Annotated in this window: 134 protein-coding genes, 3 pseudogenes and 1 other annotated feature (2 of these 138 running past the window's edge); of the genes and pseudogenes, 95 read left to right on the top strand and 42 right to left on the bottom strand. The window is 37.9% G+C overall.

Annotated features, from left to right (window positions below):
* On the top strand, positions 1 to 442 hold the 3' portion of the coding sequence (locus tag J7E63_RS13310) for a DUF1700 domain-containing protein (protein WP_215012931.1). The gene continues 194 nt to the left of window position 1, outside the view; the window shows 442 of its 636 coding nt (coding positions 195-636); its start codon lies off the left edge, out of view; the stop codon is at positions 440 to 442.
* Between the two features lie 70 nt (positions 443 to 512).
* Positions 513 to 1,973, top strand: a complete 1,461-nt coding sequence (locus J7E63_RS13305) for a DUF4153 domain-containing protein (RefSeq protein WP_215012929.1) — start codon at positions 513 to 515, stop codon at positions 1,971 to 1,973.
* Positions 1,974 to 2,152: 179 nt separating this feature from the next.
* On the opposite strand, the gene J7E63_RS13300 is transcribed toward J7E63_RS13305, so the two are convergent.
* Positions 2,153 to 2,947: a TIGR00266 family protein gene (locus J7E63_RS13300; RefSeq protein ID WP_215012927.1), complete on the bottom strand. Its 795-nt coding sequence runs from the start codon at positions 2,945 to 2,947 to the stop codon at positions 2,153 to 2,155.
* A 1,258-nt stretch (positions 2,948 to 4,205) separates the two neighbouring features.
* Here J7E63_RS13300 and J7E63_RS13295 point away from each other — a divergent pair.
* The 5 genes from J7E63_RS13295 (at position 4,206) to J7E63_RS13275 (ending at position 11,338) form a co-directional block, all read left to right on the top strand.
* Positions 4,206 to 5,954 (top strand): SulP family inorganic anion transporter, encoded by a 1,749-nt coding sequence (locus J7E63_RS13295; protein WP_215012925.1) that lies wholly within the window; start codon positions 4,206 to 4,208, stop codon positions 5,952 to 5,954.
* Between the two features lie 21 nt (positions 5,955 to 5,975).
* Positions 5,976 to 6,329 (top strand): ArsR/SmtB family transcription factor, encoded by a 354-nt coding sequence (locus tag J7E63_RS13290; RefSeq protein WP_215012923.1) that lies wholly within the window; start codon positions 5,976 to 5,978, stop codon positions 6,327 to 6,329.
* 329 nt (positions 6,330 to 6,658) lie between these two features.
* Positions 6,659 to 6,859, top strand: coding sequence for a cold-shock protein (locus tag J7E63_RS13285; RefSeq protein ID WP_007083969.1), 201 nt, complete (start codon positions 6,659 to 6,661; stop codon positions 6,857 to 6,859).
* A gap of 199 nt (positions 6,860 to 7,058) precedes the next feature.
* Positions 7,059 to 8,204, top strand: a complete 1,146-nt coding sequence (locus J7E63_RS13280) for an exonuclease SbcCD subunit D (RefSeq protein ID WP_215012916.1) — start codon at positions 7,059 to 7,061, stop codon at positions 8,202 to 8,204.
* Entirely contained in the window at positions 8,201 to 11,338 is a 3,138-nt protein-coding gene (locus tag J7E63_RS13275; RefSeq protein ID WP_215012914.1) for an SbcC/MukB-like Walker B domain-containing protein, read from the top strand. Before J7E63_RS13280 ends, J7E63_RS13275 begins: the two co-directional genes overlap by 4 nt.
* Positions 11,339 to 11,444: 106 nt before the next feature.
* On the opposite strand, the gene J7E63_RS13270 is transcribed toward J7E63_RS13275, so the two are convergent.
* From J7E63_RS13270 to J7E63_RS13255, 4 genes are all read right to left on the bottom strand, one after another.
* The gene (locus J7E63_RS13270; RefSeq protein WP_088086802.1) at positions 11,445 to 11,762 is read right to left on the bottom strand and encodes a putative quinol monooxygenase; all 318 of its coding nucleotides are present in this window, start codon (positions 11,760 to 11,762) and stop codon (positions 11,445 to 11,447) included.
* A 34-nt stretch (positions 11,763 to 11,796) separates the two neighbouring features.
* Entirely contained in the window at positions 11,797 to 13,452 is a 1,656-nt protein-coding gene (locus J7E63_RS13265) for an FAD-binding dehydrogenase (RefSeq protein WP_215012912.1), read from the bottom strand.
* A 200-nt stretch (positions 13,453 to 13,652) separates the two neighbouring features.
* Positions 13,653 to 14,099: a hypothetical protein gene (locus tag J7E63_RS13260; RefSeq protein ID WP_215012911.1), complete on the bottom strand. Its 447-nt coding sequence runs from the start codon at positions 14,097 to 14,099 to the stop codon at positions 13,653 to 13,655.
* Between the two features lie 227 nt (positions 14,100 to 14,326).
* Complete coding sequence (locus tag J7E63_RS13255) at positions 14,327 to 14,758, bottom strand: Nramp family divalent metal transporter (protein WP_308161952.1); 432 nt, start codon at positions 14,756 to 14,758, stop codon at positions 14,327 to 14,329.
* Positions 14,759 to 14,935: 177 nt separating this feature from the next.
* Between J7E63_RS13255 and selB the strand changes: the two genes are divergently transcribed.
* Positions 14,936 to 16,819 carry a selenocysteine-specific translation elongation factor gene (gene selB, locus J7E63_RS13250; protein ID WP_215012909.1) on the top strand — a complete coding sequence of 628 codons (1,884 nt, stop codon included), beginning with the start codon at positions 14,936 to 14,938 and terminating at the stop codon, positions 16,817 to 16,819.
* 44 nt (positions 16,820 to 16,863) lie between these two features.
* Here selB and J7E63_RS30330 read toward each other — a convergent pair whose 3' ends face one another.
* Both J7E63_RS30330 and J7E63_RS30730 read right to left on the bottom strand, forming a co-directional pair.
* On the bottom strand, positions 16,864 to 18,348 hold the full coding sequence (locus tag J7E63_RS30330; RefSeq protein WP_215012907.1) for a TerD family protein: 1,485 nt from the start codon (positions 18,346 to 18,348) through the stop codon (positions 16,864 to 16,866).
* Positions 18,349 to 18,539: 191 nt separating this feature from the next.
* A pseudogene (locus J7E63_RS30730) lies at positions 18,540 to 18,659 on the bottom strand (hypothetical protein); the annotation flags it as partial.
* 208 nt (positions 18,660 to 18,867) lie between these two features.
* Here J7E63_RS30730 and J7E63_RS13240 point away from each other — a divergent pair.
* The 3 genes from J7E63_RS13240 (at position 18,868) to J7E63_RS13230 (ending at position 21,900) form a co-directional block, all read left to right on the top strand.
* A complete protein-coding gene (locus tag J7E63_RS13240) occupies positions 18,868 to 19,833 on the top strand; it encodes an efflux RND transporter periplasmic adaptor subunit (protein ID WP_215012899.1) in 966 nt (321 codons plus the stop codon).
* Positions 19,834 to 19,956: 123 nt separating this feature from the next.
* Positions 19,957 to 20,628: a response regulator transcription factor gene (locus J7E63_RS13235; protein ID WP_214712856.1), complete on the top strand. Its 672-nt coding sequence runs from the start codon at positions 19,957 to 19,959 to the stop codon at positions 20,626 to 20,628.
* Positions 20,629 to 20,637: 9 nt separating this feature from the next.
* On the top strand, positions 20,638 to 21,900 hold the full coding sequence (locus tag J7E63_RS13230) for a sensor histidine kinase (protein ID WP_215012897.1): 1,263 nt from the start codon (positions 20,638 to 20,640) through the stop codon (positions 21,898 to 21,900).
* A gap of 56 nt (positions 21,901 to 21,956) precedes the next feature.
* Here J7E63_RS13230 and J7E63_RS13225 read toward each other — a convergent pair whose 3' ends face one another.
* On the bottom strand, positions 21,957 to 22,850 hold the full coding sequence (locus tag J7E63_RS13225; protein WP_215012895.1) for a cupredoxin domain-containing protein: 894 nt from the start codon (positions 22,848 to 22,850) through the stop codon (positions 21,957 to 21,959).
* A 166-nt stretch (positions 22,851 to 23,016) separates the two neighbouring features.
* A complete protein-coding gene (locus tag J7E63_RS30130) occupies positions 23,017 to 23,148 on the bottom strand; it encodes a hypothetical protein (protein ID WP_285289932.1) in 132 nt (43 codons plus the stop codon).
* Positions 23,149 to 23,300: 152 nt separating this feature from the next.
* Positions 23,301 to 23,517: a binding site (T-box leader), on the top strand.
* Positions 23,518 to 23,594: 77 nt separating this feature from the next.
* On the opposite strand from J7E63_RS30130, the gene proS reads away from it, so the two are divergent.
* Together proS and J7E63_RS13215 are read left to right on the top strand one after the other, a co-directional pair.
* Positions 23,595 to 25,025 carry a proline--tRNA ligase gene (gene proS / locus J7E63_RS13220; protein WP_215012894.1) on the top strand — a complete coding sequence of 477 codons (1,431 nt, stop codon included), beginning with the start codon at positions 23,595 to 23,597 and terminating at the stop codon, positions 25,023 to 25,025.
* Positions 25,026 to 25,410: 385 nt separating this feature from the next.
* On the top strand, positions 25,411 to 25,977 hold the full coding sequence (locus J7E63_RS13215; protein WP_215012892.1) for a GNAT family N-acetyltransferase: 567 nt from the start codon (positions 25,411 to 25,413) through the stop codon (positions 25,975 to 25,977).
* A 161-nt stretch (positions 25,978 to 26,138) separates the two neighbouring features.
* Here the strand turns inward: J7E63_RS13215 and J7E63_RS13210 are convergent, their stop codons facing one another.
* Positions 26,139 to 26,987, bottom strand: coding sequence for a DegV family protein (locus J7E63_RS13210; protein ID WP_215012890.1), 849 nt, complete (start codon positions 26,985 to 26,987; stop codon positions 26,139 to 26,141).
* 313 nt (positions 26,988 to 27,300) lie between these two features.
* Here J7E63_RS13210 and hmpA point away from each other — a divergent pair, with 313 nt between their 5' ends.
* The 6 genes and pseudogenes from hmpA (at position 27,301) to J7E63_RS13180 (ending at position 32,697) form a co-directional block, all read left to right on the top strand.
* Positions 27,301 to 28,515: an NO-inducible flavohemoprotein gene (gene hmpA / locus J7E63_RS13205; RefSeq protein ID WP_215012888.1), complete on the top strand. Its 1,215-nt coding sequence runs from the start codon at positions 27,301 to 27,303 to the stop codon at positions 28,513 to 28,515.
* 187 nt (positions 28,516 to 28,702) lie between these two features.
* Positions 28,703 to 29,311 carry a DedA family protein gene (locus J7E63_RS13200; protein ID WP_215012886.1) on the top strand — a complete coding sequence of 203 codons (609 nt, stop codon included), beginning with the start codon at positions 28,703 to 28,705 and terminating at the stop codon, positions 29,309 to 29,311.
* A gap of 188 nt (positions 29,312 to 29,499) precedes the next feature.
* Complete coding sequence (locus J7E63_RS13195; RefSeq protein ID WP_215012884.1) at positions 29,500 to 30,273, top strand: SGNH/GDSL hydrolase family protein; 774 nt, start codon at positions 29,500 to 29,502, stop codon at positions 30,271 to 30,273.
* 13 nt (positions 30,274 to 30,286) lie between these two features.
* Positions 30,287 to 31,201, top strand: coding sequence for an ABC transporter ATP-binding protein (locus J7E63_RS13190; protein ID WP_215012882.1), 915 nt, complete (start codon positions 30,287 to 30,289; stop codon positions 31,199 to 31,201).
* Positions 31,194 to 32,174, top strand: coding sequence for an ABC transporter permease (locus J7E63_RS13185; protein ID WP_215012880.1), 981 nt, complete (start codon positions 31,194 to 31,196; stop codon positions 32,172 to 32,174). Before J7E63_RS13190 ends, J7E63_RS13185 begins: the two co-directional genes overlap by 8 nt.
* Positions 32,175 to 32,329: 155 nt before the next feature.
* Positions 32,330 to 32,697, top strand: a pseudogene (locus J7E63_RS13180) (VOC family protein).
* 168 nt (positions 32,698 to 32,865) lie between these two features.
* Here the strand turns inward: J7E63_RS13180 and J7E63_RS13175 are convergent.
* Positions 32,866 to 33,018 carry a hypothetical protein gene (locus J7E63_RS13175; protein WP_215012878.1) on the bottom strand — a complete coding sequence of 51 codons (153 nt, stop codon included), beginning with the start codon at positions 33,016 to 33,018 and terminating at the stop codon, positions 32,866 to 32,868.
* A 214-nt stretch (positions 33,019 to 33,232) separates the two neighbouring features.
* Here J7E63_RS13175 and J7E63_RS13170 point away from each other — a divergent pair, with 214 nt between their 5' ends.
* Complete coding sequence (locus tag J7E63_RS13170) at positions 33,233 to 33,796, top strand: hypothetical protein (protein WP_215012876.1); 564 nt, start codon at positions 33,233 to 33,235, stop codon at positions 33,794 to 33,796.
* Positions 33,797 to 34,183: 387 nt separating this feature from the next.
* Here J7E63_RS13170 and J7E63_RS13165 read toward each other — a convergent pair whose 3' ends face one another.
* Together J7E63_RS13165 and J7E63_RS13160 are read right to left on the bottom strand one after the other, a co-directional pair.
* Entirely contained in the window at positions 34,184 to 34,399 is a 216-nt protein-coding gene (locus J7E63_RS13165; protein WP_215012873.1) for a twin-arginine translocase TatA/TatE family subunit, read from the bottom strand.
* A gap of 125 nt (positions 34,400 to 34,524) precedes the next feature.
* On the bottom strand, positions 34,525 to 35,616 hold the full coding sequence (locus J7E63_RS13160) for a M42 family metallopeptidase (protein ID WP_215012954.1): 1,092 nt from the start codon (positions 35,614 to 35,616) through the stop codon (positions 34,525 to 34,527).
* Between the two features lie 178 nt (positions 35,617 to 35,794).
* Here J7E63_RS13160 and J7E63_RS13155 point away from each other — a divergent pair, with 178 nt between their 5' ends.
* Positions 35,795 to 36,106, top strand: coding sequence for a hypothetical protein (locus J7E63_RS13155; RefSeq protein WP_215012872.1), 312 nt, complete (start codon positions 35,795 to 35,797; stop codon positions 36,104 to 36,106).
* Positions 36,107 to 36,142: 36 nt separating this feature from the next.
* Here the strand turns inward: J7E63_RS13155 and corA are convergent, their stop codons facing one another.
* Together corA and J7E63_RS13145 are read right to left on the bottom strand one after the other, a co-directional pair.
* On the bottom strand, positions 36,143 to 37,093 hold the full coding sequence (gene corA / locus J7E63_RS13150; protein WP_215012870.1) for a magnesium/cobalt transporter CorA: 951 nt from the start codon (positions 37,091 to 37,093) through the stop codon (positions 36,143 to 36,145).
* 196 nt (positions 37,094 to 37,289) lie between these two features.
* On the bottom strand, positions 37,290 to 38,420 hold the full coding sequence (locus J7E63_RS13145; protein WP_251033515.1) for a TIGR04053 family radical SAM/SPASM domain-containing protein: 1,131 nt from the start codon (positions 38,418 to 38,420) through the stop codon (positions 37,290 to 37,292).
* Between the two features lie 411 nt (positions 38,421 to 38,831).
* Here J7E63_RS13145 and J7E63_RS13140 point away from each other — a divergent pair, with 411 nt between their 5' ends.
* Together J7E63_RS13140 and J7E63_RS13135 are read left to right on the top strand one after the other, a co-directional pair.
* Entirely contained in the window at positions 38,832 to 39,605 is a 774-nt protein-coding gene (locus J7E63_RS13140; RefSeq protein WP_215012869.1) for a C40 family peptidase, read from the top strand.
* Between the two features lie 113 nt (positions 39,606 to 39,718).
* Positions 39,719 to 40,348 (top strand): TVP38/TMEM64 family protein, encoded by a 630-nt coding sequence (locus J7E63_RS13135; protein WP_215012867.1) that lies wholly within the window; start codon positions 39,719 to 39,721, stop codon positions 40,346 to 40,348.
* Here J7E63_RS13135 and J7E63_RS13130 read toward each other — a convergent pair.
* Positions 40,345 to 40,704, bottom strand: a complete 360-nt coding sequence (locus J7E63_RS13130; protein ID WP_308161950.1) for a hypothetical protein — start codon at positions 40,702 to 40,704, stop codon at positions 40,345 to 40,347. The genes J7E63_RS13135 and J7E63_RS13130 overlap by 4 nt on opposite strands.
* Positions 40,705 to 41,268: 564 nt before the next feature.
* On the opposite strand from J7E63_RS13130, the gene trhA reads away from it, so the two are divergent.
* The gene (trhA, locus tag J7E63_RS13125; protein WP_215012865.1) at positions 41,269 to 41,919 is read left to right on the top strand and encodes a PAQR family membrane homeostasis protein TrhA; all 651 of its coding nucleotides are present in this window, start codon (positions 41,269 to 41,271) and stop codon (positions 41,917 to 41,919) included.
* Between the two features lie 86 nt (positions 41,920 to 42,005).
* Here the strand turns inward: trhA and J7E63_RS13120 are convergent, their stop codons facing one another.
* Positions 42,006 to 43,376 carry an MFS transporter gene (locus J7E63_RS13120; protein WP_215012863.1) on the bottom strand — a complete coding sequence of 457 codons (1,371 nt, stop codon included), beginning with the start codon at positions 43,374 to 43,376 and terminating at the stop codon, positions 42,006 to 42,008.
* 151 nt (positions 43,377 to 43,527) lie between these two features.
* Here J7E63_RS13120 and J7E63_RS13115 point away from each other — a divergent pair, with 151 nt between their 5' ends.
* The 3 genes from J7E63_RS13115 to J7E63_RS13105 all read left to right on the top strand — a co-directional run bounded on the left by J7E63_RS13115 (position 43,528) and on the right by J7E63_RS13105 (position 46,063).
* Positions 43,528 to 44,541, top strand: coding sequence for an XdhC family protein (locus tag J7E63_RS13115; protein WP_215012861.1), 1,014 nt, complete (start codon positions 43,528 to 43,530; stop codon positions 44,539 to 44,541).
* A 194-nt stretch (positions 44,542 to 44,735) separates the two neighbouring features.
* Positions 44,736 to 45,569, top strand: coding sequence for an FAD binding domain-containing protein (locus tag J7E63_RS13110; protein WP_215012859.1), 834 nt, complete (start codon positions 44,736 to 44,738; stop codon positions 45,567 to 45,569).
* A gap of 59 nt (positions 45,570 to 45,628) precedes the next feature.
* The gene (locus J7E63_RS13105) at positions 45,629 to 46,063 is read left to right on the top strand and encodes a (2Fe-2S)-binding protein (RefSeq protein WP_215012950.1); all 435 of its coding nucleotides are present in this window, start codon (positions 45,629 to 45,631) and stop codon (positions 46,061 to 46,063) included.
* 58 nt (positions 46,064 to 46,121) lie between these two features.
* Here J7E63_RS13105 and J7E63_RS13100 read toward each other — a convergent pair whose 3' ends face one another.
* Positions 46,122 to 48,188 carry a peptidoglycan D,D-transpeptidase FtsI family protein gene (locus J7E63_RS13100; protein ID WP_215012853.1) on the bottom strand — a complete coding sequence of 689 codons (2,067 nt, stop codon included), beginning with the start codon at positions 48,186 to 48,188 and terminating at the stop codon, positions 46,122 to 46,124.
* A gap of 271 nt (positions 48,189 to 48,459) precedes the next feature.
* On the opposite strand from J7E63_RS13100, the gene J7E63_RS13095 reads away from it, so the two are divergent.
* The 4 genes from J7E63_RS13095 to pssA all read left to right on the top strand — a co-directional run bounded on the left by J7E63_RS13095 (position 48,460) and on the right by pssA (position 52,662).
* Entirely contained in the window at positions 48,460 to 49,992 is a 1,533-nt protein-coding gene (locus tag J7E63_RS13095; RefSeq protein ID WP_215012851.1) for a carboxypeptidase M32, read from the top strand.
* Between the two features lie 295 nt (positions 49,993 to 50,287).
* Positions 50,288 to 51,076, top strand: coding sequence for a TerC family protein (locus tag J7E63_RS13090; RefSeq protein ID WP_215012849.1), 789 nt, complete (start codon positions 50,288 to 50,290; stop codon positions 51,074 to 51,076).
* A gap of 193 nt (positions 51,077 to 51,269) precedes the next feature.
* A complete protein-coding gene (locus J7E63_RS13085) occupies positions 51,270 to 51,941 on the top strand; it encodes a phosphatase PAP2 family protein (RefSeq protein ID WP_215012847.1) in 672 nt (223 codons plus the stop codon).
* Positions 51,942 to 52,035: 94 nt separating this feature from the next.
* Positions 52,036 to 52,662, top strand: coding sequence for a CDP-diacylglycerol--serine O-phosphatidyltransferase (pssA, locus tag J7E63_RS13080; protein WP_251026664.1), 627 nt, complete (start codon positions 52,036 to 52,038; stop codon positions 52,660 to 52,662).
* 216 nt (positions 52,663 to 52,878) lie between these two features.
* Here the strand turns inward: pssA and qoxD are convergent, their stop codons facing one another.
* The 4 genes from qoxD to qoxA are packed head-to-tail and all read right to left on the bottom strand — an operon-like array spanning position 52,879 to position 56,720.
* Positions 52,879 to 53,172 carry a cytochrome aa3 quinol oxidase subunit IV gene (qoxD, locus tag J7E63_RS13075; RefSeq protein WP_168243207.1) on the bottom strand — a complete coding sequence of 98 codons (294 nt, stop codon included), beginning with the start codon at positions 53,170 to 53,172 and terminating at the stop codon, positions 52,879 to 52,881.
* On the bottom strand, positions 53,173 to 53,778 hold the full coding sequence (gene qoxC, locus J7E63_RS13070; protein ID WP_168243208.1) for a cytochrome aa3 quinol oxidase subunit III: 606 nt from the start codon (positions 53,776 to 53,778) through the stop codon (positions 53,173 to 53,175).
* Positions 53,768 to 55,744, bottom strand: coding sequence for a cytochrome aa3 quinol oxidase subunit I (gene qoxB, locus J7E63_RS13065; protein WP_168243209.1), 1,977 nt, complete (start codon positions 55,742 to 55,744; stop codon positions 53,768 to 53,770). Before qoxB ends, qoxC begins: the two co-directional genes overlap by 11 nt.
* Entirely contained in the window at positions 55,734 to 56,720 is a 987-nt protein-coding gene (gene qoxA, locus J7E63_RS13060; RefSeq protein WP_215012845.1) for a cytochrome aa3 quinol oxidase subunit II, read from the bottom strand. The genes qoxB and qoxA overlap by 11 nt, the downstream gene beginning before the upstream one ends.
* 374 nt (positions 56,721 to 57,094) lie before the next feature.
* Between qoxA and J7E63_RS13055 the strand changes: the two genes are divergently transcribed.
* The gene (locus J7E63_RS13055; RefSeq protein WP_215012843.1) at positions 57,095 to 57,397 is read left to right on the top strand and encodes an iron-sulfur cluster assembly accessory protein; all 303 of its coding nucleotides are present in this window, start codon (positions 57,095 to 57,097) and stop codon (positions 57,395 to 57,397) included.
* 62 nt (positions 57,398 to 57,459) lie between these two features.
* Here the strand turns inward: J7E63_RS13055 and J7E63_RS13050 are convergent, their stop codons facing one another.
* The 3 genes from J7E63_RS13050 to J7E63_RS13040 are packed head-to-tail and all read right to left on the bottom strand — an operon-like array spanning position 57,460 to position 58,424.
* The gene (locus J7E63_RS13050; protein WP_215012841.1) at positions 57,460 to 57,882 is read right to left on the bottom strand and encodes an Hsp20/alpha crystallin family protein; all 423 of its coding nucleotides are present in this window, start codon (positions 57,880 to 57,882) and stop codon (positions 57,460 to 57,462) included.
* Between the two features lie 12 nt (positions 57,883 to 57,894).
* Positions 57,895 to 58,137, bottom strand: coding sequence for a spore germination protein (locus J7E63_RS13045; protein ID WP_215012839.1), 243 nt, complete (start codon positions 58,135 to 58,137; stop codon positions 57,895 to 57,897).
* Positions 58,138 to 58,157: 20 nt separating this feature from the next.
* Positions 58,158 to 58,424 (bottom strand): spore germination protein, encoded by a 267-nt coding sequence (locus tag J7E63_RS13040; RefSeq protein WP_215012837.1) that lies wholly within the window; start codon positions 58,422 to 58,424, stop codon positions 58,158 to 58,160.
* A 219-nt stretch (positions 58,425 to 58,643) separates the two neighbouring features.
* On the opposite strand from J7E63_RS13040, the gene J7E63_RS13035 reads away from it, so the two are divergent.
* On the top strand, positions 58,644 to 59,399 hold the full coding sequence (locus J7E63_RS13035) for a Cof-type HAD-IIB family hydrolase (protein ID WP_215012835.1): 756 nt from the start codon (positions 58,644 to 58,646) through the stop codon (positions 59,397 to 59,399).
* A gap of 123 nt (positions 59,400 to 59,522) precedes the next feature.
* Positions 59,523 to 59,723 carry a cold-shock protein gene (locus J7E63_RS13030; RefSeq protein WP_168243216.1) on the top strand — a complete coding sequence of 67 codons (201 nt, stop codon included), beginning with the start codon at positions 59,523 to 59,525 and terminating at the stop codon, positions 59,721 to 59,723.
* Positions 59,724 to 59,847: 124 nt separating this feature from the next.
* On the opposite strand, the gene J7E63_RS13025 is transcribed toward J7E63_RS13030, so the two are convergent.
* Positions 59,848 to 60,045 carry a YwbE family protein gene (locus J7E63_RS13025; protein ID WP_088086847.1) on the bottom strand — a complete coding sequence of 66 codons (198 nt, stop codon included), beginning with the start codon at positions 60,043 to 60,045 and terminating at the stop codon, positions 59,848 to 59,850.
* Complete coding sequence (locus J7E63_RS13020) at positions 60,038 to 60,241, bottom strand: hypothetical protein (RefSeq protein WP_215012833.1); 204 nt, start codon at positions 60,239 to 60,241, stop codon at positions 60,038 to 60,040. Before J7E63_RS13020 ends, J7E63_RS13025 begins: the two co-directional genes overlap by 8 nt.
* Before the next feature lie 394 nt (positions 60,242 to 60,635).
* Between J7E63_RS13020 and katA the strand changes: the two genes are divergently transcribed.
* On the top strand, positions 60,636 to 62,096 hold the full coding sequence (gene katA, locus J7E63_RS13015) for a catalase KatA (protein ID WP_215012831.1): 1,461 nt from the start codon (positions 60,636 to 60,638) through the stop codon (positions 62,094 to 62,096).
* Positions 62,097 to 62,262: 166 nt separating this feature from the next.
* On the top strand, positions 62,263 to 62,733 hold the full coding sequence (locus J7E63_RS13010) for a GyrI-like domain-containing protein (protein ID WP_215012823.1): 471 nt from the start codon (positions 62,263 to 62,265) through the stop codon (positions 62,731 to 62,733).
* Between the two features lie 231 nt (positions 62,734 to 62,964).
* On the opposite strand, the gene J7E63_RS13005 is transcribed toward J7E63_RS13010, so the two are convergent.
* The 4 genes from J7E63_RS13005 to J7E63_RS30125 all read right to left on the bottom strand — a co-directional run bounded on the left by J7E63_RS13005 (position 62,965) and on the right by J7E63_RS30125 (position 67,331).
* On the bottom strand, positions 62,965 to 64,383 hold the full coding sequence (locus tag J7E63_RS13005; RefSeq protein WP_215012821.1) for a recombinase family protein: 1,419 nt from the start codon (positions 64,381 to 64,383) through the stop codon (positions 62,965 to 62,967).
* A gap of 53 nt (positions 64,384 to 64,436) precedes the next feature.
* Positions 64,437 to 65,453, bottom strand: coding sequence for an ImmA/IrrE family metallo-endopeptidase (locus tag J7E63_RS13000; protein ID WP_215012819.1), 1,017 nt, complete (start codon positions 65,451 to 65,453; stop codon positions 64,437 to 64,439).
* 132 nt (positions 65,454 to 65,585) lie between these two features.
* On the bottom strand, positions 65,586 to 66,812 hold the full coding sequence (locus J7E63_RS12995; RefSeq protein WP_215012817.1) for a type I restriction endonuclease: 1,227 nt from the start codon (positions 66,810 to 66,812) through the stop codon (positions 65,586 to 65,588).
* Positions 66,813 to 66,947: 135 nt separating this feature from the next.
* On the bottom strand, positions 66,948 to 67,331 hold the full coding sequence (locus tag J7E63_RS30125; protein ID WP_306298936.1) for a helix-turn-helix domain-containing protein: 384 nt from the start codon (positions 67,329 to 67,331) through the stop codon (positions 66,948 to 66,950).
* A 215-nt stretch (positions 67,332 to 67,546) separates the two neighbouring features.
* Here J7E63_RS30125 and J7E63_RS12985 point away from each other — a divergent pair, with 215 nt between their 5' ends.
* From J7E63_RS12985 to J7E63_RS12880, 22 genes and pseudogenes are all read left to right on the top strand, one after another.
* Positions 67,547 to 67,798, top strand: a complete 252-nt coding sequence (locus J7E63_RS12985; protein WP_308161949.1) for a helix-turn-helix transcriptional regulator — start codon at positions 67,547 to 67,549, stop codon at positions 67,796 to 67,798.
* A gap of 10 nt (positions 67,799 to 67,808) precedes the next feature.
* On the top strand, positions 67,809 to 67,973 hold the full coding sequence (locus J7E63_RS12980) for a hypothetical protein (protein WP_215012806.1): 165 nt from the start codon (positions 67,809 to 67,811) through the stop codon (positions 67,971 to 67,973).
* A gap of 164 nt (positions 67,974 to 68,137) precedes the next feature.
* Complete coding sequence (locus J7E63_RS12975; protein WP_215012804.1) at positions 68,138 to 68,794, top strand: Rha family transcriptional regulator; 657 nt, start codon at positions 68,138 to 68,140, stop codon at positions 68,792 to 68,794.
* Positions 68,795 to 68,875: 81 nt separating this feature from the next.
* Entirely contained in the window at positions 68,876 to 69,190 is a 315-nt protein-coding gene (locus J7E63_RS12970) for a hypothetical protein (RefSeq protein WP_215012795.1), read from the top strand.
* Positions 69,190 to 69,420, top strand: a complete 231-nt coding sequence (locus J7E63_RS12965) for a hypothetical protein (protein WP_215012793.1) — start codon at positions 69,190 to 69,192, stop codon at positions 69,418 to 69,420. Before J7E63_RS12970 ends, J7E63_RS12965 begins: the two co-directional genes overlap by 1 nt.
* A 115-nt stretch (positions 69,421 to 69,535) precedes the next feature.
* Positions 69,536 to 69,862 (top strand): hypothetical protein, encoded by a 327-nt coding sequence (locus J7E63_RS12960; RefSeq protein ID WP_215012791.1) that lies wholly within the window; start codon positions 69,536 to 69,538, stop codon positions 69,860 to 69,862.
* Positions 69,859 to 71,856 (top strand): AAA family ATPase, encoded by a 1,998-nt coding sequence (locus tag J7E63_RS12955; protein ID WP_215012782.1) that lies wholly within the window; start codon positions 69,859 to 69,861, stop codon positions 71,854 to 71,856. The genes J7E63_RS12960 and J7E63_RS12955 overlap by 4 nt, the downstream gene beginning before the upstream one ends.
* Entirely contained in the window at positions 71,853 to 72,101 is a 249-nt protein-coding gene (locus tag J7E63_RS12950) for a hypothetical protein (protein WP_215012780.1), read from the top strand. The genes J7E63_RS12955 and J7E63_RS12950 overlap by 4 nt, the downstream gene beginning before the upstream one ends.
* Positions 72,098 to 72,967 (top strand): recombinase RecT, encoded by an 870-nt coding sequence (locus tag J7E63_RS12945; RefSeq protein WP_215012778.1) that lies wholly within the window; start codon positions 72,098 to 72,100, stop codon positions 72,965 to 72,967. Before J7E63_RS12950 ends, J7E63_RS12945 begins: the two co-directional genes overlap by 4 nt.
* Positions 72,964 to 73,665 (top strand): MBL fold metallo-hydrolase, encoded by a 702-nt coding sequence (locus tag J7E63_RS12940; RefSeq protein ID WP_215012776.1) that lies wholly within the window; start codon positions 72,964 to 72,966, stop codon positions 73,663 to 73,665. The genes J7E63_RS12945 and J7E63_RS12940 overlap by 4 nt, the downstream gene beginning before the upstream one ends.
* On the top strand, positions 73,662 to 73,886 hold the full coding sequence (locus J7E63_RS12935) for a hypothetical protein (RefSeq protein WP_215012774.1): 225 nt from the start codon (positions 73,662 to 73,664) through the stop codon (positions 73,884 to 73,886). The genes J7E63_RS12940 and J7E63_RS12935 overlap by 4 nt, the downstream gene beginning before the upstream one ends.
* Before the next feature lie 5 nt (positions 73,887 to 73,891).
* Positions 73,892 to 74,110: a hypothetical protein gene (locus tag J7E63_RS12930; RefSeq protein WP_215012773.1), complete on the top strand. Its 219-nt coding sequence runs from the start codon at positions 73,892 to 73,894 to the stop codon at positions 74,108 to 74,110.
* Between the two features lie 84 nt (positions 74,111 to 74,194).
* The gene (locus J7E63_RS12925) at positions 74,195 to 75,010 is read left to right on the top strand and encodes a replication protein (RefSeq protein WP_215012771.1); all 816 of its coding nucleotides are present in this window, start codon (positions 74,195 to 74,197) and stop codon (positions 75,008 to 75,010) included.
* Positions 74,919 to 75,761, top strand: coding sequence for a DnaA ATPase domain-containing protein (locus J7E63_RS12920; protein WP_308161951.1), 843 nt, complete (start codon positions 74,919 to 74,921; stop codon positions 75,759 to 75,761). Before J7E63_RS12925 ends, J7E63_RS12920 begins: the two co-directional genes overlap by 92 nt.
* A complete protein-coding gene (locus J7E63_RS12915) occupies positions 75,758 to 76,030 on the top strand; it encodes a hypothetical protein (RefSeq protein ID WP_215012767.1) in 273 nt (90 codons plus the stop codon). Before J7E63_RS12920 ends, J7E63_RS12915 begins: the two co-directional genes overlap by 4 nt.
* Entirely contained in the window at positions 76,008 to 76,367 is a 360-nt protein-coding gene (locus J7E63_RS12910; protein ID WP_215012765.1) for a hypothetical protein, read from the top strand. Before J7E63_RS12915 ends, J7E63_RS12910 begins: the two co-directional genes overlap by 23 nt.
* A 238-nt stretch (positions 76,368 to 76,605) precedes the next feature.
* On the top strand, positions 76,606 to 77,034 hold the full coding sequence (locus J7E63_RS12905; protein ID WP_215012763.1) for a hypothetical protein: 429 nt from the start codon (positions 76,606 to 76,608) through the stop codon (positions 77,032 to 77,034).
* Positions 77,035 to 77,120: 86 nt separating this feature from the next.
* On the top strand, positions 77,121 to 77,327 hold the full coding sequence (locus J7E63_RS12900; protein ID WP_215012761.1) for a hypothetical protein: 207 nt from the start codon (positions 77,121 to 77,123) through the stop codon (positions 77,325 to 77,327).
* A gap of 16 nt (positions 77,328 to 77,343) precedes the next feature.
* Positions 77,344 to 77,637 (top strand): MazG-like family protein, encoded by a 294-nt coding sequence (locus tag J7E63_RS12895; protein WP_215012962.1) that lies wholly within the window; start codon positions 77,344 to 77,346, stop codon positions 77,635 to 77,637.
* 89 nt (positions 77,638 to 77,726) lie between these two features.
* Positions 77,727 to 78,089: pseudogene (locus J7E63_RS12890) on the top strand (DUF1064 domain-containing protein); the annotation flags it as partial.
* A gap of 191 nt (positions 78,090 to 78,280) precedes the next feature.
* Positions 78,281 to 78,412 (top strand): DUF3983 domain-containing protein, encoded by a 132-nt coding sequence (locus J7E63_RS12885; RefSeq protein ID WP_215012758.1) that lies wholly within the window; start codon positions 78,281 to 78,283, stop codon positions 78,410 to 78,412.
* A 4-nt stretch (positions 78,413 to 78,416) separates the two neighbouring features.
* The gene (locus tag J7E63_RS12880; RefSeq protein ID WP_215012756.1) at positions 78,417 to 78,932 is read left to right on the top strand and encodes a DUF5651 domain-containing protein; all 516 of its coding nucleotides are present in this window, start codon (positions 78,417 to 78,419) and stop codon (positions 78,930 to 78,932) included.
* Between the two features lie 479 nt (positions 78,933 to 79,411).
* Here J7E63_RS12880 and J7E63_RS12875 read toward each other — a convergent pair whose 3' ends face one another.
* Entirely contained in the window at positions 79,412 to 79,591 is a 180-nt protein-coding gene (locus J7E63_RS12875; protein ID WP_214716947.1) for a hypothetical protein, read from the bottom strand.
* 117 nt (positions 79,592 to 79,708) lie between these two features.
* On the opposite strand from J7E63_RS12875, the gene J7E63_RS12870 reads away from it, so the two are divergent.
* The 29 genes from J7E63_RS12870 to J7E63_RS12730 all read left to right on the top strand — a co-directional run bounded on the left by J7E63_RS12870 (position 79,709) and on the right by J7E63_RS12730 (position 100,499).
* Positions 79,709 to 79,888 (top strand): hypothetical protein, encoded by a 180-nt coding sequence (locus tag J7E63_RS12870; RefSeq protein ID WP_215012960.1) that lies wholly within the window; start codon positions 79,709 to 79,711, stop codon positions 79,886 to 79,888.
* Complete coding sequence (locus J7E63_RS12865) at positions 79,857 to 80,279, top strand: helix-turn-helix transcriptional regulator (protein ID WP_215012754.1); 423 nt, start codon at positions 79,857 to 79,859, stop codon at positions 80,277 to 80,279. Before J7E63_RS12870 ends, J7E63_RS12865 begins: the two co-directional genes overlap by 32 nt.
* Before the next feature lie 136 nt (positions 80,280 to 80,415).
* Positions 80,416 to 80,574 (top strand): LexA family transcriptional regulator, encoded by a 159-nt coding sequence (locus J7E63_RS12860; protein WP_215012958.1) that lies wholly within the window; start codon positions 80,416 to 80,418, stop codon positions 80,572 to 80,574.
* 436 nt (positions 80,575 to 81,010) lie between these two features.
* Positions 81,011 to 81,547 (top strand): helix-turn-helix domain-containing protein, encoded by a 537-nt coding sequence (locus J7E63_RS12855; RefSeq protein WP_251033513.1) that lies wholly within the window; start codon positions 81,011 to 81,013, stop codon positions 81,545 to 81,547.
* Positions 81,540 to 82,949, top strand: a complete 1,410-nt coding sequence (gene terL / locus J7E63_RS12850) for a phage terminase large subunit (protein ID WP_215012752.1) — start codon at positions 81,540 to 81,542, stop codon at positions 82,947 to 82,949. Before J7E63_RS12855 ends, terL begins: the two co-directional genes overlap by 8 nt.
* A 226-nt stretch (positions 82,950 to 83,175) precedes the next feature.
* Entirely contained in the window at positions 83,176 to 84,723 is a 1,548-nt protein-coding gene (locus J7E63_RS12845) for a phage portal protein (RefSeq protein ID WP_215012750.1), read from the top strand.
* Entirely contained in the window at positions 84,720 to 85,622 is a 903-nt protein-coding gene (locus tag J7E63_RS12840; RefSeq protein WP_215012748.1) for a phage minor head protein, read from the top strand. The genes J7E63_RS12845 and J7E63_RS12840 overlap by 4 nt, the downstream gene beginning before the upstream one ends.
* Positions 85,623 to 85,664: 42 nt before the next feature.
* Positions 85,665 to 85,838 carry a hypothetical protein gene (locus J7E63_RS12835; RefSeq protein ID WP_215012746.1) on the top strand — a complete coding sequence of 58 codons (174 nt, stop codon included), beginning with the start codon at positions 85,665 to 85,667 and terminating at the stop codon, positions 85,836 to 85,838.
* A 67-nt stretch (positions 85,839 to 85,905) separates the two neighbouring features.
* Positions 85,906 to 86,103 (top strand): hypothetical protein, encoded by a 198-nt coding sequence (locus J7E63_RS12830; protein WP_215012744.1) that lies wholly within the window; start codon positions 85,906 to 85,908, stop codon positions 86,101 to 86,103.
* Positions 86,104 to 86,124: 21 nt separating this feature from the next.
* Positions 86,125 to 87,321 (top strand): XkdF-like putative serine protease domain-containing protein, encoded by a 1,197-nt coding sequence (locus J7E63_RS12825; RefSeq protein ID WP_215012742.1) that lies wholly within the window; start codon positions 86,125 to 86,127, stop codon positions 87,319 to 87,321.
* A 21-nt stretch (positions 87,322 to 87,342) separates the two neighbouring features.
* Positions 87,343 to 88,299, top strand: a complete 957-nt coding sequence (locus J7E63_RS12820) for a phage major capsid family protein (protein WP_215012740.1) — start codon at positions 87,343 to 87,345, stop codon at positions 88,297 to 88,299.
* 69 nt (positions 88,300 to 88,368) lie between these two features.
* Positions 88,369 to 88,557 carry a YqbF domain-containing protein gene (locus tag J7E63_RS12815; RefSeq protein WP_215012738.1) on the top strand — a complete coding sequence of 63 codons (189 nt, stop codon included), beginning with the start codon at positions 88,369 to 88,371 and terminating at the stop codon, positions 88,555 to 88,557.
* On the top strand, positions 88,557 to 88,964 hold the full coding sequence (gene yqbG, locus J7E63_RS12810; RefSeq protein ID WP_215012736.1) for a protein YqbG: 408 nt from the start codon (positions 88,557 to 88,559) through the stop codon (positions 88,962 to 88,964). The genes J7E63_RS12815 and yqbG overlap by 1 nt, the downstream gene beginning before the upstream one ends.
* A complete protein-coding gene (locus tag J7E63_RS12805) occupies positions 88,964 to 89,308 on the top strand; it encodes a DUF3599 family protein (protein ID WP_215012734.1) in 345 nt (114 codons plus the stop codon). The genes yqbG and J7E63_RS12805 overlap by 1 nt, the downstream gene beginning before the upstream one ends.
* Complete coding sequence (locus tag J7E63_RS12800; RefSeq protein ID WP_215012732.1) at positions 89,305 to 89,820, top strand: HK97 gp10 family phage protein; 516 nt, start codon at positions 89,305 to 89,307, stop codon at positions 89,818 to 89,820. The genes J7E63_RS12805 and J7E63_RS12800 overlap by 4 nt, the downstream gene beginning before the upstream one ends.
* 404 nt (positions 89,821 to 90,224) lie before the next feature.
* Positions 90,225 to 90,395 (top strand): hypothetical protein, encoded by a 171-nt coding sequence (locus J7E63_RS12795; protein WP_215012730.1) that lies wholly within the window; start codon positions 90,225 to 90,227, stop codon positions 90,393 to 90,395.
* 12 nt (positions 90,396 to 90,407) lie between these two features.
* On the top strand, positions 90,408 to 90,815 hold the full coding sequence (locus tag J7E63_RS12790) for a phage tail tube protein (RefSeq protein ID WP_215012728.1): 408 nt from the start codon (positions 90,408 to 90,410) through the stop codon (positions 90,813 to 90,815).
* A 69-nt stretch (positions 90,816 to 90,884) separates the two neighbouring features.
* Entirely contained in the window at positions 90,885 to 91,271 is a 387-nt protein-coding gene (locus J7E63_RS12785; RefSeq protein WP_215012726.1) for a hypothetical protein, read from the top strand.
* Between the two features lie 77 nt (positions 91,272 to 91,348).
* Positions 91,349 to 91,573: a hypothetical protein gene (locus J7E63_RS12780; protein WP_215012724.1), complete on the top strand. Its 225-nt coding sequence runs from the start codon at positions 91,349 to 91,351 to the stop codon at positions 91,571 to 91,573.
* Positions 91,573 to 94,098, top strand: coding sequence for a phage tail protein (locus tag J7E63_RS12775; RefSeq protein WP_215012722.1), 2,526 nt, complete (start codon positions 91,573 to 91,575; stop codon positions 94,096 to 94,098). Before J7E63_RS12780 ends, J7E63_RS12775 begins: the two co-directional genes overlap by 1 nt.
* Positions 94,091 to 94,960 carry a phage distal tail protein gene (locus J7E63_RS12770; RefSeq protein ID WP_215012720.1) on the top strand — a complete coding sequence of 290 codons (870 nt, stop codon included), beginning with the start codon at positions 94,091 to 94,093 and terminating at the stop codon, positions 94,958 to 94,960. The genes J7E63_RS12775 and J7E63_RS12770 overlap by 8 nt, the downstream gene beginning before the upstream one ends.
* Position 94,961: 1 nt before the next feature.
* Positions 94,962 to 96,179, top strand: a complete 1,218-nt coding sequence (locus J7E63_RS12765; RefSeq protein ID WP_215012718.1) for a siphovirus ReqiPepy6 Gp37-like family protein — start codon at positions 94,962 to 94,964, stop codon at positions 96,177 to 96,179.
* Positions 96,180 to 96,185: 6 nt separating this feature from the next.
* A complete protein-coding gene (locus J7E63_RS12760) occupies positions 96,186 to 97,007 on the top strand; it encodes a hypothetical protein (RefSeq protein ID WP_215012716.1) in 822 nt (273 codons plus the stop codon).
* Between the two features lie 11 nt (positions 97,008 to 97,018).
* The gene (locus tag J7E63_RS12755; RefSeq protein WP_215012714.1) at positions 97,019 to 97,291 is read left to right on the top strand and encodes a hypothetical protein; all 273 of its coding nucleotides are present in this window, start codon (positions 97,019 to 97,021) and stop codon (positions 97,289 to 97,291) included.
* Positions 97,292 to 97,432 (top strand): XkdX family protein, encoded by a 141-nt coding sequence (locus J7E63_RS12750; protein ID WP_215012712.1) that lies wholly within the window; start codon positions 97,292 to 97,294, stop codon positions 97,430 to 97,432.
* Complete coding sequence (locus tag J7E63_RS12745) at positions 97,419 to 97,565, top strand: hypothetical protein (RefSeq protein ID WP_215012710.1); 147 nt, start codon at positions 97,419 to 97,421, stop codon at positions 97,563 to 97,565. The genes J7E63_RS12750 and J7E63_RS12745 overlap by 14 nt, the downstream gene beginning before the upstream one ends.
* A gap of 2 nt (positions 97,566 to 97,567) precedes the next feature.
* On the top strand, positions 97,568 to 97,882 hold the full coding sequence (locus J7E63_RS12740) for a BppU family phage baseplate upper protein (protein WP_215012707.1): 315 nt from the start codon (positions 97,568 to 97,570) through the stop codon (positions 97,880 to 97,882).
* A 5-nt stretch (positions 97,883 to 97,887) separates the two neighbouring features.
* The gene (locus J7E63_RS12735; protein WP_215012705.1) at positions 97,888 to 98,241 is read left to right on the top strand and encodes a hypothetical protein; all 354 of its coding nucleotides are present in this window, start codon (positions 97,888 to 97,890) and stop codon (positions 98,239 to 98,241) included.
* On the top strand, positions 98,241 to 100,499 hold the full coding sequence (locus J7E63_RS12730; protein ID WP_215012703.1) for a glycoside hydrolase family 55 protein: 2,259 nt from the start codon (positions 98,241 to 98,243) through the stop codon (positions 100,497 to 100,499). The genes J7E63_RS12735 and J7E63_RS12730 overlap by 1 nt, the downstream gene beginning before the upstream one ends.
* A 932-nt stretch (positions 100,500 to 101,431) precedes the next feature.
* Here the strand turns inward: J7E63_RS12730 and J7E63_RS12725 are convergent.
* On the bottom strand, positions 101,432 to 101,620 hold the full coding sequence (locus J7E63_RS12725) for a hypothetical protein (RefSeq protein WP_215012701.1): 189 nt from the start codon (positions 101,618 to 101,620) through the stop codon (positions 101,432 to 101,434).
* Between the two features lie 384 nt (positions 101,621 to 102,004).
* Positions 102,005 to 102,208, bottom strand: a complete 204-nt coding sequence (locus J7E63_RS12720) for a hypothetical protein (RefSeq protein ID WP_215012699.1) — start codon at positions 102,206 to 102,208, stop codon at positions 102,005 to 102,007.
* Positions 102,209 to 102,440: 232 nt separating this feature from the next.
* On the opposite strand from J7E63_RS12720, the gene J7E63_RS12715 reads away from it, so the two are divergent.
* The 4 genes from J7E63_RS12715 (at position 102,441) to J7E63_RS12700 (ending at position 105,501) form a co-directional block, all read left to right on the top strand.
* The gene (locus J7E63_RS12715; RefSeq protein WP_215012697.1) at positions 102,441 to 102,848 is read left to right on the top strand and encodes a hypothetical protein; all 408 of its coding nucleotides are present in this window, start codon (positions 102,441 to 102,443) and stop codon (positions 102,846 to 102,848) included.
* A gap of 356 nt (positions 102,849 to 103,204) precedes the next feature.
* On the top strand, positions 103,205 to 104,044 hold the full coding sequence (locus J7E63_RS12710) for a DUF2971 domain-containing protein (RefSeq protein ID WP_215012695.1): 840 nt from the start codon (positions 103,205 to 103,207) through the stop codon (positions 104,042 to 104,044).
* A gap of 72 nt (positions 104,045 to 104,116) precedes the next feature.
* Positions 104,117 to 104,488, top strand: a complete 372-nt coding sequence (locus J7E63_RS12705; protein WP_285289933.1) for a phage holin family protein — start codon at positions 104,117 to 104,119, stop codon at positions 104,486 to 104,488.
* Positions 104,488 to 105,501, top strand: a complete 1,014-nt coding sequence (locus tag J7E63_RS12700; RefSeq protein WP_215012692.1) for a peptidoglycan-binding protein — start codon at positions 104,488 to 104,490, stop codon at positions 105,499 to 105,501. Before J7E63_RS12705 ends, J7E63_RS12700 begins: the two co-directional genes overlap by 1 nt.
* Before the next feature lie 44 nt (positions 105,502 to 105,545).
* Here the strand turns inward: J7E63_RS12700 and J7E63_RS12695 are convergent, their stop codons facing one another.
* The 8 genes from J7E63_RS12695 to J7E63_RS12660 form a co-directional block, all read right to left on the bottom strand.
* Positions 105,546 to 106,094 carry a hypothetical protein gene (locus J7E63_RS12695; RefSeq protein WP_215012684.1) on the bottom strand — a complete coding sequence of 183 codons (549 nt, stop codon included), beginning with the start codon at positions 106,092 to 106,094 and terminating at the stop codon, positions 105,546 to 105,548.
* 31 nt (positions 106,095 to 106,125) lie between these two features.
* Complete coding sequence (locus J7E63_RS12690) at positions 106,126 to 108,729, bottom strand: lipase family alpha/beta hydrolase (RefSeq protein ID WP_215012682.1); 2,604 nt, start codon at positions 108,727 to 108,729, stop codon at positions 106,126 to 106,128.
* A gap of 226 nt (positions 108,730 to 108,955) precedes the next feature.
* Positions 108,956 to 109,174: a hypothetical protein gene (locus tag J7E63_RS12685; RefSeq protein ID WP_215012680.1), complete on the bottom strand. Its 219-nt coding sequence runs from the start codon at positions 109,172 to 109,174 to the stop codon at positions 108,956 to 108,958.
* A gap of 133 nt (positions 109,175 to 109,307) precedes the next feature.
* A complete protein-coding gene (locus J7E63_RS12680) occupies positions 109,308 to 109,760 on the bottom strand; it encodes a hypothetical protein (protein ID WP_215012678.1) in 453 nt (150 codons plus the stop codon).
* Positions 109,761 to 109,876: 116 nt separating this feature from the next.
* Positions 109,877 to 110,122, bottom strand: a complete 246-nt coding sequence (locus tag J7E63_RS12675) for a hypothetical protein (protein ID WP_215012676.1) — start codon at positions 110,120 to 110,122, stop codon at positions 109,877 to 109,879.
* Positions 110,123 to 110,228: 106 nt separating this feature from the next.
* The gene (locus tag J7E63_RS12670) at positions 110,229 to 110,483 is read right to left on the bottom strand and encodes a hypothetical protein (RefSeq protein WP_215012674.1); all 255 of its coding nucleotides are present in this window, start codon (positions 110,481 to 110,483) and stop codon (positions 110,229 to 110,231) included.
* 24 nt (positions 110,484 to 110,507) lie between these two features.
* Positions 110,508 to 110,990: a PH domain-containing protein gene (locus J7E63_RS12665; protein ID WP_215012672.1), complete on the bottom strand. Its 483-nt coding sequence runs from the start codon at positions 110,988 to 110,990 to the stop codon at positions 110,508 to 110,510.
* Positions 110,991 to 111,240: 250 nt separating this feature from the next.
* Entirely contained in the window at positions 111,241 to 111,435 is a 195-nt protein-coding gene (locus tag J7E63_RS12660; RefSeq protein WP_215012670.1) for a helix-turn-helix transcriptional regulator, read from the bottom strand.
* Positions 111,436 to 111,597: 162 nt separating this feature from the next.
* Here J7E63_RS12660 and J7E63_RS12655 point away from each other — a divergent pair, with 162 nt between their 5' ends.
* The 4 genes from J7E63_RS12655 to J7E63_RS12640 form a co-directional block, all read left to right on the top strand.
* Positions 111,598 to 111,900, top strand: a complete 303-nt coding sequence (locus tag J7E63_RS12655) for a hypothetical protein (RefSeq protein ID WP_215012668.1) — start codon at positions 111,598 to 111,600, stop codon at positions 111,898 to 111,900.
* Between the two features lie 80 nt (positions 111,901 to 111,980).
* Entirely contained in the window at positions 111,981 to 112,355 is a 375-nt protein-coding gene (locus tag J7E63_RS12650; protein ID WP_215012666.1) for a glycosyltransferase, read from the top strand.
* A gap of 240 nt (positions 112,356 to 112,595) precedes the next feature.
* Positions 112,596 to 113,288 carry a M23 family metallopeptidase gene (locus J7E63_RS12645; protein ID WP_215012664.1) on the top strand — a complete coding sequence of 231 codons (693 nt, stop codon included), beginning with the start codon at positions 112,596 to 112,598 and terminating at the stop codon, positions 113,286 to 113,288.
* On the top strand, positions 113,267 to 113,292 hold the 5' portion of the coding sequence (locus J7E63_RS12640; RefSeq protein WP_215012662.1) for an ATP-binding protein. 2,644 nt of this gene lie beyond the right edge of the window; the window shows 26 of its 2,670 coding nt (coding positions 1-26); the start codon lies at positions 113,267 to 113,269; its stop codon lies off the right edge, out of view. The genes J7E63_RS12645 and J7E63_RS12640 overlap by 22 nt, the downstream gene beginning before the upstream one ends.

Below are 113,292 nucleotides of genomic sequence, written 5' to 3'. Positions count from 1 at the left end.
GTGGAGAGAAGAGTTTTCTGTCACCCCAAGTAATATGAAATGGGTGTTTATCCTCTTAAATGTTCTTTTTTTTGGAGGAGGCAGTTTACTAACCTTGGCTCACAATATCTATCCGTGGGAATGGCTTTCGGTTACATGGAATCACTTAACCTCGATTCCAACCTTAATTGCTGTTTTGTATATGTTTTTTTGGGCCTTGTTAGGATATGAAATCGGAAAGGGATTTGGGCATAATGGAAGAGTGCTCCTTAGAAAAACGTTTTTACTATCGCTTATTCCTAATTTGATATTAATGATCCTAACAGTTTTTCATATTATTCCACATTCTTGGTTCGCCCCGTTATTAACCAAAACATTTATTATAGCTTGTATCATTTTTACCATCATCCTATACCCGGTCAGTTGGATTGGCTATCGATGGGGGAGAAAAGCGTCGATATAAGCAGTTTTTTTTGCTTAACTACCTAGTAAAACTATATATATAGAATTTCTACACAAAAAGAGGGATGAAGATGGAAATGAAAATTACTAAATCTGATTGGATCTTTTTAGTCTTATGTTTATTGCTTGGAATTTTAGGTGAAGAAGCTTTCTTTCGCAGTGAGGTAGGGATCTCCTATTTTGTGTTTATTTCAGCTTTTTACTCGGTGTTTATTTGGCGCTGCCGACGCTTTCAATTTTCCCATCAACGATTGGGTTATCTAATTCTTTGTTGTATTTGGCTGCTGTCAGCCAGTTATTTTTTAAATAATAACGTGCTATTTTATGCCTTAAATATACTGGTGATCCCTGGGTTAGTTATCTTTCATTTAGTGTTAATCACAAGTCCGAAAAATTTTCAATGGAATAAACCCGCGTTTGTTACTTATATATTGACTAGGTTAATCCAAGCACTAAAATATAATGCTAGTTTCGCGGCATTATTTGGAAAGGGCTTTAAACAAGGTGTTAATGAGGACAAATTTTTAATATGGAAAAAAATAATCCTTGGGATAGCGATTTCGCTGCCAATCCTCTTTGTCGTATTGAATTTACTAATTTCGGCAGATTCTCAGTTTGAGCAATTAATTGGCGACATTCCACAATGGTTCCAAGTCATTACTGTTGAACGGATCATGAGACTAATTGTTATGCTAATCTTAACCGCCGCCTTCTTTGGATTTATGCAAATCCTATACAACAGACATATGAACGTAATCAAACAACAACCAAAAGAGCAACGGATTCAGATGGATGGAATTATCGCAATCACGGTTCTTGTCATCATCAATGCCGTTTATCTTTTGTTTACTGTCGTACAATTCAGGTATTTTTTCAGCGGAACATTACAAGCGGATTTTACCTTTGCCGAATATGCTAGAAAAGGATTTTTCGAGCTCTTATTTGTGACACTCATCAATTTATCGATTACGGTAATCGTGTTAACCTTTGTTAATCGTGCAACAAGTTTCATGCGGAGAGCGACGCAAATCATGCTGACCATCCTCGTCCTTTCGAGCTCTGTAATGCTCAGTTCCGCCTTCCTACGGTTGAGCATGTATGAAGATGCGTACGGGTTTACGTTCACTAGGGTGCTGGTGCATTCGTTTATGATTTTCCTAGTCGTCATCTTTACGTATACACTAGTGAAGATTTGGGTGGAGAAGCTGTCGTTATTTCACTTTTATTTTATTACTTCATTAATCTACTATACAGCGATTGCAGTTATTGATTTGGATAAAATCGTCGTGAAAGAAAATATGAACCGTTACGAGACCAGCGGGAAAATTGATGTTCATTACCTTAATAACTTGTCATATAGAGGGGTTTTAGGCTTAATAGACCTTTATGAAAAAGATAAGAATATACCTGAACTAAAAACAATATTACTAGAGCGAAAACAGGAAGCACTTGCTGAAAGCTTGCCGTGGCAATCGTATAATCTAAAACGAGAGCAGGCATTCTCTGAACTTAAAAAGTTGGATATAAAATAGTAAAAAGGAGACGATTCGGAAAAAAGCCCGAATCGTTTTTTATTACTAATAGGGAAGGAGGGGGATTCTAAGCTTCAATCCCATCCCTCTAATAAATTTGAGTTTGTTCAAAAACTATAGCTTGGGTAAATTAGTAGCTAGACATTAAAAAAGCGGGATCAATTGATCCCGCCCACATATCAGTCACCATTAAACATATCAAAAATTCCTCTTGCGATACTGCCTTCGTCTTTCGCCCCGCCACGTGAAGGTGCCGCAGCAAAAACACGGCTTGCCAGACGGCTAAATGGCAAGGATTGAATCCAAACGGAACCAGGACCGCGGAGTGTGGCAAAAAACAAGCCTTCTCCGCCAAACAAGGCTGTTTTAACGCCTTTTACAAATTCGATATCATAATTTACACTACTTGTCATCGCCACTAAACAGCCTGTATCCACGCGCAGTGACTGGCCTGGCAAAAGGTCTTTTTTTATAATCGTTCCACCTGCATGAACAAAAGCGAGCCCATCTCCTTCTAACTTTTGCATAATAAATCCTTCGCCGCCAAAGAAGCCGGCACCAATTTTTCGTTGGAATTCAATCCCGACCTGAACCCCTTTAGCCGCAGCAAGAAATGCGTCCTTTTGGCAGATAATTTTTCCTCCCAACTGGCTTAAGTCCATCGGAATAATTTTACCAGGGTAAGGAGAAGCAAACGACACCCGTTTTTTGCCGATGCCGTTATTGGTAAAGGCAGTCATGAACAAGCTTTCACCGGTAAGTACCCTTTTACCAGCACCGAACAGCTTACCCATAAGTCCGCTTCCGGCACTAGTGCCGCTGCCATCACCAAAAATAGTCTCCATATGTATGTCATCTTCCATCATCATAAAGCTTCCTGCTTCAGCTACAACTGTCTCTTGTGGATCGAGCTCTACTTCAACAAACTGCATGTCGTCACCATAGATTTTATAATCAATTTCGTGGTTATTCATACTTTTCCCTCCACTTTTTATAATGGCAAATCTATATATATTATAAAAAAATTAGGAAAAAAGTGCTAATTTTAACATAATAAAAATAAAAAGACGCCTGTTTTCACAGACGTCTTTCAATATTGTCGAGAAATGGTCATTTTCTTGGCATTTTTTATTTTTTCTGAATCTAAACTTCTGATCTTTATTAATTGATGGTACCTGCTAATTGGCCTGTTGATTTCCGCTCCGGGCACTCGCTTTCCGCGGGGAGGTCCGGGAGCCTCCTCGGCGCTGGCCTGCGGGGTCTCCCGTGACCTCTATATCCCGCTGGAGTCGAGTACCCTCCGCTCCAATCAACAGGGAGTCAAATTAATCTAAAGTATTGCAACATACTATTTCTATCCCTACTAAATCTTCTGGTATAAGTTCTTCAATAGACACATATTCATATTCACTTTGGCTAAACTCATTTTGCTTAAACATTGATTTCACACTTATTCTTAATATTTTTTGATGTTTTCGAAAATAATGTTGTTATATATCATTGAGCAGATAATTAAATGGATATTTTGGGTAAAATTACACTTAAACATTAGAACATTCATGATATATTAATTGTTTTTTCTCTTCAATGAGCGAATTTTAGAGTTTTATGAGCGAATATTTCGTTTCAATGAGCGAATCTCTTGTTTTATGAGCGAATTTAAAAAGCAACATTCTTTTAAAAAGATCATATTTTTTATATGAGTTGAAGAGCTTAAATTGAATAATACACCGTTGATTGGAGCGGAAGGCGCGAAGACTCATACGGGAGTACGGGGCAGGGGAGACCCCGCAGGCGCTTTAGCGCCGAGGAGGCTCCCCGGCACGCCCGTGGAAAGCGAAGCGACTGGAGCGCAAATCAAAGGACTAATTAAAAGTCCTATATATTTATTATTATAAAAAATTAACGAAGCAAATTATTAAAGAAAGGAATAAAATAAAAGGCTATCGAAAGTTTTTCGACAGCATAAAAAGACGCCTGTTTACACAGACGTCTTTTGCGTATTGAGGCGAAAAACCACACTCCACATAGTGTGCTCCAAAAAGGAATGTTTCTCGACTTACACAACTCAGCTCATCGCTTTGCTATTGTAACATGTCCTTGTGAATCAAACAAGTAGTTTTATTAAATATAAATTTTCTTTTTTTAAAACAAAATGCTTGCTATGTAAGTTGAATTACCATATATTCAAATAATCAGATATACAAAAATAAGAAGATAAGAAGGGTTTATATGTTTATTGACAAAAGATTCCATAATTATTCCTTAAGGAGTGTACCAAAGGATCTCCTTTCAGGATTGATTGTCGGGGTAATCGCAATTCCACTTGGGATGGCTTTTGCTATTGCTTCAGGAGTGAAGCCAGAATATGGAATCTATACGACGATTGTTGCAGGGATTCTTATCTCCTTATTTGGCGGATCGAAGTATCAAATAGGCGGACCAACTGGAGCGTTTATTCCCATTTTATTTGGAATTGTGATGACATACGGCTATGATAACCTCCTCGTCGCCGGACTTATGGCCGGTATTATTCTGCTATTAATGGGAGTATTTAAACTTGGATCACTAATTAAATATATTCCTAGACCAGTAACCATTGGGTTCACAACAGGGATAGCAGTGACTATATTTATTGGGCAGGTTGCTAGTTTCTTAGGTTTAGTGGGAATTAAGAAACACGAGGAATTTATTAAAAATGTCCAAGAAATTTTTGTTCATTTAGATACAATAAATATTTTCAGTATTCTAACGGCAGCCATTTGTTTAGTAACCGTCATTGTAACACCAAAGGTTGCACCAAAAGTTCCAGGCCCGCTGATTGGCTTAGTGGTTTCCTCGGTCATTGCAACCATATTTTACCCAAGTCAAATTGTGACGATTGGAACCGCTTATGGTCAAATCCCAAGCACATTACCCGAACTTCATATTCCTAACATGAATTTAGAAATGATTATCAGGCTAATAAAACCTGCATTCATTATTGCAATGTTAGGCGGTATTGAATCATTGTTATCGGCAGTGGTGGCTGATGGAATGACCAATAGCAGGCACAACAGCAATAAAGAATTAATCGGACAAGGAATTGCCAATATGATTACGCCGTTATTTGGCGGAATTCCAGCAACAGGTGCGATTGCTCGGACTGCGACAAATATTAAAAATGGAGCGATTTCGCCGTTTTCTGGCATTATCCATGGGTTTGTTGTCTTGCTAGTCTTGCTATTTTTTGCACCATATGCATCGTATATTCCATTAGCAAGTATGGCGCCAATCTTGATGGTCGTTGCTTGGAATATGAGTGAAAGAAAAGTATTTTCACATATTTTAAAAACAAAATCCACGGATTCACTTGTCTTAACGGTTACGTTTTTATTAACCGTTTTTGTAAATTTGACAATGGCTGTTGAGGTTGGCTTAGTGATGTCTGCCATTCTTTTTGCAAAAAGAATGAGTGATGTAATGGTTACGGCTAAAGCATTGCCAAACCGAAAACATAAACACGAAAAGGTAGAGACAGGAATTGTCTCTGACACAAATGATTGTCCACAAATTAGTATATTTAATGTGGAGGGTCCGTTATTTTTCGGTGCCGCTGATACGTTTGAAAAAACGATCATGAGCACGATAAATTATCGACCTAAAATCCTATTGTTGCGAATGAGTAAGGTGCCTTTAATGGATACAACCGGAGAAGCAACTTTATCAAGTATTGTTCGTCATTTTTCTAAAAATGGTATAGTTATGATATCGGGGTTAAATCCGCAGCCGGAAAATGTCTTGAAAAAGACTGGATTATATCAAATAATCGGCGAGGAACATTTTTTTGAACATACTGGTGAAGCCATCCAATATGCACTTGAGCATATTAACAAAAATAAGTGCCTAGGCTGTAAGCATTACGCATTTAGAGAATGCAAAAAGCTATCAGCTGCGGATACAGTAGAAGGAAGCAGAGCAAAACTTACTGCTACTTTCTAAAAATGCATAGGAGTGGACAATTTGAATCTTGAAATGCAACAATTTAAGGCGGAATTTTTCAAAGCATTAGCGCATCCCTTGAGAATCCGCATTTTAGAACTTCTTGCCGAAGGGGATAAGAATGTAAATGAAATTCAAACCCTTGTTGGCAGTGAAGGCTCGGCAGTTTCACAGCAGTTAACTATTCTAAGAGCGAAGAATATTGTGTCTGGAACGAAAGAGGGCAATAAAGTTATCTACACTTTGAAGGATCCGATGATCATCGAATTGTTAGCCGTTGCAAGGCACATATTTAACAATCATCTCGTGGATACGATCACAATACTAGACAAGTTTAAAGAAGACGAGGAAGAACCTGCAATACCGAAGAATTAATTTTCTTCGGTAATTTTTTTCTTATAATCTTTCGATTTGAATGGAATGGTCCCTATTGAAGAGATGTCGATTTGACTCGAAATTTCCGCAGAAAATAAGGGGGAAATGTAGAAGTATGTAGGTTTATCTTGCTCTGTCCTTTATTGACATTTAGACTATTAGAATGCTAAAATTTAATCAGCCGTTGCACGAGATTAGATTTATATTACAAGCTTGTTCAAAGTTTTAACCGATGTTTGGATGAGGAAATGAAGGTAAAGCTATCACGTTGTAATTTGGTGAATTTACACATGGCTTAAGTGTATAAGCCAATAGGAGGATTTTTTTTCATGAAAAACGGTAAAGTAAAATGGTTTAACTCAGAAAAAGGTTTTGGTTTCATCGAAGCTGAAGACGGTAACGACGTATTCGTTCATTATTCTGCAATCCAAACAGAAGGTTTCAAAACTTTAGAAGAAGGTCAAGAAGTATCTTTCGAAGTAGTTGAAGGAGCTCGTGGACCACAAGCTGCTAACGTAACTAAAAAATAATATTGTAATCTACTATAACAGCCCGGTACTTTAGTTCCGGGCTGTTTTTTGCATTTTTATAGATTCCCTTCAAATATCCTCTAGTATAAAATACCCATTGTTCCAGTAATCTGCTAGCATTTCCAAGCTCATATCTGAAAGTATTTTGTTATAATAGTAGTATTGGGAAAGATGCAGATTAAAAAATTGGGGTGAGCAGATGAAATTTATCCATACAGCTGATTGGCATTTAGGAAAATTAGTCCATGGGGTCTATATGACAGAGAATCAACGCGAAGTACTAGAGCAATTTGTGGCCATTGTTGATGAAGAAAAGCCCGATGCCGTTGTCATCGCAGGAGACTTATATGATCGCTCGGTACCACCAACCGATGCCGTGGAATTACTTGATGAAATGCTTTTTAAAATAAATGTTGAATTGAAAACACCGGTTGTCGCCATTGCAGGGAACCACGATAGTGCAGAGAGACTTTCCTTTGGCAGTTCATGGTATAAGCACAGCCAATTTTATCTTTCAGGAAAATTATCAACAAGCTTCACTCCTGTGCAAATAAACGGAGTAAACTTCTATCTTGTTCCTTATGCAGAGCCAGGGATGGTCCGTCAACTTCTCCAGGATGATTCGATCCATTCCCATCAAGACGCGATGAAAGCACTGATTGGAAAAATGGAGGAACACCTTAATCCAAACGAGCCAAATGTTTTGGTTGGACATGCCTTTGTTTTAGGTGGACAAACCTCGGATTCTGAACGAGTCCTATCCGTAGGCGGCTCAGGTTGTGTTGGAGCTGAATTGTTCGAACCGTTTTCCTACACCGCACTGGGTCACTTACACAGTCCTGAGGCAATTAACCATCACAAAGTGAAATATTCTGGTTCCCTCTTAAAATATTCCTTCTCTGAAGCAAAACAAAGAAAGTCGATCTCCATTATTGAAATGGATGAAAAAGGTAACTTTACACATCGTTATCGATCGCTTAAACCCAAACATGATATGCGTGAACTAGAAGGACATCTTGAAGAATTACTTGATCCTTATTTTTATGAAAAAGAAACCGTCCATGATTATTTGAAAATCACTCTCCTTGATGAAGGTGCTTTAATCGATCCGATTAATAAGTTACGTCAAGTGTATCCGAACGTGCTCCATCTTGAAAGAAAACTGGATATTACCGATTTAAAGAAGAAACAATCTTTCACGTCAATTCGAAGTGAAAAAAAGTCAGAACTTGATTTGTTTGAACAATTTTACTCAGAAATGACAACCTCGGAATTTTCGCTGGATAAAAAAGAGGCAATGACTGAGGTTATTGAAAAAGTGCTTAGGGAAGAGGGATTGAAATGAAACCTTTAAAACTGACGATGCAAGCTTTCGGCCCTTATGCAGGAAATGAAGAAATCGACTTTACCGCCCTGGGTAATCGTACGATGTTTGTCATTTCTGGTAAAACTGGTTCCGGGAAAACAACCATTTTTGATGCAATTAGTTATGCGATTTATGGAAAAGCGAGTGGAGAAGACCGAAATGGTCCCGAACTTCGCAGCCAGTTTGCCAAAGATGAGGTATTAACCGAAGTTTCACTTGATTTTTCCCTTCGTAACAAAGCGTACTCGATTACAAGGTCACCGCAGCAGTTGAAGAAGAAAGAAAAAGGTGATGGCTATACACAAATAGGTGCCAAAGCTGAGTTATATATGTGGACAGAAAATGGCGAGAAGAAGCTGCTGGCTTCTAAAATCAATGATGTTGAGGAAAAGATTAAGGAAATTATGCTTATTGATGCAAATCAATTCCGGCAAATATTAATGATTCCGCAGGGCGAATTCCGTAAACTCCTTACCTCAGATAGTAAGGATAAAGAAGTGATTCTGCAGCGCCTGTTCCATACCCAGTTATATAAAATGGTAGAAGATAAGTTAAAGGAAGAAGCAACGGAATTAAAAAGGACTGTTGAAGACCAGGTACAATCAAGAAATGAAGCAATTCGACGCATTCATTCGGTAACAAATGAAGAGCTTCGTGGGTATCTGGATGCGGATTCTGTAAATGACACGATCATTATGCCGCTTTTACAAGCAGAAATTGCCGGCATGGGTGTAGAGTTGGAACAACTGAACCACCAATTAAAAGGAAAGGTACAGGAACAGGACAAACTTAAGGGGCAGCTTTTTGAAGCAGAAGCGATCTTAAAACAACTGCAAATGAAAGAGGAATTAAAGGGGCAAAAGGACAGCCTAGTTTCTCAAGAAGAAGTATTTATTGAAAAAGAAAAGCAGGTTCAACTTGCACAAAAGGCTGCCCTTTTAGCAAAGCAGGAGGAACTGTGCCACCGTTTAAAACGCGAAGTTGATCAACTCGAGGGAAATTTGAAGTCGATTCAGATGGAAATGGAAAAATTGGATGGACTTTTAAAACAGCATGAGCAACAGCTGCTACGGGAGCTTGAACGTGAGGGTGAGCGCCAGACGGCCCTTGATGAGCTGAATCGATTAATAAATATGAAAGAGGATGTCTATTCGTTTGCCGCATTGCTTAAAGAAACGCAAAACAAGGATACTGAACTAAAAACTGCGAAAGAAAAGCATATGCAGTCCGAACAACTTCTTGAACAACTAGTAGGACAAATAGGATTCCTTAATCGGCAGAAGGAAGAAGTTGAAAAAGGAAAGCTGACTTATTTAGAAAATGAGGGAAGAATTGAAAAAATAAAGGCTGAACTTGACCGTTATGAAAAATATGAAACTCTGCTCGGAAAACATCAAGAGGCTGAACAAAATCTAAAGGCGATCACCGCCCGTTATGAAAATACGACGGCTAGATTTGCTGATGCCAGAGCAATGGTTGAAAATTTAGAGAGAAAATGGATGCACGGGCAGGCAGCAATATTAGCAGCAGGGCTTCAATTAGGTCAAGGCTGTCCTGTATGCGGTTCGGAGCATCATCCATCACCAGCAATCCAACACGATGACAGTATTCCTACTGAAGAGGAAATGAAGGCAGCTAAGGTTCAATCTGCCAAATGGGAAAAAGAAAAGTCAGCAGATGAAGCTGCTTTTTACCAAAGACAGTCAGCTGAGGCAGCACAAAGGGCAGCTGTAACTGAAATATTGCAAGAAATACGTACGTATCGGCCAGATTTTACAGAATCTGATTTACCTCATGCAAAAATTGAGGCTCTTACCGCAAGGAACCAGCTTGTTCAGATTCAAGGAAATCTTGCTGAACAGATTAAACAGCTTGATAAGGTTAGGTTGGAAATAGAAAAAAGAGAAACTGAAAAAATTAATGTACAAAACACCATCCATCAGGTTTCCGCTCAAATGAATGAGTTAACGGTACAATTCACCGAAAAGAAGACCAATCTTTCACGGATGATGAAAGTCATTCCCGAAAATCTTCGCTCGGAAGCGGAATACGAAAAGGCTGTCTCTGTCTCCCGGAACCGCCAAGAAATACTAATTAAACAGCTCGAAGAAGCACAGCAGCGCTTCCAGTCAGTGAAAGAAAAACTTTCCAATGAAACGGCAAGATTACTAGATGCAGAGAAACACTATGCAAGTAAACACAAAGAGCTCGAAACGGAAAGGGAAATCTTTATTAACAAACTTTCAGAGCAGGGCTTTGAAAAATACGGTATGTATGCTGCTTCCAAACGGACAGAAGGAGAGATTCGCAGCCTTGAAGCAGAAATCCGCAGCTACCGTGAAGAATTACGCTCGGTTTCTGACCGTTTGAAAGAACTTACTGAACTGTTAATCGACGTGAAAACACCTGATGTTGAGGGATTAAAGCTCGAGTTAGTAAAAATTACTAGCGAAATCGAGGCACTTAATCATCAAAGAACAAATTTATTTGTTAAAAAGAGGGACAACGAAGAAATTTACAGCCGGGTGGAAAGCTTGAATGAACAGATGAAGGTTCTCGAAGAACGGTACAAGTTAATTGGTCATCTTTATGAAATTGCTAAGGGTCAAAATAACTTCCGAATTACCTTTGAACGGTATGTGCTGGCGGCTTTTCTTGATGATATTTTACGAGAAGCCAACAGTCGCTTACGAAAAATGACCTCTGGCCGTTTTCAATTGCTGAGAAAAACCGATCGATCCAAAGGTAATACGCAAAGCGGTTTGGAATTGCTCGTGTTTGACCAGTATACGGGCCAGGAACGGCATGTCAAAACATTATCGGGTGGGGAAAGCTTTAAAGCTTCTTTATCTCTGGCACTAGGACTGGCAGATGTAGTTCAAAATTATGCCGGCGGGGTATCGCTAGAAACGATGTTCATCGATGAAGGCTTTGGTACGCTGGATCCTGAGTCCCTGGATCAGGCAATTGAAGCATTAATGGATATTCAGAGCAGCGGCCGCTTGGTTGGAATTATCTCGCACGTTCCAGAACTAAAAGAACGAATTGATGTCAGACTAGAGGTCATGGCAGACCAGACGGGCAGCAGAACGGAATTTATGTTTACTAATTAATGCATTGGTAGCCTTCCATGGCCAAGTTGAAAAGCAGTGTGATTTTAATGGCTTGAAATCACACTGCTTTTTGTGTTTTTCTATGAACTTTAAAAATATCCATAACTCATAAAGGCTTAAAATTAGGAAACCGTTCTTGAGCTTCAGCAAGTGTTGAAAGGCTAGTTAATTCTGCTAAGGAACCAATTTTATCCCAAACGGCCATGACTGCAGCCGATTGATGTGCTTTTTCAATTGCTTCCGTTGACACCCATTCAGCGATCTCGATAATCGTCCCATCCTCTGCTTGAAGAGTTAGTAAATCCCTGTTAGTAATTAAATTTTCCTCTCTTAATGTTGGGATATGTACTTTAAGAACTTCTTTCAATTCCTCTGCATTTCCTGGTTTTGGACGATATAGTGCCATAAAAACTAATGATGACATATTTTCACCTCCTTTAATAAAATTCTCATCGTAATTATGATAATTCTTTAGCGATTGCACGTCCAGCCTGTCTACCTGTAAACAAACATCCGCCGACGAATGTTCCTTCCAACGAGCGGTAGCCGTGAATTCCACCTCCGCCAAACCCTGAAACCTCTCCAGCTGCGTATAGTCCTGGAACAGGAATTCCTGATGCATCAAGGACTCTCCCTGATAAATCAGTCTGTAGTCCGCCCAGCGTTTTTCGACTGACAATATTTAAACGAACCGCGATTAATGGGCCCATCTTTGGATCGAGAATTCTATGTGGGGATGCGACTCTTATCAGTTTGTCACCAAGATAATTTCGGGCTCCACGCATAGCGGTAATTTGCAGATCCTTTGTAAATTTATTTTCTATCTCCCGGTCTCGAGCTAGAACCTGCCTTTCAATTTCGGTAAAATTTAGTAAGTTATCACCTGTAAGTTGATTCATTCCATCAACAAGTTCCGGAAGGGTATTCGCAATAACAAAATCCTCGCCCTTATCCATGAAGGCTTTTACCGGTGCAGTGGGCCCGGGAAGAATACGGGCTAATACTTTTTTTATACTTTTTCCTGTCAAATCAGGATTTTGTTCAGACCCTGATAAGGCAAACTCTTTTTCAATAATCTTCTGAGTTAAAATGAACCATGAGTAGTCGTAGCCGGACTTCATAATCGCTTCAAGGGTTCCCAAGGTATCAAATCCGGGAAAGTTTGGCGCAGGAAAACGCTTACCTTTTGCATCGAGCCAAAGCGAGGATGGACCAGGGAGGATACGGATACCATGCATCGGCCAAACGGGGTCCCAGTTCTTAATTCCTTCGGTATAGTGCCACATCCGGTCGCGATTGACGATACGTCCGCCGGCTTTCTCCGTTATTCCAAGCATTCTACCGTCCACATGTTCCGGTACTCCGGAAATCATATTTTTAGGCGCATCGCCGAGCCGCTCAGGCCAATTTTTCCTAATAAGCTCATGGTTTCCACCAATACCGCCGCTTGTCACCACTACTACGGATGAATGAAACTCAAAATCTCCAATCACCTCACGGGAACTGGCTTCACCCCGTGATGAGGAACTTGGTACAAGTACGTCTCCCCCGACACCTCTTACGGCACCATTTTCCTTTATTAATTCATTCACTCGATGGCGAGGGCGATAATCGACAAGACCTTTCTCCATTGCCTGTCTGACTCTAGCCTCAAATGGCTTAACGAGGCCGGGACCGGTTCCCCATACAATATGAAAGCGGGGCACTGAATTTCCATGACCTTCAGCAGTATATCCGCCACGCTCTGCCCACCCGACAACAGGGAAAAAACGAACGCCCATCCCTGATAGCCATTCACGTTTTTCACCTGCGGCGAAAACAACATAGGCTTCTGCCCACTTTTTCCCCCAATAATCCTCATCTTCTTCTCTATCAAACCCTGCTGCCCCTAACCAGTCCTGCCAGGCAAGTTCCCGTGAATCCTTGATGCCCATTCTTCTTTGTTCGGGTGAATCGATTAGAAATAGACCTCCAAATGACCACCAAGCCTGTCCACCGATAGATGCTTCGGGTTCTTGGTCTAATAGCAGCACTTTTGTTCCAGCTTCAGCCAGTTCAGCCGTAGCCACTAAACCAGCTAAACCTGCACCAACCACGATCACGTCAAATTTCAAATGAATCCCCCCGGGTTAATTAAAAGTACTTATCTATTGTGTTGTTTTATTTTCTGAAAAATCAATATAATTCAGTATAACATAACTTACATAGGATTTTGGAGGTAGAATCCATTGTCGAATTGAAAGATCAAAAGAAGAGGATGAGAAAATGATTCATCTGGCTCATCCTCTTCTTATCATTATTAATGACGTATCTGTCATTTTTTGGATTTTTCCTTTTCAATTTTTACTCCATAACTAATACTTTTAATGTGGGACATTGAAAGGCGCACAATTTCCCCATTATTGATTAAAAAAACAAAATCTTTATTTACCTCACAGAGTACTCCCTCTAACTTCTCAGGACCGCCACGATTAATTTGTATCCATTTTAATTTCAATGTGTCAAGAAGGTCTTGGAAATTAGCAGCTTTTTTAAACTTGAAATCTTTTGGAACTTTAATGTTGAATTCCATCTGCTCCTTCATATTATCTGTAAAACTTTTAATATGAGATGTATTGTAGTAAACGAGCCCATCTTCTTCCGTGAGAAGGACGATAAGATTGTCACTTGCATCCAGTAACATCCCAATTCTAGATTCTGGTCCACCTCGATTAATTCTGATTACTTTACCTATAAAACATTTCATGATGTCTTTATTCATAAAAAATTTTCCCCCTTAAAATAATTAATTATATTTATACTGCATCTATATGTATCACGGAATGATGTTGTCCTAATAAATTAGCCTGTTTATTAATAACTAAGGAGAAAATAGGTAATTAAAATGATCCCTTTTTAAACTTAAAAAAATGACGTGTGCAAATGCACACGTCAATATATTTTATTGTTTAACACCTATGGGATCTAACGTCACTATTAATCCATAAATTAGCCCAAAAACGTCTGAACGACCAGCCAAATATTTAATCCCATTATGATAATCGCAAATTGAGTGGAAGCAATGGTTGTGATTCGTTTATTCGTTAACACACCCATGAACTCTTTTTTTTGCGTAAAGTAGATTAAAGCAATTATCGGAAATGGTAACACAATGCTTAGAACGACTTGGCTGATAACAAGTGTTCGCGTCGGGTCAACCCCCATGGCAACAATGATGACTGTTGGGAGCATAGTTACTTGACGGCGGACCCAAATTGGAATGGTAAAGCCTACAAATCCCTGCATGATAACTTGGCCGGCCATTGTACCGACCACAGAACTTGATAGTCCTGAGGCGAGTAAGGAAATCAAAAATACACTAGCTGCAGCAGAGCCGAGAAGCGGTGTTAGCGTATGGTAGGCTGATTGGATGTCGGCAATCTGACTGTTTTGAATTTCTGGTTTTTGTTATTTTAGTGAGTTTTTTTCAAGGAAACTCCTGAGTTCCTTTAAATTTTTTGATTGAAAGATTAGAGTAGATGTCGCAAAATCTACTCTTGAACAATAGAGCTATAAAGGCTAGAGTAGAATGGAAGAACGATAAAGTAGGTGGCAAATATGGAAAAAAGGTATTTTACGATTGGTATGGCAGGGCATATAGATCATGGGAAAACGTCGTTAACGAAAGCGTTAACTAATGTAGATACAGATCGTTTAAAAGAAGAAAAGGAACGTCAAATTTCAATTGAACTCGGATTTGCGCCTTTATATGAAGATAATGAAATTCAAATTTCTGTAATAGATGTTCCAGGACATGAACGGTTTATCAGGCAGATGATAGCTGGTGTAGCTGGGATAGATCTAGTAGTACTTGTGGTTGCAGCAGACGAAGGTGTTATGCCGCAAACGAGGGAGCACTTGGATATCTTGAAATTTTTAGGAGTTAAAAATGGTTTGATCGCTATTTCAAAAATTGACCGGGTAGAAGAAGAATTTATCGAGCTAGTGAAAGATGATATTTTAGAGGAACTTTCTGGGACCGTCTTTGAGGCTGCACCGTTTGTTTTAGTAGACAGTCTTTCCAAAAAAGGGATCGAAGAAATTAAAGAATTAATCATCAAAATGTTAAAAGAACAAGAAATGCGAGATGCAAAAGGGGCCTTCCGTCTGCCGATTGATCAAGTATTCACGGTTAAGGGTCAGGGGACTGTTGTTCGAGGTACTGTTTATGAAGGAACGGTCGAAGAGGGACAAACACTTAAGATTATGCCAAGAGGTATTGAGGTAAGAGCGCGGCAGATTCAAGTACATCATAATCCGGCCGAGAAGGCCTATGCTGGACAACGGACGGCGATTAACCTTTCAAGTGTTTCAAAGGAAGAGGTAGAACGGGGAGATGTGCTTGTATCGTCTGAACATTTCCTAGTTACGAAGACTTTGGATGTTGCTCTTCGTGTGGTTGAGGACCTAGAGCATATGGTTAAACAGCGGATGCCAATTAAGCTTCATCTTGGAACAGCTGAGGTAATGGGGCGGATTGTCTTTTTTGACCGCAATGAAATCAAGGAAGAAAATGGTGAAATCCTTTGCCAACTGAGGCTTGAGGATGAAATTCTTACAAAACGAGGTGACCGCTTTATTCTACGCAGGCCAAGCCCGCAAGAGACGATTGGCGGCGGTTGGGTGATTGACCCACGCGGAGATAGATACCGGTTCGGCAATCAAACTATCGATGATCTTGAAAAGAAAAAAGTCGGCACACCGAAGGAGCGAATTACTGCTGCTTTAATGGAAGCGAAAAGTTTGCCCCTACATGAGTTGATCAAACGAACTTCCCTAGATGAAGCTACCTTAATTGAGCACTTATCGGAAGCAGAATTTATTTTATATGATGGAAAAGAATATACACTCCAGCAGTTGATTGATTCGATAGAGGAAGATATCTTTGATAGATTGCAGGATTATCATCAACTTCACTCGATGAAGATTGGCATCAATAAAGCAGAGCTTTTGCAAACGATGCAAAAAAGATTTCCTAAATCACTGCTAGATTATGTGGTGGAAAATGGTATGACAAATCATATTTTTAACAGAAAAGGACAGTTTGTTTCGTTGGCAAGTTTTGTACCACATGTACCAAAAAACTGGGCGAAGCGGACTGAAAATCTAATTAATGGATTACAGAGGGATGGATTAAAGGTTCGTAACCTAAAGGAATATTTTTCTGATGCCGGTATTCCTGACAATCTTGAAGCTGATTTACGACGCTTTCTTGAAGAGGAAGAACTACTTATCCAGTTGGATGTACAGTTTGCTTATCATGGGGAAGTATTTAAACAAGCCGTGGATAAACTGCGCAGCCATACAGGTTCTGAATTTGAGGTCGGGGATGCCAAAGATGTTCTTGAACTGTCACGAAAATACATGATTCCGTTTTTAGAAAAACTAGATGCATTAGGAATTACAAAGCGTACGGAAAATAAGCGAGTTTGGAAAAAATAGCCAAAGAGCCTCAATCCTTGGATGGGAAAGAGGCTTTTTTCTTTTTAAGATAGAAACTCTGCAGGGTTTAGGCCGAGTTCACGACAAATATCGCTAACCATTTGTTTTTCATTGTTGTCAAAATTTCCATCTGCAAAGCCGATGGCGATGCAATAACGAGCGACAAGACGAGCAATTTCTGGCTTGGTTTTGATTTTTCCAAGGGCACGAAATGCCTCGGCACGACCAAGCATCCGATCATTTTCTATTCTAGAAACAAACATATTGAATTTTTGGAGGACCTTATTTGTATCAAACACTCGTAATTCTTCACTTTGATGGACGAACTCAGTCATTTTCTGGCGTTCAGAAGCATCCAAGTATCCGTCTGCCATCGCCACTAAAGCACAGGCTGCGACCATTGCTTCGAGTACATCCTGGCTTTTATATCGATTAAAAAGTTCTTGTGCTTTTTTCTTTTGATTATTTGCCCACTCCGCGTAATCTGTTTGCGAAGGGGACCAGTTGTTGCCACAGCTATTACATGAGAACTTTAGTTGATTTTTTCCAATAAAACCACCTAGTAAACCAACAGGACCAAGGATTAACCCGCCTATTGCTGCTTTACCAAGACCGAACCCTTTCTTTCCTGTCCGAACATTTGAGGAATGGCAGCGTGGACAAATGATATCATCTCCACCATACGATTGGTGAGCATTTGTTGAAGCAGGATAGGACTGTGTCGGATATCCGTAGGCAGACTGCTGCTGATAAGATGATTCTGGCTGAAGATGAATGGGCTGCTGCTGATACGAATTTGAGCTTGATTGGTTTTGATGATATGAATTACTTTGTTGATAAGAATTAGGATTTGTTTGGCTTGGTTGATATGGATTACTCTGTTGATACGAATTAGTGCTTGATGGGTAACTTGTTGGCTGAGAAGGCGGCGTTGTTTGCACACTTGCAGGTGGGTCGTCAACGGTAATACCAAAGTTACCACATAAAGCAGCTAATCCCCCTTGAAAGCCACTGGCAATTGCATTAAACTTCCATTCACCGTTATGACGGTAGAGCTCCGCTGCCACAATTGCTGTTTCAACCGTGAAATCCCGTCCAAGGTTAAATCTCAATAATTCTTCATTTGTTTGCTCATTAAATATACGCACATAAGAATCAGAAATTTGTCCGAAATTTTGCCGTTTCGCTTGCGCATCATGGATCGTAATTGTAAAAGCAATCCGATGAATTTGGGAAGGAACCTTGTTTAAATCAATCCTGATCTGCTCATCATCCCGGGCTCCTGCACCAGTTCGATTGTCACCGCTATAGATAATGGAACCATTTCCACCTGACGGATTATTATAAAATACAAAATCCTGGTCACTGTTCACTTTCCCAGTTTGGCCTAATAAAAATGCAGAAGCATCTAAATCAAAATTGGACCCTTGCTGACTAATGTTCCAACCCAAGCCGACAACGACGTTTTGCAGTCCAGGGTGAGATTTTGTTAAATCTACTTTTTGCCCCTTGCTAAGTGTAACACCCACTTTTTTCACTCCTCTTGATTATTTTCATATGTACATTATAAATGTATTTTAAAAAAAGGGAAAAATTTCATGACAGATAAGTATCTTCATTGTTTATACCACACTTTATGTACGTGACAATAGTGAAAAAGTTTCAAAAATATATAAAGCTATAAAAAAGCACGCTGATCCATTTGATCAGCATGCATTAATTAGTTTATATGATTTGCACTATCATTATTTTTTCTAAATGGCCACCAATTGGCCTCGCCGAATGTTTTTACCATAACAGGTACAAACAGTGGGAGCACAACAAGTGAGTATAAGGCTAGTTCTTGAATAATCCGATTTTGAAATGGAATCCAAATCGTTATGCATACTTAATACCCAAAAAAGCTTGACTCTATTTGTTCAATTTATTGTTTTCCTCAAAACTTACTATCTTTTAAGGAAAAGTTAAGAAATAAACATAATAATGGGTGTAGATTAGATTATTTGGCTTCCTGGGGGGAATTCAGGACGGAAAAGGAGCAAGTTTTGATGAAAAAATGGATAATTATTGTAGGTTGTGTACTCGTTGTTGGTTTCGTTGGTTATCGATGGGATTCATTAAAGTTAGGTACACAAACGGTGTCAGCGCAAGTCAGAACAGCAGTTGTTCAAAAAGGCACGTTAAACGTCAACATTAATGGTTCGGGGACAGTTCAAGCGGTAACGAGTGAAGATATTAAAACAACGTTTAATAATAATGAAGTTGATGAAGTACTCGCAGCTGTGGGGGAGAATGTAACCGAAGGAGATGAGTTAATTACTTTTTCAGATGGAAGTGACCCTATAACAGCGCCCGCCACTGGGGTTATTACGACAATCGCAGTTTCCGCAGGAGAGCCAGTAACAAATGGACAAGTTGTTGCCCATGTCACAAACTATAAGCAATTACAAACCGTGGTTCAAATTGATGAGCTTGATATATCCAAAATTAAAAAGAACCAGCCAGTTGACCTAACCATTAATGCGTTTCCTGATCAAGTATTTACTGGTAAAGTATCTGCAATTTCTGAAGACGGAGCATCATCAAACGGAGTCTCTACTTTTGATGTTACCATTTCTATTGATAAACCAGATCAACTTAAAGTCGGGATGAGTGCGGAAGCAAGAATCTTAACAGAAAGTAAAGTTAATGCCCTTTATGTTCCACTTGATGCTGTATACACATCAAACAATAAGAAATATGTCATAGTCAATTCGAAGAGCATAGATAGTAGCACCTCTGGAACGGAGAAAAATACAGTTCAAACGGGCATCGCAAATGAAGATTATGTGGAAATAACAAAAGGAGTATTGGAAGGAGAAATAGTAAAATTACCTCAATTAGCAAAAGCGAGCTCGTCAAATAATTCAAGTAGTAATTCCCAAAGCAGAGTTTTTGGTGGAATCGGTAACGTGGGCGGAATGAACCGGAACTTTGGAGGTCAAGGACAATTTGGCGGTAGGGGTGGAAACTAAGCAGGAGATAATTTTAGCTTCCCACACACCTCTTTGAAAGGTAAACAGCGGACATGTCCTATGTTACGATTGCTTTATTTGCTATATAATTCTTTTTAGATACAAACTTAGGAGAGATCGAAAATGCGCTTATTAGTTGTGGAGGATAATCTTCCTTTATTGGAATCGATTGTTCAGCTTTTATCAGATGAGTTTGAAGTGGATCAAGCATCCAATGGTGAGGATGCCTTATTTTTAGCGATGCAAAACATCCATGATGTGATTGTACTAGATGTCATGATTCCTGAGATTGATGGGTTCGAAGTTTTACGAACGATTCGAAAGGAAGGATTAAAGATTCCTGTCCTATTCCTTACTGCAAGGGATTCCCTCGAAGATCGTGTCAAAGGCTTAGATAGCGGTGGAGATGATTATTTAGTTAAACCATTTCAAGCAGCAGAATTGAAAGCCAGAATCCGTGCCTTATTAAGAAGAAGCGGCAGCTTAACAACCAATCAAACCATTCAATTTCGCGGCATTGAATTGTTAGGGAAGGAAAGAGATATTGTCGTCGATGGTGAGCAGTTGAAACTCACGGCAAAGCAATATGAGTTATTAGAATATCTGATTCAAAATAAAGGCGCAATCCTAACGAAAGAGCAAATCTATGACCGTGTATGGGGCTTTGATTCGGATACAACAATCGCTATAGTTGAGGTATTCATGCACCACCTCCGTAAAAAATTAGAACCATCAGGCTATCATACCGATATTAAAACTATTCGTGGCGTAGGCTACATGTTGAACGAAGAATAGGGGCATCTCATGTTTCGGCAAACACTTATTAAGCTGACATTTTTAAATTCATTAGTCTTTATTGTACTTATCAGCGCACTCGGAAGCGTTATTTATTTTTACACAGAGAATAAATTATATAGGGATGTAAACCAATCGCTCCATGATTCGATTGAACATTTTCAAAAGCAGCCGGAGGGACCAGGTGAAATTCATGAGGACGATGGGGGGCCTATTCCTAAATTTATCAGGAGAGATCCCCGGATTTTGACCCTAATCTGGGATGAAAATAATCAGCTCTTGTTAGAACAAAACCGTGATTCTGAAATTTTTCAAGATAATGAGAAGCTGATTCGCCCAAAAACATTAAATACCTTAAAGGATGTTGATGTAGAAGATTTTTCGTTTAGGTATATTGCCTTCGAAGTGGACCATCCTCAATTAGGAAAAATCACTGTTCAATTCATCCGTAATGTAAACTCTGAACAAAAATTACTCGAAAGACTATTGTTGATAATGCTGATTGGTATGGGAGTTGGAATCATTTGTGCAGTTGCTTCTGGTTATTTTTTAGCAGGAAAGGCACTTGTCCCCATTAAAAATGCTTGGCAAAAGCAGACAGAATTTGTTTCCGATGCTTCGCATGAGTTAAGAACCCCATTAGCCGTCATCCAAGCAAAAACGGATTTACTATTTCGGTCTCCCGCTGCAACGATACAGGATAAAATTCTTGATGTATCAACGATTTCAAATGAATCCAGGCGACTTTCCAAATTAGTCACCAACTTATTGACACTGGCGAGATCGGACTCTGACCAAATTGAAGTGAAAAAGGAAACGTTCCATCTAAATGAACTTTTAAAAGAAATCCATCAACAATACGAAGAAATTGTAATGTATCAAGAAAAATCACTGCGGATAGAAGCAGCTGAACCTGTTACCTTTTTTGGTGATAAAGCCAGAATTCATCAACTTATCGTCATACTATTGGACAATGCGATGAAATATACTATGGAAGGAGGAGAGATCCTGCTATCGTGCGGACATACTCATTCGTCTATTTTCCTTAAAGTAAAAGATAACGGAATTGGTATTCCTGAAATGGATATCCCTAAAATCTTTGACCGATTCTATCAAAGCGATAAAGCTAGAACGGCTGCCGAGGGAACAGGATTGGGCCTGTCGATTGCCAAGTGGATTATTGAGAAGCATCATGGAAAAACAAAGGTACAAAGCACCCTTGGTAAAGGGACAACAATTGAAATTACTTTTCCAAAAACCCAAAAAAATTGAATATGTTTTTTCTAAACAAAAAGAACGAATGAAGTTGTCGTGTGCTTTTGGCATTCTTATTCAACAATAATTGTCCCTTTAAACATTTGCATCCCGCAGCTAAAGGTATATTCTCCGGACTTATCCGGAGTAAAGGTTAGTTTTGTTGTTCCAGTTTTTAGGTTGACATTGTTAATATTAAAATCAGGAATCATAAAGGTGGATATACAATTACTACGATCCAATGGATTTTTAATTTCTAGTTCTACTGGTACACCCTTTTTAACTCGAATAACATTAGGTGTGTACCCCTGTGTGGTTACTTCCATCTTTACAATTGGCTTGCTTTCCTTTGTCACATCAACTTCAGTTTTGGGAACCTCTTGACTAGTAGCAGCTTGTTGAGTGGCGGTTTGCGTTGTTTTACTTTGACCTGGAATTTCGACCATATCACTGCTATACATAAATAAAAATAATGATACTATCACAACGCCTCCTGCGATGATCGCAAATGGTGAGAGCTCTTGTGTATCAAGGGATAATTTATTATTCGATTCCACGAAAATATACATGATCACGAATCCGATAATTAAAATATAAAAACCTAACAAGATTCCAAGTAAAATAGTAGGATTAATAAATTGAAGGAAGACACCGAGAATAGCTCCAATGATTCCGCCCATTAAACCAGAAATTGATCCCATAAGGATGGCTAATATCCCAACGGGGTGTCCAGCTAAGAAACCTACGACGAAACCAATAATCATACTAACTCCGACTACTAGAAAAATCTCACCGGAAATGATGCCAATGATACTGCCGGTCAGTAACCCTGTGATTACCGCGATGACCATACTAATCATAATCCCAGATGTATTGGCTAGCTTATTTTTATGACGGTAAACAGAATAAATGGAATACCCGGTACCAATGGCAACTACAATTGCCGAAATAATCGCAAAAATATTCATTTTATGTCTCCTCAGATGTGTATGTTTTATTCATTAAATAATTTACAACATATGAGTATTATAAATGGAAATAACCCATTCAAATTTGTATTTTTAGTGATTAATATGAACGTTTTATGAATATTAATGAGGTTAAATTAGGATATGGAATAGTAGGAGATCGATTTTATTCTTTATTTTCTTTATCAAGGGTATTTTTAAAAATTCTTTTCATGGCCTCATTCTGCATCTTAATATATTCAAGTAGAAATTCTTTTTCTTCTTCCTCTTGTTGGAGATCATCCTTTTCTTTATCCAAGTAAGCCACCCCATTTTTTCTAATTACTAGCATTTTAACTGATTTATTTAGACGTTTAAAGTAAATTTGAAGGAAAATTGCTGGCTTCAGCAATATATTCCATAAATAAATTGACTTTTTTTATAATGAAATATATAATTTTCAAAAATACTATTGAAACTGTGACGGGGATTAGTAAAGTGAAAAGGTCTTACCAAGAGAGGAAACCAATGGTGCGAGGTTTCTTAAGACGGTCATTTGAACCTGCCTCTGAGTTCTGTATCGGATCCATATGAAGATACATGCGGATAATGTCCGTTATCATGGAAAGTGTATAAAGCTTTTTGCTTTATGAATTTAGGGTGGTACCGCCAGGCCTTGGTCCCTTTTTGAGGATCAAGGCCTTTTTGTGTAGAAAAGCGGAAGCGACCGTTACTTATTTAAAAAAATTTAATGAGGTGTCAAACATGGCAAAAGAATTTGTAAAAGATGTAACTGCAATGGACGATGATTTCGCCCAGTGGTATACCGATGTGGTAACAAAAGCTGACTTAATTGATTATTCAAGTGTTCGTGGCTCGATGATTATTCGACCATATGGTTATGCTTTATGGGATAATATAAAAAATGAATTGGATCGCCGTATAAAAGAAACGGGGCATGAAAATGTTTATATGCCTTTGTTTATTCCTGAAAGCTTGCTGCAAAAAGAAAAAGATCATGTTGAAGGTTTTGCACCAGAAGTGGCGTGGGTCACTCATGGCGGGTCTGAACCATTAGCAGAACGATTAGTTGTCCGTCCTACATCAGAAGTTCTTTTTTGCGAGCATTATAGTAACATCATCCATTCTTACAGAGATCTGCCAAAGCTTTATAACCAATGGGCAAACGTGGTCCGTTGGGAAAAAACAACCCGTCCATTCTTACGGACATTAGAGTTTTTATGGCAGGAAGGTCATACCGCGCATGCAACTGACGAAGAGGCTATGGAAGAAACCATTAAAATGCTAAATGTTTATGCCGCAGTTTGTGAAGAAATCCTTGCGATTCCAGTTGTAAAAGGACAAAAAACGGAAAAAGAAAAGTTTGCAGGTGCGAAGGCTACTTTTACGATAGAAAGCTTAATGCATGATGGAAAAGCATTACAGTCTGGTACATCCCACCACTTCGGCACAGGATTTGCCGAGGCATTTAACATTCAATATACTGACAAAGAAGGAAAGCTCCAATATGTGCATCAAACCTCTTGGGGCTTCACCACAAGGATTATCGGTGCCTTAATCATGGTGCATGGCGATGACCGCGGCCTTGTGATTCCGCCAAAAGCTGCACCAACTCAAGTGATGATTGTGCCGATTGCTCAGCATAAAGAAGGCGTTCTTGATTTTGCCTATGAGTTAAAAGAGTCTTTATCAAGTGTTGTACGTGTAGGGATTGATGCTAGTGATAAAAAGCCAGGCTGGAAGTTCAATGAGTATGAAATGAAAGGTATTCCAGTCCGTCTTGAGGTGGGACCTAAAGATATCGAAAACAAGCAAGTGGTCCTAGTAAGACGCGATACTTTAGAGAAAGTGTTTGTTCCACTGGACCAATTAGAAACGAAGCTTGTTGAGTTATTAGATGAAATTCAAACAAATTTATATAATAAAGCACTTACTCATCGTGAAGAAAGAACCACTGTTGCTGTAACACTTGATGAGTTAAAGCAATCACTCGAAGCAAAACCAGGTTTTATCAAGGCCATGTGGTGCGGCGAATTAGCTTGTGAGGAAAAAATTAAAGAAGATACAGGGGCAACATCTAGATGTTTGCCATTCGAGCAAGAAAAAGTATCTGACAAATGTGTATGCTGTGGAAAAGAAGCCAATAAAATGGTTTATTGGGCAAAAGCATACTAAAAATAGCAAACTTTCGGGCTCTTCCTGGTTGGGAAGGGTCTTTTTTATTTTATATTGTGCTGCAACAGTGACCGAAATTAAGTTTATGAGCGAATTTTTCGATTGAATGGGCGGATTTCTTGGTTTTATGAGCGAATTTATTAGTTGAATGGGCGATTTTCTCAGTACAATGAGCGAATTAAACTTTCGATGTATCAGCAGATTTTTCAATCAGCGGATTTATTGATTCAATCAGCGAATTTCTCAATTCAATCAGCGAATTTAATGATTTAATCAGGGAATATTCCCATTCAATCAGCGAATCGGCTCCTCCATATTTTTTTCTGAAAAAAGGAATGAACAATGATCGTAGCGAATTGTTTATATTCAGAAGGAGGATAAGATTATGAAACCAATACTACTAGACTTTCCAAATCAATTTTATACAGAAAGATTATTCATTCGCATGCCACTACCCGGAGATGGTAAAGCTGTTTACCATGCAATGCAGGCATCATTAAACGAACTAAAAGATTGGATGCCTTGGGCCCACCGGGAGCAAACCGAGGAAGATGTAGAAGTAAACATGCGTGAGGCACATGCTAAGTTTTTAACTCGCGAGGATTTGAGGTTACATATCTTTAATAGGGAAACAGGAGAATTCATCGGTTCTTCTGGATTGCACAGGATCAACTGGAATATCCCGAAGGTTGAAATAGGTTACTGGATCGATACACGCTATAGTGGGCAGGGGTATATAACGGAAGCGGCAGGGGCGATTACGAAATTTGCCTTTAATGAACTCAAAGCAAAACGGGTTGAAATTCGTTGTGACTCAAAAAATATCAAAAGTCGGGCCATTCCTGAACGCTTAGGGTTTACCTTAGAAGGCATTTTAAGAAATGATGAAATGTCTGCGGACAGAAAAGATCTACGTGATACATGTATTTATGCAAAAATAAATAATAGGTAATACAGCAAAAGAGTACTGATTTTACAGTGCTCTTTTGCATGAACTTATTGAAAAACTCTAGCTACGGGGATTTAATCAAGGAAATATCTTTTTAGATAATAAGCTTTTTCGAAAAATTAATATTTTCATATGTATTAGATCCCCCAGTCCTTTCCTTTTCATTATTCACACACCCACGAAAGTCCAAGCGTTCCTACCCCAGTATGTACTCCTGCCACAGTAATCAGCATCATTAATTCAGTTTGGATATCAGGGAAGGTTTCGTTGACTAATTGTTCAAGCCCGGCAGCTCTCTCGATATCATTAGCATGAACGATAGCAACTTTTCTAACATTCGATGTTTCCAAGTCTGATTGTAAATTATTAATCAACCAGGAAAACGCTCTTTTTTCGGTGCGAACCTTATCTTTAATCTTAGCGCCACCGTCTTCAATCGCTAAAATCGGCTTTATATTAAATAATGAAGCTAGTATTGCTTGGCCGCCGGATACTCTGCCGCTTTTTTTGAGTTGGTCCAGATTTGAGGGGACTAAATATAAGCGTGTATTGTCGCGTAGTGCATTTAATTCTGCGACAACCTCACCGCTCTCTCGTCCTTTTTCCACAAGTTCGATCCCTTTTTTTATTAAAAAAGAAAGAGGGTAGGAACCTGTCATGGAATCAATCGGAAACAGTTTAAAATCAGCCATTTCTGCTGCCATTACAGAGGTTTGAAACGTCCCTGATAAGAGACTGGAAGCATGAATGGCTATTCCGTAGTCATAGTCTTCCTTTAACCTTGTATAAAGTTCCACAAAATCACCCAGGGCAGGCTGGGAGGTTTGAAATTTCGAATCCTCATGTTTCATTCGCTCATAAAACTCTTTTTGTGTAATATCTATTGTTTCCTTGTAGGATTCTTGGTTAATTACAATGTTAAGTGGAACTACATGTATATTATTTAGCTCGATAGACTCTTTGCTTAGCGAAGCTGTTGTGTCAGTAATCCATGCAATTTTTGCTGCATTCATCTTAATCCTCTTCCTCCAGTGAAATCTCTTATTTCTATATCATATAATCTAAATATTGCTCATTACACATATTAGTTTTATTCCCTTTGTTTTTGATAACTAGATTCAACATTACAAGAAGGAATATTAACCAACAAGTTATATTTGTCATGTTAAAATATGAAAACTTTGTGAAGTTTTTAGGCGAGAAACACTAAAAAGTACCTAGTTCGAATTATTCAAAAATAGTAGTCTGTGATTTAAATCACTTATTTCGTGCGTTAAATATCATATAATCACTATGGAAACAGTGAAATATATAGGGAGTGTTAAAATGTTAAATCAAAAAACGATTGAAATAATCAAATCAACTGTACCTGTTTTAGAAAAACATGGGGAAAAAATTACAACTCGATTTTACCAATTGATGTTTGGCAACCATCCTGAATTATTAAATATATTTAATCATGCTAATCAAAAACAAGGCAGACAGCAAAAAGCATTGGCTGGAACGGTATATGCCGCAGCCATGTATATCGATAATCTGGAAGCTATTCTTCCAGTAGTGAAGCAAATTGCACAAAAACATAGAAGCCTTGGCATCTTGCCTGAACATTACCCGATTGTCGGCAAACATCTACTGCTAGCGATTAAGGATGTATTAGGTGATGCAGCAACAGACGAGATTATTGACGCATGGGCCCAAGCGTATAATGTAATTGCAGATGTTTTTATCAGTGTAGAAGCAGAATTATATGATGAAACTGAAAATCAACATGGTGGTTGGAAGGGATTTCGCAACTTTATTGTTGACCGTAAAGTAGTTGAGAGTGAAGTGATCACCTCGTTTTACTTAAAACCAGAAGACAACAAAGGAATTGCCGATTTTACCCCTGGCCAGTATATTAGTATCAAGCTAGAAATAGCAGGTGAAAAGTTCACACATATTCGTCAATACAGCTTATCAGATGCTCCAGGTAAAGACTATTACCGAATCGGTGTAAAACGCGAAGCGGGAACTGCAAACCCAGACGGCATGGTATCTAATTACTTACACAATGGAGTGAGCCAAGGAGATATTTTAAAAGTAAGTGCTCCTGCAGGGGATTTTGTTCTTGATACTGATAAGAATACTCCAGTTGTGTTACTTAGTGGGGGTGTTGGTTTAACACCAATGATGAGTATGTTAAAAACAATCGTTGAGTTCCAGCCAGAACGTAAGGTAACATTTGTCCATGCGGCAGCAAATGGGAATGTACATGCTCTAAGGGACGAAGTAGAAGAGGTATCTATGCTTGAAAACGTACATTCCTTTTTCTTTTACGATTCACCGACAGAAGAGGATCGCAAGAATAATCGCTTTGATGTTGAAGGCTATGTAACCCGTGATTGGCTGAAAGAAAAGATCACTACCAAGGACGCTGATTTTTATTTCTGTGGACCCGTTCCATTTATGAAAGCTATTAACCGTTCATTAAAAGAATTAGGGGTAAATCAAGAAAAAATTCACTTTGAATTTTTTGGTCCTATGGGGAATTTAGAAGAATAACAGAGAAAAAAGCCGATTTCTATAGAAGTCGGCTTTTTTTTGTAGTGACTTACGAACAGCCTTTCTTAAAAATATAAATTTGAATCTATAAGTCGATAACTATATTAGAGAAGTTTGGATAAAATACCAATAAGAATTAATGCCATATCAATGCCAAATATCCCTTTTAGGAAAGGAGCAAACATTATTGCATTTTTTAACGACGATCATAAACGAGTACGGGTATCTTGTTCTTTTTCTTTCCATTACACTAGGTATATTTGCACTTCCGATTCCGATGGAAGCAATGTTGGCATATGCAGGATTTTTATCTTTTCTTGGAAAGCTTAATTGGTTGGGAAGCATTCTCGCTTCTGCAGCTGGATGTACGCTAGGAATGTTGCTTTCCTATTGGGTAGGCTGTAAGCTTGGGATTCATTTTTTTGAAAAGCATGGGAAGCGGCTGCATTTAGAGCCAGATCGTTTGAATTCAATTTCAAACTGGTTAAGAAAATATGGCAATAAAATATTAATCATTGCCTTGTTTATTCCAGTATTTAGGCATTTTATCGGTTATTTTTCAGGAATCACACGTTTACCAATTAGGGTTTATACCTTGTATACAGGGCTTGGGTCAGCGATTTGGGTTTCTAGTTTTATCTCTTTAGGAAAAATACTTGGTCCTCAATGGGAAGTTTTTTTTGAGCTCATCAGGAAATATTTAATTTTAACTAGCGTAGTTATTGTCATTTTAATTGTAATTATTTATGGGATTAGGAAATTAAGGAATGTAGTTATAGAAACAGGAACCAAATAGGAGAACCAATTTAGATCAAAGGAGTCCTCTCAACGGTTCCTTTGATTTTTATTTAGAGAAAATAGTTGTAGAAGTTAACAATTTTCGAACTTTATGTATTTTATACGATATATGGTCCTTGAAAGTTTGATTCATATCTCAACTATGATTAAATTAAATAGAGAAATGGCCAGAAAGGATGATATTTAATGAATAAAAATGTCATACGTTCGATCACGGGCATAGCTGTATTATTTTGCCTCCTCTGGCTGATCGGGCTTGGCTGGGCGGTAGGGGAATTTTATGCTGGAAAACCAGAAAGGGTTCCAGAAGCAAAAATCGTTTCCAAGGTGGAAAATAAAAAAGGGTTAACCATCGTGGCGTTAGGTGATTCGTTAACTCGAGGAACAGGCGATGAAACCGGAAAAGGATATGTGGGTGTCTTGATTGATGAAATCAAGGGAAAAACAAAGCGTCCGGTACAGCTTACCAACCTTGGAATCAATGGACAGAGATCTGGATCTCTAAGGAAGCAAGTACAGGAAACAGAAGTAGGGCGCCAAATTCAAAAAGCTGATATTGTCCTAGTGACGATTGGCGGAAACGACTTGTTCCGCAGGGGGCAAGGCTTAAGCGATTTTAAAACTGAAGATATTGCAGCGATTGAGAAAAAATACCTGGATAATTTGAAGTTTGTTTTTGCGCAAATACGTAAAAACAATCCAAATACCAATGTGTTTTTCATTGGTTTGTATAATCCGTTTATTGAATTAGAGCAGGGAAAAGAGATGTCGAAAGTGGTCCGCCACTGGAATTACGATAGTGCAGAAGTCAGTGCCTCTTTTCCAAAAATCGTGTTTGTACCAACCTTCGACTTGTTTGAGTTAAAGGTGAATGACTACTTATATTCCGACAAGTTTCATCCAAACTCAAAAGGGTATCGTTTAATTGCCGAACGGGTAGCCTCATTGCTTACCTGGTAAGGAGAGGAATTCGATGGAGAAAAAAATTACACTATCTGTAAAAAATCTTAAAAAAGTAATTGGAAAAAAGGAAATTATCAAGGGATTGACTTTCGATTTACTGGAAGGAGAGGTATTTGGCTTCCTAGGCCCAAATGGAGCAGGGAAAACAACGACGATCCGCATGCTTGTTGGATTAATCAAACCCACATCCGGCAGCATTCACATTTGTGGCGCGAATATAGAAGAGAATTTTCAAGGAGCAATGACCAATCTTGGTTGTATTGTCGAGAATCCAGAATTATATCCCTATCTTTCCGGGTATAATAACCTCCTTCATTTTTCCAGAATGCTCGAAGGAATCGGAGAACAACGAATTAAAGAGGTTACTAAACTTGTTGGTTTAACAGAAAGAATTCATGATAAGGTAAAAACCTATTCCTTAGGGATGAGACAACGTCTTGGGATTGCTCAAGCCTTATTAGGGAGACCAAAAGTGCTGATTCTTGATGAGCCAACTAATGGGTTGGATCCGGCAGGAATCCGTGAAATGAGACAATTTATAAGGTTTCTTGCAGAGGATGAAGGCTTAAGCGTCTTAGTTTCCAGTCATTTGCTAAGCGAAATTCAACTTTTGTGTGACCGTGTCGCGATTATTTCAAAAGGGACGATTATACGAACGGATACTGTCCATCAACTGCTGGCAAATCGCGAGAGAGTCGTTTGGCAGGTTCATCCGCTTGAAAAGGGTAAGGAAGTATTAAGTTCGTTAACCAAAATTGATGTAACAGAAGATGGTACCATACTTACAGAATTTAATGAACATAAGATACCACTATGGAATAAGCAGTTGGTTGAAGCAGGAATTGCTGTGACTGAAATGAATCGAAAAATGCCAGTCCTGGAAGATTTATTCCTCGAACTTACGGGGGGTGATACGATTGAATAAATTGATTCAAAATGAAATGATGAAACTGATTGCCAAGAAGCGGCTTATTGTTATTGCTATCATTATTGGCGTTCTTGTCATGTTATTTACATATGCACAATATAAACAAGTTCAAACACAACGAGAAAAATTGGGAACTAGTGATTGGCGAACAATTTTACAACAGCAAATTGTTGATACGACCAATCGTTTAAGCAGCAGTCGGATTACCGATGAATGGAAGAAACAACTGCAAATCTCCCTGCAGCAGCAACAATATTATCTGGATCATGATATTAATCCTTCTGAGCCTGGTGCACCAACGTTTATGAGGATTTTCTTAGAAAACTCCATTGATCTCTTTATTCCATTAATGGTCATGGTCATTGCCAGTGATTTGGTTTCATCCGAGCACAGTTTAGGATCAATTAAACTGCTATTGACGAGGCCGGTCAAACGATGGAAGGTACTCTTAAGTAAATATTTGACGCTTTGCTTAGCCATTTCTTTAATTATTGCGATCGCAGGAATCCTTTCTTATTTGATTTCTGGTTTGGTGTTTGGGTACAAAGGCTGGGGAGCACCCATTTTAACAGGCTTTAATGTGACCGAAACAGGCTTAAATACTTCAGAAGTAAAACTTATGGAGCAATGGAAATTTTTGTTAATGGACTTTGGACTGGTATGGTTTGTCTCAATTGTCGTCGGTACATTATCCTTTATGCTGTCGGTTTTGATTCGTAGTACGGCTGCCGGCATGGGTGTCATGCTTGCCTCCTTAATCTCAGGAGCTATATTAACGAACATGGTATCCTCCTGGGAATCTGCCAAGTACTTTTTTATGGTTAATTTACGGTTAACCGATTATATGAAAGGAACAGCACCTCCGATTGAAGGCATGGATCTTTCATTTTCCATCCAAATCCTCTTTGTGTGGTGGGCAGTTGCCTTATTCGTTTCATTTTTTGTTTTTACAAAAAGAGATGTTTATTAAGAAAAGCTTCAGCGCCTAGGCGCCGGAGCTAGACAAAAAAGGCTATTTCCGTATCGGGAATAGTCTTTTTATTTATACCAAATAACGAAAGTTCGAACTTGAAAGAATATTATAAAATTAATAAAATATGAGAGAGGATAATTGGAGGAGTGTCTATGTCATTTGCAATAAAAAAGATCGATCATATTCAACTTGCTGGCCAAAGGGCTGTGAAGAAACCGCAAGGGAATTTTTCAATGGAATTCTGGGATTAATTGAATTAGAAAAGCCAGCAGAATTAAAGAAACGCGGCGGGATTTGGTTTGAATTTGGGACCTTTCAACTTCACATTGGGGTAGAGGAAGCATTTTCACCTGCTAAAAAAGCACATCCTGCATTAGTGGTAGAAAATATCGAGGAATTAAAAGGTCATCTACGTGAAAAGGGAGTTTTATATACAGAGGACGATCTACTTCCAGGGGCGAGCAGAATTCATGTACATGATCCGTTTGGCAATCGAATTGAATTATTAGAATGGCTCTAGAAATTACGTTGAGATATAAAATACAGCCCCACTCCAGAAATTTGGAATGGGGCTGAATGCCTTAAATTGGGGGATTGAAGGCACATTTCTTAGGGATGATTCTATTCAATTTCCAGCAGGGGGAGGGGACCCCAGCCGGAAGGAGATATGCATAAATAATGGTTAGGTTTACTGTTTCACAGTAACCTTCACTGGTTCTCTACTTACACCAAAGTGTTGCTTGAGTATTAATGAAGGACCGCCAAGATTAAACAGGTAGCGGGCTTCAATGACTAGTTTCATAAAGGCACCAATTAAGCCGGATAAACGAACATTCCCCACTTTACCAACGCCAAGCTAATGCTCTTGTTATCTTGTGAAACATTTCACATATCTTCTCTGTTTTTAGAATACGATAATCCAAATAAAATCTCAAGTGTTTTATAACTAAATTTTTGTCAAAATGGTAAATTTTTTTTGACCAACTGGGAATGATAATTCCGTACCGTTAAAAAAAGGTTTATTTTACTAATTAAAAAATCGGAAGGAGATAATTATGAAGTTTAAAATGTTACTTTTATCATTAGGATTATTATTTTCTGTGCCTGGAATGGCTGGAGCAAACCAAACGGTGCCTGACACCAATAATGGGGGGCAAAGGGAAAAAGCACCTTGTGATTGTAAAGAGGGCAGAGAGCATCATATGATGCATAAAGATTGGCAAGCAAAGATGGTAGAAAGAGAGAAAATGCTTCTTTCATGGGTAGATCAGTATACTCCGGATAAAAAAGGCGAGTGGACAACAGTCCTTGCGGAGAAGAAAACACTAAGTAACCAATGGATGAGTCCTGAAAATGCTGGAAAACGTGAGCAATGGAAAAAAGATAAAATGGCGAAAATAGAAGAACTAAAAAAACAATTTGATGCAGGTAAGTTAACAAAAGAGGAATTTATAAAACAGGCACATGGCGGAAAAGAAATGTCACATTGGAGGACATTCCATGAATTAAGGAATGCCGTTGAAAAGAAAGACAACAAACAGGCCGTGTTACTTCTAAATCAACTGTTAGATCAAACAAAACAGCATAATCAAAAAATCAAAGAATTACTGAAAAAGTAATGAGCTTCTATCGAAAAACTAATTCAAAGGGATTAGTTTTTTCTTTGTTTAAACAGTTCAATCTTCAATTATTCAACCTCTTCATGATGACAAGATGTCAATAATTACTGCTGTTAAAATAACTTATTAAAGGGAATATTTAAGAATGATTAATTCCGAGGAGGTATGAAATGAGAAGGAAAAATTTAATGATGACCACCGTTGCACTAGGTGCTGCATATTTACTTCGTAATCCAAAATCCAGGCAAAAATTAATGAATCAATTTCAATCATTTACTAAAAAATAATCCAAAAAACATCCTCCTCAATCAGTTGATGGGGATGTTTTTTGGATGTTTTTAATGATGCAAGAAATTTCCTATGATTGACGATAATAAGTTATAAAACTTATTTTTTTAAACTAATTGTTTCTTGTTTAGTCTCTTTGATTTCCTCTTTTATCTCTTCCTTTATATCGTCAGCAATTCCATCAGTTGCTCTTTTAAATTCGCGAATTGATCTGCCGAAAGCACGGCCAATTTCAGGCAGCTTGTTTGGACCGAAGACAACTAAGGCTACGATTAAAATCAAAATTAACCCTGGTACACCAATATTAGAAAACATATTTTCATCTCCTAGTGATGAATGTTAGTTAAACCAGTGTCTATTATACCTTTTTATCATTAATTGTACAAAATCTAAATGGAATCGTAAAAAAACCGGTGGACCGACCACCAGCTTTAATAGTCCTATCTGATTAAATCTGATTGAATGTAATAATACAGTAGTTTGGACGTGTTATCAATGGAAGATTCGTGTGTACGCTCGAATGCATGTGATGAATCGATGCCAGGTCCGATTAGACCATGGACAATATCATGACCAGAGCGGATCGCTGCTGAGGCATCTGAGCCATAAAAGGGATAGATATCTAATTTGTATTGGATATTGTTTTCTTCTGCTAGTCGAACTAAGTTTTTTCTCAACCCATAATGATAGGGTCCACTTGCATCCTTCACACAGATCGAAACAGTATACTCATCTGTCGATTGTCCGTCGCCCATTGCTCCCATATCGACCGCTAAATATTCCACCGTTTCAGGGGTGATATTTGAGTTACCGCCGTATCCGATTTCCTCATTGTTAGAAATTAAGAAATGGGTTGTATATGGAAGGGTAATATTTTCAGTCTTAATTTTCTTTATTAATTGCAGAAGAATGGCCACACTTGCTTTATCGTCCAAATGGCGGGATTTAATGTATCCGCTTGGTGTTACTTCTACACGTGGGTCAAATGAAACAAAATCACCGACCTCAATTCCCAATGCACGAACATCCTCAGCAGTATGTACTTTCTCATCAATTCTAATTTCGATATTTTCCTGATTTCGCTCAGCTTTCCCAGCATCTTTATAAACATGGACTGATGTTTGGTGCATCAAAATGGTTCCAGAATATTTTTTGCTGCTGCTGGTTTCGATTTGGCAATATTCTCCTTCAATCGAGTTATATTTAAATCCGCCAATCAAGTCAATTTTCAAGCGACCATTTGACTTTACTTCCTTTACCATCGCACCGAGAGTATCTACATGTGCCGTAAGCATACGGTGCTTACTTGAATCACTACCTTCAATTTTGGCTATTAAACCGCCTTTACGGTTTCTATAGGATTTGATTTGTAAGTCAGCAAGGTAATTTTCAACAAAGGTAATCACATCATTTGTGTTTCCTGAAGGGCTTGGTATGGATACCAAGTCAGTGATTAATTTTAACGTTTCTTGTGGATTTATAGTAGGCAAAGCAATTACCCCTTTCTGTTTTCTTTCACTAATATTATACATAATTACGAAAATGATGTGTCTAGATACGATTATTATCAACTTTTCCTTAGGTGATGCATAGGTTAACAAGTATTAAATTTTTTTAAATAGGAATAAAAAATGACGGTATGGGCATGAATGGAACTATTCTAACTATTTAAAAAACTAATTGAATATATACCAATGGGAGGAGAAAAAGTTGACCAGAGCCGAATTATACCACTCTAAGCCGAAGCAATCATCCTATAAGGGTATATTTTTTTTCATATTAGCTTGTATTGTATTAACCGCCGGTTTTTTTGTTTTTCGTTATTTCTATCAAAACACAATTCGAATTGAAGCACCAATTGAAAATCCGGGACCAAAGGTGGTTATCCATCTTCCAAACGGACAAAAGGTCTATACGTATGAGAATCTAATTTTTGAAAAGGATGGGAAAACCTATTATAAGGGTGAGCGCAACACGATTGATTTAACAGGGGGAACCGTTGACTTTGAAGAGTGGAAATAAGTAGAAGTCAAGAAAGACTAGCGGAAGCTAGTCTTTTTATTTAAACCATCCCTTTTTCTTAAACCAAACTGACATGCCGATCGCTACAAGAATCATCAGCCCAATGGTTGCGAAATATCCATATTTCCATGTCAACTCAGGCATATAATGAAAGTTCATCCCATATAGACCTGCAATAAAGGTGAGAGGCATGAAAATCGTGGTAATAACGGTAAGGACCTTCATTACATGATTTGTTTGGTGTGAATTTATCGAAATATAACTATCCCTGATGTCCGTGGTAAGTTCACGGTTTGCCTCAATCATCTCTGTTAATTTTAATAAATGGTCATGAATATCAGAATAGTATTCCCTTTTCCTCTGTATGGAAGTCATTCGCTGAGAATTTAGGACCCTGTAAATTAGATCGCGCATCGGTGTAATGGTATGCCTCAAGGATAGGAGGTGGTGTCTAGTGTCAAATAAATCCTCGAGCAATGCCTCCATGGTTCTTCCTTTAGAATTCTCGTCAATTTCATTTAATCGATCTTCAATTTGATAGACAAGTGGGAAATAATTATCTACCATTTTATCAAGTACAAGGTAAAAAACATGGGATGGATCCCACGTTTCTATGTTAGTCGATAAATTCAAACGTTTCCATACTTCCTCAATTTCAGTTGAAAATTTATGATGAAAAGTAATTATGTAGTTTTTGCTAAGAAAGAAATCAATTTCTTCCCGAGTAATCATCTGTTGATTAAGTGCTTGTGTAACTAAAAAAGTGTGATCTTCATAATAATCAAGCTTTGGTCGCTGTAAAGTATGGATACAATCCTCAATGGCTAGTGGGTGAAAGGAAAGTGGGGTTCTTAGGAATTCGATTTCTTCGGTGGTTGGCTGATGAAAATCAATCCAATACCATTGAAAATCTCCTCTTATCAGTTCCTCAATGGAAAGATCCGTTTTCAATTGGTTAGTTTGGGATATCGCTATTGTTCTAATCATGTTAACTCCTTAGTTCGTTCGATTATCATTCCATAAAAAGATATTATGTATAACCTTATCATAACTTTTATTGTTCAATTTTCAAAATTATATAAGGAGTTTCCCTGTCTGTATTGTCCATTTCGAAATTGAGGGATTTAATGGAAAAAAAGAGGCATTCTATATAGCAGAATGCCTCTTTACTAATTAATAATGGTTATACGATCGGTGAAGTTTCTTTATTCCGCATCGCTTGTGGTATATAAACACAGAACGGTTCACTTTCCATATAATCGCCTGTTACGGCATAAGTTCGTGAGCGGGAACCGCCGCACATTTTGTTGTATTCACAGACGCCGCATTTGCCTTTGTAGTTATCAGGTTGACGTAGTTCTTTAAATACTTTTGCCTCACGATAAATTTCTGCAAGCGGGGTATCACGGATGTTACCACCGACAATAGGAAGTAATCCACTTGGCATAACATCTCCAATATGGGAGACAAAGGCGAAGCCATTGCCATCATTTACGCCTTTTGGTGCACGCTTCAAGCCATCATGCATGGAAGCAAAATCAGTTGTAATCGAGTCTTCGTAATGAATTTCACCTTTTTCAATTAACTGGTCGCGCGTTTTTTGCTGTAAAACAACCCTGCGGTAATGTTGTGCTGCGGTAGTTTTAATATCATATGGTGCAGTTTTGCTTAATTCATACAACCAACGAAACACTTTTTCATGCTCAGCAGGAGAAATACATGCATCCATTTGTCCTCTGCCTGTTGGGACAAGTAAGAAAATATACCACATAACTGCGCCTAGCTCGCCAACTAGTTTTGCCATTTGCTCAAGCGAGTCATAATTATAACGAGAGATTACTGTATTGATTTGGAGCGGCATGTCTAATTCATTTAAGTATTTAATTTTTTCAACGGTTAAATCAAATGATCCAGGGGTCCCGCGGAAATGATCATGAATCTCTGGTGTTGGACCGTCTAAACTAAAGCCCCAGCGTGAGAGTCCGACATCTTTGAACTGTTTCATTTTTTCTTTTGTTACATTCGCTGTGGCACTAGGTGTCATCGAAACGCGCATCCCTTTTTTAATTGCATAAACAGCAAGTTCATAAAGGTCTTCTCTCATCATACAATCCCCGCCTGTAAAAACGAGCATTGGATTATCCATCTCATAAATTTGATCAATTAAATTGATGCCTTCTTTATGTGAAAGTTCCCATGGATCTGGAGTAAGCTGCGCATCAGCACGACAGTGAATGCACTTAAGCTGACAGGCTCTCGTTACTTCCCAAATAACGATAAATGGATTTTTATCATAATCTATTACATTTCTCATTCCATGAGGGTGCCCCATAGCATGAGGATGTCCTTTTCCTATTCCTTGCATCATCATCACCCAAATTCATTAATATTTATAAACTATAGGTTTATTATAGGTTTATCAGCCCACAGTGGATGGGAGTATTGTTACAATATTTCTACATCCTAGTGAGAATTATGTGATATCTATAAAAATCATAAACTTCTTTTGTATTACATTTATGTTACAAAAACATTAATAAATAATGTAAGATTCCATGAAAAACATGATATATAGTGGATAGTTACATAGTTGTGTTTGTTATATTTACGGTTTTCTTTTCTAGTATTGGATTTTTTTACCTTGTAAGCCATATCCTTGGTGTTTATTCCATCCTTAATGTTCGTTTATGATGTAGTTACACAAACGAATTGAAAGGGTGCTACGATGAAAAAACATCTATTATCATTCGCAGCAACGGCGGGGATCCTGTTTACTACATTTGTTGGTTCTGCTAGTGCACATGAAAATATTTATACTGTCCAATCGGGAGATACACTTTGGAAGATTTCACAAGCAAACAAAGTCACGGTTGCTGACTTGAAAACTTGGAATCACCTAACAAGTGATAATCTCTATGTAAATCAAAAGCTATCATTATTAGCACCACACAGCCACGAACTAGTTCCACCTACCTATACGGTCCAAAAAGGGGACACACTTTACCTTATTTCAGTGCGCTACAAACTTTCCATTGCCCAGCTTAAATCATTGAATAACCTCACATCAGATATGATCTATGTAGGACAAGTCTTAAAGGTAACTGCGGGTGGTACATCAAATCCAGTACCTGCACCAACAGTATTAAAGGCGCAACTGGTGATGGATGAAGCCAAAAAATACATAGGAACACCGTATTTATGGGGTGGCAATACGCCGGCAGGTTTTGATTGCAGTGGTATGACCAGTTATGTATTTAATAAAGTTGGAGTAACCATTCCACGAACGGCAGCAACACAATGGTCTGGACTGAAAGCTGTCAGCAGCCCAAAGCCTGGAGATCTAGTATTCTTTGAAACATATGCTCCTGGTCCTACACATGTAGGGATTTATTTAGGAAACAACCAATTCATTCAAGCGGGATCAAAAGGTGTATCGATTGCAGATATGACAAATTCCTACTGGAAGCCAAGGTACCTTGGTGCAAGGACTGCATTTTAATTGTGATAAGTAGAAGGGTCTTTCAACATTGAAAGGCTCTTTTTATTTTTTCAAAATTAAAAATATAGTATGATAAGACTAATTAAAAAAATTGAAGTGAATGGAGTTGTCGGATGTATAAAAGAATTTTAAGTATAGGGATATTGCTAGTAATTATTGCGATTGGTTTTTTCCAAAAGGATGAATTACTGCATCTTGTTAAACAAGGCGGGGCCTTATCGATTTTCATTAGTATGTTATTAGTGTCGATATGTGTCTTTTTTCCTATCATCCCGTTTCCAGTATTAGCAGGAATGATCGGAGCCGTATTTGGAACGGCCCAAGGGATGCTTGTATCCTTAACGGGGGCCATGGCTGGGACGATGGCTTTCTTCTTCTTATCCAGGTATGGTTTTCGCGATTTTGCCCAGGATAAACTGATGAAATATCCAAAAGTTCAGGAATACGATGTGTTTTTAAACAGAAATTCCTTTGTAGCGATATTAACCTGTCGATTAATTCCTATCATTCCAGCACCGGTTGTCAATATCATTTGTGGATTAAGTCATGTGAGATGGCTAACATTTTTTACCGCATCCATAATCGGAAAAGTTCCAAACATACTGCTTTTGTCGTATGCAGGTGCTTCATTTAGTAACAACAAGCTTTATTCTTTCGGACTTTACGGCGCCTATATGGTCATCATTATCCTGATTAACTTTGTTATTGTTTATCGAAAGCAGGCAAAGAATTCTCTTGATTAAACAACTTCTTGAATATTTAAATCATTTTGTTCCTCAACGGAGATTAGTTCCTTAAAGAAGCTTTTTAAAATAAGCCACTTAGCTGGATAGCTGTAAATAAAATCTTCGATCACCTGTGAGGAGTAATACAAAAAACAATCGATAGGAACTTTTTCTTTTTTTAAATCGTATAAAAGTGCATGTGGAATGGTGTAATAGTCATTCAACTGGTAGGGGTTGAACTTTACTACTTGAATTTTTTGGTCGTGGATCATCTTCTTTAAGGATTGTTCTTGAACTGAAATACTTTCTTCCTTTGTTAGACCATTTAAACAAATACGATCATTGATAAAATAAATTCCCTTCAAATACAACACCTCATCTATTTCCTTGATTGGTATTGTTATTGACAGGGTTTAAGAGAAGTATACTTATCCAGGTGTAGAAATTTCTATAAAAAAATTACCCGGCCATGGGGCCGGGTATTCAAACTAATCTATATTTTAAGGGGGCGGAGGTTTAAGGTTCTTCCGTGAACCTATTAATATCTTAACGAAAAATTATTAATAAATTATGAACGAAAGATTAATAGTTTAAGAAAAGATAAGGTGATTAAATGAAAGATTTCCATTGTTGTGCGACATGCAGGCATTTTAAAGCAGAAAAAAAGCCAGAGGGGATGCACTACTTTTGTAGTCGTTTAGGCTTTGAGACAAAAACGAACTACCAATTTAATTGCTGGAGTCCGAGAGAAAATATTAAGAAAATAATCGATAATGTTAATAAGGTTAGAAAGGAAAGTGATACTTAACGATAAGTTTCACTTTTTTTAGTTTTGGTAGATGACAAATGTCCATTGTCCTTCTTTGATAATCATGTTATTTTCATGAATATCATTTCTATTTAATTGAATCGCGCTTTACTTGAAGGAGGAAATCCTATTGGCAGTTACACATACTTTTTCAAAAAAAGAGGAACTAGCTAATTCCATCACACACGGAGTGGGGGCACTATTAAGCATTTCTGCCTTAGTTATTTTAATTGTATATGCATCCCTATATGGAACGGTGTGGCATGTGGTTAGCTTCACGATCTTTGGAGTAACAATGTTTATACTTTATATGTCGTCTACCTTGCTTCATAGTTTTCCTGAAGGAAAGGCAAAGGACATTTTTGAAATTTTTGACCATTCGTCTATTTACTTTTTTATTGCCGGGACCTACACACCATTTTTATTAATCGTAATCAAAGAAACACTAGGTTGGTCACTTTTTGGAATCGTTTGGGGACTTGCGATTGCGGGTACCGTCTTTAAATGCTTTTTTGTGAAAAAGTACCTTTTTTCATCAACGGCGCTTTATGTGGTCATGGGCTGGTTAATTGTCTTCGCATGGAAACCATTAGTGAATAATCTATCCTTGGAAGGGATGATCTATTTAGCTATTGGGGGCGCACTGTATACACTCGGAGCCATTTTCTATGTTTGGCGTGGGTTTAAATATCACCACGCAGTCTGGCATCTATTTGTATTAGCAGCCAGTGTTGCTCACTTTTTTTGTGTGTTGTTTTATGTATTGCCGATTCATTCTTAAGTTGTTCATGAGGACAGAAATCAGAATCGAAGAGCAAACTTTGTCCTCATGGGAGTCATGAGGACAGAAATTCGAATAGTGTGTGATCAAACATGCCGCATTTTTCTATAGTTAAATGTCTCCCGAGAAAACCATAGGCTCATTAAAAAGCTAATGATGCCCGTGAACAGTAAAACTTCCCCGATGATTTTCATATTTTCCGCTGTAACATCTTTCCCAAAGATTAATCCTAAAATGATTGAAGATAAAATGGAGCCCAAATATCGGCAGGTTTGAAATAAGCCGGATGTTGTCCCAATAATCTCTTTTGGACTCTCCTTAACCATGGCCACTTGGAGAACAACATTTCCAATTCCATAGCTTAAGCCCATGATTGATAAAATAATCCCGATACCCAAATAGGAAGTATTTACAAAAAACAGGATAAAAGCCAGTGCACCAATAATTGATATAAAAGAGCCAACCATAATCGGCAGGTTTACACCGGCCCGGTCGATCCATTTTCCCGTTACAGATGAAATAATAATGCTTATTCCAGACATAAATAACATTAACAAGCCACTCATTTCCACGCTTAAACCCAATCCTTCTTGAAAATAACTGGGCAGCCCGAAAAATAAACAATAAAAAAAGATATTCAAAAATATGAACTGGATGTAGACCATCGAAAGCTTTGGATGTGTTTTAAAAATACGAATATCAATAAATGGCTCCTTGACTCTTAACTCCCTCAGAACAAATAAACCGAAAAAGATGATTCCAACAAACCCCGACAGATAATGAATTTTTCCTTCAAAAGATAACAAAAACCATAAAAAGAATACCATTCCTGCAGCGAAGTACCCGATTCCTAGAAAATCCAAGTTGGAGAATAATTTTTTCATGTGAGCCTTATCTTGTTTGATGTCCTTCGGAAACATATACCACCCCAGCAGAAAGCTGAGGATAATAAAGGGGAAATTCACCCAGAAGATGGCAGGCCAATTGCCCCAAACAATTAAGAAACCTCCAATGGTAGGCCCTAGTGCTACCATTGCCGAAGCGAAAATCGATAATACGGCAAGGGCTGAGGCCTGTCTTTCTTTGATATGGTCTCGAATTAACGACATCCCTGCTGGATAAATGGCACTGCTCCCAATCGATTGAAACAGTCTCATGACAAGCAACATGAGAAAGGTATGTGACATAGGTGCACAAAACGCTGACAAGGCAACTAAAATGAGTCCGGTTAAAAAGGTTTTTTTTCTCCCAAAAATATCACCAATTTTTCCTGTAACCGGCTGTGCTACTGCACTTGCTAAATAAAAGCTGGATATCAACCACGAAACGGTTGTAAAGGAAAGCTGAAAATCCTTCTGTATACTGTGTAATGCTAAGGCGATCATTGATGAATTAAGTGGATTTAACATCGTTCCAGAGGCGACAGCTGTTAAAAATAATGCACGATTTTTCTTCATGTCTTCATCCTTTGCTGGATTTAGATTCAGTTTATTTTTTGCAATATATTTATTTCTATGAGTGGCACATTAAAAATTTATCATTCTAGGAATAGCCTCCAAACTAATATAAATAAGATAGGGATTTTTGAGTATGAAGTGGAGGAGTCTTATGGATGATATTTATCCGATTTTAGAAGTCATTGATCAACCAGGCCAAAAGGTATTAGCAACCATTGTTCGTGTTCAAGGATCAGCATATAAAAGAGAAGGTTCTTCCATGCTTTTTTGTGAAGATGGGAAGCAATTTGGCATGTTAACTGCAGGTTGCTTGGAAACAGATTTGACCATTAAAGCTCAAGAGGTTTTCATCAAGCAAGAAGCAAGAATGTTCCATTATAATTTGGCAGATGAAGACGATATGAGTTGGGGTCAAGGGAATGGCTGCAATGGAACAATTGATATCTTACTAGAGCCAGTCTCTGAAAGATTAACAGAGGATTTCTTGGTTGTAAAAAGATCCCTAGACAACTGTAAACCTGTAATTATGTTAAAAAAACTAGATGAATTGGGAGAGTATCTGTTTATTGAGGAGGAAGGGGATCCGTTTGGCAACTGGTCAGGGGATATTCCTAAAATTGCCTTTACATCTAAAAGTGGAATCATACCTGGAACTGATTCCATTTATCAACATACGTATCAACCTAGGCCAAGGCTCATTGTCTTTGGGGCAGGACCAGATGCAAAACCGCTTGTTCACCTGGCCGCGGAAACAGGATTTTCAGTAACCGTATGCGATTGGCGGGAAGAGTTTTGTCAAAAAAAATATTTTCCCAAAGCTGAGCAGCTCCTTTTGGGCTTTCCTAAAAAGCTTTTGAAGCAAATTTCCTTTTCTCCCTATGATTATGTGGTCGTCATGACGCATCATTTTGAAAGGGATCAAGAAATATTTGAGGTGGTACGCAAGGAGCATATAAAGTACTTAGGCGTACTAGGGCCGCGGGAAAGAACCAAAAGGCTGCTTAAATATGAAAATGTCCCAACCTGGATTTATTCACCTATGGGTAAGAATATTGGAGCAAAGGGTCCTGAGGAAATCGCTGTTAGTATCGTTGCTCAATTGATTGAGGTGTGGAGAAAGCCAGTCCATGAAAGAGTGCAACTTCTGTGGACCATTCCCGAGTAAGTGGAAATTGTTCTTCAGCAGGTAATAACAGTGTTATAGGCAGTTATAAGTGGATTTACTCAGTATAAAATCCACTTATACATGGGGGGAGGCCAGGATTTGGAGGTTATTGGGAAAAGTGTCATTCGCAAAAAGGCGTTTGATAAGGTGTCTGGAAAGAAGTTGATTTGGAAAGCAAAGGAGGCGCAAAAATAATGCTTCCCTTTGATTTTGATTATTATAAGCCGGCCACATTGAAAGAAGCTGTCGATTTACATCAGTATTTAGATCAGCAGGGCAAGCAGCCGATGTTCTTTTCGGGAGGAACCGAATTAATTACACTTGGAAGAATAGATTTAGCCTATACTGAAGCTGTTATTGATATCAAGGATATCCCCGAATGCAATGTAATGCAGGTTAGTGGTGATCATTTGCTGCTTGGCAGTACCCTCTCACTTACAAAAATAGAAGAAGCAAATCTTTTCCCATTATTAACGAAAACTGCCAGTCAAGTCGCTGATCATACGGCTCGAGGGAAGATTTCTTTAGGAGGGAATATCTGTGCTCGGATTTTTTACCGGGAAGCTGTTTTGCCATTTTTACTTTCTGATAGCCAAATTTTAATTGTCGGACCAGAAGGAAAAAAGATGGTGCCCATTAATGAGAAATTTTTAGAAAAGCTTCAACTGAAAAAAGGGGAATTTCTCGTTCAATTAGCAACAGAAACACGGTTTATCAAAGCACCGTTCTTTAGTTTCAAGCGTCGTCAGCAGTGGGACACTGGCTACCCTTTGATCACGGTAGCGGCATTAAAAATAGGTCAGGAAGTACGTGTCGCAATCAGTGGCTTTTGCCCTTTTCCATTTCGGTCAAAGGAACTTGAAGCTTCGTTAAATAAAAGAGATCTGCCAGTAGTTTCAAGGATTAATGTGGGGCTTTCCAAGTTACCAAAGCCTATTTTAGATGATGTAGAAGGGTCAGCAAAATATAGGTTATTTGTTTTGAAGAATCTATTGATGGATGTGTTAGCAGTGTTGGATGGAACTTGAAGTTAGATTTATAGAATAAAAAAGGAGGGGAGAGTAACTTGAAATCCCACACAATTACGATGAATATAAATGGAGAAAATCGAAGTGTAACCGTTCGGTCTGCCGATACACTTTTATATGCGATCCGGGATGAACTTGGTTTGACAGGTGCAAAACCTAGCTGTTTAAACGGAGACTGCGGCGCATGTACAGTTAATGTAGAAGGTTGGCCGATGAAGTCCTGTTTAATGCTTGCTGTTGAAGCGGTTGGAAAAAAAGTAACAACCATTGAGGGGTTGGAGAATACACCCATCCAGCGGGCTTTTGTGGAAAACTTTGCTTTTCAATGCGGTTACTGCACCCCCGGCTTTATTATGAATTGCCATTCGTTAATACTAAAGCATCCAGAAGCAGATGATCAAATGATTAAAGAATGGCTGGAGTCGAATATCTGCCGATGTACCGGCTATGCTGAAATTGAAAGGGCATTGAAATCAGTGCTCAAGAAGAAGTGACAAAAGGGGAACAATCTAACGAAAAAGGATGCCATTTTATGGCACCCTCGACCATGATTTATTTTTTTTTCATTTCAAAATAGGTGTCCAGTACACGGCGGCCAATTTTCAGGTTTGCTCGGTTGTCTTTTTTTCCCTGATATGCCCATGGAACAATAACGGCCATGGCGATTTCTGGATTCGAACTAGGGGCGTAGCTAACCAAGCTTAGGTTCATTACTGGAGGAGGTTCCTTACCAAACCTGTATCGCTCCGGTCCGTCATAAAAGGCTTCAGCTGTACCTGTTTTACCAGCAGGTGAGTAGGGTGCTGTGCTGAAGTACTTATAGGCCGTACCGCCACGTTCTTGCATGACCTTTTTAAAACCTAATCGAACACGGTACATCCAATCAGGTTTCACATCAATCGTGTTAAGGACGGTTGGAGAGATTTCTTGTACAACAGGACCTAGTTCATCTTTCCCTTCCTGTGGTTCGAGCATTTGTTTGACTACATGAGGCTGCATCCGATATCCACCATTCGCAATCGTTGATACATATTGTACCAACTGCATGGCGGAATAGGTATCATATTGTCCAATCACAAGGTCAAGCAAATATCCAGGCAGGTGGCTCTGACCTTTAAATCCGGTTTGTTCATTTGGTAAATCAATTCCAGTTCTTGATCCAAGGCCAAACGAAGCAAATGAGTTTCTAATCGTGTCAAAAGCCTTCGCGCTAATATTTAAGGGTTTATCATATTCATAGTGCCCTTTTCCAATTCTAATTGCCGTATGAAACATATAAACGTTGGAAGATAATTTTAGGGCATTAATTTCGTTTAATTTTCCTAAGTAGGCATATGATTTTTTTAGAGGAGTAGCTTGAATTTTTAAACCTTTATCATCAAAAACAGTTCCGGGGCCAATCGCACCTGTTTTATAACCAGTCAAAATCGTGGCACCCTTGACAGTCGAACCCACGTTATACGTGGTGGTAAAGGTCCCGAGGGCATCATCTTCCATTTCAACTCTGCCAGTTTGTTTGTTTCTGACAATTTTTTTACCTGACATGGCTAAAACTTCACCTGTTTTTGGGTTCATTAAGACAACATAGGCACGGTCAGTTAAAAAAGTACCAGGATATCTTTTAGCTGCCCAAAGCTCCTCTTCTATGATCCGATCAACTTTCATTTGCAAATCCATATCAATGCTTAAGACAAGATCTTTTCCCTTTTTTCCCTTTGATACGGGAAGATTTTCAATTATATTGCCTGTTTTATCAGTTACATTTTTTAATTTTGATTTATAGCCGTGAAGAACATCTTCATACTGCCATTCAAGTTGGCTTTTGCCGACACGATCATTACGGCTATAATCCCGAGCCAAGAAGTATTCCAATTGTTCAGCTGGCAGCCCTTCATCTGATTTGGTGACTTTTCCTAACACAGACTTTAAGGTTCGGTCAAAAGCATAGCACCTCTCCCAGTCAGTAGTAGTATCCACCCCTGGAAGGGATTGAAGATTTTCGCTCACAACGGCCAATTCTTTAGCGGTAACTCCTTCATTTTTAATAATTTGTGTTGTAAATTTGTATCCACTATTGAACTCTTTAAAAAGTGCAAGTACCTCAAGTTTATCTTTATCTATTTCCTTTAATTCTTCAGGTGTTATGCGCTCTAATTTTAATTGATAAATATCCCTGTCTGTTAATTTTTTGGTATAAAATAATTCCTTTTCATTCTTTGTGATTTTGGCATTAGCACGCTCAGGATTATTCATAATCCAGAAATCAAGTTTATCCCTCTCGGTTACCTTGTCTGTTTTTTTATTGATTAGTTTTGCTAATTTTTCAGCGGTTTCAAGCATTTGTGGTTGGCTAAATCCCTCGTTCGTGTAACTGATCGCATTCTTTGGGACATTATCAACGATGATTCTGTAATCCCGATCAAGTATTTTTCCTCTTGGGACAGGATTACTGACCGTTACATCTTCTTTTCTTTCTAAATCTCTTTTAAAATTTTCGCCATACACGATTTGCACAAAGCCAAGCCGGAGGATTAAAACAGAAAATAGTAAAAAAACACTAAAAAAAATGATATTTAACCGAAAGGGGAAGTGTGACTTCTTCTTTTTCTGTTTATCCAAATTGCCTGCACATCCTTTTTACAGAACAAAAATATTTACATATATATCCTGCCCATTTGTAAATAATGGTATGAAAATTGTTCTAATTCTTTAAGTGATGGGATCATTTATCGACAGTATTTATGTTTCTATGAATTTTTTGTCTATAAAAAAATTTCTAATTTTTCCCCATATTTGAAATTTTAATTTATAATAAATTGGGATGTGGTTGTTTTCTTGAACGAACATCTTTAGAAACAGAAAATGAGATTGATTAGGAGGTCTGTATATTATGGAACAGAAAGTGATCGATCCAGTGGTACAAAGGGCAATAGCTCAATTTAAGGGTTTGGATGAAAAAATCACCCATTTTTCAAGTATCATCGGTTTGGCTGATTGGGATCAAAAGGTCATGGCACCGAAAAAAGGGAGAAGTATCTTTGCCAAGGCAACTGGCACACTAAGGACGGAAATTTTCAAACTCTCTGTCTCTCAGGAAATGGGCGACTTGCTAGCTGAACTAACTCTTCCTGACAACTTTGATTTATTAGATGAAGTAACAAAAGCAAAAGTTAGAGAATATAGAGCGTACTACCAAAAATCGAAGAGCATTCCTGCTGACCTTTTTCAGGAATATAGCATTCTAACAGCACAGGCAAATGATGCCTGGGAAGAGGCTAGGGAAAACAATGATTTTGCCTGCTTCCTGCCCTATTTAGAAAAAATCGTTGAGTACAAACGGAAATTTGCTGAAATATATGGATATGTTGACCACCCATACGATGCGCTCTTGGATGAATTTGAACCTGGACTAACGGTTAAGAGACTGGATCCGCTATTTGCCAAGTTAAGAGATTCTAGTGTTAAACTGTTAGAACGTATTCAACAAAATGGAAAGCGGACACAGGCGGAAATTTTTGATCAATCGTTTCCAATTGAAAAACAAAAAGAATTTAATCGCTATTTCTTGCCTATCATTGGTTTTGACCTTGAGGCCGGCAGGTTGGATGAAACAGTCCATCCGTTTGCCCAAACCGTTAATACTGGAGATGTACGGTTAACCACTCGTTATTTAGAAAGAAACGTCCGGTCCGCACTATTCGGTACAATCCATGAAGCTGGTCATGGAATCTATGAACAACATATCAACCCTGATTATGAGGAATCAGTTCTCCAAAGCGGAGCATCTTTTGGAATCCATGAATCGCAATCGAGGTTTTTAGAAAATATGGTCGGCCGCAGCAAGGCTTTCTGGACATACTTATACCCTAAACTGCAGGAGTATTTTCCGAAACAGCTCGAAACTATTTCTGTGGATGAATTTTATCGGGCGGTTAATACTGTGAAACCCTCATTTATCCGTGTAGAAGCCGATGAGTTAACGTATAATTTGCATATTATGCTTCGTTATGAAATTGAAAAAGCATTAATAAGCGGTGAGATCGAAGCGAAAGACCTTCCGACTGTCTGGAACCAGAAAATGCAGGATTACCTTGGTGTAACACCAAGTACTGACTCAGAAGGCGTTCTCCAAGATGTTCATTGGTCATTTGGCGGTATTGGTTATTTTCCGTCCTATTCATTAGGAAATCTCTATGCAGCGCAGATCCTCGTGACGATTCAAAGAGAACTTCCAGAATTCTACAACCATATCGAAAATGGCAGATTTGACCTGATTCAAGATTGGTTAAAAGAAAATATTCATCAGTACGGTAAGCTTTACACCCCAAATGAATTGATTGTAAAGGTAACGGGTGAGGAATTAAACGCCGAATACCTTGTCGAATACCTTGAGAAAAAATATGCAGAGGTTTACGAATTGTAACTATTTAAGTTTATTAAACATGTAAACTCACATTGACAATAAACTTGAATTATATTATAGTATGAGTAATTAAATATTTCCTTTTTAAAGGGGAGTAGCTGCTACAATAAAGTCGTCATTCCGAGAATTCAATTCTCCGGCTTTATTGGCAACATTTACGTTGTTAGCAAGACCTTTACTTTACTGTAAAGGTCTTTTTGTGTTTTTTTAGGCCTTTACTGTAACCAGTAAAGGCCTATTTTTATGGCGTAAGGGAGTATATTAAAAAAAACAAACTTTTGAGGAGGAAACATTCATGGACTTAACTCTGTTACTCGAATACGGCTGGGTGTTAATGATCTTGGTGGCATTAGAAGGTCTGTTAGCTGCAGACAACGCTTTAGTACTCGCAATTATGGTTAAGCAATTACCCGAGGAAAAACGTAAGAAGGCCTTATTTTATGGTTTAGCCGGAGCCTTTGTGTTCCGCTTTGCTTCCTTGTTCGTGATTTCATTTCTTGTTGATGTATGGCAGGTTCAAGCAATTGGGGCTCTTTATTTACTTTTTATGGCTGGAAATCATATATTCCGTAAGGTAATCAAAGGGAAGGCAGCAGAGGATAAAGAGGAAAAGGAAGGATCAAAAAAAAGCAGCTTTTGGATGACTGTATTAAAAGTTGAAGTGGCTGACATTGCTTTTGCGGTTGATTCGATTCTTGCTGCTGTCGCGATGGCGGTTGCTTTACCAGACACTCCACTGCCTAATATCGGCGGTCTGGATGGTGGTAAATTCTTAGTTATTTTCGCCGGCGGGATTATTGGTCTAATTATTATGAGGTTTGCAGCAAATCAGTTTGTAAAGCTTTTAGAAAAACGTCCAGGTCTAGAGATTGCTGCCTTTACGATTGTAGGCTGGGTTGGTGTGAAGCTTGCAGTTTACACCTTATCACATCCAGCATTGGCTATTTTAAGCGAGGAATTTGCGCATTCAATGGGATGGAAAGTAATCTTTTATGTTGTGTTGGTAGGTATTGCTGCCGCAGGCTGGTTTTTCTCAAAAGACAAAAGCACAGAACCATTGAGAAAAGAACCAGAGACTTTATAATTATTAATTCATTTTAAGCCTAATAAAAGGCAGACTAAAAAGTTCTGCCTTTTATTATTATTCCTATCTAAGAACATACATTTTTGAGATACTTTTCAAAGTCTCAGTGATAGTATAGACAGTAAAGGCTTAAACTAAGGGAACCTTATTATCGTACAATCACAAATCCTTTTTGCCTGAGAGGTTTGATTTGATGAATTTAAAAACGTATCTTGTTATTGCCTTTAGTATTAGTACTGTTTCCATAATTGGCTTTAGTTTGATATCCTTATTGATAAGTGATCAGAAAATCATCTATTTTGACCGTACGGTAATTGATATGGTCCAAGGGTCTGAAACATTGGTTCTTACAACTGTGATGAAATTTTTTACGTTTATTGGTTCTGCCCCTTTTGTCATTGTTCTTAGTCTTTTTCTGTTATTTTTTCTCTATAAAGTACTTCATCATCGCTTGGAATTAATATTGTTTGTTGCGGCAATCACGGGATCGGCGATATTAAATGCTATCTTAAAGCAGTTTTTTCAAAGAGTCCGTCCTGATTTCCATCGTTTAATTGATATTGAAGGCTATAGTTTTCCAAGTGGACATGCGATGAATGCTTTTACGGATTATGGTATTCTTTCGTTTTTATTATGGCGTCATATTCCAAGCAGGTTTGGCAGAGGTGTGTTAATCTCCGTAAGCATGGTAATGATTTTAGCAATCGGAATCAGCCGAATCTATTTAGGTGTCCATTATCCAAGCGATATAATCGGCGGCTATTTTGCAAGTGGGTTCTGGATTACAACGGCGATTTTGTTTTTTCAATATTACCAAGAGAAACGTTATAATAAGAAGAAACAACGAGAAAAGGGTATTGCATGATTATCTTAATTAGTATGGAGTGATACATATCATCAGAAACAGTATTCCTAATTTATTTACGATTTCTAATTTATTTTTTGGATTTTTATCAATTATGTATTCTGCGCAAGGGGATTACAAAAACGCAGCCATTTTAATTTTGATAGGGATGATGCTCGATAGCATGGATGGCCGAATTGCAAGAATGTTACGGGTGGATAGTGAATTGGGGAAAGAATTAGACTCCTTAGCAGATGTGGTTACCTTTGGGGTGGCACCAGCAATGATGGCATATTATTCGTATTTCTCAGAGTTTGGGGTAGCTGGTATGGCCATTTCTGGCCTATTTCCTTTATTCGGTGCCTATCGGTTAGCTCGGTTTAATATTAATGCGGTCAAATCTTCCAATAAGTATTTTACTGGTGTCCCAATAACGGCCGCAGGGGGATTGTTAACACTCCTTACCTTGTTCCACGGGAAAATGCCAGCGATTATCCTTCCTTTTGCCTTTTTTATTCTGTGCTACTTGATGGTTAGTACCATTAAAATTCCTAGCCTTAAGGATATCCCGCTGCCAAAATATGGAATTATCGTCACACTATTTTTGGGATACGCCATATACCTTGTCTTTAAAAAAGAACAGCACCGCTTTCCGTACTTCATATACGTAGCAATACCGCTTTATATCGCTTTTATTGGCTACCAATTAGTTCGGAACAAAAGAAAAAATAGTCCAAAATAAAGAAGGGTGTCAGGCACCATGTGAAATTATCACATGGTGCCTGACACCCTATTTCATTATAAGAATGTATTGGTTCTTGAACTTAGATAACTGTCCAGCTCCAGCACCTAGGGGCTCGGGGGTCATAAGCCAATCCGTCCTGAAGGTAAAAATCAACCTTCACGCCGGCTCGTTTTATGCCTGTCGCCCCTGAAAAAGGTGCTTCCGCTTTTCTAATTACATTCCAAACGACATGACCCAAATGGATCCAGCAACGGTTACGAAGGCAATGAAGAAGCCGTAGATGACGTTGATGATTTGGGATTTACCATCTTCCCCTTCGTTCATATGCATGAACATATATAATTGAAGGGCAGCTTGGATTACAGCTAAAGAGCCTATAATCCAGAGGATGGTTGTAAAGGGAAGAGAGGTTTTTAGTGCCACACCAAGTGCAGCAAAGGTTAGTACCAATGACATGATAAAACCTAACACGTGCGTAAGCGGAAACCCCTTGGTATTTTTAGCCATTTATGCCACCATCCTTGCTAAATACACAAATGTGAAAATAAAAATCCAGACAACATCTAAAAAGTGCCAATATAGACCGATAATAAATGTTTTACGGGCAGTAACAGGTGTTAAACCTCTTTTTAATATTTGAATAATCACCATTGTAGCCCAGCCGATACCCATGCTCACGTGCAGTCCATGAGTACCAAGTAAAACAAAGAAGCTAGATAGAAAAGCACTAGTTTGCATTGTTGCTCCTTCGTGCACATAATGGATGAACTCCGTAATCTCCATGAATACGAAACCCGCACCAAGTAGAAGGGTAATAATGAACCATAATAATAGACCATTACGGTTATGGCGGCGCATCTCATAGATCGCAAGACCACAAGTAAAACTACTTGTTAAAAGAAGTATGGTTTCAATCATCACATCTTTTATTTCAAAAAGGTCCTTTGGTGTGGGACCACCTGCGTACCTCGCACTTAGAACAGAAAAGACCGCAAAGAGAGTTCCAAAGAGGACAATCTCAGCTCCTAGGAAAATCCAGAATCCTAGAATATTCATCCGGTTCTGTTCTGTTTGATATTCGAGCGGTAAGGCTGTATTTACATTAGCTGACATGGCTGTTCCCCCCTTTATCGACGTTACGCCATGCTTTTTCCGTTTCCTTTATTTCGTCAACAGTAACATGGAAGCCATCGTTATAATCAAACGAACGAATGATTAATCCAATAATTATACCAACAGAGGCAACAAGAGCCGCAATTTTCCATTCAAAGACAAGGAAGAATCCGGCGATGCCAAAGATAACCCCCATATAGATTGGTAAACCTGAATTACTTGGCATATGGATTTCTTTAATTTCGTCGTCTTTCAGGGTCAATCCTTCGTTATCCTTTTTCATATACCAGAAGGCATCAACAGATTTCACTTCAGGTAATTTTGCAAAGTTATAGAATGGAGGTGGTGAAGCAGTAGCCCATTCTAAGGTTCTTGCATTCCAAGGGTCATTTGAAATATTTCGGTCCGCATAGCGTGCACTCCAATAAATGTTATAGCAAAGAGCACCAAAGCCGATAGCTAAAATCACTGCGCCAATGGTAGATAACATGAATAATGGTGCATAGCCTGATTCAGCTGAATACGTGTATGAACGGCGGACAGCACCGTCTAAGCCTAGGAAGAACATAGGCATAAACGTTAAGTTAAATCCAATCGTAAAGAACCAGAAATGAATTTTACCAATTTTTTCATTTAGCATATGCCCGAACATTTTTGGCCACCAGTAATATAACCCGGCAAACACCGCAAACACAACACCAGGAATTAACACATAGTGGAAATGAGCGACAAGGAATAGGGTATTGTGATATTGATAATCTGCAGCACCCATGGCAAGCATTACCCCAGTTACACCACCAATGATAAAGCAAGGAATGAACGCAAGCGCCCACAGCATCGCTGTTGTAAACTCGATTCGACCTTTTCTCATCGTGAATAACCAGTTAAATATTTTGACACCAGTTGGAATAGCAATCATCATCGTCGTAATGGAGAAAACAGAGTTGACTCCTGGTCCGGCCCCCATCGTAAAGAAGTGGTGAACCCAAACAAGCATACTTAAAAACGCAATTCCCACAATGGAGAAGACCATTGATTTATAACCGAACAGCATTTTTCTAGAAAAGGTTGAAATAACCTCAGAGAACATCCCAAATGCTGGAAGAACCACGATATATACTTCAGGGTGACCCCATAACCAAAATAAGTTGGCCCACATCATATCCATACCGCCACCGCTTAAGGTGAAGAAGTGCGTTCCAAAGATCCGGTCAAAGGTCATCAAGGCAAGTGCAACAGTGAAAATTGGAAAGGAAGCCACAATAATAACCGATGCAATGAATGAAGTCCAAGTAAACATTGGCATTTTCATTAGTGTCATGCCTTTAGTTCTCATTTTTAAGATAGTTACGATAAAATTAATTCCTGTCATTAACGTACCAATCCCGGCAATTTGCAGGGCAATAGCGTAATAGTTATTTCCGATCCCAGGAGTAAATTCTTTACCTGCAAGAGGGAAGTAGGCTGTCCATCCTGCATCCGGGGACCCGCCAATGACAAACGAAATATTAAACAACATGGCACCACTAAAGAACAACCAGAAGCTTAGAGCGTTAAGTTGTGGGAATGCCACGTCACGCGCACCAATTTGCAGCGGAATCACCACGTTCATTAAACCAATTAATAATGGCATCGCCGCAAACAAAATCATGATCACACCGTGTGTGGTAAAAATTTCATTGTAATGCTGCGCATCTAAAAATTTCATCTCTGGACGAGAGGTTTGAGCCTTCATTAAAAGACCGTCTACGCCTCCCCGGAAAAACATCAGCACACCAGAAAGAATGTACATAATCCCAATCCGTTTATGATCAACGGTTGTCAACCATTCTCTCCAAAGCCATTTCCATTTCTTTAAATAGGTAACCCCTGCTACAATTCCTATCATTGTTAATAGAATCGCAATCTGAGAACCTAGTATTAATGGGTTGCCGACGATAAAAAAGTCATGCCAATTAATGCCCATTGTGCTCACCTCCATCTGATTTTTCGCCCATGTCCATACTTTCCATTCCATCCATGTCCATGGAATGACCATTTGTTTCTTTCTCTTTAAAAATCTTTCCTTTGACGCCATGTACTTCGTACAATTCAGGATTTGTATAAGTTTTAGAATTCATATCAGCATGATTTACCCAGGCTAGATGAGTTCCCAGGAATGTTTCACGACCTAAGTGTGTAGGCTTAAGAAGTTGATTGTATTTCTTTTCAGTTAACTTTGGGGCAGTATCCTTGACTTCCTTTACCCATTTTTCAAAGGCTTGCGGGGATTTCGCTTCAACTGTAAATTCCATATCAGCATATCCCTTGCCGTTAAAGTTTGTATTTCTACCTAGAAATTCTCCAGGCTTGTCTGCTGTGAGATACAACTCTGTCTCCATCTTGTTCATAGTATACTTTTGACCACCTAAAGCAGGAACCCAGAAGGATTGCATTGTACCAGCAGAGGTTAACTTAAACTGTACCGGAGTACCAGCAGGAATATTCACATAGTTCACTGTCTCGATCCCTTGTTCCGGATAGCTAAAAATCCACTTCCAATCAGCTGATGTTACATTAATGGTAATAGGTTTTTTATTTTCATACCCGGCAGGTACTTTCTCTAATTTATAGATTGTTTTAACAGTAGGAATCGTTAAAGCAATAACAATCAGAATAGGAATGACAGTCCAAATAATCTCTAATTTTGTACTTCCGTGTTCTTCAGGCGGTTCGTAATCTGCATTTTCAGGTTTCGCACGATATTTCCAAATGATATATCCAAATAAACCGAATACAACGACAACCACTAACAGCATAAAAATAAGTGACCAGTTAATTAATTCTAGAATGTCACGTGCGGCAGGGCCTTTTGGATCAAAGACGACCATATTCGTACAGCCGCTTAAAAGTAAAGTTGGTACTAAAGCTAACAGTGGAATGATGTAGCTTTTTTTAAACATGAATATTTCTCCCTTCTAGAATGTTCATTTTTTGATATGATTATCGTGAATTCATTCACAAATAAAACCAGACTAATTCCTTTCTTCTTTGTTAGAGATGGATTAATTTAAATTAATTATTATTTAATATTAATTAGTCTATAGGTATTTCCTAAAATCTATATTAACAACTTTGCTGTGATGTTAATATAGGTTTTTGGATTAAATTGTGACAAATTTGTTAAGGTTTTAAAATCCCTTCCTAGGAAAAATTAGGTAAGTTGATTTTACAAAAAGTGCATTTATGTCTTTTGTTGTTTCAAAGCTAAACATTGTCTATTTTGGATTTAAAGTGGGATAATATAAAGGAATACATAGATAGAGGAGAGCAAAAAATGAAGGTAAAAGTTAATCGGAATGCAGCAAAAGCATTGAAGAAAATGATGGAACAAGAAGAGGCACAAGGGAAATTGTTTCGAGTATATGTGACAAGTATCCACGGGGACCACGCCCATTATGATTTAAAGCTTGATACTCTAACAGAAAATGATGTGGTGGTTACAAGTGATAAAGAAATTGACTTTATTCTTGATAAAAATGATCCGACCTTAAATAATATCTGGATTCAATATTTCCAATTACCAAAAGAAGAATGGCTAATTACCAACCCAACAATGGGCGTACATCATCACCATTAATAAAACAAGAAAAAACGCTTGTGAGTTCACTGCGTTTTTTTTTTGACTATATTCTTTTCTTTCTATTGAAAATTATTCAACACACTTTTTCGAGGATAGGATATATGAAGTAGTCCATTATAAATTTGTGTTTGCATTAAATGTGCATTTGTTGGTTCTGGAAGTTCAATGACGCGTTCAAAATCACCATAGATTCGCTCTCTTTTCATTTCCATTTCAAATGGTAGAACCGGCTTTATTCTGCCATTAATTTTTAAATGTGTATTTGTGATTAAGTTAATTGAAAGATCTTCTTGATTTACTCCAGGTATTTCAACAATAATAAAATAATAATGTTCATTTTGATATAAATCAAATTTTGGATTACATACCGCTTCTCTAAAAAATTCATCAGGATGTTTTTGCTTAAGTACACTAGACCAAAAATTGCTCTCTCTATACTCATTTGTAATCTCTAGCCATTTTCTCATTTTTTCTATATCCATCTTACTACTCCTTTAAAGTTGATTGGCAATAGGCATAGAAGGGTTAGCTATTTGATCCTGATCACTAATATCTGTATCTATATTACCTGAGTTCATAAGAGAAGAAGCAGGTGAAAAATCACCTAAAGAAAAATTTGCTCCGACAAATTTACTATTAGCAGTATGGCTGTTATGCACAGTGGGACCGATATCAACATTTCCGTTTTGCGCAGCTCCATTAATCTTAAAATTTAAAATATTTATTTGAAATGGCATATCATAAAACCCCTATAATGTTAGATTGGTGGTACAGGTTGAATGGGTTGGTTTACATTGGAAACATCAGTAGTTCCAATTGAAGTTTGATCATTGACGTCAGGATCATTTAAAAGGTTTTCCATCATTGCTTCAGTCGGTGAAGTATCTCCATATGAAGCATTAATTCCTTGTGATTTACTATTGGAAGTGGGACTATTATGAGCTGCTTCCCCTATAGTTATGGAACCATTTCCCGAAATACTATTGATTTTTAAATAATATAAATTGATTACAACCGATGGCATCTTTAAACACCTTTCTATCCTTTGGCTTATGGGTACTATATGCAAAAGAGTGCCTATATGTTACTTTATGGTACTCATGTGTTATGGATATATGTAAATTCGCAGGTGGTTTTCTTTGTTTAACGTAAATGTATTATGTAAACTTAATTGTTTGATTAGTTTTTAGTAATGGTGTTAATCTTATAATGGGAAAAGTTAGAAGGGAGCACGTTAATACATATGGATAATTTTAAAAATGATGTTGAAATCAAATTAGTAGCACTGGATATGGATGGCACACTTTTAAATAACAAAGGCCAGATATCGGAAGCAAATCGCCAGGCAATCAGAGCTGCAAAGGATAAAGGGATTTTTGTCGTTCTAAGTACTGGACGTTCTGTGATTACTAGTCGAGAGCATGCTGATTCATTGGAGCTGAATTCATATTTGGTAACGGTAAATGGAAGTGAAATTTGGGATGAGAAAAGGGAATTAGTGGAAAGGAATTTGGTCAAATCGGAACTGGTTGAGTGGATGTGGGGGTTATCTCAACAGCATAACACAAAATTTTGGGCGATTAGTACGGAGCGAAATTGGCATAATGAAATGCCGGCTGACCTACATACACTGGAATGGATGAAATTTGGCTTTAACATCGATGATGACGCAACAAGAGCACTAATCTTTAATGAATTACAGGCTAAAGGTGAATTTGAATTAAGCAATTCAACCCTGAAGAACATTGAAGTAAATCCAGCTGGAATAAATAAAGCGAAGGGACTTGGGATTGTTTGCAGCCGGCTGGGTTTGGAAATGAAAAATGTTATGGCCGTAGGAGATAGCCTTAATGATTTAGCGATGATCAAAGCTGCGGGTTTGGGTGTAGCAATGGGAAATGCTCAGGATACGGTAAAGGAGTCCGCTGACTGGGTAACAGCAACCAATGAAGAGGATGGAGTAGCGCAGGCAATCCGTAAATGGGTGCTGTCAAAATAAAATATGGACGATAAAATTTTTTAGGAATTAGTTTGGTATATGCAATCCATAAATGGGTAAAAATAATTGGGCAAGTCAATTTGCAATTTACATGTAATTGTTACATGCTAGGAGGCTACAAAAATGGAAAATGGTAAAGTAAAATGGTTTAACGGTGAAAAAGGTTTTGGATTCATTGAGCGTGAAGGTGGAGAAGATGTATTTGTTCACTTCTCGGCTATTCAAGGCGAAGGATACAAAACATTAGATGAAGGTCAAGAGGTTACGTTTGAAATTGAAAGTGGTCAACGTGGACCACAAGCAGTAAACGTCCGTAAAGCATAATGACCCGCCGATAAAACAGGCCCAAGCATTTGGGTCTGTTTTTTATTGGAAAAAGCACTCTGTGTGAACAATGAATGAGCGTCCCATTTACAAAAAACCCTCTACAAAAATGTAGAGGGTTGGTTTAACGATTGATTTCCTTGACTCTGCCAACTTGACCATCTGTCAGCCGCACTTTAATGCCATGAGGGTGAAAACTTGACTTGGTCAATATATCCTTAACAGTTCCCTCAGTGAGTTTCCCACTTCTTTGATCTGCTTTTAGGACTATTTTGACTAAAGTTCCTGGGACAATGTCTACTCTATTTTGACCACTAGACACCCATTTTTCTCCGTGAATTACTTACTTTTTTAGTCTGCTGGCTTTGCAGCTTTTTAGTTGCCTGTGAGCTATTTGAGCTTGGATTTCCTCCGGCTGCTTTGTTTTTCTTATTTTCCAACTGCTGTTTCATCGCTTCTTGAAGACTTATTTTCTTCTTCGGTTCTTCCTGTGGATTGGTTTGGTTTGAATCACTCATAAAAAATCCTCCTATTAAAGTGTTAACTACATTATAAGCTATATTCGTCCAAATTAAAATTTAACAATTAATTCTTTAACTTGCCTTAAAATGTTCATATTCTTTAAAATATTCTTATAATCATGTTAAAATATGGTAGAATGAACATGAGTGACGTCCGCGGACAATTTTAATCACAACTAAGGGCTTACTAACATTAAAATAAAAATTTTTGGACGTTATTTCTCATTTTTGGAATAACGTCATTAATTTTTAATACCTATGTAATAGTGGGTACATGTTATCCTGTTGATAATCAATATTAATTTATATTAATTATAATTTAGTATTGATTTTAATAAGATTTATATTATAATTTGTTTAAGCTTAAAAAAATAGTTTATGAGGTGATCAAATGGGTAATGGCAACAAACATTTAACAACAGGAAATGGAGCACCAGTCGGTGATAATCAAAATTCGATGACGGCTGGATCACGTGGACCAACATTGATTCAAGATGTACATTTACTAGAAAAATTGGCACACTTTAACCGTGAGAGAGTTCCTGAGCGTGTGGTCCACGCCAAAGGTGCCGGAGCACATGGCTATTTCGAAGTGACCAATGATATGTCAAAATATACAAGAGCAAAATTGTTTAATAGCGTTGGAAAACGTACACCTATGTTTATTCGCTTCTCAACTGTTGCAGGTGAACTTGGTTCAGCTGATACAGTTCGCGATCCGCGTGGCTTTGCTGTTAAGTTTTATACGGAAGAAGGAAACTATGATTTAGTAGGGAACAACACGCCAGTCTTCTTCATTCGCGATGCGATTAAATTTCCTGATTTCATTCATACTCAAAAAAGAGATCCTAAAACCCATTTGAAAAATCCAACTGCAGTTTGGGACTTCTGGTCACTGTCACCTGAATCCTTACACCAAGTTACCTATTTAATGGGTGACCGAGGACTTCCAGCAACACTTAGACACATGAATGGCTATGGCAGCCATACCTTTAAATGGGTTAATGCGGATGGGGCGGCAGTTTGGGTCAAATATCACTTTAAATCCGAACAAGGTGTTAAGAATATGGCACCAGAGCTTGCTGGTAAGTTAGCTGGAGATAATCCTGATTACCATACGGAAGACTTATTTCATGCAATTGACAAGGGTGACTTCCCAGCATGGAGACTCCATGTTCAAATCATGCCTTTTGAAGATGCCGAAAAGTATCGCTTCGATCCGTTTGATGTCACAAAGGTATGGTCACATAAGGACTACCCATTAATCGAGGTTGGACGTATGGTGCTCAACCGTAATCCGGAAAACTATTTTGCAGAAGTCGAGCAGGCCACATTCTCTCCTGGAACAATGGTCCCTGGTGTTGAGGCTTCGCCGGATAAAATGCTTCAAGGCCGACTATTTGCTTATTCGGATGCCCACCGCTATCGTGTAGGACCGAATCATAATTTGCTCCCAATTAATCGTCCAAAGGTAGAAGTAAATAACTATCAACGTGATGGGGCGATGCGTTCCGATCATAATGGTGGTGGTGCGGTTTACTATGAGCCAAACAGTTTTAGAGGACCAAAGGAGGAACCTGAACATAAACAAACTGCCTTCCAGGTTAATGGCCTTGCAGAACAAGTAGCCTATGATCAAAATGACCACTACACACAAGCCGGTGATTTATATCGCTTAATGTCAGCAGACGAGCGTGCCCGCTTAATTGAAACAGTGGTAGGCGCAATGAAGCCAGTTGAGAGGGATGACATAAAGCTTCGTCAAATCCAACATTTCTACAAAGCAGACCCAGAATATGGTGAGAAAGTAGCCAAAGGGCTAAATCTAGCTATTCCTCAAGAAGTAAAGTGACTATTAAACTAGTAAAGGCCGTTCATTTAGTTGAGCGGTCTTTTTTCAAAGTAACAGGAGCTGAGGTCTCGTCAGTTTTTTAAATGATTAGTCGAACTATTTTTGCAGGAATTTATGGGCTATGATTAGAATTATATTAATATGATGATTCAAAAGGGGGATTAGCATGAGTATCCAGGTAATAGAAAAAGAAGAAATGAAAGTTGTTGGGATTTCATGGAATGGCACTTACTCACAAATCAGTAAACTTCCACGTCTTTTTCAAGAAATGGTTAATCGACTAGAAGAAGTATCCTATCAAACGAAAGAACCTGTCTTGATTGCACCTTTTCATAGCCGGGAAACAGAGTTCACCTATTATGTAACAACGCCCGTAGAAAAAATTGACGAAATTCCCGAAGGTATGGTTGGATTTACGATTCCGAGTAAAAATTATGTTTTTGCTACCCATAAAGGAAGGCAAGAGGAAGTCGAAAATACATATCAACAAATATATGCCTGGATGAAAGAATATGGCTATGAACAGGATCACAATGCATTAAGTATAGAAGTATATAAAGAAGAGCATAATCATCTTTATGCTTCTGGGGAGCTTCACTTTGATATTTATTTACCAGTAAAGACTTATAAAGAGTAAACTAATTCTTTCAATGGAAGCAAGCTAAGGGAAGAAGCAATCACCTTAGCTTATGGATTTTATGTGAAATAACAATCAAATAATTTTAGTATGAAAATACTTTTTAGTGCGTTTCCCTTTACTGTTACCATAGATTATACTATGATTAATTTAAGAATTGAATATTCCTTCGGGGTCGCGTGACGGTCATAACTCAACCGATTGAAGTTAATTAAAAAGCCTGTGTTAAGGCTATTTAAAAGTGGTTTCTTTGATTTCAATTACTGGTCGTTCACCCAAACCACCTGAGTGGGATTTGAGACATTCGATTTGAACCGTATCAAAAATGGTGGTTAAGATTCGTTTTCGATTCTCTAACGAGATATCCTGCCATTTGGTTTTAATGTTTTCGATGATAGTATTAATCACTTCAGATGTTGGAGTTTCTTGGTTAATTTCGAGAGAGCGAGTTAATTCGTTCTCTTTTTCTATTTCGGCATTCATTTTTTCTTTGTAATCCTTTTTCGTTAGATCTCCATCCACATATAACTCTTTCCAGCGCGCTTTCCGTTCTTCAATCCGTTTTAGTTCTTTCTTGATTTCTTTTGTATCAACTTCTTGCTGATCAGGAGCGTCGGTTTCAACTGGTAGATATTCAAGAGATTTAATAAATTCTTGTTCAATGGTATCCTCAGCAATTACAGGCATATCACAAATTTTATATTCAAAGCGGCCAGAGCATTTATAAAACCGGTGCACGGTTCCGTCAGCTCGATTCCTTTTTCCACCTGACATGGAATGTCCGCAGCGGGCGCATCGTAGAACAGAAGAAAAAGGATAAACCGTTCTTGATTTCCAGCCTGTATTTTTACGGTCTTTCCGTTTTTTCTTGATTTCATCATAATTTTCCTTTGTGATGATAGCTGGATGGTTTCCTTCGACTATCACTTCCTCATAGGTACGGTTGCCTTGCTTCGTACGGTAATTCCACCTTAGAGCTCCATAATAGACAGGATTGGTCACTACATAGTCTACAGCACTATGATTCCAGTGAGCGCCTGTTCTTGTTCGTATCCCGTTTTTATTTAGTTCCTCAGTGATCATCTTTTTACCCTTGGTATGAAATGCTTCGAACATCCATCGTACCCACTTCGCCTCTACTTCATCAATAGCCAACTTACCTTGATCGTCCAGATAATAACCAAAAGGAGCACGGCCTCCATTACGGGAACCTTCCTCGTGCTTTCTAGCCATCCCCATATAAGTTCTCTCTGCCAGCTGCTCTCGTTCAAATTGGGCAAGAGAAGCAAAGATATTGATTAACAGTTTGCCTTGAGCTGTTGTCGTGTCATAGGGCTCTGTGACACTTTTAAACGCAACCTTATTTTTTTCGAAAGTGTTTAGAAGAATATTGATATCCGAAACATTTCTGGATAGACGGTCTAATTTGTAAACCAATACCACATCGAAATGAGGAATATCTGATAATAACGACTGTAGCTGGGGGCGCTCCATGTCCTTTGCTGATCTGCCTTCCTCAACATATTCCTTGTAAATTGTCCAGCCTTGAGAAAAGCAGAAGGCTCTCATTTTGTCTAATTGTGCGGCAAGAGAATATCCTTCTTTTGACTGTTCCTCAGTTGAAACCCTGGGGTATAATGCTGCTTTCATGTTTTCTCACCTCCATCAACCATTATAAATCTAAAATAAAAGGTCAGTACGTGTTAATTATTGGTTACCTCGTTATTAACTACTTGCATTAAACGATTTCCGAATATATTCAATTCAAGTAAATGCTCTAAATAATTCGCATCGATGATCATTCGATTAATGTTATAAGGATCCACATTAAAAAAATTTAGTTGTTTCTTTATGGCCTTTAAATTGATGGCAAAATCATTTGGATAGGAGGGATGAAGAAACAATTCCATTACATGTGCATCTGAGTCACTATTTTGAAATTCCGACATGGGTAAAAACTCAAATTCATCGTCAATAGGAAAAAGATGCATTTTCTTGCCCCAGTTCACTTCACCACGATTCACCTCAATACAATACCAACGGGGAATAGGGTGACCTTCATCAACATCAAAATAGACCTTGTTTTTTCTTTTTACTTTAGTGGAGAAATATTGCTTGATTTCATTTGGTGAGAATAAATCTTCTAACAAAGGATAAGTTTCCATTTCATATTGCTCCTTTTCTTCAGCAATTTTAGTAGGCGGGACAGGTAGACTAGGTAAAAGAATATCTATTTTAGATTGAAGAATCCGCCGTTTGATTTGTTCTACTCTCTTTCTTGCTAATGATTCCGGGACTTTAAATACCATTTGTATCAACTTAATAATCTGATACTCGTAGGGCGGAAGTTCAAGTTCCTTTAGCATGAAAAAGGGGATAGCAGCATAAAGTTGAAATTGATTTGCCTGAGCTTCCTGCAGCTCCCTAAATTTTTTACTCATATTCTTGGTTTGATCCCCACAATGTAAGATGGGATGACCTAGTTCATGAAAGAAGATCTTTCTTTGATTTTCTTCAGTTTCGTCAGGATCCAAAAAAATTACGGAAAAATCATCTTCCCAAATCGCCCGTTGCGGACCATTATTTGAAATGTCTAATTCTATTTGAAAGAGATTTGCTACATTTCGAATAGCTAAATCAGAAGGAGTTAATATATTTCTCTCCATGAACATTTTTTCTATTTTCCGTTCGGTTTCAGTGAGAGTATATCCACTTAGCACTGTACATTCCTCCAAAACTAATCAATTATATTGTTATTATACGAATATATGTTCGATTTTACAATAAAAAGAAAATGTCCCTATTATGGACATTTAAAAATAGAATTACTGAAATCATATTTATTAATTTATTCACTGAATACTTTTAAAAAATTCATCAACGTTATCCACTTTTGAAACTAAATTTGGAATATCTTTAAAAGAAAGATTTGATAAGCAACTTCTCAAATAGTATGTTTTCTCATTGGTATTTTTGTTCGTTCTGTACCCCAACTTTGCATTAATAAAGCCAGTTTGTTCAACGATTGGATTCTCCGATAAGAATTTAGCAATTTCATTCGATTTTACTGTGTAAAGTGTAGTGTCTTCTTGTTTATTATAATATTGTCCGATCAAATATCCCACAATTGAACTACCTTGCATTAGTATAGAGGACACAAAAAAATCACTTATTGGATTGCCCTTGTCAACTGAATATACACCAGTTGATAGTTTCATTAATTTTTTATATGAATCAGAATTAGGAAGGACTATCCTAATTCCCTCAAAGTCTTCATAGGAACCTAACGATTCAATTTCTTCTGGAGTATAATACACCCGTTTTTCCTCTTGTGTAGCAATGTCAGTTGCTGGTGCTTCTTGTACCAATTGGTTTTGCATAACATTATCAAATTTCTCACTAATTAATTCAGATAAAGCTTCGTGGATACTTTTTTGGATCAGAGGTCGAGCAGTATTAATAAATTGCTGTGTAACTTTAAATTTAAAACGTTCTTTTATGACAAATCTAATGAAATCGTCATTAGGAGTATCGAAAATCTCCTTAATCACTGACTTAAAAGATTGAGAGTAAATAAGTGATTCGGCCATAATTTTTATGCTTTCATAATCGTAAAGGTTTTTAGAAAACTTAATCAAATTGTTAAAATCTTCATCAGTATAGTTTGTAATACTAAATACAAAAAACGGCTTGGGATCCATTATATTTGCGTCATTTAGATCAGTAAAAAAATGATACTCTACTCCGTTTGTTAAGATGCCCAGTCGAACGCTAGGAAACGTACTAAAATATCTACTAAGTTGCGGAGCGCTTTTTGTAATTTTATTGTTTACAGATTTAGCTTCAACAAAAATTTTGGGTACGCCATTCACAAAAATAGCATAGTCGACTTTTTCATTTTTTTTATGGAAATCTGCTGTGAATTCTGGTGTTACTTCTTGAGGGCTATAGATATCGTATCCAAGTCCTCTGAGGAGCGGTAAGATTAAAAACTGTTTCGTTGATTCCTCATTTTTAATAAGATCTTTGTTATCATTAACTACTTTGTTTAATGTATCTAACGTTTCAATAAGATTCACTTTTAGTGTTCTCCTTCGCCCCTAATTAATTTTTACATTATCATTATGTAATCCCATGTTCGTGTGAAAAAAGTCCTTATGTTTTTCCAAAATAAAAAGACACCTAGCCAAAAAAATATAGGTCTTGGTGTCTTTTTATTTATCTTCGTTGCGTTCTTTAGTCATTTTCCTCTTTTTCAGTTCCCGGAAAATTTCAAGTTGGATTTCTAAATGTTCTTTTTCTTCATCCGTTAAATTGTCAAAATCGTGGAAGGCGGTGTTGATTTCTTCGTTTTTCTTTTTTTCATCTGTATCAATATAGCCAGCTTTACTCATTAATTCGTCATAATCAACTTTTAATGCTTTCGCTAATTTTGCAAGCGTTTCAGGCTTGGGATTTTCTCTTTTCCCATTCTCTATCCTAGAAATTTGAGCAGCACTTACTCCAGCATATTGAGCTAATTGGTTTACGCCTAAATTTTTTGATTCTCGTATCTTCTTAATATAAGCTCCAATTTCGGTTGTTTCTTCCGAATTCACTTTTTTCACCTCAATCGGAAAATAGTATCTACCTTTATTTAAATACAATATTACCTACAGGTAAATGGTTTGTTGTTAAAAGTATTACCCGTAGGTAAAAACGGTAAATATTACACAATCGAAAAGTTGTTGTAATTTTTTTTGATTTATCTATTGCCTACTGGTAACGATAATGTTATATTATTACCAAGAGGTAACAAATGGGAGGTGACACAGTGAAACTAACATTGAATGTTGAGAAAGTTAAAGAATATATGAAGTTTAAAGGCTGGGATGAAAGGGCTCTTGCGGAAGAAATGGGCGTTTCTTACGAACAAGTTTACAGAGTGTTTAGAGGACTTCGTAATCCAGGAAATGAATTTATTGCCAAAATTTTAAATGCATGTACAGGAGCTGATTTCGAACAGCTATTTATTTTTGAAGAGGTGTTACCTCCGGGGAATGACAAATCTAACATTACTAGCTAAGGAGGCAATCATGAGCAATCTCATTGAAGCTGCAAAGATGGCAGAAATTCGGGTGGCTTTACTCAATTTACTTCTGCACCTGTCAGAAGATGAGACCTTCACATTGGAAGAAGCAGCAGAAGATGTAAAAGCATTACTCCGTGAAGTGGAAGCTGTTCATTACCCATTTGAATGAAAGGAGGAACTCTCTTGGAAATACGCTTGAATGAAGAGCAGTCCAAAATTCTAATTGCTATTGCTTTGAAAGACTTATTGCCAAAGGAACTGGAAAAGCGAAAGAAAGAAAAATTAGAAGGTTCAAGAAAATAAAAAAGCTTAATCGCACTAGGAGAGGTAGAAATGAATCAATTAGTATTTGCAGAGAAAAATCAAGCAGTTACAACTTCACTTATTGTTTCAGAGGTTTTTGGTAAAGGTCACGACAAGGTTTTGCGTGATATTAGAAACCTCGGATGTAGTGATGAATTTAGACTCGCCAATTTTGGAGAGTCCACATACCTAAATAACCAAAATAAAGATCTACCAATGTTCTACATGAACAAAAAAGGATTCACGCTTTTAGCCATGGGATACACAGGAAAAGAAGCAATGAAATTCAAAGAAGCTTACATTGATCAGTTTGAAATGATGGAACAAGAATTAAACAAGCCAAAAGTTTTATCTGAACGTGAACAACTGGTAGCGGCCATGAAATTATCCATTGAATCTGCGGAAGAAATTGCAGTAGTGAAGGAAGAAGTCAAAGAGGTACGCGGCATGGTAGAAAATCAAATCACCTTGGATCACGGCGAACAAAGAAGGGTGCAAATCGGAATCGCCTCAAGGATTTATGAATTAGAAAGAGATAAAGATTTAAGACCACCTTTATTTGCAGAACTTTACCGTGAAATCAGAAACCGTTTTGGTGTTACCAGTTATAAAGATATTAAGCGAAAAGATATGCAAGCAGCACTACATTACATTGAAGCTTGGGTGCCAAGGATGGTGTTGTCCTAATGATCGCATCATACTTATTCGCTCTAGCTGCATTAATTGTCGGGATTGTCATTGGAGATATGGGGAAGGAGGAGAAAAACAATGAAAAAAGTATTACTCACGAAAGAACAAGCAGAAGCACTGGAAAACGCACTAGAACATTGTGAAGAAAAAGCTGGTGTAATTGAAAACCACGTTCGTGATTTATGGAGTGGAAAAAGAGAACTTTTAAACAGACTATCACTTGAAACTATTACTGTTGCTCTTTACATCGGTTACGAAATTGATAAGTCGCCAGAAGAAAAGATTTTTAATCTTTATCAGTTCTATTCCGAATGGAATAATCCATCGCCTAAAGCGCTTATCAAAAATGTGCTTGATATCTTAAACATTCGAATTAAGGGGGTAAATTGCTAATGAGTTACAGAGAAATTGAAAATCCGATGGTGATTGATGCCCACTGGGAGCACTTAGAGAAACCAAAAACATTTGGAGAATGTGCAGGGTGTGAAGAGGATATTGTCGCAGGTGATGCTTATTATGAAATTCGTTCCAGTATTGAAGTGCTTAAGGTTCATCAAAAGGCAGAATGCTGCCAGCAATATGTTGCTGAAATGGCTTGGTGCCAAACAGCTGGAGAGGAATAAGTAAAACCCCTCGGTGCAACGAGGAGCTTGGTCAGGGATATTGAAATAATCAGCTACTTTCATTGTAGCTAACAGCGGTTTGATTATCAAATGAAAATATTAGGAGGAATGAAACGTGAACATTGATAAAATCAAAGAATTTGTACACTTAGCTGATGAATTACGCGAAGAAGGTGTGTTTGGATTTAGTTTTCATAGTAATGCAGTTCATGTCAATAAAAAGGAATTAATCCATTTTGAAAATCTACAAATCGAAAATAGCGATGGTAGTGAATACCCTTATGAAATTTTCATCGAGGTGGATGGGTATAAAATTTTCGCACTTGCTAAATTCGAGGACATTAAAGATTTACCAGGGCTTGCTGATCATAAAGAAAAACTGAAAGCTGAATTATTAAACCAAATAGCAAAATTAGAACAAGAAGAGGAGGTAGGAGCATGACCCAATTAACACTCACTCGTCTTTCATTAAAAAATTTCAAGGGTGTTCGCGAATTCACGATTGAAATGAATGGTCAAAATGTACGTATTTTTGGGGATAATGCTACTGGAAAAACTACTTTGTTTGACTCGTTTGTCTGGCTCCTTTTTGACAAGGACAGTCAAAACAAAAAGGATTTTTCTATCAAGACCTTAGTTGGCGGGAAAGAACTCCACAACTTGGAACACGAAGTGGAAGCTACCTTCGATATTAGCGGTATTACCCTAACGTTGAAGAAGGTTTATACAGAAAAATGGACCAAAAAGCGCGGGTACCCAACGCCAGAATTTAGCGGTCATACCACTGATTATTTTATCGACGGGGTTCCTTCCAAGAAGAAGGAATATACGGATAAAGTGGATTCGATTATCCAAGAAGATATTTTCAAACTGCTTACTTCACCATCTTATTTTAACGAGCAAGTGAAATGGCAAGATCGCCGAAAAACTCTTCTTGAAATTTGCGGAGATATTGCAGATGAAGAGGTTATCGCAAGCGAGAAATCATTAGCTGCCCTCCCGTCCATCTTGCAAGGACGTTCAATCGAGAATCACCGAAAAGTCATTGCAGCTCGTCGCGCTGAGATTAACAAAGAACTTGATAAGATTCCTGTTCGCATCGATGAAATTCAGCGCACGCTACCTAACTTAGATGGGGTAGAAAAACGATCTTTAGAAACAGATATAGCCCGTCTAAATAGTGAAATTGATGAAAAGATGACATTGATTAACAACATTCGAAACGGAAATGCAATTTCATCTAAACAAAAAGATATTCAAGAAATTGAAATCGCTATGCTTCAAATCAAACAAGATTACCAGGCGAATTCAAACGATAAGGTTTATTCCTTGAAAGCTCGGATTCAAGAGGAAAATTCGAATGCTACGATCCTTCAATCGAAAATCGATTCGATTAAACAGCGAAAACAAATGAATACTTTTAATGTAAAAGACTTAAGTGAAAACAGGGATCGCTTGTTAAAGGAATGGCATGAAGTCAATGACCGAGTATTTACTCACGAGTCGGATTGTAGTTGCCCAACATGTGGACAATCGCTCCCAGAAGAACAGGTTCAGGCGGCAAAAGACAAAACCTTAGCGTCTTTCAATAAAACGAAATCAGATCGCTTAGAATCGATCCAGAAAAAAGGGAAGCAGACCAAAGAAAAACTGGATGAAGTGAAGAATGCTAATGAACAACTCGATCAAGAAATATTAAAAATCCAAGAGCAATTATTGGAGAAAAAAGAGTTTGTTGGAAAACTGAAAGAACAATTAACAGCGATTGAAACAACCATTGTGGACATTTTAGAGATTCCAGAGTATGCGGCGAAATTGCAGGAAAAACAATTCCTAGTGAATGAAATTCGCGAGCTTAGAGAAGCCGCTGACCAGTCTATCCAATCTATTTATGGTGAGGTTGCTGAATTAAAAGTCAAACGTGATCAACTCCAAGGTGAGGTTGGAAAATTTGCGGTCGCGGAACAGTCCCAAATGAGAATCAAAGAATTAGAGGCACAACAAAGACAACTTGCGGCAGAGTTCGAAAAGCTAGAAGGCGAACTTTACCTGACCGAAGAGTTTATCCGCACCAAAGTTAACCTTCTGGAAGAAAGAATCAATAGTAAGTTCAAATACGCCAAATTCAAGCTGTTTGCGGAGCAGATCAATGGCGGGCTTACCGAAGTATGCGAGACGCTTTTTGATGGCGTACCTTACTCCTCAGGTCTTAATAACGCGGCGAAAATCAATGTTGGATTAGATATCATAAATACTCTTTCCGAACATTATGGTTTCTCAGCTCCAATCTTTGTAGATAACGCAGAAGCAGTCACGAAATTGATTGATACAAAGGCACAGGTCATTAGCTTGGTCGTTTCGGAAATGGATAAGGTTTTAAGGGTTGAACATATAGATGATTCATTAATTACCGTAGATTGTGAGGTGGTCGCATGAGTGGAATCGTAACAGTGAAGGTTGTCACTGGCTTTAACTCCGATGGAGCTAGTCACGAAACATTATATATCAATGATAAAGAACAAATTAGCACTTACCCACTTTATGAATGTCCAGAAGATGCAACGCTGGAACGTGATATTGTAGGTGCTTCTCGATTCGCAAGCCTATTAGAAAACTTCTTAATCGAGCACAAAGGAAAGAAAGTCAAATTTGTTTATGAAGAAGGAGAGGAAGAAGAATGAGTAATCAACTAGCTTTAATCAAAAAAGACACGGTGGATGTTGTCGCCGCAAAGGTAAAGGAATTTCAAGAAAAAAATGAGCTTCATTTCCCTGCTAATTACAGCCCGGAGAACGCCATGAAATCAGCATGGCTTATCTTACAAACCACAAAGGACCGCAACCAAAAACCTGCATTAGAGGTTTGTACAAAGGATAGTGTTGCCAACGCTCTTTTAGATATGGTGGTTCAAGGACTAAATCCAGCTAAAAAACAAGGATACTTTATCGTTTATGGAAATCAATTAACCTTTCAGCGGTCTTATTTCGGAACAATGGCCGTTACCAAACGCGTAACCAGTGCAAAAAGCATCGATGCAGCTGTCATTTATGAAGGTGACGAAGTAGATTACGAAATGGTAAACGGCCGTATCGCTAATCTTATCCACAAACAGAAATTCGGAAACATCAATAAAGAAAAAGTTCAAGGATCATATGCAACCATCGTTATGAATGACGGCACCGTCTATCACGAATTAATGACCATTGAGGAACTTCGGAAAGCTTGGAGTAAAGCTCAATTTTGGGCGAAAGGTCAGGCAGTTGAGAAAGAAGGTTCCACCCACGATGAATTTAAACAGGAAATGGCAAAGAAAACCGTCATTAACCGGGCTTGTAAGAAATTCATGAATTCCTCAGACGATAGCAGTTTAGTCATGCAACATATTAACCGCGCTGACGATGTGGCAGAAGAAGCTCAATTGGAAGAAGAAATCAAAAATAATGCGAATGGCGAAATTATCGATGTGGAGTTTGAAGAAAGACCGGATCTGCAGGAATTACCACAAGAACCACCTATGGAACCGGTAGGAAGTGCGGATCCGTTTTGATTGAGATAACAGCTCTCGCATCCAGTAGCAAGGGGAACGCTTACCGAGTGACAGACGGAACGACTCCCCTCCTCTTGGAGTGTGGAATCAGCTATAAAGCAATTCAAAAAGGTCTGAATTTTCAAACGTCATCGATTGCAGGATGTTTAGTTACACACGAACATTCTGACCATTGTAAATCCATCAAGGATGTAATGAGGGCAGGAATCGACGTGTACGCTTCAAAAGGTACCATCGAGACTCTTAATATTACCGGGTACAGAATCAAGCCTGTGAAAGCCCGTGAACAGTTTCAAATAGGCACCTGGACCATACTCCCTTATGAAGTTGAGCATGATGTTTCGGAACCGATTGGGTTCCTGCTAGTTAATCAACAAGGAGAGAAGTTGTTGTTTGCGACAGATACTTATTACATTCGCTATAAGTTCCAAGGGGTGACTCACATCATGTGTGAATGTAACTACTCTATGAATATTCTAAACGAAAACATTGCTAGTGGATTAGTTCCGAAAGTGATGAAAAAACGTCTTATGCGCTCCCACTTTAGTTTGGAGAACGTGAAGGAATTTTTAAAGGCTAATGATTTATCTAAGGTTCAAGAAATATGGTTGCTGCATCTTTCGGATACAAATTCGGATGCCAGTCTATTTAAAAGTGAGATCCAAAAAATTACTGGAAAGATGGTGTTTGTTCCATGAAATTGAGCGACATTGAAAATCATTTTATCCAGCAACAAAAGTTATTAGGTAATCTAGCGGATTCTGAACAATTCCTTATGATTTTCTCGCTCATTGAACAAGTGCGGGAATTGAGGGAGCAAAATGACAAGTTAACCGTTTTGAATCGTCATTATTACAACCATTTTTACAATGGCAATATCGGTAAGATGGTGGAGGATTTTAAATATTTGATGGAGTGAAAAATATGGCAACTGAAAAAACAGGGATGTACGGAATGTGGAGTGTTAAACAAAAGCGGTTTATATTCGGAATCCAAGAACCGAGCAAGAATAAGGCAATTAAAGCGTTAGAAAGAGAGATTGGGTACTTTAACCCTTGGTATTTCAGGGCAAAGGCAATCGTTGAAGGTCATGAAAATATGTTGGGAAATGGACTGGGGAAAGAACTAAAAAAGGAGGAGTAACCCTCCCGTTTTTTTAACCAATTGGCGAAATTTGAGGAACGAAAATTAGTATAAAAATTTAAAAGATTCATAGGGGGTGAGGGCTTGGCGGATGTACAACCAGAACACGGATATACGAGGATTGCGCACGAAATTTTAGAGTATATGGCAAAAATTAAGCTAAGCCCAACCCAGTATCGGATCCTTTTCCTCGTGTGGCGGTATACGTACGGATTTAATCGAAAAGAACATGATTTATCACTATCTTTCCTTAGCGAAGGAACCGGTTGTGATAAAAGACAAATTCAAAGAGAGCTCACAGGTTTAGAAAATAAAAAAATCATTTTTCAAAACATAAAAAATGGTGCTTACAGAAAAATATCTTTCAATAAAAATTACGAGCAATGGGCAACCATTGGTGAAACAACCATTGGTGAAACTGTCAACACTGCCATTGGTGAAACTGTCAACACTACCATTGACGATTTCACCAACCAAGAAAGAAATAATTTAAAGATAAATATAAAGATAAAGGATGATGATATGCAAACCAATTATTTTACTGAATATGAAAAAGCATTCGGATATCCTCCTGCTCTATTAATATCTGATTTTACCTACTGGATAGACAGTGAAAAGAGTCAATTCACAGAACCAGAGGAAATTATCATTGAGATTATCCATCGAGCTAAAAAAGCCATCCCTAGGAATCCAGCAAAGTATATTTCTAAGATTCTTAAAGACTTACACGATATGGAGCTCTATTCCTTAGAAGCGGTAGAGGCTTATAACAAAAAGTTTGATGAAAAAATGTCTAATGGAGGAGCGAATAATGGCAAGAAATATCGCAGAGGTAATGGCAGATCTGCAAGCGAGAGTCCAAAAGAGTCAATCTTCGGAAACAAAGTTGGCCGATACTGAAAACTATAGCTGCCCATCTTGTAAAGATAAGGGATTTACCCTTGAAAATGTTCCTGCTTTAAATCATGAGGGGAAACAAAGGGAATGGCCCAATGGAAATCCGATGTTTATCGAAGTTCTAAAAGATTGCGTTTGCGCCAAAAAGAGACAATCCAACCACTTGATGAAATTTAGCGAGATTACCGAAGAATTCAAAAAGTTGACATTCGGAAGTTTCGTCGTTGAAGGGAAGCCAGATGCCATTCAAGAAGCTCACCAGTGCGCAGTAGATTACTTTATGGAGTTCGACCATATCAAAGGGGAGCGGCACAATTCTATTAGCCTGTTAGGTCAGCCAGGGTCAGGGAAAACCCATTTACTTACTGCACTAGCTAATAACTTGATTATGAAAAAGCAAGTGAGTGTTCTGTATTTCCCTTTTGTGGAAGGATTCAATGATTTAAAAAACGACTTTGATTTACTCGAGGAGAAGCTGACCAAAATGAAGCGTGTCGGTGTACTGTTTATCGATGATTTGTTCAAAGGTAGAACTTTTCCAACGGATTTTCAAATTGAGCAAATGTTTGCAGTTATTAACTACCGGTACCTGAACCACAAACCGATCATGATATCAAGTGAAAAAACGGTGGACGAGCTGTGCGAAATCGATGAGGCATTAGGAACCCGGATTTATCAAATGAGCAAGAATTACACGGTAGTCATCAAGGGAGACAGGAAAGTATTAAATCATAGATTGGTGGGGATGTCATGAGTTACCGAGAGGGAGATTGGATTATTGATAAAATTCACGGTTTAACCGGAGTAGTTCTTCGAGTTTTTTCAGATGGGGTATCAGCTCGATTTGGAACAATGACTGCTATACGATCGAATCACAACATAGAATTAGCCCCACTGGATATCCGTAACGATGATCTGTTAGTCATGCAGCACTTAGCTGTTGATACAGGGGATTATGATTGGTTTTGCAAGATTGGAGAACGGATGGGGGCAGAGATGCATGGATCAATTGGAGAATGTTAAGAAGCGCAATAACGATTTTAAACGATTACTTCAAACAGACGGATTAGGAAAGGTTTTTCTTAGGGATAACTGGGAGAAAATCAATGAGTTTTTAGGTGATTGTACAAAATTAATTAAAGCTATAGAACAACTGCAGGAAGAAAACGGAGCCATGGCAGAAAAACACGCAGAAAAGGATATCGCTATGGCAGAGTTTATGGGAATTATTGATCAGCAACATCAGGAAATTAAAGAATTGAAAAATAAAAGCCGTACTATTCGATTTTTCGAAATGGCGGAGGAAAATCTTAAACTCGCACAGGAAAATGCTCGCTTGAAGGATCGGGTAGGGGTATGACCAACCACATCCACACTTGCCCCAACTGTCACACGAATGGAAACGTGGGCCAGCATAAAAACAAAACGGTAATGATTGATTGTCCCCGCTGCTTTAAAAGTTGGGTTGCTGATTCAAAAATTTGCCCAATGTGCGGTAAAACAAATGGATTTGCGGTAGATGGCCCGTGTGGTCCTTGTTATTCGAAGTTTTACCGGTCCGTTTAGACTGAAAATTCGAAATAAAAGGAGGAAGTAAATTGAATAAAACTCAAGTCGGTGATATGGAACACGCTCTAAGAAATGGCAATAGATTTTATACAGAATCTAACGACAAAAACTGGAACTATTTAGTTGAAAAGGGTTTTGCTTCTAAACATCCAGGATGGGAAAGTGACATGGCTTATTTTCGAGTAACGAGTGAAGGTAAAGAAGCATTAAAACTTACTGATTATCAGCTAGGTAAACTTAAGCACGCATTTGGTTTGGATTATTCAAAGAAGCCATATAGGAATTATTATCAGTGCAATAAAGACAATAATGAATGGGAAGATATGTGCGCTAAAGGATATGCCACAAAAAGAATTTACAAAGAAGATGAAATTGTATATTTCGGAACTTTGAAAGGTCTTAGAGAAGTGTTTCGTCGCAATGTTTCTCAAAAATATTTCGAAGCGATTAATGCGTAGTTCGAATCTACGATGGAGTTAAATGTATCCACCAACAAGAAAAACCGCACAGGAGGGAAATATGAAAGCGTGAGGTGTATGTGAGAATGGGTGTTTTATATAAATCTATGAAGCTTCAAAAGCAGATGAAGAAAAATATGGTGTTGGATAGATTACTTGAATTAGGTATCACAAAAAATCAGTCAGGGAAGCCAGTTCATGAGTGTGATTATGAAGAACTCAAAACATTGTGGGTACTTGCTGAAATGCGGCAAGTGGATATAGATCATCCAGATCACCGATGGTTCAGGTGACGAAAGGGGAAAAAAAGTGGGTCTTTCAGAAAAGCAGAATGACATCATGATTGATACATGGCTCGAAGTGTTGAAAGAAAGAAAACAGCAGAACAAAAAGTGGGGATTGCAAAGGCATCCAATAGGCGTTTGGTTGGCGATTCTAGGCGAGGAATTCGGCGAGGTATGTCAAGCATCCCAAAGCTATTTAAACCTCGTGAGCGCTAAGGAAACCGATGCAAATGATTTGTATAAAGAATTGATTCAAGTTGCAGCTGTTGCCAGTGCCATTGCGGAGCAGATCAAAGAAGAGAGCGGATTGGATGAATAAACGGCAGCGCAGGAAAGTCGAGAAAAAGCAAAAGCAACTGTTCTCCATGATTTTGGACAAGCTATATTACTTGATTGGGAGACGTTTAAATGGCACGGAATAAGTTTGGAAATAAGAAAACGGCTGTTGATGACATCACTTTTGATTCTCAAGCTGAAGCGAAATACTACCAGCAGTTGAAATGGCTCAAACAATCAGGGCAAATAAAGAGTTTTAAACTTCAGCCTAAATTCATGCTGCAGGAAGCATTTAAAAAGAATGGTAAGTCTTTTCGCAAAATTGAGTATAAGGCAGATTTTGAGGTTCATAGATTAGATGATTCTGTTGAGATCGTGGACATCAAAGGCGCTGTAACAAAGGAATTTTCCCTCAAACGGAAGTTATTTGAGAGGAAATACTTAAACTCTATTACTCTACTAAAATATGACAAGAAAAAAGGCTTTGTGGAAATGAAATAAACGAAGGGGAGGGAACGTCTTGCAGAAAGTCATTATTGCGGATGATCGCCCTAAGTGGCAAAGGGAAGAGGACAAACTCATGACTTGCTTCACAAGATGTTCCCTGTATAAAAAATGTTCGAGTCGCATCGGAAAGGATTGCAAGCGATTAGGCGGCACAGAGATTCCTAGATTGAGGTGAGGTAATGGTAAACAAGGCGAAGCAAAAAAGAAGGCTTAGAAAGGCGATATTGAAGCGACAAAGAGTTATCGAGAAAGAAGTGTTAGCAATAGCATGGAGAAATATCTTTGTGAAAAACGGATTTTTGAAAGGGTGAGGATATGAAAGATTATCTAAATTCTACCGAGAAAAATCAATTCATGGTTCTTCAATCAATCGTTCAGATGATGGATGGATTAAGAAATAGTGGAGTAAATGGACCAAAAATAAGCAGCATGTTGGAAGATTGGTCTAAAAGAGACAACATAACAAAAGAAGAACACAAGAACCTCAAAACAGCGGAAACATTCTTAAGAAAGTTTTTAGCCTCGGTTTACGAACGATTAAGCCCAAAAGATCAGGATGTAATAAAGAAAAAATTAATGAAATTTGATTTTAAATTGATTGACGATTTTTCCCTTAAGCAGGTTAACAGAGATACAAATGATAAATTAAAAAACGCTGTTATGCCCAGGATACAGTTTTATGACTGGTGTACTGAAATTATGAACGTGAAATGCAACGGATGCACTAAGAACTGGAATGAATGTGATCTGCATCAGGTATTTGATAACAATTTTGTCCCAGAGTCCGGATTCGATTGTACCAATTGTAAGTATGCGTATCAATTAGATTAATTTGTCGAAGTTTGGTCGAATTAGTTGCAAAGAACGAATTGGAGGGTTTTAAGTTGGAGGTTATTTATGCTCATCCATATTGGACGACTTTATGGCTCATCATAGCTTTTAGTTGTTTAAGTCAAATCGGACAGAAAGATTAAGGCGATATTGACAAATAAAAACCCTCAGGCAAGGAGGAAGCCTGAGGCAAAGAAATGATATGGCAAGGAATTGGCATGTCTAAATGTGCTTAATCCCTTGCTCTTAATTTAATGTTTTACTAATAATATCTTATTTATTCCAATAATTGTAAAATGTGCAATTGACCCAAATTGCGACATACGGAGGCTAAAGGCAAAAACACACAAACGAAGGGGAGTCAATTTGTGTGTTTTGCAACATTTACTATAAGGATTGGGAGTTAAAAAAATGATGCTTTACAGCGTCGATTTTATTATTTTCTAGTTTATAAATTGTATTCTATAAAGGCGTGAATATTAGGAAGATTTATTTCCCCATAATCTTTCCAGATCTAGCGGAACAATTTCTCGACCATTTATTTGTTTATGAATTATAGGATTTTTGAAGGGGTCATAATAATTACCACCATCTTCATTAATATATCGTGCACGTACATCAACACCTAGAATGCTTTTAATATTATTGTGGTAAGTCATTTAAAAAATCATCTCCTTCATTTATTTAATTTTAATTATTATCTTTCTTTGGTTTTAAAAAAATTCAATATTTTTGTGCGTAGTTCGAAGAAATACCGCGATAAGGAAGGTGAGATAATGGGACAAGTTACAACGTGGCAAATGACGGAGGAAGAGCGCCTGGCATATATCGAAAAGCACCCGGTCAAGCCGACGAAAAAAGCGAAGAAAAAAGAAGCGTTTGAAAATATTCATACAGATTATAAATGGCGGGGAGTAAAAGCCAATGATGCTAGATACAAAAACAAAGACCTATAACAAATATCAAGTCTATGAAATTATCAAAGATTACCAGTGGATGATTGGATTGATTAAGGAATATCAATACGAACTTGATGTCCCTGCTTTTAAAGGCGTCGCATCGTATGGTCTAGAAGCATCCCTCCCGAAAGGCCAAGGATTAGTTAGTAAAGCATTAGAACTCGAGGTTGAACGATTAGACGGGCGCTTCAAACGAATCTCAGACTATATCAATAAAGTGAATTTTATTAACGAGAATCGTCACAAGGTAACGGATGAAAAGGAAATGGAAGTGTTAGATTGTATGCTGGATGGCGAGAGCTTAGCGGCCATTGGACGGCATATGGGGATTAGTAAAAGACGCATTGACAAGTTGCGGTCCGATATTGTGGACCGTTTGTGTGAATAAAAATGTACAAAAGATACACTTTTTGACAACAACCTAAAATTATGCAAAGCTTAATTTATTAGATAGATCTCGGACTAAGCGGTGCTGCTTTTGCAGTATCGCTATTTTTATGCAAAAAACATACGAGGTGATGGCTGTGAAATTAGAAGAACGGTTGTCTAAAAAGCAGAAAGAGCAACTAGAACGGATGAAATCACCTAAGAATGAGAAGTTCAGCAAAGAGGATATCGAGGAGCTTATGGGAATAAGGCAACCGACTTATAAACGGCATAAAGGTGCCTTGAGACAGAAGTAGTTATTGTTTAATTAATTAATATTCATAAAATTATGTGTAGTTCATATAATGTAATACAAAGAAAAAAGAACGGAAATCAAACCGTTCTACATGGAATAACCACTATTAGAGATTTTGATGCAAAATCGAAATTCGGTTTCATAGCTAAATTGAATATGATAATTAGTTGAGGCTAAAAAAACTAACAAAACTGTTGTTAAGAAAGTTTCCAAATTATCACCGCCTTTGTTAAAAGATATTTTGCAGTAAAGGAAAATATAACAACATCTTTATTGGACAAGCATTATTTTCTTATATTAAATCCTTGATACATCAACGTTTGTTAACTTAATTCTTATTAGACACGCACTCCAGATATTGGAGTGTTTTTTGTTTGTATTTCTATTCTGTAATATCAAATTAATTAATATTGGTTAGTGGAGGCGGTGAGGATGTAATGAAAGCCATTGAAGGCAAAAGAGGTCGTAAAAACAAATATGATACTCATGTATATCCCCGCTTAGAAGAGATTGGCCACTGGTGCAGAGAAGGACTGACCGAAGAAGAAATATGTAAGAGATTAGGTGTATCCCACGCTTCATTTGCTGAATACAAAAAACAATTTCCTGAATTATTGGATACCCTAAAAACAAATAAGGAAATTGCTGATTATCGGGTAGAAGATGCTTTATATTTGCGAGCTCTAGGCTATGAATACGAGGAAGAAACGTTTGAGGAGTTTCCTATAGACAAGCCATACTTAAACAGTGCTGGGGAATGGGTTAGAACTGAATTGCGGTTAACCAAAAAGGTTAAGAAAAAACAGGCTCCTGACACCACAGCACAAATTTTCTGGTTAAAAAATCGTAAGCCTGATGTATGGAGCGATAAGAAAGAAACAGAACTTTCAGGAGGATTGAATGTAAACAATCCATTTGAAGGGCTGACGACTGAGGAACTTCGCAAATTAGCTAGAAGTGAGAAGTATGAATAATGTTCAGATGGGCGCACAAATTGCTTTAGCTAAACGTGATTTCTTTGAATATTGCCACTTAAAGTCACCTGACTTTTATAAATATAGCCGGAAATACTTAATTGAAGTGGCTGACGATTTGCAAGCATTTTCCGCTTCTGATGATGATGTATTGATCTTTAATATGCCACCTCGTCACGGTAAGTCTAGGACAGCTGGTAACTTTGTTGAATGGCTGCTTGGAAATAACCCTAAATTAAAAATAATGACTGGATCTTATAACGAGACCTTATCAACGACTTTTTCTAAAAGCGTAAGAAACACCATTCAGGAAGTGAAAGCGGACCCGAACAAGGCTGTATATAGCGACATTTTCCCTGGCATTAGTATTAAGCAGGGTGATGGGGCTATGAATCTATGGTCCTTAAACGGTAGCTATAGCAACTATCTCGCAACGTCTCCTACTGGTACAGCAACCGGCTTTGGTGCGGATTATATTATCATCGATGACTTAATTAAGAATTCACTGGAAGCAAACAACGCGAACACCTTAAACGGGCATTGGGAATGGTTCACCAATACCATGTTGTCACGTTTGGAATCAGGCGGGAAGATTATCTTAATTATGACTAGATGGCATAGCCTGGACTTAGCAGGAAGAGCGCTGAAGGAACTCCCAGAACTAGGGTATAAAGTGAAACACGTTAATTTAAAAGCGCTTCAACATGACGGAACGATGCTTTGTGATGAAGTATTAAGTCGTAAGGAATATGATCGCAAGACAAAGACAATGGGAGAAGATATTGCTGCAGCTAACTATCAGCAATCCCCCATTGACATTAAAGGTAAGCTTTATTCACACTTTAAAACCTATCAACTTAACAATCTTCCAGTGTTTAAAAGAGTTGCCTCTTACACAGATACTGCCGATGAAGGTTCCGATTATTTGTCCACTTTCATATACGGAGAAACATTGGACAATGAGGCCTATATTTTAGATATCATCTACACGAAAGATGGCATGGAGGTCACGGAGCCCTTACTAGCGAAGAAGCTTTACGAGAACGAGGTCAACCTTGCTTGGATTGAATCCAATAACGGCGGTCGTGGATATGCAAGAAGCGTAGAACGAATATTGAGAGAAAAATATCATTCAAATAAAACTACCACCCGGTGGTTTCATCAAAACCGAAACAAAATTGCACGAATCCTTTCAAATGCTACCTGGGTAATGGAGCATGTTTATTTTCCGGAGGGCTGGCGGAATAAGTGGCCGGAGCTATACACTGCTTTAACTATCTTTCAAAAAGAAGGGAAGAATGCACATGATGATGCACCAGACGCATTAACGGGAATTGCGGAAAAAATCGGTCTTAAGAATAAGTCGGAAGAACGGCAAAGACCAAAAAGGGAAAGAAAATAGTGTATTTTTTATGCAATTCTTTCGGGAAATATTTTCTTTCAGTGCTCGTAAAACCCATGTATATCAGCAATGCATATAAAATTGCATATTAGATATTTTTATACTGTGAACGAATGGGAGTATATAAGCGTTTTAATTTTTGATTATTACGCAATAGTTTTCTTTTACGTAATGTTGTTGAATAACGTATTCATGAATATACAGAAACATTGAAAGGAGGTAAACAATGTCACAGCAAAAAATGAAAGTAAAAGTAGTCAAAGCGGAAGCACCAACCACTACGAGTAAACAGATATACGATGATCCTTTCAAAGGTCAATACAACGGAGAAATCATTGCCCCTCCGTATAATTTAAAAGAGCTCAAACTCATCGGAGAATATTCCACCATCCTGCAGCAATGCATCGAAGCTTATAAGACCAATATCTTTGGTTTTGGCTTTCAGCCACAATACCGTTTTGATTATAATGCCGAATCGACAACGGACGACATGAAGAAAAAAGCGGATGAGGAATGGACGAGGTTGGAAGAGTTCGTCCGATATTTGAATTATGACGAAGAAGCAGAGACGCTTCTAGGATATGCCTTAGATGACCGTGAGAAAATGGGGAACGGATATGTGGAAATCTTGAGAGACTCCCTGCATCGTCCAGCTGGAATGGAATATGTGGACGGACAATATATTCGTATCTGTAAACGGTCGGTTCCTGAAGAAGTGGAGTATAAGATGTTTGAAAACGGGATTCAGAAAACCATCAAGCGCTGGCGCTCGTTTAGGAAATACGTACAAGAAGTGAGCGGCAGCAAAGTGTGGTTTAAGGAATACGGCGACCCACGGATCATGAATTCGACAAACGGGAAGTACGACGACAGCACACCCGAAAATCTCCAGGCAACTGAACTCATCCATTTTAAAATCGGGTCTGGCACTTACGGGGTTCCACGATGGATTGGACATATCGTGAATGTATACGGCACTAGGAAGGCAGAGGAATTAAACTTTCTGTATTTCAAACAGGGAAGGCATACACCTGCTGCTATCATCGTCGAAAACGGTATGCTTTCCGATGATTCGGTATCTCAGCTGCAAGAGTATATGTCCGGAATCGAAGGCGTAGATAATGCCCATAAATTTCTTTTACTCGAGGCAGAAGGACTTCAACAGGAAACATACGAAGGGGACGAAAAGGTAACGCCTGTAAAGGTCCAGATCAAGTCCTTAGCAGAAATCCTGCAGCAAGATGCCTTGTTCCTTGAATATGATACGAAAAGTCGGGACAAACTTCGTTCTGCGTTCCGACTACCGCCTTTGTATACAGGTGAGTCCCAGGACTACAATAAGGCCACGGCGGATACAGCCCGAAAAATTACGGAAGAACAAGTTTTCCGGCCTGAACGAAAAGCATATACAGGGAAGTTGAATACGTTATTTTTAAATGATCTGGATATATTTTCGGTAACCCTATCACTGAAAGGTCCGAACTTCGGAGATCCATTGGAGACCGCGAAGGTGTTAGTCCCTTTTATCACAGCAGGAGCTGCCGCACCAAATGACCTAAGGGATTTACTTGGACAAGTGTTAGGAAAAGACCTTGAGATGTTCACAGAGGAGTATAATGTGCCTCTGCAAATGCTGCTACGGAATACCAATCCGGCGCTTCCGATTGCATTGCAGAAATCGACTACAGTGGATACGATGAATATTTTGAAAACAGAGGACCTGATGAATATCCTAAAAGACCTTAGAGACGTTTTAGAGGAGATGCAATCATGAGTAAGGTTGAACGTCTCCTAAAGTCTTTAAACGCTGTGATCAAAGCCGAGGAAGACGATGAGGATATCACCGATCTTGTGCCTGAGTTTCCTGGTTTAGAAAAGCTGCCCAAGTACATCGAGGATTATGAGAAAAAACTGGCTAAACTTCTGAGGAGTCAGCGGAAATATTTTCTCAACGGTGCAAAAGAGTATGTCCAAAAAGCCATAAACGTGAAAGGTCTACTAGACTATCTTTCTAAGAACCTTTTTGGAAGCGATCCTTTTCTCGAGGATATGGAAAAGCTGACGAAGGATTTTCTGTCGCTGACCATTACAGATCTCACGGCAGAAATCATGGGTGCCATCGATAAGGATGTTGCCTTTAATATCCTGTCCAAGAAAACAACCGATTGGATCGATACGTGGTCAAAGGATTTAGCCGACCTCATGAAGTTAAATACACACGAAGCGCTCGAGGGAGAGTTAAAAAAGGTTATCGAGGCTGGCGGCTCTATCCAAGATGCTGAGATAGCCATTAAGGACCTTCCACAGTTTGACCGGAAACGGGCCCGAACTACGGCGCTAACGGAAATCCTAACAGCTTCAAGCCATAGTCAGTGGGAAGCTTATAAGCAAAGCCCGGCAGTAACCAAAAAGATGTGGAAGCACTCTGGTGCCCGTAAGATTAAACCTCGAAAAGCACACCAGGACATGGACCGAACAGAAGTTGGAGTCGATGACAAATTTGATGTAAACGGGCATGAAGCGGACTATCCGAGAGCTACATCCCTACCTCCAGGTGAAAGAATCAATTGTCACTGTGCAATGGGTCCTGTTGTGGATGAGGATATCTTGGGACTTAGCAAAGAAGAAAAAGAGAAGCTCCGAGAAGAAGCGCTAAAAGAAATGAATGCGTAATTTTTCCATCCTTCACAAATACTACCTCAGAGGTGATGTATTGTGGGAATGGATGAAGTGTCCATGCAGAGATGGTTAAACGAGTCGAAAACTGCTTTTAAGGTTTACCAGGATAAATATCGAGAGACTGGCAGCAGGCAGGATAAATTTGATCTGCTTATCAAATACATGGAGGTCGCAGTCATTCAGGCTAATAAGAATCGATATAAGCTTTAAAGTGGACACCAATTGAGGTGTCTTTTCTTTTGAGTGGAAAGAAGCGATTGAGAGAGGAGTATTTGACGTGGAGAAGAAAGACAAATTTGTTTTGGAACTGGATAGAGAGCCTGCTTTGGTTTTCGTTCAAGAGAGCTTAAAGAGAGGCTTTACCGTTTTCCAAGACGGCAAAGAAGTGAAAGGAATTCGCAATATAAAGATTTATAGCGGATTCGATAGCGCTACGACACATGAAATTGAATTTCTAACGGGAGCAACTAAATAAACTCTGAGGGGAGGTGAACAAATGGCAAGAGAATTGAAAAACGCAAATATTACCCACGTCTCCTATGTGGACAAAGGCGCTAACCAAAAGAAGTTTTTCTTAACCAAATCAGCGTCTACACCAACCTTTCAAAAAGAGGTTAAGATCATCACTAAGGCAGATGATGAACAACAACTAGTATACGGTGTCGTATATGAGCCAGATGTGGAAGATGCTCACGGAGATTCGATGACCATTGATGAAATTGAAAAATCAGCCCATAAATTTCTTAAGGATTTTCGTAACATCGATACGCAGCATGATTTCGAGGCAGGTGCAGGGGAATTAGTAGAGTCCTATATTGCACCCGTTGAAATGGATATCGATGGAGAGATTATTACTAAAGGTTCCTGGGTGATTGTCACCAAGGCGACGGAAGAAATTTGGGAGTCGATTAAAAAAGGTGAATTCACGGGATACTCGATGGCAGGTACTGCGGAAGCAATTGAAAAACAAACAAGTCCTGTAGCTAAATCGGAAGATGAAGTGAAGGGCTTTTTTAATGCCATGAAAGCTTTCTTTTCAGGCGAGAAGATTCAAAAAGGTGCGGTCCGTGATAAGTACGAGGCGAACAAACAGACTCGTGATTTTTGGGCGGCACGTGAGAGCTTTGATTCTGTCATCCGGTCCTACAATTGGCGGACTGATAATTATGAGTTTGAAGCAGATGAAACCAAAGCCCGCGAAGCGCTTCAAGAGTATTCGGATATTCTTCAAGAGATTTTGCTCTCAAACAGTATCGCTAAGGCTTTAGGTAAGCCACCTGAAGAGATCCAGAAAGCGGGCAAAAAGATTTCATCGGCAAGAATGGATAAAATCAATGCTGCTTTTGATGCCTTACAGGAATTAAAAAATGAAGTGGATGAGGAGGAAGTTGACGTGAAAAAAGAAGAACTAATGGAGCTAGTAAAAGAAGCTATGTCTCCAATCACACAAAAACTTGAGAGATTAGAAAAGGACCTAAAAGGTACCGAGGAGAAAGTCGAAAAAACAGGAGAAAAAACAGATGCTGTTTCCGAAGACCTTAAAAAGGAATTAGCGGATGTCATTAAAGCGGCTATGGCTCCCGTGGAGCAACGTTTAGAAACTGTGGAAAAAGCACGCGGTATTTCTAAAGCTCAAGAGCAAGAAGAAATTAAAAAAGAAGAATCTGGTTCCGTTTGGGACGGATTACTTTAATTAAAAGGGGGAATATCCACAATGGCAACTAACCAAACTATTATCGAAAAAGCAGCTATGAAACTATCTGATTTAGCAGCTGGCGGGCAGATGAGCCCAGAACAATTCAATGCATTTTATCGTAAAATTATCGATCAACCAACCATTTTAAGGGATGCCCGTAACGTTCCAATGAAGTCGGATTCCATGAAGGTTGAAAAAATCGGATTTGGTTCTCGTATCCTCCGTAAAGGAACGGAAGGAACAGCCTTAGCTGACGTGGATCGTGCTGTACCAACTACAAGCACTGTCCAATTAAACGCCAAAGAAGTAATCGCCGAGGTAAATATCACCTATGATACATTGGAAAACAACATTGAAGGTGAAGGTCTTAAAAATACTTTAATGGATATGATTGCTGCACGTGCTGCTCTTGATATCGAAGAACTACTCATCAATGGTGATACAACTTCTTCCGATACGTTCTTAGCAGTCCTTAACGGCCTACGTAAAAAGGCAACATCGCACGTGATTGACGGTACGAACTCTGGCGTAGCTTTCAGTAAATCCGTATTCTTAAAAGCCATGAATGCTGTTCCAGCTAAATATCGCCGTAATCCTTCTGAATGGAGGTTCTATTCTTCTTTTGCGAATGAATTAGCATGGAAGGATACCATCGCTTCCCGTCAAACGAATTTAGGTGATACAGCAATCCAAGGTGCTTTAGCGTCCGCTTACGGGGTGCCAGTACAAGGGATTGCTATGCTTCAGGACTATGATTTTGATGGCGGCGGTGCGGGTACTGCTACTGGTTCGGACCTTCTTTTCACACATCCTAAAAATATCATTGCCGGTTTTTCTCGAAACGTTCGAGTGGAAGTGGATAAAGACATCCGTGAACGTAAGTTCATCATTGTTCTTACTGCTAAACTAGATGCTCAGTTTGAAGAAGAGGATGCTGTAGCTAAGTATCAAAAAATCTTAACACCAACATTCTAATATTTAAATACTAAGGGACCTCTTGATGGGGCCCCTTTTTCATATTCTTTAAAAGGAGAGGAAAACTGAATGAAAAAAGCTAAACTGGTTATCGGTGTGGACTATTCCATTGGAGATAAAACCTTTAAGAAAGACCAGCCTGTAGAGATTAATGATGAGCTTTTTGAGTATCTAAAAGATCACCCTCAATTCGAAGTATATGAGGAAGAAGAGGGTAAGGAAGAAAAGCCAAAGAAGGAAAAGAAGGCTGACAAGTAATGCCAAAAATTACGCCTGAAGATGTGAAGGACTATTCTGTATTTGAAAAGGTGAAAAGTCGAGATCCTTTCTTGTTAGAAAAGGATATCATTGAGGCAGAGCAGGAAATTAAATCAATTGTCGGTCACACCTTTGATGGACTGGATGAGGTAGGAGCGCCTCTATATCCTACCTTACCTCCAGAGGTGGAAATCGCTTATTTAAAAATGGCCCAATTTTTTGCGCTGATTAATAGTGATGAGTCCATCACAAAGGGCTACCAGAGCGAAAGAATCGGGGATTACTCCTATACCTTGGCAAGCGGACAAACGGTCCGTAAACCTGACGTGTATGACCTGCTAGCGGCCTATGTTAAACCTGCCGAAATCAAGACCGGCAATACACGGCTAAGAATGAGGTCGATCTAATGAGCTATGCTGATTTATTAACCGATCGTTGCGATATTTTTCATTTGATGGAAAATCAGGAAACAGCAGCATACGGCGTTCCTGGTGAAACGGAATACACCTATCCTGTATCACCGGATCTGCAACAGGTCCTGTGTTTATTTGGTAAAGAGTCACTACAAGTAAATAAAAATGAACCAGGGGTGACAATTGTTCAATCATTCCTGGTTCATTTTTTTGTTGATTCGGGGATCCGTTTTAATGACAAAGTGATATTTAATGGCATCACCTATCGATTAGAAATTCCTAGGAATGTTCGTACCCACCATATCGAGGTCCGAGCCGTAAGGGATGATTCGATATGAGATCAAGGGTAAATCTCACAGGGATGAATCAAGTACTTAATCGGTTAGGGAGATTGTCCAGTCCGGATTTAAAAAGGCAATTCGCTATTTGGTTGGAAGCGTCAGGGTTTGAATTCTTGGATATCGTGCAAGATGAGATTATTAGAATGCAAGCAGTTGATTTTAGAAGATTGCTAAACTCCTTTCAAAAGGGTGACTCTGCCAATGTGTGGACCATCAAAAACGGTGGGTTATCCATAGATATCGGCACGAATGTCAAATATGCAAAACTTGTAAATGATGGACACTGGTTGAACCCTCAAGGGGTAGCAACCCGATGGGTGCCTGGAAACTGGAGCGGGGATCGCTTTGAATACGACCCATCATCTAATACAGGTATGTTGTTAAAACAACAATGGGTGGAAGGCCAACCCTATTGGGACCACGCAGTTGCTATATTTGAAAGAGTGTTTGCAGCATCTTTTGAGAGGAAGTTTAGTCAATGGATACAAAGTGAATTGGGGGGTGGATGATATTGGAACAAATGCTAGGTTCAATTCGAGGATATTTTTATTCGTTGTGGAATGTAAAGGTGTATTCAAAAACCATTCCAAACGATATTGAAACTCCCAGCATGTATTTCCCCCCTCCCTAGCACCTTGGATAGTCTTTATACTAAACAAAGTGATGAAGTAACCTACCTTCTGAATGTAAAATTCTTTCATAAAACATCTTTGGACGCACTCATACAAGCCGAAAAAATAGCGAATAGCATTAGAAAAAACAAACGTTCTATTTTTGTTCTTAATGAGAATGGGACACCTACTTCAGATACAATCGTGTTTGAAAAAATTGATTGTTCCATCGTTGCAGATAATGCAGCCGTAATGAAACTCCAATGGAAAAAAGAGTACTCGTATATTTAGGATGTGAGGATATGTATAAATTTAAAGCCTTAGTTCAATTTTCATACAACGGCATTATGTATAACCCACGAAGAGAAACTTACCAACTCAACGACGACGTGGTGAGTGCATGGGCTAAAGAGAGATTAGTGAAAATTGTTGAAGAAAAACCAAAAAAAAGTAACGGGACAAAGAAAGAATAGGAGGTTTTATAGATGCGCGGTGTTGATATCGTAGTCCAAATTGAAGGGGCAACGCCAGGAACATTTATTACGATTGCAAGCCAAAAAGGGGCCAAGTTTACTGAAGAGGTAGATACAATCGAAACTACTTCAAAAAGTTCCAATGGCTGGAAAGAGTATGATTACGCTTTGTCTGGATGGAAAATTAGCTGTGATGGAGCATACGTCCTGAACGATGCAGCCTATGATAAATTAAAAACAGCGATGAGAAGCAAAACAAAAGTAAAAGTTAAGTGGTCTGAAACCGGAACTAGCGGTGACGTTGAATCAGGGGATGCCCTAGTAACTAGCCGTGAGTTAGACGCACCATATGATGATGCTGTTACCTATTCTTTTGAACTATTAGGGACTGGAGCACCATCAACAACTACAAATCCATAATTTGACTGCCCGCCACTTCATGATGGCGGGTTTTTTGTTGCAAATAATTAAGATGAGGAGTAATCAAAAATGACCTTAAAAACTTATGTTGAAGTTGAATTTGGCGGAAAAGAAAGACTATTAAAATTTGATGTTAACTCTGCTTGCGACTTAGAAGAGCATTTTGGTAAAGGTGTTGCCGCGATTTTGCATGAAGAACAAATTGGTTTTCGCCTGTGTAGAGGATTCTATTGGGCGGGTCTGAAGTGGAAAGAACCGGGATTAACACTCCAACGGGTAGGGTTAATGCTGAATAAAGAAGTTCAGGAAAATGAAAAATCAATTGTTGATTTAATGGAACCAATTATGAACGCGTTAAAAAAATCAAGGCTACTATCCCCACCTAAAAATTCGGAGGAATTTGAAGAGGAAGAAATTGATCAAAACGAGGATGAAAGCGAAGAGGACCCAAACTAAAGAAGGGTTTAGATTGGGACCTCATAAAACAAGTTGCTTACGGTCCACTTAATTTAAACCCCGAAGAGTTAGGTAAGTTGACGTACGGTGAATTTTTGGACCTACTAGATGGCTACAAGTGGAGAGAACGTAGGGAACTAGGAGCATTAGCTCAACATGCAGCCTGGGTGATGTCTCCGCATTACAAAGATCCTATTGATCCAAATAATTTATTAAAACCAAAAACAGAAAAGAAAATGGTTACAAAAGAAGAAAAAGAAAGAGTGACAAGAGAAATTGAGGAGCGACTGGGGGTGAGATAATGGCAACCATGGCTGAAATGATGATTGAAATCGGCATAGATCCAAGTGAGTTAGATCGGGGGGCCAGGCAAGCACAAAACGATATGAGAAGTATCGGAACCTCTGCGGCCACCTTAGCTGATAACATGGACACTAGTATGGCAGATATTAGGCGTCAATGGCGGGGCATGAGTGAAGAAATGAGACAAGCTCACCGGCAAAATGCAGCCGCATTAGCACCATTTAGAGCAGAACAGCAACAAATACAATATGAGTTCTTCCGAATGGCTCAAGGGATGGGTGAATACCAAGGATCCACAGAAGAGTTTATGGCGCAATTAACCGAGATGGGGAATCGCAATCGTACAGTTAATAATAATATGATGGCAAGCAATAATATGGCTCGTATGGGATTTATCCAAGGTATTGCGACTATGTTAGCAGCCTCCACTCAATCCAGCAGAATATCTGCAAACTTTGACCGTATGAGAAATCCTCTCTATAGGGTAAACAACGGCTTGCTGACTGTAAGTGGGGGGCTTGAAAGAATGGCTGCTCGAGGGCAACCAGCAGTTTTAGCGTTGCGAATGCTAGGGCCGACAGCAAGTATGCAAGCCTTAAATAATATGACGATGATGATTACTGCTGGACTGATGAGGATGAACATGGTAGCTCTTTTCGGGGCAGCATCGAGTGCTATATTATTTTCAAAGTTAGCATCCTCTGCTTACGAGGCAGTACCATCTTTTAAGCAAGCAGCAGATCAAATGAAAGCGTCATTAGGTAAAGCGTTTGAGCCAATGGTACAAGCCTTTGCAGCTGTCGTCACCCCAATTATGAAAGTAATTACAGCCATTGCAAATATGGCAATTAAATTTAACGAAGCACACCCATTCCTTGCTAAATTAATCCAGGGCTTTTTAATGATTATACCGTTATTAATTCTAATTTTGTCCCCGCTCGCGATAGGGATTGGACTATTCGCAGGACTTCAAGCAGCCTTTGCATCTGTTTGGATGTTAATTGCTCCGTTGGTTACGGGCCTTGCTGCTATGAGCGGTACGGTTTTAATAGTTGCAGCAGTAATTGTGGCGCTTGTTGCGGTAGGAATACTACTCTACAAGAATTGGGATACGATTAAAGCGAAAGCCATCGCTATCTGGGGTGCGATCAAAACCTTCTTTGTTAATTTGTGGTCCAGCATAATGACGGGAGTCCAAACTGCATGGTCGTCCATTAAAGAATTTATTGTCAGATGGTGGGATGAAATTTTGGCATTCATTACGGGTCCAATCGGTATGTTAGTCTATTTGATCGCCCATAACTGGGAGACCATTAAAGCGACAACGATGAACGTATGGAACTCTATCAAAGGTTTTTTCGCTTCTCTGTGGGAAGGGATTAAAAATATATTCTTTACGGTTATCGAATTTATTGTGACCTTTATTCAATCCAAATTCGGTTTCATCATTACCGGGTTTCAAACGATTTTCACAAATGTGGTTTCTATCATCAAGAATTATTGGAACATCATCAAAAACATTTTTATGGGTGCTATTTTAATTATTACGGACATCATAACCGGAGATTTTGGCAACATAAAAAGTCATATTGGGCAAATTATGGGTAACATTAGAGGCTCAATTGCTTCAATTTGGAACTCGATAAAGACCATTTTTACCACATATGTGGGCATGATTCAGCAGGTCGTATCAAATGGATTTAACAAGGTCAAAAACGGTGCTATCACCACTGTGAACGCATTAAAAAACGGGGTCATAAACGGATGGAATGCGTTAAAATCCGGTGTACTATCGGCAGTAAACGCCCTCAAGAATGGTGTAGTAAACGGGTTTAATGGCGCCGCCAATTTAGCCAAGTCAGTCGTAAACGGGTTGAAAACGGGGATTCCTGCAGCATGGCAAGCCATTAAAAACGGGGCTGTCAATGCTGTGATTGGGCTAAAAAATAGTGTGTCTACATGGTTTAATTCCATGAAGTCTTCCGTAAGTACGACTATGACCAATACAAAAACAGCGATAAGCAATGGGTGGGCCCAAGCAAAAGGGTTTTTAAGTAGCATCAACCTAGAGTCCATCGGAAAAAACATTATTCAGGGATTAATTAGCGGAATAAAATCTATGGCAGGAGCCGTCGGGCAGGCAATTAAAAATGTAGCAGAGGGTATTAAAGGCAAAATCAAAGGTGCTTTGGGCATCCACTCACCATCTCGATGGATGAGAGATATGATTGGGAAAAACATCTCTTTAGGAATGGCTGTCGGGATCGAAGCAGAGAGTGGAAGCGTAATGGATTCCTTAAACGCATTAACGGCGGATACTCAAAAAATAGCTACCTTGGGAATTGAATCTCCAGAACTACCTTCATTATCGAACCAATTTATTAACCAAAAAAAGGTGACGGATACAGGGTATGGGGATTCTCGTCGTGGAGATGTAAACGTAAACGTGTATCCAAAGGAAGCATCAATTGATGAAACAAAAGTTTTAAGAGCATTCCAAAGAGCGGTGATACTGCATGGTTAAAGAAACGATTACCTGGATTGATCCTAACGGAGTGGAATACGTCCTAACTCAAGGCGAAAGATATGACATCTTAAATGGAGTAAAAGGCTTCTATATGCCTCCCATTGAGGTAATTGAGGAGGAGGTTCCGTTTCAAGCAGGCAGTAGGTTACGCGCAGTTAAAGTCAAGTCAAGAGACATAGATGTCCCATTAAAGATTAGTGCTCCAGATGAAGTGGAATTACTCTATGCAATGAGAAGGTTGCTCCAAATTTTCAATCCCTTAAAAGGGAATGGGAAATTTCGTGTATCAGCAGTAGACGGTAGTCAAAGGGAACTGTCGTGTCTGTATTTAGGTGGTTTGGAATTAGAAGAAAGTGATCAAACTAAAGGGAAAACATGGTTGAAAGCGATTAGTGTTTTTAAAGCTTTCGACCCCTACTGGTACGACTCAAACTCGATCGTTCAAACATTTAAAATAAATGAAGCGCCTGGCACATTTTTTCCAATCTTCCCACTCCGCTTATCATCGTCTACGGTGTTTGCAGATATTAGTATTGATAACAGCGGCGATGTAGAAACATGGCCCGAATGGATCATTACGGGACCAGGTGAAAACATCGTCTTGCGAAATATGTCCACAGGGGATGTCATGAACCTAGAAACATCTATAGGTGTGGGTGAAACCATTATCATCGACACAAAGCCCTACGCTAAGACTGTAACAAAAAATGATGGGGCTAACCTTTTCTACACCTTAACCGATGAAAGCTCTCTATGGTCCATACAGGAAGGTGAAAACAGTATTCAGCTCGAAATGGCAAATGCGACAACCGAATCAAGCATCCAATTAACCTATCGTAATCGGTATTGGGGGCCTTAAGATGTATACCATTTATATACGAGATTCCAATTTTAAAAGAATCGGAGAAATAACCGATTATAATAAGCTGGAGCTCCTACCACGATTTAATGCGCTTGGTTCGTTTGTTTTAGACTTGCCGACAGATTGCGCAGCAAGTCGTGAACTAATTAAAAATAAGGCTGGCATCATCGTCAAAAAAGACGGTCAACCCATCTTTTCAGGAACCGTTTCAAGTCGAAAGCGCTCGTTTAGTAAAAATGCGGACACCATGACCTTGGCTGGGAAAGATGATATGGCTTATCTTGCAAAACGACTAGCATATCCCGTCCCATCTGCTGATTTTTATTTGTCGGATTATGACGTAAGAACAGGAAAAGCAGAAACGATCATGAAACAGTTTGTGGATATGAATGCTGGCCCTAGCGCTCCAATTGTAAGCCGAAAAGTTTTTGCTTTAGAAGTCGATAAGGGTTTGGGGAATACCGTGACTGGACGGGGAAGGTTTCATACTCTTTTGGACTTATTAACCTCTATCGCCTTAACTGGAGGAGGATTAGGTTTTCGAGTGGTACAGGTGGATGATTCTTTGCAGTTTCAAGTTTATCAACCTAGCGACAAAACACGTTCAGCTTTTTTTAGTCCACTACTCGGTAATCTGGCATCCTTCGAATATAGCAATGATAACCCAGAAGCGAATCTAGTCATCGTAGGCGGCGGAGGAGAAGGCAAAGACCGAATCATTAGGTATAAGCAGGATAACACGTCAATCGTAAAATATGGACGATGTGAGACCTTTATTGACAAGCGAGATACATCGGACGTAACCGAGTTAGATCAATCGATAGACGAAGAACTAATAAATAATGCCGAACAAAATAGTTTTAGCTTTCTGCCGATTGATACACCTCAATTGGCTTTTAATCGTGACTATGGTCTTGGAGATAAAGTTTCCATCGTCCTTACACAGCCAAATGAAATCGTGACAAAAGAAACACTAAATTATTTTATATCTTTTTATCAAACAGCATCAGAGGAAACGGTCCGGATCCGTAAAATACAAGAAAAATTAGATGTGATACAGGATGTTGTCAGGGAAGTAAAAATATCCATTACACCTGATGGCGACAGCATCGCGCCTGTGGTGGGTACATCTGATTCCAATAACAATGCCATTTTAGGCATATTTAATAAAATGAAAAAAATCACGAGACGATTAAGCAATTTAGAAAGGAGATGATAAAAAATGACACAAAGCTCTTATCCTTTTGCGAATAGTCCAATTTTAGATGCTAGCCAGTGGTCGAAAATGGCACAGAATTGGCTAGAAACAGGCATTATCAAAGGGAACCTAAACGAATTACTGGTGTATGCAGACAGCACAGGCATGCAAGTCAAAGCAAAGTCGGGGCAAGCATGGATAAAAGGTCACTTTTTTGAATCCGATGTAGAGGAAGTTTTAGCCATTAGCACGGCAGATTCCACTAATCCACGAATTGACCGAGTAATTGTAAGGCTTGATTGGGCAGAAAATACCATTCAATTAGCAGTATTACAAGGGGTCCCGGCGGTTTCTCCATCGGCTCCTGCACTCACTCAAAATACAAGTCGGTGGGAAATATCCCTTGCTCAAGTTCGAGTGAATGCGAATGTATCCACTATTACTGCAGGAAACATAACAGACGAGCGAGCCTTTACACGAGCTCAAGCGGTGCTATGGTCAGGTGCCAGTTATGTAGGGGCAGGATCAACTATTCCACCAACTAAAAAGCTTTCAAATTGCCGTAATGGATGGATCTTAGTATGGAGTGATTATGATCCAAGTATTGGGTCTAATGATTATAACTACTATGAGACATTCATCGCAAAAGCCACAGGGACGCTATTTAACGGAAAAGAGCATTCCATTCTTATTTCCGGAGGGGTAACCGCAACTTCTGCTAATGTGACGGGGAAATCGATTACTATATTTGACGATAAAATCACAGGTACCAGTTTCAATGAACCTTTACCCGAAAACACAAATAATTCTAGTGATGTATGTTTGCGATATGTCATTGAAGTGTAGGAGGAATCCGAGTGAAAATTTTTATTACTGCAAATGCAGATGGGCGAATTATTCAATATGGCAGCACAAAAAGCAATGAAACCGATATAGAAATTGAAGTTTCAGACAATCATGAAGTCATTAGAAATCCATTCGTTTATAAACTGGTGGAGGGTGAATTAGTCAAAGATGAAGCTTATCAGCAAGAATTAATCGAGTACAAAGATAGACTAACCCCACTCGAACAGACACAAAAAGACCAGGCGGAATTAACTTTCCTGCTTATGATGTCGGGGGTGTTGTAAATGGATTGGTACGGATTAATTAAACGGTATTATGATGGTGGTTATTGGACAAAAGAACAAGTCGCTCAGGCTGTTATTCTTGGAAAAATCACTGCAGATCAATACCTAGAAATCACTGGAGAACCATATGAACAAGGTTGAAATCGAACCGAGATTTAACAAAGTTGAGGTTCAGCCTTATGTAAATAAGGTTGATGTAGAAGTAATAAGGATTCATACCGATTATTATTTTATGACCTATTCCCAAACCACTCCTGAACACAAGGAGGTATGAAAATGACGGTTATTTTGAAACAGAATGATACAAAAGTAAACATCAAAGCGACTTTATCCAACGAATCGGGACCTGTAGATTTAACAGGCTGTACGGTTCGTTTTTTGATGTCAAAACGCAGGGTTATTAAAATAGATCGGGAAGCTCTGATTCAAGATGCAGCAAACGGGGTCGCTTGGTTCGTCTTTGAACAACCTGACACATCGGAGCCAGGAACTTTCCAAGCGGAATTTGAAGTGACGTTTCCGGATGCAAGGGTAGAGACGTTTCCGAACGCAGGATATATTTTGATTGATATTCAATCAGATTTGGGGTGATTTTTGTGGCTGGAGAAGATAAAGACTTAAAAAGGGCAAAAGATAAGATTGCTCCACAGTTTTTTGATGAAACAATAGGTGACTGGGTTTTAGCGCAGGGCTCTGATGGAGCGGCATACTTTAGAGCTCGAGGAACAATTGCGATGGAAGCTTGGACTGATACGGCGCCAATTACAACTTTTCCTAGCAATCGATACGGTTTTTCAATTGTCAATGATGGGACTGCAGATCTAAACTTTACCATCAATGATCAAACAAGAAAGGTAAAGCCAGGAGAAGGATATAGTGCTTTATTTGAAGCCTTTACATCGGTAACGATTGCAGCTACTACTGCCTATCGTGCGGAGGTGCTGCGTTAATGCCGTGGGGAATAAAGACACCAGATTTAAAAAATAACCCGTTATATTTAGAGCCCAGGGTGACAGCTGCTGAGTCGGAGTTGGCACAAATTGCGACGTCAGTTAAAGCTTTTGGAGCAAAAGGTGACGGTGCTTCAATTGATTCAACAGCTATTATAAATACTCTAAATTCTGCATCCACTGGTACTATTAAAAAAGTAAAAATTCCAGACGGTATATATAAAATCGACCAAACTATTATTATTCCAAGAGGAGTTCATCTAGAATTAGGTCAAAACACTGTTATAAAAGCAACAACAGGTAACTTTAATATTTTTCAGTTAAGACCAGAAGCAAGATTAAGTGGAGGAACAGTTGATTTACAAGATATTACCTTTACAAAAGCAGTTTTTTATCTTGATGCAGCAGATATATTTCAATTCTACGGACAAACGCACACGATTTCAGATATGAATATCTTGAATAAAGTTCCGTCTACAGCAGGTGCTTTTACTGGAACAGGGATATTATGTGAAGCTAAAACGGCAGGTGCTTTTATTGATAACGTCAAATTCAACAATTTAACATTCATCAACTTTGATAAAGTCATCCATTTACGCGTGGACCCTGTATTAGATACTTTATACGCATCAAATAACAGTAATATGGCATGGGTAAATGCAAACTACTTTTTCCAAATTACAGCACAAAATTTCAAGTACGGTATTTACTTGGAGGGTAAAGGTGGAGTTCCTAGGGACGTTGCAGGAAATATGTTTGATCAATGCCAATTCCAAGCGGAAGCAACGACGGAAGCAATCGTTTATTGTGAATCGGCTTATAATACATTTAATATTTTTATGTGGGATATTCACAAAATGAACGACAGTAAGCCTGCCGTTAATTTCACACAAGGTTCAAAATTCAATCGAATATATACTGCTATGTCATTAGAAATAACAGAGTCGTGGTCAGATAAAGGATACATGAATGAAATAGGCAGCGCAGGCAACTATGTAACAAATCAACGTACCTTAGCTAATCGTATTTCAACACCATATAAAGGACAGTTTAACGGGAATCAAGATGATTATTTAATTAATGGAGATAAACGGGGTTATACTGTAACCCAAACAATGGGAACACCCAACACAGGAACATTGACAGATATTTTTCTACCTGATACAGAACAGGGTGCAACGTGGGATATGACAGGAACAGATTATGACAACCCTATTCAAATAGTGATTGACTGCACCACTGACCCAGCCATATATGCTCAATTTATTGGTACTATTCATCCTTGGGGCGCTATGCCTAAAGGATTAAAAATTGAGGGGTGGACGGGTACACAATGGTTGTGGCTACACGAAATAAAAGGGAATACTTCGAATGATTTCTTAATTTCTCCACCATACTCTACCGTGGATTTTCTTTATAAAATAAGAATCTCTTTTTACGGGGCAGTAGCAACAAATAATAAGGTAACAATTAGTAGAGTTGTGGCAATTTCATCAAAAAATTTAGGGAAAGCATATATTCCTCAGTTTACCAATAAAATCCCAATGGTAGATGCAAATGGAGTAGTGCGGAATATCACCTTGAATACTGATGGTACTTGGAGTAATAGTGGTGTAGTGGCTCCAGATATGCCGCCAGTTATGCCAAATGATAAAACAATGATTGGTGAGCAAGATGATATTTTACTAAATGCTACTAAACGATTTACGGTTACAAATTTAGGTGCAGCTATTACAAGTGGTTCACTTCCGTGGATGTTTAGTTTACGAAAAGAACAAAAGTGTTCATGGACAAATCCTACTTTAGCCGCCCCTGCTATTATAGAAATTGATTGCAGTTCAAAGCCATTGTCATTTGTTGAGAGTATCGGTCTTGGATTCGCTTGGGGTGAAACTCCTCAGAATATAAAAATTGAATGGGTTACTACTTCAGGTGGTTCATACGTTCAAAAATATCTTGGTTCTGCTTTAAATCAATCAGTTGTCCATATTGCAGCCAGAACAGGCAGCGTGTACAAACTTAAATTCACCATTTGGGGAGCCAATAATGCTAATACCTTGGTGAGGTGTAACCGTATTTTTGCTACTTGTGCAGATGATTACCCTAAATCTTTCGTAAATACAGAATCAGACAATACTATGTTCGGTGATTTAATCATTGGGGATTCAACTAAGGGACTTCAATTAAAATCACCTGACGGTAGTTATTGGAAAGCAAGTATAAGTAATACTGGTACTATAACTTGGACTAAACAATAGTTTGCAAATTTGATAAAGTATAATTCACATTTGGAAGAAACTGCGCAATAGTGTGTATAAGTAGATAATATTGTGTATTGATAAATAACGATGTATAATGGACAATATTACCATCAGTATTTGGAGGTGGTAATACTGCCTACATCCAGACACAACATATCACTTGAAGATGATGTATATAGGGATTTCGTCAAACTGGCAGAGAAAAAAGGAATTAAAATTTCCACATGGATTAATCAGCAAATGAAACAATTCATCGAAGAAGAAAAACTGCTGGAGGAGATCCGGAAGAAGCGCTCATGAAGATGGGTGCTTTTTTATGCAAAAAAATACGCTCTACAAGAGAACGTATTAAATTGAAAACAGTCCTACTTTTTAAAGAATAGATATGTTCCAATTATAATTATAGACATTATGAAAAACACAACGTTTACAATTGATTTAGGTTCTTTTTGTTGGTTTTTCAAGGTTTCCACCCCCAATCTATTTAAGGTAGTAATATTATATGAGGAAAATCTTAATATGAATGGGACAAGAGTAGTGTCATTTGTGAAAAATCTGAGTCGTATAAATGACGCTTTAAGAAAGTGCTTGTGTAAATGAATACTATAATTTATTGAGGTGCTGTATATTATGAAGGGTTGTCTTAGATGGCAATGGGCAAACACTGAGTAATAGAAAAGTATTTATGTCGCACTTGTATTTGTTACTCTCCATAAATGGCTATAAGTGTTGATATATCAACGTTTATGGATACATTGAACATGAGGAACAAAGTACGTCGTAACTGTGTGTAAGAAGCGCACATAATTTGGGTGCTTTTTTAATTAAAAAGAGCCGATATTCATCCTTCTGCAGGGTCTACTCTGCATCGGACACTATCAGCTCCAGCAAAATTATAACATAATAATGTTAAAAGCGAATTGTTTGTTTTAGCAATTCTGTGATTTATTAAATATGGATTCTTCAATGTTATGAGCAAATTCCAGTATCTTTTCGTCCCTATCTGGTACCTTAGCTGAAGAATTGAGAAGAGCACAGATTGATAATGAATCATTTATAAATTCAGTCCAAAGAGTAGGGATTTCTTCAATTGAAACATTATGGTTATAATTTTTCATAAAATCCTCCAGAAAATAAATACTATCGTGTCCATTAGCATATCCAAGTTTTAGGGGTTTATTTACGACGCATTTGTATTTACTCCTCATGATGTTATAAGGGCATTCTTTGATTTTCAATGGTTCAATATTAAGAAGATATCCGTAGCTGACTGTAAGTACTACGGATATCTTTAAGTGAGCTAGAGTGAGCGTCTTCCAAACCTCACCCTAAACACTAATATTAACTAGGTTATCGAGTCTTATTCATAAAAAAGTAGGTTACGACACACTTTTATTTACGACTCTCTATAAATACCTACAAATGTAGATATATCAATACTTTTGGATAAATTGAACACAGGAAGAAACTGCGTCGTAATCTAGGCAAAAAAACACCGCATTTCAGCGGCGTTTCTTAATTTCAATTTGTCTAATAACTGATAATGGAAAAATGTATTCTGATCCATAAGTAGTTTCGACATGAACAAGTTTATTTTCCCGGTCAAATTCCACTATAAAACAAAGAAGATTTTCTAACTCTTGCTCACCGTTTAAAACATAAGAAATTACTATTTGTTGATCATTTTCAATTAGTTTATCAATCACTAATAGCACCTCCAATGAATTATATTCAGTGGATTATTTAATTATGTACTCAAGGTAAAGGGCTGTTTTTCAGTCCTCTCTTTTATGTGGATAGGTTGCATACAAGATTAATTGGATGAAACTATGACAATAAAATTCAAGAAACTTAGAAAAAAATTCAAAAAGGACCCTTTTTATTAGATTTATTTTGTAAAATAAATTAAGAAACTGATCTAAAGGGGATATTTAGCATATGAACTTTAATTTAACTTGGGCAGAGTGGTTATCTATCGTTTCTGTTGTAATTGCACTACTAGCTTTAGTGGTTAATTTTTCAAAGTTTTTCACTGATTTAGTTGAACGGAGAGAAAAAAGAAAAAAAGAAGAAATTGAGAGACAAAAAGCAAGAATAGTTGTCACTTATATCGACGGTTCATTAATATTTGAAAATAAAGGATTAGCTGATGCTTATATTAAAAACATTATGATAGGTGGAAAGGGATGGGAAGAAATTGTTGATAAGCCTTGTCCTTCTCTAATTAACTCCGAACAGACCAAAATGTATGACTTTAATTTTTCTGGTATTATGGAAATTGAATATGCTGATGATTATTCAAGAAGTCACTTAGGGACAACAATAACAAAGGAATATGAGTTGTAATTTTAGTATTGAACATTTGGAGAAAACTTAGACACAACCTTAATGAACAAAGTATATAAAAAGAAAACGTTTTCATTTATACTTAAGCGAACAAACCAATAAGGGAGTTGTTCATTATGGTATATTCTGAAGAGGGTAGTTTCTTAAAAGGTCTTTTGTTTTGGACAAGTTTGAGTATACCGTTATGGATTTCTTTCTTTGGCTGGTTAAAAATGATTATTCACATTTTGAGTTAAGTCCTCCATGAGGGCTTTTTATTTTGAAGTTAAGTGATTTTATGCGAAGAGTAAAATTGACGATTGGCATGATATACTTTAATAGGTTTAACTTTTCATATATGAAAGGATGACTTATTAATGTTAAATAATTTTAATCCCGACCAATATCTTTATCATTTTACAACGTATACAACTGCACTTGAACATATATTGACCAGCCGAACCTTAAGATTTAGTCCGTTTAGTAAAACGAATGATCCAAGAGAAAGTAAGCATTGGAACTTTACATTAATACTCTCATCAGATGACAATTTAGATAACCAAGCTGTTTATAATTTACAGAGTGAAATAAATAAATTACTAAAGAATAATACTAAATTACTTTGTTTTACTAGGGATAACATATTACAAACAGACGCCTTAAGTTTTATTCGGGGGAGAGGTTTTGCGCATCCCCGAATGTGGGCCCAATATGCAGGTAACCATACAGGTATTTGTTTAGTTTTTGATAAATACAAACTAAATAAAATAATTAAAAATAATTTTCATGACAAAGGAACCGTATACCATAATAATGTTTCATACGGTCAATTCTCAGAAAATCTAATCAGTGCTTTCTATTTAAATTATGATGATATTAAAAAAGATGGAATCGAAGAATGTGCTAAAAATCATCTTAATTTGTATAATAACGAATTATTCTTCTCAAAAACACCCGACTGGAAAGACGAATGGGAGTATCGATATGTTGTGTTTTCAAATCAGCAAAATGAATATGAAAATGTAAAATATGAAGATGCTTTAGAAAGAATTATTCTAGGTGCTGACTTCCCTAGGGTCTATGAAACATTAATTGTAGAGTATTGTAAGAAATATAATATTTCTGCAAGCAAGATGTTTTGGAATAATGGAGGATCTGGTTCAGTCGGAATTTATAACCATGAATCTGGCATAAGCAAAATTTCTAGTCCTTTTTAATGTTTAATAATTTTAATACAAGAGTCCTATTAGGGCTCTTTTTATTTTGTTCAATTTAAATCGAGAGGAATGATGTTAATGGATTTTCACTTACTTGAATTTCTACCAAAGATCATTGTAACAATGCTACTTTTTTATTTCCTTGTTAAAGTTTTAGATTTTGTTTCTGGCCTGTTGAAAACGTGGAAGGGGGTTGTAAAGTATCAATCTCGTATTATGCGTGACGGTATTATCAGATGGATTGGCGAGTTAGTGGGGATTGTTTTTGTTCTGGCCATTGATTTTGTATTAGGACTCAATTTTTATTTAACTGGATTTACCCTGGCACTTTTTATATACAAAGAAGGTGGCAGCATCGTTGAAAATTTGAAGGCTATTGAGGTTATTCTTCCAAAAGAAGTGAGCGAAAAATTAAAAAGTTTTGATAAGGGAGAGGATAAGTAATGGCATATGCTTTTGAAAAATTACCTCAGTTGGTTGACATGAGAAAAGGACTCAAAGAAACAGGAGAATACAAAAATTATGGAGTGCCATCCAAGACTATCCGGGTGTGGCATCATTCTTTAACAAAGAAGGATTTATCCGGATCATCAGCTGAAGCATTTGCTAATTATCATGTGAGCCTTGGCTGGCCGGGAGTGGGATATCACTTTATCATTGAGCCAAAGAATTTGGTCAAAGGTGTAGATGGAAAGGGCCGAGCCAGAATCGTGTGGGCTCATGATCCAGGAGTCAGCTCCTATCATGTAGGAAACAGCAACAGGTTTTCACTGGGAATCTGTGTGGCGGGTGATTACAGATCAGAAAAGCTGGATGAGGCCACTTTGAAATCCATCTCTGAGCTTCATTTCGCTCTTGTTAAGGATGGCATTGGAAAAGAGGACAAGTCTCACAGAGAAATGCCTGGATACAGCTGGAAAGAATGTTGTATGTATGATTATCATGCTGCTACTGCCTACAAAGATCCTGCACCAGTGACAGCAAATCCGATTCCAGATCCACTGCCAGGAATGTACACAATCCAAGAAGGTGACACTTTCTGGAGCATTGCCGGCCGCGATGGGGCTCAGGGAGTGATAGTTGAGGATCTGATTACAGCAAATCCAGATGTGGATCCGACAAAACTTAAAGTGGGGCAAAAAATAAAATTAGGCAATGCGAAAAATGTATATACTCGCAAACCAGAAGAACCTAAGAAGCCACAAGAGCTTTACAGATTTCCAGTTCCCAATGGAAGCATAAAGCCAGGAAGTAAAGGCAATGAAGTTAAACAGCTGCAAAGAGCATTAAATGCTGTTTATTTTAATTGTGGAAATGTAGACGGGATTTACGGTGATGGAACCGAGGATGCCGTTAAACGTTTCCAAAAGGTTTACCTCCCATATGAAGTCGATGGAGTTTACGGACCAAATACGCGTAAAAAATTACAAGCAGTTCTTAAATCTAAAGGACATTAAAGTTTAAAAGCCCCTGTCTCGGTTGAGATGGGGGCTTTGCAATATTAATTATACTGGATAATGGGAGAAGGTGAATTATTACCTTTTTTTTTATCAATTAAAAATTCTACATTATATTTTTTATAGGCATTTTTCACTGTTTTTTGGAAATCAGCAAGGAGTGATTTAATAATTTGTTCGTCGCTACTTGAATAAACATTAAAAATAATACTTACATTATTTCTTTGTTTTATTCTAATTCTTACATCATCCGGAGAAATATTTATTTTACTTTCGTTCGCTACTCTCACCAGAACCTTTGAAAATTCCTTAAACTCCTTATAGGTTTTATGCCCTTGGAAATCCTGAAGTCTAACTATTGAACTATAAATTAGAGGAATAAGCAATGGCAAGATAGAAAAAAATATTAAAGATGATTTGGTTAAATAAAGAAAAATTAGATTTACGATAAACAGGATTATTGGAGCAAGTAAAATGGTGAATCTGTATAATATGGTAATATCGAAAAAAGCATTTTTTAAATATCCCATTACTAATAGAATAAATATTATACTCAATACACCTATCGTAATAATGTTGACAAGAAGCACCATTTCACCTCCCCAAAACCTAATCCACTATTTATTATTTCGCTATTTTTAGATCCAATCCTCTTATATTCGCATTATTTTTAGTATTAATAATATAAAGTTTAGCTGTGCTTAATACTTTTTCTTGTGGTTTCCAATACCCATCAAGAATATTTTTAATGCCTTTTAAGTTTAATATTAATTTATATGAACCATTGCTCGTCATGTATTCCACATCAAATTTTTCTTTATATAACTTACCCTCGATACCCTTATCTGGATTAATGGAAAAAATTATTTCACCCACAAGGTTTAAATCTTTTACATATTGCTGATCAACATCGAGAACTTTGAAGATAAAGGTATAATATTCGATTTCTGAAGTAACATTAATATGTTCAGATAAACTTTCAAAAGATACATCTAATTCCACATTTTTTACAATTTCAACATTGGATGTGTCACTAAAAATCTCGAATTTGGTACTTCCATTTAGGTTGTTATCATTTAATAATTTGTGATTACCACTTTTATTTAAATGGAATTGATAATTTACACTAGTCAAATTTAGTTTTTTAACAAAAGTTTGAACATCTGAGACAGTAGCAGCACCTTTAACAATCTTTTTAGCTATTAATTCATCAACAAGGAAATTATAACTACTCTGTTTACCAAAAATATCAGTATAGTGGATTTCCATTTCTCTTTCAATACCACTATAAATGACCTGATATCCTGTTACTCCCTCGTTGTTTTGGAAGCTGTACATTGGTGGAGTACGTTCTAAATTGTACAAATTTGCTATACGGCTATAGGTTGGGTCTTCGGATAAATTGACCAAATAAAGTTTGTCATTAAATAAAAATTCTACTTTTGAAGTTATTTTATGAAAGTAGTATAAGATTATTTTCTGTTTCGCTTCACTATAATCATATTCATCTATTGTGAAAAATTCAATTACGTTTTCGCCGTGATTTAACAATAGAAGATCTAAATAAAATATATTGTTTTTTACGGTATACTCTTTTCCATTTATTAATATAAAAGTTTGCTTCGGCTCAAAATCACCTGGAACAACCTTATCTATTTGTAAAATGATTTTATCTGTCCCGATGAAAATATTTTCATTTTCCAAATGAATGATGTTGTCACCAGAGAAATTGATAAAAGTCGATGGTGTTTTAACTTTATCTTCATCTATTGAAATATCGTGTAACTGTAATGTTTGTTCGATTTCACCGTTTTTTGTAATAACAAGTGAGCTCGTATTTGTTTCTTCTTTAAGGACCAGCTCGGCTTGAAGATTAGGGTTAATTTCAAAAGTTTTAAATGCTTGTCTTTTAGTAATTTTTCCATCTTCATACTTATCTAATCTAATGGATGTAAGCCCTTTATCATAAGCGTCAATAACAAGTCCATCAAAGTTTTTTATGTTAGTATCATTAGTTTCATCAAATATTACATAGGTAGTGGAACCAATGTTTTCGACTTGATAATCTTTCTGAATTAATGCGCGGATTTCTTCATCAAAGATTGATTCGATATTACCGTAAATGATATTACCTTCATTGTCCCTAATTGAAATATCAACTGGACATGCTACTTTACTTATATACCCACTAAATTTACGATACATTTCACTTTCTAAATCATTAAATACTGCAAAGTTTGGGGTAAAATCATTCTCGAGAATAATATCCATTACTAAATTAATAATATCTGGATTAAATGTCATACCAACGTGAGAGGCTTTATTTACAAAATACGGATAATAATTTTGCCTATCATGTAAATCTGAATAAGCACTTAATAATGGTACTGTTCCATCACCCTCATCATAACTTACATATGGTTCTTTCCTCGAATTTTCACAAATTATTTTAATAGTAGGTTTTCCTGTTCCAATTACCTCATGTAATTCAATGTGAGAAGGTACTTCTTTTTTCAATAACTCATAGTATTCGGAAAATACCCCTTCATAGCTATGGTTTTCCACAAATTTCTCTTGTAAAACACCTTGAAAAAAATCATCAAATTTATCATAGTAGCTGTCATTAAGAAAAAAAGGAACGCAATTCATTGATTTTAATTTATTTAAAAATTCCTCGTTAGGAAGCAATTGGTAAACACTTGGGAAATGTAATGATATTTCTTTTGAGGCTTTTTTGTCTATAAATTTTAGATACTTATCTGGAACTTGTGATCCGTATAAAAGGGTTTTAACAGCATCCATTGACCCTTTCCACGGAGTACCTAATGTTATTAATTTTTTTACCTTTTCTAATTCAGGGTCCCCTTCATGTTCAATTAAACAGATTTTAGCGATAATGCCTCCCATGCTATGGGCAACAATATGAACTTCATCCACATTCATGGAAGCGATTTTACTTTTTAGTAGATTACTATGCTCAAGGTTGTTTAGGCGCCAATCATATACAAACTCTTCAACAATATCAAATTTTAATTTTAATACAGCTTTTAAAGGTTGGTAAGTTGAAAGCATATGAGAGGGTTCAACAGAATTTGTAATTGGTGTTAAACTCTGAATATAATGCTCTTGAGATCCATAATGTAAAGGCCAAATCTTTTTTCCTTCTTTTTTTAATACACTTCCCATCGTTCCGTGGATAATAATAACGCCAATTCTTTTCTCAATCAAAACATTTTCCCCCTAAATATAGCAGGGGCCAGTCCTAGACAAATCTATTTAATATATGATAGATTAATAGTGAACTTAATTTATGACTGACCCCTAGACATGCTCTTATTAAAGAACGTGTCTTTTTTTTGGTGTATTTATAGTATTTTGTCAGTTTTTATAATACCATCATAACTGAAAATTTCCAATCTTATTACAATACCTGTTAATAAGCTACTAATATCCCTCATTCCCGAGGAGTTTCTTCTGCTAGGGCTTTTTTCATTCTAAACTTGGCCATTTCTAAGGCTTGTTCCCGGGTACCACCGTAACAATTCCAAATTGTTAAATCTCCATTTGAAGCTGAAGCCTTACACTCAAACCCTAAATCCCAAACACGATATTTAATTTTTCCACGACGATAATACCAAAACCAATCCCAAAATGCGTTTATCCACCACGGCAAATTTATCACCTCTCCTTACTACCTCAATTCGACAATAATTATGTAATGCCTATATTCATAAATGTATATTTTGTGGCAAAACAAAAACCCCTAATAATAGGGGCTTGTGCAAATTTTGATCTAGTTTATTTGATTACTTATTTTTATCATGGATGTCAGAAAGGATGTTATTCCAAATCTGGTCTTCTTCATGTTTAATTTCATCTTTATGCTTTTTAATCAACTCGTTATCTTTTTCAATAACATCCAAAATAAATTTATTTTCTTCAATATTGTTTAAAAAGTCCTTAACTAGATCAGTATTTGAGAATCCTTCTAAATACTCTGGGTCAAGGGAAGAATTTCTAATTAGTTCTCCTATTTCGTTAAGGTAAAGGGCAATCACCTTTTCAGTAATCAAATAATCTCCTTCTTTTTCTGGGAAAGAAGTGCCGTTAATATCACTAATCATCTCTTTTGTTGCCTTTACATGTAAATCAAGCCCTCCAAAGTGAGCCAATTGATGATCATCAACACCTTCTACACTAATTATTAAATCATGCCCATTTCTATCTACTGTATTTAGAACGAACTTACTCTTTTCCATTTTTCACCTCGAACAATTATTAGTTTCTTTTTACAAAAATAATAACAAATGTCATACATTGTATTCCACAAGGCTTTTTTGATTAAGTTTCAAAAAAGAAAAATTAAAAGCCCTTCTCAATCGAGAGGGGCTTTCTTCTCACGGAAAAACGTATATCCATCGCGATGCACTTCGACTCCAAGTTCTTTCCCTTCCTCCAGCGCTTGATTTAATCTAAACAAAGCCATTTCTTTTGCAGCTTCTTTCGTAGAGCCGTAGCAGTTCCACACTGAACAATCACTGGTGCTTGCAGTAGCCATGAAGCAATCCCTGAAATCATAAAATCTCATTTTAACCAATCTTCCGTTATGTTTAACTATCATTTAATCCACACACCTTATTAATTGATACATGGTGTATTAGACAAATTTAGAAAATACCCTTGTGAAGATTATGTGAAATAAAAAATAGCCCCAAAATCCATCGGGGCTAAAAAGGCAAATTATCCTCGTTCATAATCTTCCGAATTATATCTCTTTCTAAATCCCTGACCATCTGGGTGATGTCCTGGTCTCCATTCACAATAACTTTTTCTAATTCTGCACGATGAGAGTTATCCTTCTGAATTTGCTTCCAAAACTCTAACGCGATTTGTTCCAGTTTTCTTCCCCTATGTGGAAAGGATCCTGATTGTGTTGTTCTGTTGGAACTCGAGGTGTAATGTATTTCAATTAATACGTTCATTCTTTTCTTCCTTTATTGATCAATTCAACTTTTTGAAAAATCTCTTATTAATTTCACAATGCGGTCTAAACTATTTTCAGGTATATTCCTAATAGATCTATTCTTCGTACCTAATGTACCCTTAGTTTTTAACTCGAGAATTCCCAATTCCATTTGTGCAGCTCCGAAAGGGTTCGGGGCAATGTCAAAATCAACACCTTTGACATCTTTATATTGGACAATTTCGGTTTCAGCTCCTCCGAAAAGCCCACCTTTCATTGAAACCAAAATAAGCTTAACGTCAGTAATAACAATAAAACCGGTTTTTGTTAATTTAGGATTTGCCGTAGTAAAAGAAAATATTTGTTCACTTTCTCCTACAATTTTTTTAAGCGCAGTGATAGCGAATTCGTAAAATTTCCTTTCTGTTTTTGGAAACTCCAGTGAAATTTCCTCCATTTCTTTCAATGTAACTGGGTATTCAATAATTCCGAACCGATAATTTAATTTTGTGTATTTAGTAGTCATAATTTTTGCTCCTTCTTATTTTTATATGTAAATGAATTCCATATATCATTACGTAAATCCTTCAATAAAGTTTCAGAAAACAAAATAGGATAAATATTTTTATTATTCGTAAAGGACCATGCATTATTATTTACGCCCCCGCATATGCTTATAGCAAAAGCGAAGACTTGCTAGAAGCTTCCTTGCCCCAACTACATACTTTTATAAATTAGCACGTTTTAAGCCTTCCAGTTATAGCTGGAGGGCTTTTTTATTGTTCTTCATACCAAATATCCTCGATTAATAACCCTAGCGCTTTTGCGATACGATAAGCCACTGGTAATGAAGGAAGACGCTTTTTAGTTACAAGACTAGTCATTGTGGTGCTAGTGACTCCTGCTTTTTGACACAACCATTTTTGAGTTCTTCCTTCTTCCTCTAATATTTCTTTTAATCGACACTCCATATGTAAACTCCTTTACAAAAAAATATAAATGGACGTACATTATTATGAAAATAGGCGAATATCATTTATCAAATAACGAGTTACTAACTAGTTCGCAATTAATTATTAAAATCCTGCTAGTTATTAACTAGTTAATCAACACTTGCGAAGGAGACAACAACAGTGAGTATAAAAAGAATTCCTTTATGCTTAAATACTGAAGACCCAGAACAAAAAGAATTGTATGAATTTGTCTCATCTTTATCCAACGGAAAGAAAAGAAATTCAAGTGCATTTTTAAAATTGCTAGTGGATCGTGAGTACCAGAAGAAAAAAGATGGCTATTTAGAGGAAAAAAGAAAATTTGAACAGCAAAAAGAGACGCTAAAAGCGCCTCGTGTGGAAGTAATTAAAAGAGATATTAAGTATTTAACTAAGAACATTGACAAGGATTCCGATTGCGGCACCAATGGCTCCACCGATTAAAAATAACATATCAACAGCTCCTTAGATTGGTTTCTTCTATTATCAGCAAAATCAAAACGATTTATTCAGGAGGGAATGAAATGGCACGTACTGAGACAATTGATTTTAAGCAATTTGTGAAACAAGAAAAATACCCAGTGGGCGATTTACTCAAAATGCTCCAGGATAAAAACTTAATGAGAGTAGTATCCGTGGGAGGAGGTTTAATGGCTGTGATGGTTCCGAAATCAGCCTGGGCAGCTACAAAAGCATCAGCTGACCAAACTTTCGGAAATTTATGGGAAGCGGTTATGAATATTGTGGATTGGATTGTAGTCGGTGTGTTTGTGTTTGGTGGGGTAGCCTGGATGTTCGGACATCGACCAAAGGCACTGGAGCTATTGATAGGTGGTTCTGCCGGTTATATTTTGGCCCGTCATGCGATTGATATTCGGGACTTTCTAAAGAAGTTATAGGGAGTGATACTGATGAGTAAGTCGATTGCTTTTATAGAAAAGCTTTTGAAGATTGCCACAAAGACAGAAGATGTTGAGTTTTTTGTTCAATTGCTATTCGATTTGAAAAAAGGACGGTGACAGAGATGGGCACTAAAGCAATCATTATGTTATGTATCATTGGCTACCGGCTTTATTCTAAAAACAAACCGATTAAGCCTGTTAATTTCAACGCTTTTATCCGTAAAGGGGGTAAGGTGAATGAAATTTCAATTATCAAGTGATTATGGCGAGTTATCAGAAGTAAGAAATATGGTTCCCCATCATGGGATTGACCTGGCTATGCCAGAAGGAACGGATCTCCATACCGTTATGAATGGGGTTGTAGAGAAGGTAGTAGACTTGGGCACAAACAATTTAGGAAAAGGTGTCTTCATTCGAAACGAGGACGGTACACTTTCCATATATGGGCATATGTCTAACATCAAAGTGAAGATAGGCGAGCACTTACACGCTGGTGACTCCATTGGATTATCAGGAAACACGGGTAATTCAACCGGTGCTCATCTACATTATGGGATGAAAGATGCTGCCGGACAATGGGTGGATCCTACACCTGCTGCCGAACAGATTTCAAATATGCAAGGTAACGGGTTTCATTTCAGCGATGTGGGTCACTTCATTTTAGACAAATATAACTCTTTTGCTGATAAAGTCATCGGTGCCGAAATGCATGCAGCTGGCATCCCAACAAAAGAGACCTTTCAAGAAACGTTGCAACTTTGGCTCACCAATATAGGGCATACCTTAACGGACCTAATGCCCGAAATAGGAACAGGAATTACGATTGCTGCAGGTATTGCCATTATGTTCACTGGTAATTTTCCAAAGTATTTCACACGCTGGGGATTTGCGATGATGGGGGTGATCTCGTGGTTAATATTAGGGAAATAAAGTC

Source organism: Bacillus sp. ISL-75, from assembly GCF_018613095.1.
The sequence above is the reverse complement of the archived record's forward strand: the minus strand, read 5'-3'. Positions and strand labels throughout refer to the sequence as shown.

Bases quoted from the DNA above. Each gene is read 5' to 3' on its own strand.
- J7E63_RS13305 (WP_215012929.1), top strand. From the start codon at position 513: ATGGAAATGAAAATTACTAAATCTGATTGGATCTTTTTAGTCTTATGT.
- J7E63_RS13300 (WP_215012927.1), bottom strand. From the start codon at position 2,947: ATGAATAACCACGAAATTGATTATAAAATCTATGGTGACGACATGCAG.
- J7E63_RS13295 (WP_215012925.1), top strand. From the start codon at position 4,206: ATGTTTATTGACAAAAGATTCCATAATTATTCCTTAAGGAGTGTACCA.
- J7E63_RS13285 (WP_007083969.1), top strand. From the start codon at position 6,659: ATGAAAAACGGTAAAGTAAAATGGTTTAACTCAGAAAAAGGTTTTGGT.
- J7E63_RS13280 (WP_215012916.1), top strand. From the start codon at position 7,059: ATGAAATTTATCCATACAGCTGATTGGCATTTAGGAAAATTAGTCCAT.
- J7E63_RS13275 (WP_215012914.1), top strand. From the start codon at position 8,201: ATGAAACCTTTAAAACTGACGATGCAAGCTTTCGGCCCTTATGCAGGA.
- J7E63_RS13270 (WP_088086802.1), bottom strand. From the start codon at position 11,762: ATGTCATCATTAGTTTTTATGGCACTATATCGTCCAAAACCAGGAAAT.
- J7E63_RS13260 (WP_215012911.1), bottom strand. From the start codon at position 14,099: ATGAATAAAGACATCATGAAATGTTTTATAGGTAAAGTAATCAGAATT.
- selB (WP_215012909.1), top strand. From the start codon at position 14,936: ATGGAAAAAAGGTATTTTACGATTGGTATGGCAGGGCATATAGATCAT.
- J7E63_RS13240 (WP_215012899.1), top strand. From the start codon at position 18,868: ATGAAAAAATGGATAATTATTGTAGGTTGTGTACTCGTTGTTGGTTTC.
- J7E63_RS13235 (WP_214712856.1), top strand. From the start codon at position 19,957: ATGCGCTTATTAGTTGTGGAGGATAATCTTCCTTTATTGGAATCGATT.
- J7E63_RS13230 (WP_215012897.1), top strand. From the start codon at position 20,638: ATGTTTCGGCAAACACTTATTAAGCTGACATTTTTAAATTCATTAGTC.
- J7E63_RS13225 (WP_215012895.1), bottom strand. From the start codon at position 22,850: ATGAATATTTTTGCGATTATTTCGGCAATTGTAGTTGCCATTGGTACC.
- proS (WP_215012894.1), top strand. From the start codon at position 23,595: ATGGCAAAAGAATTTGTAAAAGATGTAACTGCAATGGACGATGATTTC.
- J7E63_RS13215 (WP_215012892.1), top strand. From the start codon at position 25,411: ATGAAACCAATACTACTAGACTTTCCAAATCAATTTTATACAGAAAGA.
- J7E63_RS13210 (WP_215012890.1), bottom strand. From the start codon at position 26,987: ATGAATGCAGCAAAAATTGCATGGATTACTGACACAACAGCTTCGCTA.
- hmpA (WP_215012888.1), top strand. From the start codon at position 27,301: ATGTTAAATCAAAAAACGATTGAAATAATCAAATCAACTGTACCTGTT.
- J7E63_RS13195 (WP_215012884.1), top strand. From the start codon at position 29,500: ATGAATAAAAATGTCATACGTTCGATCACGGGCATAGCTGTATTATTT.
- J7E63_RS13190 (WP_215012882.1), top strand. From the start codon at position 30,287: ATGGAGAAAAAAATTACACTATCTGTAAAAAATCTTAAAAAAGTAATT.
- J7E63_RS13170 (WP_215012876.1), top strand. From the start codon at position 33,233: ATGAAGTTTAAAATGTTACTTTTATCATTAGGATTATTATTTTCTGTG.
- J7E63_RS13165 (WP_215012873.1), bottom strand. From the start codon at position 34,399: ATGTTTTCTAATATTGGTGTACCAGGGTTAATTTTGATTTTAATCGTA.
- J7E63_RS13160 (WP_215012954.1), bottom strand. From the start codon at position 35,616: ATGTATAATATTAGTGAAAGAAAACAGAAAGGGGTAATTGCTTTGCCT.
- corA (WP_215012870.1), bottom strand. From the start codon at position 37,093: ATGATTAGAACAATAGCGATATCCCAAACTAACCAATTGAAAACGGAT.
- J7E63_RS13145 (WP_251033515.1), bottom strand. From the start codon at position 38,420: ATGAGAAATGTAATAGATTATGATAAAAATCCATTTATCGTTATTTGG.
- J7E63_RS13140 (WP_215012869.1), top strand. From the start codon at position 38,832: ATGAAAAAACATCTATTATCATTCGCAGCAACGGCGGGGATCCTGTTT.
- J7E63_RS13135 (WP_215012867.1), top strand. From the start codon at position 39,719: ATGTATAAAAGAATTTTAAGTATAGGGATATTGCTAGTAATTATTGCG.
- J7E63_RS13120 (WP_215012863.1), bottom strand. From the start codon at position 43,376: ATGAAGAAAAATCGTGCATTATTTTTAACAGCTGTCGCCTCTGGAACG.
- J7E63_RS13115 (WP_215012861.1), top strand. From the start codon at position 43,528: ATGGATGATATTTATCCGATTTTAGAAGTCATTGATCAACCAGGCCAA.
- J7E63_RS13110 (WP_215012859.1), top strand. From the start codon at position 44,736: ATGCTTCCCTTTGATTTTGATTATTATAAGCCGGCCACATTGAAAGAA.
- J7E63_RS13105 (WP_215012950.1), top strand. From the start codon at position 45,629: ATGAATATAAATGGAGAAAATCGAAGTGTAACCGTTCGGTCTGCCGAT.
- J7E63_RS13095 (WP_215012851.1), top strand. From the start codon at position 48,460: ATGGAACAGAAAGTGATCGATCCAGTGGTACAAAGGGCAATAGCTCAA.
- J7E63_RS13090 (WP_215012849.1), top strand. From the start codon at position 50,288: ATGGACTTAACTCTGTTACTCGAATACGGCTGGGTGTTAATGATCTTG.
- J7E63_RS13085 (WP_215012847.1), top strand. From the start codon at position 51,270: ATGAATTTAAAAACGTATCTTGTTATTGCCTTTAGTATTAGTACTGTT.
- pssA (WP_251026664.1), top strand. From the start codon at position 52,036: ATGTATTCTGCGCAAGGGGATTACAAAAACGCAGCCATTTTAATTTTG.
- qoxD (WP_168243207.1), bottom strand. From the start codon at position 53,172: ATGGCTAAAAATACCAAGGGGTTTCCGCTTACGCACGTGTTAGGTTTT.
- qoxC (WP_168243208.1), bottom strand. From the start codon at position 53,778: ATGTCAGCTAATGTAAATACAGCCTTACCGCTCGAATATCAAACAGAA.
- qoxB (WP_168243209.1), bottom strand. From the start codon at position 55,744: ATGGGCATTAATTGGCATGACTTTTTTATCGTCGGCAACCCATTAATA.
- qoxA (WP_215012845.1), bottom strand. From the start codon at position 56,720: ATGTTTAAAAAAAGCTACATCATTCCACTGTTAGCTTTAGTACCAACT.
- J7E63_RS13055 (WP_215012843.1), top strand. From the start codon at position 57,095: ATGAAGGTAAAAGTTAATCGGAATGCAGCAAAAGCATTGAAGAAAATG.
- J7E63_RS13050 (WP_215012841.1), bottom strand. From the start codon at position 57,882: ATGGATATAGAAAAAATGAGAAAATGGCTAGAGATTACAAATGAGTAT.
- J7E63_RS13045 (WP_215012839.1), bottom strand. From the start codon at position 58,137: ATGCCATTTCAAATAAATATTTTAAATTTTAAGATTAATGGAGCTGCG.
- J7E63_RS13040 (WP_215012837.1), bottom strand. From the start codon at position 58,424: ATGCCATCGGTTGTAATCAATTTATATTATTTAAAAATCAATAGTATT.
- J7E63_RS13035 (WP_215012835.1), top strand. From the start codon at position 58,644: ATGGATAATTTTAAAAATGATGTTGAAATCAAATTAGTAGCACTGGAT.
- J7E63_RS13030 (WP_168243216.1), top strand. From the start codon at position 59,523: ATGGAAAATGGTAAAGTAAAATGGTTTAACGGTGAAAAAGGTTTTGGA.
- J7E63_RS13020 (WP_215012833.1), bottom strand. From the start codon at position 60,241: ATGAGTGATTCAAACCAAACCAATCCACAGGAAGAACCGAAGAAGAAA.
- katA (WP_215012831.1), top strand. From the start codon at position 60,636: ATGGGTAATGGCAACAAACATTTAACAACAGGAAATGGAGCACCAGTC.
- J7E63_RS13010 (WP_215012823.1), top strand. From the start codon at position 62,263: ATGAGTATCCAGGTAATAGAAAAAGAAGAAATGAAAGTTGTTGGGATT.
- J7E63_RS13005 (WP_215012821.1), bottom strand. From the start codon at position 64,383: ATGAAAGCAGCATTATACCCCAGGGTTTCAACTGAGGAACAGTCAAAA.
- J7E63_RS12980 (WP_215012806.1), top strand. From the start codon at position 67,809: ATGAGCAATCTCATTGAAGCTGCAAAGATGGCAGAAATTCGGGTGGCT.
- J7E63_RS12975 (WP_215012804.1), top strand. From the start codon at position 68,138: ATGAATCAATTAGTATTTGCAGAGAAAAATCAAGCAGTTACAACTTCA.
- J7E63_RS12970 (WP_215012795.1), top strand. From the start codon at position 68,876: ATGAAAAAAGTATTACTCACGAAAGAACAAGCAGAAGCACTGGAAAAC.
- J7E63_RS12965 (WP_215012793.1), top strand. From the start codon at position 69,190: ATGAGTTACAGAGAAATTGAAAATCCGATGGTGATTGATGCCCACTGG.
- J7E63_RS12955 (WP_215012782.1), top strand. From the start codon at position 69,859: ATGACCCAATTAACACTCACTCGTCTTTCATTAAAAAATTTCAAGGGT.
- J7E63_RS12950 (WP_215012780.1), top strand. From the start codon at position 71,853: ATGAGTGGAATCGTAACAGTGAAGGTTGTCACTGGCTTTAACTCCGAT.
- J7E63_RS12945 (WP_215012778.1), top strand. From the start codon at position 72,098: ATGAGTAATCAACTAGCTTTAATCAAAAAAGACACGGTGGATGTTGTC.
- J7E63_RS12935 (WP_215012774.1), top strand. From the start codon at position 73,662: ATGAAATTGAGCGACATTGAAAATCATTTTATCCAGCAACAAAAGTTA.
- J7E63_RS12930 (WP_215012773.1), top strand. From the start codon at position 73,892: ATGGCAACTGAAAAAACAGGGATGTACGGAATGTGGAGTGTTAAACAA.
- J7E63_RS12915 (WP_215012767.1), top strand. From the start codon at position 75,758: ATGAGTTACCGAGAGGGAGATTGGATTATTGATAAAATTCACGGTTTA.
- J7E63_RS12910 (WP_215012765.1), top strand. From the start codon at position 76,008: ATGGATCAATTGGAGAATGTTAAGAAGCGCAATAACGATTTTAAACGA.
- J7E63_RS12900 (WP_215012761.1), top strand. From the start codon at position 77,121: ATGGGTGTTTTATATAAATCTATGAAGCTTCAAAAGCAGATGAAGAAA.
- J7E63_RS12885 (WP_215012758.1), top strand. From the start codon at position 78,281: ATGGTAAACAAGGCGAAGCAAAAAAGAAGGCTTAGAAAGGCGATATTG.
- J7E63_RS12880 (WP_215012756.1), top strand. From the start codon at position 78,417: ATGAAAGATTATCTAAATTCTACCGAGAAAAATCAATTCATGGTTCTT.
- J7E63_RS12875 (WP_214716947.1), bottom strand. From the start codon at position 79,591: ATGACTTACCACAATAATATTAAAAGCATTCTAGGTGTTGATGTACGT.
- J7E63_RS12870 (WP_215012960.1), top strand. From the start codon at position 79,709: ATGGGACAAGTTACAACGTGGCAAATGACGGAGGAAGAGCGCCTGGCA.
- J7E63_RS12865 (WP_215012754.1), top strand. From the start codon at position 79,857: ATGATGCTAGATACAAAAACAAAGACCTATAACAAATATCAAGTCTAT.
- J7E63_RS12855 (WP_251033513.1), top strand. From the start codon at position 81,011: ATGAAAGCCATTGAAGGCAAAAGAGGTCGTAAAAACAAATATGATACT.
- terL (WP_215012752.1), top strand. From the start codon at position 81,540: ATGAATAATGTTCAGATGGGCGCACAAATTGCTTTAGCTAAACGTGAT.
- J7E63_RS12845 (WP_215012750.1), top strand. From the start codon at position 83,176: ATGTCACAGCAAAAAATGAAAGTAAAAGTAGTCAAAGCGGAAGCACCA.
- J7E63_RS12840 (WP_215012748.1), top strand. From the start codon at position 84,720: ATGAGTAAGGTTGAACGTCTCCTAAAGTCTTTAAACGCTGTGATCAAA.
- J7E63_RS12825 (WP_215012742.1), top strand. From the start codon at position 86,125: ATGGCAAGAGAATTGAAAAACGCAAATATTACCCACGTCTCCTATGTG.
- J7E63_RS12820 (WP_215012740.1), top strand. From the start codon at position 87,343: ATGGCAACTAACCAAACTATTATCGAAAAAGCAGCTATGAAACTATCT.
- J7E63_RS12815 (WP_215012738.1), top strand. From the start codon at position 88,369: ATGAAAAAAGCTAAACTGGTTATCGGTGTGGACTATTCCATTGGAGAT.
- yqbG (WP_215012736.1), top strand. From the start codon at position 88,557: ATGCCAAAAATTACGCCTGAAGATGTGAAGGACTATTCTGTATTTGAA.
- J7E63_RS12805 (WP_215012734.1), top strand. From the start codon at position 88,964: ATGAGCTATGCTGATTTATTAACCGATCGTTGCGATATTTTTCATTTG.
- J7E63_RS12800 (WP_215012732.1), top strand. From the start codon at position 89,305: ATGAGATCAAGGGTAAATCTCACAGGGATGAATCAAGTACTTAATCGG.
- J7E63_RS12795 (WP_215012730.1), top strand. From the start codon at position 90,225: ATGTATAAATTTAAAGCCTTAGTTCAATTTTCATACAACGGCATTATG.
- J7E63_RS12790 (WP_215012728.1), top strand. From the start codon at position 90,408: ATGCGCGGTGTTGATATCGTAGTCCAAATTGAAGGGGCAACGCCAGGA.
- J7E63_RS12785 (WP_215012726.1), top strand. From the start codon at position 90,885: ATGACCTTAAAAACTTATGTTGAAGTTGAATTTGGCGGAAAAGAAAGA.
- J7E63_RS12775 (WP_215012722.1), top strand. From the start codon at position 91,573: ATGGCAACCATGGCTGAAATGATGATTGAAATCGGCATAGATCCAAGT.
- J7E63_RS12770 (WP_215012720.1), top strand. From the start codon at position 94,091: ATGGTTAAAGAAACGATTACCTGGATTGATCCTAACGGAGTGGAATAC.
- J7E63_RS12765 (WP_215012718.1), top strand. From the start codon at position 94,962: ATGTATACCATTTATATACGAGATTCCAATTTTAAAAGAATCGGAGAA.
- J7E63_RS12760 (WP_215012716.1), top strand. From the start codon at position 96,186: ATGACACAAAGCTCTTATCCTTTTGCGAATAGTCCAATTTTAGATGCT.
- J7E63_RS12750 (WP_215012712.1), top strand. From the start codon at position 97,292: ATGGATTGGTACGGATTAATTAAACGGTATTATGATGGTGGTTATTGG.
- J7E63_RS12745 (WP_215012710.1), top strand. From the start codon at position 97,419: ATGAACAAGGTTGAAATCGAACCGAGATTTAACAAAGTTGAGGTTCAG.
- J7E63_RS12740 (WP_215012707.1), top strand. From the start codon at position 97,568: ATGACGGTTATTTTGAAACAGAATGATACAAAAGTAAACATCAAAGCG.
- J7E63_RS12730 (WP_215012703.1), top strand. From the start codon at position 98,241: ATGCCGTGGGGAATAAAGACACCAGATTTAAAAAATAACCCGTTATAT.
- J7E63_RS12725 (WP_215012701.1), bottom strand. From the start codon at position 101,620: ATGAAAAATTATAACCATAATGTTTCAATTGAAGAAATCCCTACTCTT.
- J7E63_RS12715 (WP_215012697.1), top strand. From the start codon at position 102,441: ATGAACTTTAATTTAACTTGGGCAGAGTGGTTATCTATCGTTTCTGTT.
- J7E63_RS12710 (WP_215012695.1), top strand. From the start codon at position 103,205: ATGTTAAATAATTTTAATCCCGACCAATATCTTTATCATTTTACAACG.
- J7E63_RS12705 (WP_285289933.1), top strand. From the start codon at position 104,117: ATGTTAATGGATTTTCACTTACTTGAATTTCTACCAAAGATCATTGTA.
- J7E63_RS12700 (WP_215012692.1), top strand. From the start codon at position 104,488: ATGGCATATGCTTTTGAAAAATTACCTCAGTTGGTTGACATGAGAAAA.
- J7E63_RS12695 (WP_215012684.1), bottom strand. From the start codon at position 106,094: ATGGTGCTTCTTGTCAACATTATTACGATAGGTGTATTGAGTATAATA.
- J7E63_RS12680 (WP_215012678.1), bottom strand. From the start codon at position 109,760: ATGGAAAAGAGTAAGTTCGTTCTAAATACAGTAGATAGAAATGGGCAT.
- J7E63_RS12675 (WP_215012676.1), bottom strand. From the start codon at position 110,122: ATGATAGTTAAACATAACGGAAGATTGGTTAAAATGAGATTTTATGAT.
- J7E63_RS12670 (WP_215012674.1), bottom strand. From the start codon at position 110,483: ATGAACGTATTAATTGAAATACATTACACCTCGAGTTCCAACAGAACA.
- J7E63_RS12665 (WP_215012672.1), bottom strand. From the start codon at position 110,990: ATGACTACTAAATACACAAAATTAAATTATCGGTTCGGAATTATTGAA.
- J7E63_RS12660 (WP_215012670.1), bottom strand. From the start codon at position 111,435: ATGGAGTGTCGATTAAAAGAAATATTAGAGGAAGAAGGAAGAACTCAA.
- J7E63_RS12650 (WP_215012666.1), top strand. From the start codon at position 111,981: ATGGCACGTACTGAGACAATTGATTTTAAGCAATTTGTGAAACAAGAA.
- J7E63_RS12645 (WP_215012664.1), top strand. From the start codon at position 112,596: ATGAAATTTCAATTATCAAGTGATTATGGCGAGTTATCAGAAGTAAGA.